This window comes from Pseudomonas hamedanensis (genome assembly GCF_014268595.2).
In the GTDB taxonomy this organism is placed as follows: Bacteria; Pseudomonadota; Gammaproteobacteria; order Pseudomonadales; family Pseudomonadaceae; genus Aquipseudomonas; species Aquipseudomonas hamedanensis.
The window spans coordinates 3,537,098-3,652,440 of the sequence record NZ_CP077091.1 but is presented as its reverse complement, the minus strand read 5'-3'; the positions used below and the strand labels follow the sequence as shown (position 1 = coordinate 3,652,440).

Genomic DNA, 115,343 nt, shown 5'->3' with positions numbered 1-115,343 from the left:
CCAGGATGCGTTGAGCATTCGTTCGATCCCGCAGGTGCACGGCGCCGCGCGAGATCAACTGGAACATGCGATCAAACAGGTCGAAACCGAACTCAACGGCTGCACCGACAACCCGTTGCTGCTCGGCACGCCGGACAACTTCCGGGTCATGTCGCAAGCCAACCCGCACGGGCAGTCGGTGGCGATGGCGGCGGACCTGCTGGCGATCGCCATGGCCGAAATCGGCTCGATTGCCGAGCGCCGCCTCGATCGTCTGGTCAACCCGCACGTCAGCGGGCTGCCGGCGTTTCTGGTGGCCAATCCGGGAGTCAACTCCGGGATGATGATCGTGCAATACGTCGCGGCGTCGCTGTGTGCGGAAAACCGGCAATTGGCGCAACCGGCGGTCCTCGACAATTACATCACCTCGGGCCTGCAGGAAGACCACCTGAGCATGGGCACCAACGCCGCGCTGAAGCTGCACCGTGCGCTGGAAAACTGCACGCAGATCCTCGCCATCGAATACCTGCTGGCGGCGCAGGCGCTGGAATTTCTCAAGGGACAACGCTTCGGCGCCGGCACCGATGTCGCTTGGCGCCTGCTGCGCGAAACGGTGCCGGCCTACGATCAGGATCGCTGGCTGGCGCCGGACATCGCCGCTGCGGCGAGCGTTTTGAAAGCGCCGAATGTGCTGCACAGCGTCTTACCGAATTTGCACTGACAACTACCCCTGCCAGCGTGCCAAGGCGCGGATCGTTCAAAAGACGAGAGGCGACGGATAACGGAATGCTCCGGAGCGACTGGCAGTTTCTCTTTATTCAAGAGACGAACTCACAAAAGGAGCACATTAATGACTGCGCTGAACCTGATCCCCGGCCAACTGAGCCTGGCCCAACTGCGTGACGTCTACCAGAACCCGGTCACGCTGACCCTCGACAACAGCGCCAGCGCGCAGATCGAAGCCAGCGTCGCCTGCGTCGAGCAGATCCTTGCCGAAAATCGCACTGCCTACGGCATCAACACCGGTTTCGGCCTGCTGGCCTCGACGCGCATCGCCAGCGAAGATCTGGAAAACCTCCAGCGCTCGCTGGTGCTGTCGCACGCAGCCGGTGTCGGCCAGCCGATCAGCGATGAGCTGGTGCGGCTGATCATGGTGCTCAAGGTCAACAGCCTCAGCCGTGGGTTCTCAGGGATTCGCCGTCTGGTGATCGACGCACTGATCGCGCTGATCAATGCCGAGGTCTACCCGCACATTCCACTGAAAGGTTCGGTGGGTGCATCGGGCGATCTCGCGCCATTGGCGCACATGTCGCTGGTGCTGCTGGGCGAGGGCAAGGCTCGCTACAGGGGCGAGTGGATGGAAGCGACCGAGGCGCTGAAAATCGCCGGCCTGACGCCGCTGACGCTGGCGGCGAAGGAAGGTCTGGCGCTGCTCAACGGCACGCAGGTGTCCACTGCATTTGCGCTGCGCGGATTGTTTGAAGGTGAGGACCTGTTTGCCGGTGCACTGGCGCTCGGCAGTCTCACCGTTGAAGCCGTGCTGGGTTCGCGCTCGCCGTTCGATGCGCGCATCCACGCCGCCCGCGGTCAGACGGGCCAGATCGACGCCGCTGCGGCTTATCGCGATCTGCTCGGTGAGCGCAGCGAAGTGTCCGCTTCGCACCAGAACTGCGACAAGGTTCAGGACCCGTACTCGCTGCGCTGCCAGCCGCAAGTCATGGGCGCGTGCCTGACGCAGTTCCGTCAGGCTGCTGAAGTGCTGGCGATCGAGGCCAACGCGGTGTCGGATAACCCGCTGGTGTTTGCCGCCGAGGGCGATGTGATTTCCGGCGGTAACTTCCACGCCGAACCGGTGGCGATGGCTGCTGACAACATGGCCCTGGCCATCGCCGAAATCGGCTCGCTGAGCGAACGCCGCATCTCGCTGATGATGGACAAGCACATGTCGCAACTGCCGCCGTTCCTCGTTGCCAATGGCGGTGTGAACTCCGGTTTCATGATTGCACAGGTGACGGCGGCGGCGCTGGCCAGCGAGAACAAGGCGCTGTCCCATCCGCATTCGGTCGACAGCCTGCCGACCTCGGCCAACCAGGAAGACCACGTGTCGATGGCCCCGGCGGCGGGCAAGCGTCTGTGGGAAATGGCTGAAAACACCCGCGGGATTCTTGCGGTGGAATGGCTCGCGGCGGCGCAGGGCCTGGATCTGCGCAACGGCCTGAAGACCTCGCCGAAACTGGAACAGGCGCGGGCGATCTTGCGCAAGGAAGTGGCGTTTTACGAGAAGGATCGGTTCTTCGCCCCGGACATCAATGCGGCGACCGAGTTGCTGGCTTCGCGGTGTTTGACTGAGCTGGTTCCGGCGAAGCTTCTGCCGAGCCTTTAACCCCACCCACTGATCGTTCCCACGCTCTGCGTGGGAATGCAGCCCGTGACGCTCCGCGTCACTGGACGCGGAGCGTCCCTTGAGGCATTCCCACGCAGAGCGTGGGAACGATCACAAGACGAGGACTTGGGATGAAAACCCTCTGGCAGCACTGCCACGTCGCAACCATGGCCAACGGCGCCTATTCGATCATCGAGGATGCCGCGATCGTCACCTCGGGCGCGCTGATCGAGTGGATCGGCCCGCGCACTCAGTTGCCGTCCGGCGAATATCCGGCGGTCAATGATCTGCAAGGCGCCTGGGTCACTCCTGGCCTGATCGACTGCCACACCCACACGGTGTTCGGCGGCAATCGCAGCGGTGAATTCGAAAAGCGCCTGCAAGGCGTCAGCTATGCCGAGATCGCAGCACAAGGTGGCGGCATCGCCAGCACCGTGCGCGCCACTCGCGAAGCCACTGAAGACGAGCTGTTCGCCAGCGCCGCCAAACGTCTGAAAAGCCTGATGCGCGATGGCGTGACCACCGTGGAAATGAAGTCTGGCTACGGTCTCGATCTGGCCAATGAGCGCAAGATTCTGCGAGTCATCCGGCGCCTGGCCGAAGCGCTGCCGATCAGCGTACGCAGCACTTGCCTGGCGGCGCACGCCTTGCCGCCGGAGTACAAGGACCGCGCCGACGATTACATCGATCTGGTCTGCGATCAGATGCTGCCGGCCCTCGCCGCTGAAGGTCTGGTCGATGCCGTGGATGCGTTCTGCGAATACCTGGCGTTCTCGCCGGCGCAGGTCGAGCGGGTGTTCGTCGCCGCACAACGACTCGGTCTGCCCGTGAAGCTGCATGCCGAGCAACTCTCCTCGTTGCACGGCTCCAGCCTCGCCGCGCGTTATCAAGCCTTGTCCGCCGATCATCTGGAGTTCATGGACGAGGACGACGCCATCGCCATGGCCGCCGCCGACACCGTCGCGGTCCTGCTGCCGGGCGCGTTCTACTTTCTGCGCGAGACGCAGTTGCCGCCGATGGACGCCCTGCGCAAGCACAAAGTGAAGATTGCCATCGCCAGCGACCTCAACCCCGGCACCTCGCCGGCGCTGTCGTTGCGCCTGATGCTGAACATGGCTTGCACCTGTTTTCGCATGACCCCGGAAGAAGCCCTCGCCGGCGCGACGATTCATGCCGCGCAAGCGCTGGGCATGGCCGCCAGCCACGGCTCGCTGGAGGCCGGCAAGGTCGCCGATTTCGTTGCCTGGCAAATCGACCGGCCGGCGGATCTGGCCTATTGGCTCGGCGGCGATCTGGACAAGCGCGTCGTGCGTCACGGCGTTGAATCAAATCTGTAGGAGAGCGGTTGTGGACAAGGTTCTGAACTTCAAACAAGGCCGCGTGCCGCTGCTGATCAGCATGCCGCACGCAGGCGTGCGTCTGACCCCGGCGGTCGAGTCCGGGTTGATCCCGGCGGCGAAAAGCCTGCCGGACACTGACTGGCACATTCCGCAGCTCTACGATTTTGCTGAAGAACTGGGCGCCAGCACCCTGGCTGCCGAATATTCGCGCTTCGTCATCGATCTCAACCGGCCGTCCGACGACAAGCCGTTGTACGCCGGGGCGACCACCGGTTTGTATCCGGCGACGTTGTTCGACGGCATTCCGTTGTTCCAGCAAGGTCTGGAGCCGTCTGATGAAGAGCGGGCGACGTATCTGCAACAAATCTGGACGCCGTACCACCGCACCTTGCAGGAGGAGCTGGCGCGGCTGAAAGCCGAGTTCGGCTACGCGCTGCTGTTCGACGCGCACTCGATCCGTTCGATCATCCCGCACCTGTTCGACGGCAAACTGCCTGACTTCAACTTGGGCACGTTCAATGGCGCCAGTTGCGATCCGCAGTTGGCCTCGCAACTGGAAGCAATCTGCGCCCGCCATGATCAGTTCAGTCATGTGCTGAACGGTCGCTTCAAGGGCGGCCACATCACCCGACAATACGGCAACCCGGCGCAAAACATCCACGCCGTGCAACTGGAACTGTGTCAATCCACTTACATGGAAGAGTTCGAACCGTTCCGCTACCGCGCCGACCTGGCCGAACCGACGCGGGTGGTGCTCAGGGAATTGCTGCAGGGTTATCTGGCCTGGGCAAAATCTCACTACAGCGCATAACCCCTGTGGGAGCGAGCCTGCTCGCGAAGGCGTCCGTTCAGCCAGCATCCATGCCGAATGACACACCGCTTTCGCGAGCAGGCTCGCTCCCACAGGATCGCGTTCGGCCTGTGAGGTCGATGGCTGACAAACGGTGACAGCGCACAGGCATGCTCATTGACGCAAATCGGGTTTATGATGCCCAACGGCAGAATAATAGAAGTCCCCTCAGGGATGACCTCGACCCCTTACGGAGCGCGCAATGCAGACTTTGTTTCCGCAGATCAAACCTCACGCCCGGCACGATCTGGCTGTCGATGACACCCATACACTGTATGTCGATGAAAGCGGCTCGCCGGAGGGTCTGCCGGTGGTGTTCATCCACGGCGGGCCCGGTGCCGGTTGCGATGCGCAGAGCCGGCGCTATTTCGATCCGAATCTGTATCGCATTGTCACTTTCGACCAGCGCGGTTGCGGTCGCTCCACCCCGCATGCCAGCCTGGAAAACAACACCACTTGGGATCTGGTTGAAGATCTTGAGCGCATCCGCAAGCACCTGGGCATCGAAAAATGGGTGCTGTTCGGCGGCTCGTGGGGCTCGACCCTGGCGCTGGCCTACGCGCAGACCCATCCGGAACGCGTCCATGGCCTGATCCTGCGCGGGATCTTTCTCTGCCGTCCGCAGGAAATCGAGTGGTTCTACCAGGCCGGCGCCAGCCGTCTGTTCCCCGATTACTGGCAGGACTACATCGCACCGATCCCGCTGGACGAGCGCGACGACCTGCTCAACGCTTTCCATAAACGTCTGACCGGTAATGACCAGATCGCCCAGATGCACGCGGCCAAAGCCTGGTCGACGTGGGAAGGGCGTACCGCGACCCTGCGGCCGAACCCGCTGGTGGTCGATCGTTTCTCCGAGCCGCAGCGCGCGCTGTCGATCGCGCGGATCGAATGTCACTACTTCACCAACAATGCTTTCCTTGAGCCGAACCAGTTGATCCGCGACATGGGCAAGATCGCTCACTTGCCCGGCGTGATCATTCATGGTCGCTACGACGTGATCTGCCCGCTCGACAACGCCTGGGAATTGCATCAGGCCTGGCCCAACAGCGAATTGCAGGTGATTCGCGACGCCGGGCACGCGGCATCCGAACCGGGCATCACTGATGCGTTGGTGCGTGCCGCGAGCAAAATGGCTCAGCGCCTGCTCGACCTGCCACTCGAAGAAGCATGAAGGCGCTGTTACAGCGCGTACGTGGTGCGCGGGTTGAAGTGGCCGGCGAAGTGGTTGGCGCGATCGATCAGGGGTTGCTGGTGCTGGTGGCGGTCGAACCCGACGACACGCGTACCAGCGCCGACAAACTTCTGCATAAAGTGCTTAACTATCGGGTATTCGGTGACGCTGAAGGCAAGATGAACCTGTCGCTGAAGGATGTGAGCGGCGGATTGCTGCTGGTCTCTCAGTTCACCCTCGCCGCTGACACCAAAAGCGGCTTGCGGCCAAGCTTTTCGACAGCGGCGCCACCGGCCTTGGGCGAAGAATTGTTCGACTATCTATTGAGCCAGGCGAAACAGATGCATGGCACTGTGGCATCAGGTAGATTCGGCGCCGATATGCAGGTGCATCTGGTCAACGATGGTCCCGTTACGTTTTTGTTACAGACCTGACAGTGGCTGAAACACCTTTTTCGGAAATTTCGACGTTTTCAGGCTGTTTTCGCGATAAATACTTTGTTACCCCTGATGCGTTGTCATCCGGGCTACTAGATAATCGCGCGCTGCGGGGATCGACATTCGTTGATCCGTTTTGGCTTAGGTAGAGACTTGTCTGGATCCGATTGGGGAATCATTTTGCCCCGGCGGAGTCGGAACATTGCTCGCCAACTTGGCAAGGGTGCGCTGGAAGGTCGGTTGTTCACAGCCGAAAACCCCACAGGCACTTCATCTGGCCGTTGGTTTATTGATCTGTTTTCGGCGAGGGTTGCTCGTGATTGTTAGTCCCTGTAATGCAGCAAAAATGTCTGCCAAACGCATGCGAAGTGCTCTGGTAGCGGGTTCGGCGCTCCTGTGCCTGCTCAGCGCCGGTCAGCTTTGGGCGTTCAATCTTGACGACGTATCGGCCAAGGCTAAAGAGCTGGCCGGGCAGAAGTTCGAAGCCCCGCGCAGCAACCTGCCGAACGAATTCCGCGAAATGAAGTTTGCGGACTATCAGAAAATTCGCTTCCTCACCGAGAAAGCCGAGTGGGCGGACAAGAAGACGCCGTTCAAACTGTCTTTCTATCACCAGGGTATGCACTTCGATACACCGGTGAAAATCAATGAAATCACGACGAACACCGTCGAAGAGATTAAATACGATCCAACCCGCTTTGATTTCGGCGACCTGAAATTCGATCCGAAAGCCACCGAGCAACTGGGTTATGCCGGTTTCCGTGTGCTGTACCCGATCAACAAGGCCGACAAGCAAGACGAAATCATGACCATGCTCGGCGCGAGTTATTTCCGCGTTGTCGGCAAGGGCCACACCTACGGGCTGTCGGCCCGTGGTCTGGCAATCGATACCGCGCTGCCGTCGGGCGAGGAATTCCCGCGTTTCCGCGAGTTCTGGATCCAGCAGCCGAGGCCGGGCGACAAGCACCTGGTGATCTTCGCCCTGCTCGATTCGCCGCGCGCCACCGGTGCCTACCGACTGACCCTGCGTCCGGGCAGCGACACCATTGTCGACGTCAAGGCGCAAATGTTCCTGCGTGACAAGGTCGGCAAACTGGGCATCGCGCCGCTGACCAGCATGTTCCTGTTCGGCGCCAACCAGCCGTCGAAAGTCCTTAACTACCGCCGTGAGCTGCACGACTCCAGCGGTCTGTCGATCCATGCCGGCAACGGCGAGTGGATCTGGCGCCCACTGAACAACCCGAAACATCTGGCCGTGAGCAACTTCAGCGTCGAAAACCCGCGTGGTTTCGGTCTGCTGCAACGTGGCCGCGACTTCAGCCATTACGAAGACCTCGACGACCGCTACGACAAGCGCCCAAGCGCCTGGATCGAGCCGAAAGGCGATTGGGGTAAGGGCACCGTCGATCTGGTAGAGATTCCTACCGCCGACGAAACCAACGACAACATCGTTGCGTTCTGGAGTCCGGAAAAAATGCCGGAGCCGGGCCAGCCGCTGGACTTCGCCTACCGCATGCACTGGACCATGGACGAAGCCGCGCTGCACGCGCCGGACAGCGCCTGGGTGGCGCAGACCCTGCGTTCGACCGGTGACGTCAAGCAATCGAACCTGATCCGTCAACCCGATGGCAGTGTTGCCTATCTGGTCGATTTCGAAGGTCCGTCGCTGGCCGCGCTGGCACCGGATGCCGACGTGCGCAGTCAAGTCAGCGTCGGCGACAACGCCGAACTGGTCGAAAACAGCGTGCGCTACAACCCGGAAACCAAGGGCTGGCGCCTGACCCTGCGGATGAAGATCAAGGACGCGAGCAAGGCGACCGAGATGCGCGCCGCGCTGGTTCAGCCGATCGTCACCGCCGATCTGACCAAGTCGTCGCTGCCGGCCTCCAACTCGTCGGTCGCCAAGGCTGACAAGGTCGCCGCCAAGCAACAGGAAAAACTCGACAAGGAAGCCAAGGCCGCCGAAGCCAAACAGGCCGAAGCCAAGCCAGCCGCAGATGCCAAGGACAAGGCCAACAAAGACGCCAAGCAGCCAGTCGCTGCCGACGCGGCCCCAGCCACACCGGAATCGGCACCGACTGAAGAAGTCCTGACCGAGACCTGGAGCTATCAGTTGCCTGCCGATGAGTAACTCTCAAGTACAGCCAGAGACTCTGTCCGAGTATCTGGCGCATCTGCCAATGACCGACGAGCAACGCGCGGAACTCGCGGGCTGCCAGTCGTTCAGCGAGTTGCATGAACGCCTGTCATCCTCGACGTTCGACGATCCTGCCGAAGCCGCCCAGGCTTCGGTGGGCAAGCGCCTGACCCTGAGCACCGCCGAAGAACTTGCCGACGCAGAAATGCTGGTGCTCGACGCCAGCGGCCGGGTCAGCATGAAGGCTACGCCGCCGATCCGTCGGACCAAGGTTGTGCCGGAACCATGGCGCACCAATATTCTGGTGCGTGGCTGGCGCCGCCTGACCGGCCGGACCAACCCGCCGCAGCCGCCGAAAGACGCTAACGTGTTGCCCGCCGCGCGCTGGCGCACGGTCGGCTCGATCCGTCGCTACATTCTGTTGCTGCTGATGCTCGGCCAGACCATCGTCGCTGGCTGGTACATGAAAGGCATCATGCCGTACCAGGGCTGGTCGTTTGTCGATCTGGAAGAAGTCCTGCATCAACCGCTGCTGCAAACCGCCACGCAAGTGCTGCCGTATGCGCTGCAAACCAGCATCCTGATTCTCTTCGGGATTCTGTTCTGCTGGGTCTCGGCCGGTTTCTGGACCGCGTTGATGGGCTTCCTCGAGTTGCTCACCGGTCACGATAAATATCGTATCTCCGGCAAAAGCGCCGGCAACGAGCCGATCCCGAAAGACGCACGCACCGCGCTGGTAATGCCGATCTGCAACGAAGACGTGCCGCGTGTGTTCGCCGGTCTGCGTGCGACGTTCGAATCGGTTGCGGCCACCGGTGACCTGGATCGCTTCGACTTCTTCGTCCTCAGCGACAGTAACGACACCGACATCTGCGTCGCCGAGCAACAGGCCTGGCTGGACGTCTGTCGCGAAGCCAAGGGCTTCGGCAAGATCTTCTATCGCCGTCGCCGTCGCCGGGTCAAACGCAAGAGCGGCAACCTTGACGACTTCTGCCGTCGTTGGGGCGGTGACTACAAGTACATGGTCGTACTCGACGCCGACTCGGTGATGAGCGGCGAATGCCTGACCAGTCTGGTGCGCCTGATGGAAGCCACCCCGGACGCCGGGATTATCCAGACCGCGCCGCGGGCGTCGGGCATGGACACTCTGTATGCGCGCATGCAGCAGTTTGCGACCCGTGTGTACGGCCCGCTGTTCACCGCCGGTCTGCACTTCTGGCAGTTGGGTGAATCCCACTACTGGGGACACAACGCGATCATTCGCATGAAGCCGTTCATCGACCACTGCGCCCTGGCGCCGTTGCCGGGCAAAGGTGCGTTCTCCGGTGCAATCCTCTCCCACGACTTCGTTGAAGCGGCGCTGATGCGCCGTGCCGGCTGGGGCGTGTGGATTGCCTACGACCTGCCGGGCAGTTACGAAGAGCTGCCGCCGAACCTGCTCGACGAACTCAAGCGTGACCGTCGCTGGTGCCACGGCAACCTGATGAACTTCCGCCTGTTTCTGGTCAAGGGCATGCACCCGGTGCACCGCGCGGTGTTCCTGACCGGCGTGATGTCCTACCTGTCGGCGCCGCTGTGGTTCTTCTTCCTGGTGTTGTCGACGGCGCTGCTGGCGGTGAACACGCTGATGGAACCGCAGTACTTCCTCGAACCGCGTCAGCTCTATCCGTTGTGGCCACAATGGCATCCGGACAAAGCGATCGCGCTGTTTTCGACGACCATCGTGCTGCTGTTTCTGCCGAAGCTGTTGAGCATCATCCTGATCTGGGCCAAGGGCGCAAAAGAGTTCGGTGGCAAGTTCAAGGTGACCCTGTCGATGCTGCTGGAGATGCTGTTCTCCATGTTGCTGGCGCCGGTGCGGATGATTTTCCATACCCGTTTCGTTCTGGCCGCGTTCCTCGGCTGGGCGGCAACCTGGAATTCGCCGCAGCGTGACGACGACTCGACGCCATGGAGCGAAGCGGTCAAGCGTCACGGCCCGCAGACCCTGCTGGGCTTCTTCTGGGCGCTGCTGGTGATCTGGCTGAACCCGAGCTTCCTGTGGTGGCTGGTGCCGATCGTCGGTTCGCTGATGCTGTCGATCCCGGTGTCGGTGATTTCCAGCCGTGTCGGCCTGGGCCTCAAGACCCGCGACGAGAGCCTGTTCCTCATTCCTGAGGAATACAATCCGCCGCAAGCCTTGCTGGCAACCGATCAGTACACCCACGAAAACCGTTGGCACGCACTGAACGACGGCTTCGTCCGCGCGGTGGTCGATCCGCAGCAGAACGCCTTGGCGTGCTCGCTGGCGACCTCCCGTCACGGTCAAGCCGAACCGATCGAGTGGCTGCGTCAGGAGCGTGTGCGGCATGCGATCAAGGTCGGCCCGGCCGGGCTGAACAACCACGATCGCCTGCAACTGCTCAGCGACCCGGTGGCGTTGGCGCGCTTGCACGAGCAAGTCTGGGCCGAAGGTCATGCCGAGTGGCTGGACGCCTGGCGCGCTTCGGTGAAAGCCGATCCGCATGCACCGTTGCTGCCGTTGCGACCGGTGAGCCTGCAGGCTCAACCGGCCTGATAAAAAGATCGCAGCCTTCGGTGTAGTGGTTCAGTTTTTTCAAACCATTCCGTAGGAGCATTAGGCCGCCTGCTGCTCAAATAGCGCAGGCGGTAAGTTGTTCGAAGCGGAGTGGCAACGGCGATGATTGTAATGTGAGATAAAACCCATCACATCCTTCTCCGCTTCGAAATGGTTCTGGTAACCGTTTTCCGGCATCCAATCGTGCTTCAGCGTCCTGAAGTAGCGTTCAACCACTGCATTATCCCAGCAATTACCTCGACGGCTCATGCTTTGAACGATCCGGTTGTCTGCCAAACAGGTAACAAATCGATCAGCAGTGTACTGACAGCCCTGGTCTGAGTGAAATAGCAGTTCAGGCATTGGTCGACGTAGTGACACCGCCAACTTCAGTGCTTTAGCAGCCAGCTCAGCATCAGCAGTTCGGGAGCACGCCCAGCCAACAATCCTGCGTGAAAAAAGATCCATCACCACTGCCAGATAAAGCCAGCTATTCCCAACTCTGATGTAGGTGATATCGCCTGCCCAAAGCGTATCTGGCTGAGTCGGATTGAAGCGACGATCAAGTATGTTCGGAGCAACGACTGCCGGTTTAGTAGCACGACGATAGTGGGCATACCGTGGCCTGCGTCGGTGCAGGCCGAAAGTTTTGATCAGCGAGCGCATTCGATAGCGACCGATGAAGATCCCTTTCTTTCTCAACGCTTTGCAGAGCCCTCGAGTACCCAGGGCCTCTCGATGTTCTTTATGCAGCGCACGAAGTCTGCGCCTTAGCCACCGCAGGCCCGGCTTCAAACGCTTGGTTTTGCGGTTTATGTAATAGCTACTTCGGGCGATGCCAAGCACGGAGCATATGTGCCGAACTGACATAGCACCTCTTACGCCATCAATCATTTGGTTCGACCGAACAGAACCTTTAGATGAGAGGGCAATTGCTTTTTTAGCACTTGGTTCTCGGCCTCAAGTAGCGCCAGTTTCGCCTGAAGCGACTCGATTAACTCCTGATCCTGTAATCGTGGCAACTGAGTAACTTCATCCTGCTGCCGACGCCAGCGAGCAACCCAGCGACGCAAAGCTGTGAGGCCCACACCAGTGGCTTGGCAGGCCTTGGGGACGGAGTAATGCATCTCCACCACTAACCGAATAGATTCTGCTTTTTCTTCAGGCGTAACGACCCGATATCCCATGACGCTTCCTTAAATCGAGGCTCCTACATCATGGTCTAAAAAAGTTCGACCACAACACGGCAGCTCCTACAGGATTATGTGAACACCTGTAGGAGCTGCCGGAGGCTGCGATCTTTTGCTTTTCAATCCCTCCCCGTAACAACAATTCCCGGCAAAAAACCTTGTGCAAACGAACGAGTGCGTTAGCATCCGTCCCCGAATTGGCGCGCCTGGGCTTTTTTGCCTGCCTCTGTCGGTTTTCGCGCCGCACACGCAATGGTTTTGGGGACTTGAAGATGAAGAAGTATCTGTCGATGCTGCTGGTCGGCGTCACGGCACTGGTTGCAGTCAATGCGGCGCAGGCCGGCGCGATCGATGACGCGGTCAAGCGCGGCACCTTGAAAGTCGGCATGGATCCGACTTACATGCCGTTCGAGATGACCAACAAGCGTGGCGAAATCATCGGTTTCGAAGTCGACATCCTCAAGGCCATGACCAAGGCCATGGGCGTCAAGCTGGAACTGGTTTCCACCGGTTACGACGGCATCATTCCGGCGCTGATGACCGACAAGTTCGACATGATCGGCAGCGGCATGACACTGACCCAGGAACGCAACCTGCGCCTGAACTTCAGCGATCCGTTCATCGTCGTCGGCCAGACCCTGCTGATCCGCAAGGAGCTGGAAGGCACCATCAAGTCCTATAAAGACCTGAACACCGCTGACTATCGCATCACCTCCAAGCTCGGCACCACCGGCGAAATGGTCGCGAAAAAACTGATCTCGAAAGCCAAATACCACGGCTACGACAACGAGCAGGAAGCCGTGCTCGACGTGGTCAATGGCAAGGCCGATGCCTTCATTTACGACGCGCCGTACAACGTCGTCGCGGTGAACAAGGTTGGCGCCGGCAAACTGGTGTTCCTCGACAAGCCGTTCACCTACGAGCCGCTGGCCTTCGGCCTGAAGAAGGGCGATTTCGACAGCCTCAACTTCATCAACAACTTCCTGCACCAGATCCACGAAGACGGCACCTACGATCGCATCCATGACAAGTGGTTCAAGAGCACCGAGTGGCTCAAGGACATGGAATAACCCGCATTTGTTGATCGTTCCCACGCTCTGCGTGGGAACGCATCCTGTGACGCTCCGCGTCACGCTTGAGCAGGGACGCGGAGCGTCCCGGGCGGCATTCCCACGCAGAGCGTGGGAACGATCATCTGAGAACCCTTGATGAAACAGAAAAAAGTCCAATGGCCCTGGCACGTCCTCACCGTGCTGGTGCTGGTCGGCCTGGCGGGTGCGTTGTATTACGCGACGTCGCTGATGTCCTACGAATGGCGCTGGAACCGCGTGCCGCAGTACTTCGCCTATCAGGCCGAAGAGACCCAGCGCGCTGCGGACATTTCCACCGTCACGGAACTGGTGCGCAAGGGCAGCAGCGCTCAGGTCACGCTGCGCAACGACGCGGGTGACGAACAGCACCTGACCGTCGACGAGAACAGCCTGCAATTCGCTCAGGGCGACGATGTCGCTGAAGGCGACGTCGTGGGTGTAACCCGACACTGGGCAGCAGGACCGCTGTTGTGGGGCCTTTGGACCACGCTTTGGTTGTCGGTGGTCTCCGGCGTGCTCGGGTTGCTGATCGGCCTGGTCACCGGTCTGTGCCGCCTCTCCAGCAACCCGACCCTGCGTGACCTTTCAACGATTTACGTTGAATTGGTGCGTGGCACGCCGCTGTTGGTGCAGATCTTCATTTTCTACTTCTTCATTGGCACAGTAATGAACCTGTCCCGCGAATTCGCCGGGATCGCCGCGTTGTCGCTGTTCACTGGTGCCTATGTGGCGGAAATCATCCGTTCCGGTGTGCAGTCGATTGCCCGCGGGCAGAACGAGGCGGCGCGTTCGCTCGGTCTGAGTGCCGGCCAGTCGATGCGTCACGTGGTTTTGCCTCAAGCATTCAAGCGCGTGCTGCCGCCACTGGCCGGTCAATTCATCAGTCTGGTCAAGGACACCTCACTGGTGTCGGTCATCGCTATCACCGAGCTGCTGAAAAGCGGCCGGGAAGTCATCACCACGTCGTTCTCGCCGTTTGAAATCCTGTTCTGCGTGGCCGGCCTGTACCTGTTGATCAACCTGCCGCTGTCGAAAATCGCCAGCCGGCTTGAGCGGAGGCTCGCGCAAAGTGATTGAAGTCCGCGATCTGGTAAAAGTCTTCGACACCCGGGGCCAAGTGGTGCGTGCCGTGGATAACGTCAGCACCACGGTCGCCAAGGGCGAAGTGCTGGTGGTGATCGGCCCGTCCGGTTCCGGCAAGTCGACCTTTCTGCGCTGCCTCAATGGCCTGGAAGCATTCGATTCCGGCTCGGTGAGCATCGACGGTCTGCAACTGGCCGACGCGAAAACCGACGTCAACGCCTACCGCCGCGAAGTCGGCATGGTCTTCCAGCATTTCAATCTGTTCCCGCACATGACCGTGCTGGAGAACCTTTGCCTGGCGCAGAAAGTCGTGCGCAAGCGCGGCAAGAAAGAGCGCGAGGCCAAGGCCATGGCGCTGCTGGAAAAGGTTGGCATTGCCCAGAAGGCCAACGAATTTCCCTCGCGCTTGTCCGGCGGCCAGCAGCAGCGCGTGGCGATTGCCCGGGCGCTGGCGATGGAGCCGAAAGTCATGCTGTTCGACGAGCCGACCTCGGCGCTGGACCCGGAAATGGTCGGCGAAGTGCTGGACGTAATGAAAAATCTGGCCGTGGAAGGCATGACTATGGTCTGCGTCACCCACGAGATGGGTTTTGCCCGGGAAGTGGCGGACCGGGTGTTGTTTTTCGATCACGGCAAACTGCTGGAAGACGCTGCGCCGGCAGCGTTCTTTGCCGCGCCGAAGGATCCGCGAGCGCAGGCCTTTTTGCGCCAAGTGCTGTAATTTCAGCGCCGGATCTACCGCCTTCGCGAGCAGGCTCGCTCCCACACTTGGAATGCATTTTTCCTGTGGGAGCGAGCCTGCTCGCGAATGGCCTCACCTCGATCTCACTTAAACCTTGAAACGGCCCACCAGCATCTGCAGATGCGTCCCCAGCCGCGCCAGCTCCACGCTGGAAGCCGCTGTCTCTTCACTCGCCGCCGAAGTCTGGTCCGAGACATCCCGCACATTCAGCACGCTACGGTTGATCTCTTCGGCCACCGCGCTTTGCTGCTCGGCAGCAGCGGCGATTTGCTGGTTCATCGCCTGGATCGCCGACACGGTGCGGGTGATGCTTGCCAGTGAGCCACCGGCACGGCGGGTCAGTTCGACGCTGCTGTCGGTCAGGGTGCGGCTGTTGTCCATGATCGTTGCCACTTGCTGGGTGCCGTTTTGCAGGCCGACGATCAGTTCTTCGATTTCTTCGGTGGACTTCTGCGTGCGTTGCGCGAGGCTGCGCACTTCATCGGCGACCACGGCGAAACCACGCCCGGCCTCACCGGCACGCGCCGCTTCAATGGCGGCGTTGAGCGCCAGCAGGTTGGTTTGCTGAGCCACCGACTTGATCACGTCGAGGACACTGCCGATCTTGTCGCTTTCGCGCTTGAGCTCGCCCATGGCCTCGGTGGAGTGCCCGACCTCCACGGCCAGACGCTCGATCTGGGCGATGGCTTCGCCGACAACCTTGTCGCCTTCGCGGGCCTGTTGGTCAGCGGCGACGGCGGCTTCGGAGGCTTCCTCGGCATTGCGCGCGACTTCCTGCACGGTGGCGGCCATTTCGTTCATGGCGGTGGCGACCTGATCGGTCTCGATTTTCTGATTGTTGACCCCGGCGCTGGTCTGCTCGGTCACCGCGGACAGTTCTTCGGCCGCGCTGGCGATCTGTGTCACGCCGTCGCTGATGCCGCCGATCAATTCGCGCAGGCCCTGGGTCATGGTTTGCATCGAGCGCTGCAGCTGGCCCAGTTCGTCGCGGCGCAGGGACACCAGGTTGTGAGTCAGGTCGCCCGCCGCGACGCGCTCGGCGACTTTCAGGGTCTGGGTCAGCGGAATGATGATCTGGCGGGTGATCGCCCAGGCGGCAATCAAGCCGAAGGCCAATGCCAGCGCGGTGGCGATCAGCAGCAGGTTCTTGGCACGCGCCGCGTCGGTATCGCGCACGACGGTTTGCGATTCGGTGAGTTTCTTGCTGAGCGCCATCAGGATGTCACCCTGCGCGGACATGTTCGCCAGTGCAGCGGTGTTATTAATCTGCGAATCACGGAATTGGGCAACGGCGGCGCGGTAGGCCTTGAGCGAGTCGGTGGCTTGCTGCAGGTTGGCGATGTGCTGCTCCGGCACGCGGGACGGCAGGCTCTCGAGATTTTTCAGGGCATTGTCGATGGCGGTCAGCGCCGGTTGTTCGGCTTCAGCCTTGCCGCTGTAGGTATAACCACGTACCTGATAGCGCGCCTGCTGCAGCAATTTGCTCAGCTCGATCACCGCGTTGTACTGCGCGACGCTGTCGCCTTGCAGCAGCGCGCTCTCGACGTCGCCGACCTTGGCCACGGCGTTATCGGCATTGGCGCCGAGCTTGCTGCGCGCGTCTTCGCGCTGCACGGTGGCCTGGGTCATTTCGCCGAAGGCGCGTTTGTATTGCGCCACGGCGGCCAGTTGTTGGTCGACCATCGCCACGTCGGACGGCTGCTCGATCATGCCGCGTGCCGATTGCAGGCCGCTTTCGAGTTTGTTGAGGAATTCATTGACCGCGCCCGGGCCTTGTTCGCCACGGCGCATGTCGTAGTCCATGCGCGCCAGGCGCAGGTCTCGGGTCAGCTCGTTGAGGCTGGAGATAAAGCCGAGCTTGTCGCCGCGGCTGATGATGCCGCTCATGCCGGTCCAGCCGGTGAAGGTGATCAACAGCGTCAGCAACAGCACCAGGCCAAAACCGATGCCCAGCTTACGTTTGACGCTGACGTTTCCAAGACTTTCGGCTAACCATCGGTACATGCGACCACTCCCTTCGGACCACTAATTGGACTTATGGGGACTGTATCGGCTGAATAATGGCAATCTGTAACGCCTCTTTTCCGCCATCGCTCGTGATCCTATGGCGAGGGAGCTTGCTCCCGCTCGGCGGCGCAGCCGTCGTAACACCAACAGTTGCGTTGTATGTTGGAGAAAAAACGATGGCCGCTTCGCGCCCAAGCGGGAGCAAGCTCCCTCGCCATAAAAGTTGCTTGGCTCAGAACAGTCGAGCGAGCAGGGCGGTGACGGCGGTTTCGACGCGCAGGATGCGCTCGCCCAGTTGCACCGGTTGCAGACCGGATTTGGCCAGCAGGTCGATTTCGTAGGGAATCCAGCCACCTTCGGGGCCGATGGCCAGGGTCACCGGTTCGCTCAGCGCGCGCGGACAGGCAGGGAAGTTGCCGGGATGGCCGACCAGGCCGAGTGTGCCCTCAGTGATGGCCGGCAAGCGATCCTCAACGAACGGTTTGAAGCGCTTCTCGATGATGATCTGCGGCAGCACAGTATCGCGAGCCTGTTCGAGACCGAGGATCAACTGCTCACGAATCGCTTCCGGCTCCAGGAACGGCGTCTGCCAGAAGCTTTTCTCGACGCGATAGCTGTTGACCAGAATCACCTTTGCCACGCCCATGGTCGCCACGGTCTGGAATACCCGGCGGAGCATTTTCGGCCGCGGCAGGGCCAGCACCAGGGTCAGCGGCAGCTTGGCCGGTGGCGGTTGATCGAGGCTGACGCGCAGCTCGGCTTCGCCGGCATCAAGGCGCAATAATTCAGCCGAGCCCATCAGGCCGTTGATGCGCCCGACGCGCAGGCTGTCACCGACCTGCGAACGGTGAACCTCCTGCATATGGGTCAGGCGGCGATCACGCAGCACCACCCGGTCGGCCGCAATGAAGTCGGCCTCTTCGAGCAACAGCAGGTTCATGCCTGGGTCGCTGGCGGCTGGTCGTTGTGATCGTCGGCCGGGTCTTCGTCCGGGCGTTCGCGTTTGCTGATCAAGCCGCCGAACAGAATGCCGATTTCAAACAGCATCCACATCGGTACCGCCAGCAGGGTCTGCGAGAAGATGTCCGGCGGGGTGAGGATCATGCCGACCACGAAGCAGCCGATGATCACGTACGGGCGGATCTTCTTCAGGTAGGCCACATCGACCACGCCGATCCACACCAGCAGTACCACGGCCACCGGGATTTCAAACGCCACGCCGAAGGCGAAGAACAGCGTCATGACGAAATCGAGGTAGCTGGCGATGTCGGTCATCATTTCCACGCCGGCCGGGGTGGCGGCGGCGAAGAATTTGAAGATCAGCGGGAATACGAAGTAATAGGCGAACGCCATGCCGGTGTAGAACAGCAGGATGCTGGACACCAGTAGCGGCACCGCGATGCGCTTTTCATGCTTGTACAGGCCCGGCGCGATGAAGCCCCAGATCTGATGCAGGATCACCGGGATCGCGAGGAACAGCGAAACCATCATCGTCAGCTTCAGCGGCGTCAGGAACGGCGACGAGACATCGGTGGCGATCATCGTCGCGCCGACCGGCAGGTACTGGCGCAGCGGCGTCGAGACGAAGGTGTAGATCTGCTGGGTGAAGGCGAACAACCCGGCAAAAATGATGAAGATCGCCGCCACGCAACGCAGCAGGCGGGTGCGCAACTCGGTGAGGTGCGAAACCAGCGGCATGTGCTGGTCGTTTTCGGGGAGATCGCTCATGGGGCTCGCGGCGGCAGTGTAGGGTCTTGAGGCGCTGGTGTAGTCGGCGCGGCGGTCGGGGCTACGTGTTCAACCGAGGTTTCTGCAGGAGTCGCGTCGGTCGCCGCAACAACGGGAGCCGCTGCGGCAGGCGTCGTCGGCGCATGAATCGTCGGCTCTGCCACTGGCTGCACGGGCGTTGGCTCCTGTTGAACCGGTGTGAAAATCTTCCGCGCCTCCTGCTCCAGCGACAGAATGTGCTCGTTATGCAGTTGCCGACGAATCTCGTCGGCACCGATTTCACGTTCAACTTCCTGTTTGATCGCGTTGAAGCTGCGCTTCAGCCGGCCGACCCACAGCCCGGCGGTGCGCGCAGCGCCCGGCAGACGCTCGGGGCCCAGCACCAGCAGGGCGACGAGGCCGACGAGCAGCAGTTCAGAGAAGCTGATACCAAACATTAGTCAGTGCTCACACGTCTTTGCGGATCGGCTCTTCGACTTTCTGCGCCTGCACGTCGATGGTGTGCGGCGGGTTGGCCTGAGCGGTGGTTTGCGGCTGCACCGGTGGCACAGGCTGCGCCGGCGGGGTCACGCTCGGCTCGGCCGGTTTTTCGTCATCGTTCATGGCTTTGCGAAAGCCTTTGATCGACTCGCCCACGTCGGTGCCGAGGTTTTTCAGTTTCTTGGTGCCGAACACCAGCACCACGACTACCAGAATGACGACCCAGTGTTTCCAGTCAAAAATGCCCATGTGGCGGTTCCTCTCAAATAGTTGTTCAGGCGGACGGACGCGAGGCTTTCTCGACGTGTCCGGACAGGCCGAAGCGACGGTCCAGTTCATCCAGCACGGCCTGCGGATGCTGCCCCAGTTGGGCGAGCATGACCATGCTGTGGAACCATAGGTCAGCGGTCTCGTAGATCACGTCGCTGCAGTCGCCGCTGATGGCGGCGTCCTTGGCGGCAATGATGGTTTCGACCGACTCTTCGCCGACTTTCTCCAGAATCTTGTTCAGCCCTTTGTGGTACAGGCTGGCGACATACGAACTGTCGGCGGCTGCGCCTTTGCGCTCCTCGAGCACTTCGGCCAGACGGGTGAGCGTGTCACTCATGCTTGTGTCCTGCGCTATAGATGGCGTGCGGGTCTTTCAGTACCGGGTCGACCGTTTTCCAGTCGCCGTTTTCGAAGACACGGTAAAAGCAGCTTTGACGGCCGGTATGGCAAGCGATGTCGCCGATCTGTTCAACCATCAGGATGATCACGTCGGCATCACAGTCCAGCCGCATCTCATGCAGGGTCTGCACATGACCGGACTCTTCGCCCTTGCGCCACAGCTTGCCACGCGAACGTGACCAGTAGATTGCACGATTCTCTGCGGCTGTCAGTTCCAGCGCTTCGCGGTTCATCCAGGCCATCATCAACACGCGCCCGGTCTTGTGATCCTGGGCAATCGCCGGCACCAGGCCGTCAGCGTCCCACTTGATCTCGTCCAGCCAGTTCTTCATCTTCAGTTCCTGAAGCAGCTGCAAGCTATAAGCTTCAAGCTGCAAGTAAGGGCAGTGTCGCGTTTTGCCTGTCGGGCGGTTCAAGTCGCCGCCCCGTCGCTTGAGGCTTGCAGCTTATAACTTGCAGCTCAAACCTGCTATCGGCGAACGACCAGATACAAGCCGACCGCCACCATGATACCCGCAGGCCAATGCGCCCAATCGGTCAACGGACCACCCGCGGCGAGGATCGCTCCGCCGGCCAGATGGGCGCAGCCGAGCAAGCGCAAGAACCAGTCGTCCTTGCGTTTGTGCCACGGTGGCGGCGGGTCTTTGGCGTGGGGTTGCGACATGCGTTCGAGCAGGTCGCGGGCCATGTTGGCCAGGTGCGGCAACTGTTCGAACTGGCTTTGCACGTTGCCGATCAAGGTTTTGGGGCTGACGCGCTCGCGCATCCAGCGCTCCAGAAACGGCTGCGCGGTGTTCCACAGATCCAGATCCGGATACAACTGGCGGCCGAGGCCTTCGATGTTCAGCAGGGTCTTTTGCAGCAGCACCAACTGCGGCTGCACTTCCATGTTGAAGCGCCGCGCGGTCTGGAACAGGCGCATCAGCACCTGGCCAAATGAAATATCTTTTAACGGTTTTTCGAAGATCGGTTCGCAGACAGTCCGGATTGCCGCTTCGAATTCGTTGAGCTTGGTTTCCGCCGGCACCCAGCCCGAATCGATGTGCAACTGCGCCACACGGCGGTAGTCACGCTTGAAGAAGGCAAACAGGTTGCGCGCCAGATAGTCCTGATCCTCAGGCGTCAGGCTGCCGACGATGCCGCAGTCGATCGCAATGTATTGCGGGCTCCACGGATTGACGGTGCTGACGAAGATGTTGCCCGGGTGCATGTCGGCGTGGAAGAAACTGTCGCGGAAGACTTGGGTGAAGAAGATTTCGACGCCGCGCTCGGCGAGCATTTTCATGTCGGTGCGCTGGTCCGCGAGGGTCGCCAGATCAGTGACCTGGACCCCGTAGATGCGCTCCATCACCAGCACTTTCGGCCGGCACCAGTCCCAATAGACTTGCGGCACGTACAGCAGTTGCGAACCTTCGAAGTTGCGGCGCAACTGGCTGGCGTTGGCCGCCTCGCGCAACAGATCGAGTTCGTCGTAGATGGTTTTTTCGTAGTCTTGCACCACATCGACCGGGTGCAGCAGACGTGCGTCGGCGGAAAATTTTTCGGCGGCGCGGGCGAGAATGAACAGCCATGCCAGATCCTGCGCAATCACCGGTTTCAGTCCCGGGCGGATGACCTTGACCACGACTTCTTCGCCGCTTTTCAGCTGCGCCGCATGCACTTGCGCCACCGAGGCCGAGGCCAGCGGTTCAACGTCGAAACGGCTGAACACTTCGCTGATTTTCTTGCCCAGCTGCTCTTCGATCAACTTGATCGAAAGTTGCGAATCGAACGGCGGCACGCGGTCCTGCAGCAGCATCAGCTCATCGGCGATGTCTTCCGGCAGCAAGTCGCGACGGGTCGAAAGAATCTGCCCGAATTTGATGAAGATCGGCCCCAGATCCTGCAACGCCAGACGCAAGCGCGCGCCACGGTTGAGCTCCAGCGGCTTGCGCGGCAGCCAGCGCCACGGCAGCGCAAAACGCAGCGCCAGGAGAAACCAGGGCAGCGGCAGATCGAACAGCAAGTCATCGAGGCGGTAGCGGATCACGACGCGCTGGATGCGCAACAGACGGCGGACGGCGAGCAGCTTCATGCGTTATCGCTTGGGTCGAGGGATCGGGAAAGGCGCTCGAAACGCGCCTCGAGACGTTCCAGATCGAGTTTGATCCGGTCCAGTTCGCTGAACCGCGCTTCGGCTTCGCGCTGCCCGACCAGGGTGCGCGACTCTTCGGCGAGGTATTCGGCGAGGTTCTGGTTGAGGCTGGCAAATCCTTGTCGATACCAGCGTGCGCGGCTGCGCAGATGACCGCCGAGCAATGGCGTGGCGACCGGGCCGAGCCAGCGCGAGAGTTCGTACTCCCAGTCCAGCTCAAGGTCCTGCAGTACGCCGGCCAGCTCCAGCAACACGCCGCTGTCGCCATCGAGCTCGACTTCCGGGGCATGCAGCACCGCGGTCTTGTCTTTGCTCAAGGCCAGTTTCAGCAGGCTGGAGGCGGGCGCCCGCAGGGTGCAATCGACGTCCGCTGCCCACTGTGAAGCGAGCATCAGACCTTCGTCACTCGGCAAAATATACAGTTGCAGCGCCGGGCTGCGGCAATCGACGGCAATCACTTTGCCAGTCAAGTGCGCCAGCCGCGGCAGCGCCGTGCTGTCGAGACGCAGCACCCGGTTGAGGCCGAGTTCAACGCTGGCGAGCAGCCCGGTAAGCAACATCAGGGCTTGATGCCACGGTGCAGGGCGACGATGCCTGCGGTCATGTTGTGATAAGTCACGCGGTCGAAACCGGCGTCGACCATCATCGACTTCAGGGTTTCCTGATTGGGGTGCATGCGGATCGATTCGGCCAGGTAGCGATAGCTTTCCGAGTCATTGGTGATCAGCTTGCCCATCAGCGGCATGAAGGCAAACGAGTAGGCGTCGTAGGCCTTCGACATCAGCGCGTTGGTCGGCTTGGAAAATTCCAGCACCAGCAGACGTCCGCCGGGTTTGAGTACGCGCAGCATCGAACGCAGGGCGTCTTCCTTGTGCGTCACGTTGCGCAGGCCGAAGGCGATGGTCACGCAGTCGAAATGGTTGTCCGGGAATGGCAGTTTTTCCGCGTCGGCCTGGACGAATTCGACATTGCCGGCGACACCCAGATCGAGCAGGCGGTCACGGCCGACCTTGAGCATCGATTCGTTGATGTCGGCGAGTACCACCTGGCCGGTCGGGCCAACGAGGTGGGAGAACTTGCGAGTCAGGTCGCCGGTGCCGCCGGCGATGTCGAGCACGCGATTGCCGCTGCGCACGCCCGACAGTTCGATCGCGAAACGCTTCCACAAACGGTGCATGCCGCCCGACAGAAGGTCGTTCATCAGGTCGTATTTGGCGGCTACCGAATGGAAAACCTCAGCGACTTTTTCCGCTTTCTGGCTTTCCGGAACGTTTTTGAAACCGAAGTGCGTGGTGGGTTCGGCATCGCTGCCTTTGCGCTGATCAGTCATATCGCTGTCACCAAAAGAGAATGCGCGACATTCTAATCCCCAAGCCATGCTTTGTCTTGGAGTGGCTAAAGGTAAGATGGTCGACCTTCGGGACGATTTGCCGCAGCCGCGGTCAAGATTTACCGACAGATACTCATCAATCAGGAGTCATCCAATGGCCAAAATCAGTGTTGAGCGTGCGCACAGCCTGGGCAAGGAAGCCGCCCGCGAGAAAGCCGAAAAACTCGCCGCAAAGCTGAAAGATCAGTACGGCCTGGAGCCGCAATGGTCGGGCGACACCCTCAACCTCAAACGTTCGGGCGTGAAAGGTGAAGTGCACGTGGCGGACGATTCGATCAAGGTCGACGTCGAGCTGGGCCTGATGATGTCGGCCATGAGCGGCATGATCAAAGCCGAGATCGAGAAAGCCCTCGACAAAGCCCTCGCCTGAAACGCGATCCCCTGTAGGAGTGAGCCTGCTCGCGATAGCGGTGTATCAGTCAAGAATGATGTCGACTGACACACCGCTATCGCGAGCAGGCTCACTCCTACATTTGTTTTGTGGTGCTCCCGCTGGTTAGGGTGCCTTTTCTAATTTTTCGACCTACTTTGTGCCTCAGCCCGACACGTTCGCGGGCAGTTCCTCAATCCTTCTGCGCGTGAGGTGCACCATGGCCAAAGTTATTCTGAAGAAAAAAATCGACGCTCCGACCTCCACTGTAAGCGACGTCAAATCCTATGCCCGCAAGATCTGGCTGGCAGGCCTGGGGGCCTACGCCAAGGTCGGGCAAGAGGGCAGCGAGTACTTTCAGGAGCTGATCAAGGCCGGTCAAGCGGTTGAAAAGAAAGGCAAAAAAGCCGTTACCGAAAAACTCGTCGCAGCCAATGCCGAGATCGATGAAGCCGCCACTCAGGTCAGTTCGTTCAAAGGTCGCGTCGAGGTGCAACTGGACAAGGTCGAGAAGGCCTTCGACAACCGTGTGGCAAGCGCCTTGAATCGTATCGGCATTCCGTCTAAACATGACGTTGAGACACTCTCTGCTAAGCTCGATGAGCTGACGGCATTGCTCGAACGCGTCGCGCGTAAATCTTAAGGAGAACGGGATGGCTGGTAAAAAGAACACCGATAAAGAAGGCAGCTCGTGGATCGGGAAGGTCGAAGACTACTCCCGAAAAATCTGGCTGGCGGGTTTAGGCGTGTACTCGAAGATCGACTCTGACGGCACCAAGCTCTTCGATGCATTGGTCAAAGACGGCGAGAAAGCCGAGAAGCTCACCAAGTCCGCCGTCGGCAAGAAAGTCGAGGACTCGACGACATCGGCCAAGTCGCGCATCAGCGGCGTGAAAGACCGCGCCCTGGGCAAGTGGGACGAGCTGGAGGGGGCTTTCGACAAGCGCCTGAACAGCGCGATCTCACGCCTTGGCGTACCGAGCCGCAACGAGGTCAAGGCACTCAATGCCAAGGTCGACACGCTGACCAGACAGATCGAAAAACTCACCGGTCTGAAAGCGCAACCTGTGGCGGCGAAAACCGCTGCGGCAAAACCGGCCACCAAAACGGCAGCGGTCAAACCTGCGGTGAAAACCGCAGTCAAGCCGTTGGCCAAAGCGGTGGCTAAACCTGCTGTGAAAGTGGCGGCCAAGCCGGCGGCCAAAACTGCCGCTGCCAAGCCTGCGGTCAAGGCTGCAGCCAAACCGGCCGCAGCCAAAACCGCTGCGAAACCGGTCGCTAAACCTGCGGCTAAAACTGCAGCGAAACCAGCGGCCAAGCCAGCAGTGAAAACCGCGGCCGCCAAGCCTGCTGCGAAGCCTGCAGCGAAAGCGGCTGCGGCGAAAAAACCTGCTGTGAAAAAGCCGGCCGCGCCGAAAACCGCTGCGCCGAAACCGACCGCCACGCCATCGGCTGCTCCGACAGCGGCGGCCAGCGCGTCGAACTCCGTTTCGGCTCCGACCCCGGCGGCTACCCCGACTGCAACTTCGACACCGTCGACGCCAACCAGTCAGTCCTGACTTCAGGGCAAAACAAAACGCCCGGCCTGTGAAGGTCGGGCGTTTTTCGTGCATCTCACTATCACCGCAAATCCCTGTGGGAGCGAGCTTGCTCGCGAAGGCGTCCGTTCAGGCAATTGAGTTGCCCGATGACATACCGCATTCGCGAGCAAGCTCGCTCCCACATTGGATAATCATCGCAACGTAGTACCGTTCAGTCGTGATCCTCAAGATATTGCAGCGCCATCCGCTCAGTCGCTACCTTGACCGGCGGCAATAGATGCGGCGCCACCAGCATCATGATCTGGTACACCACCAGCCTGACTTCCCCCGCACGATCGAGAATTCGCTGGTAGTCCAGGGAGAACAGCAGCGTCAACGTGATCTGCTCGACCAGTTGCCCCAATGCCTGAGTATCGCTGACCAACTGCCCGGAAGCCTTCAACCTTGCCAGCAACGACGCCAGCGTCCTCTTCAACGCATTGAGCAAATGGCGGATGCCCTTGGCCAGTTTCGGCAAGCGTCCGGCGAGGTTTGACAGGTCCTGAAACAGGAAGCGGTACTGCGCCAGCCGCTCGACGATCAAATGCAGAAACAGCCAGTAATCCTCCGGCGCCAGTTCTACCTCCGGCGGCGGGTCGAGCAACGGCGTCAGTTCCAGCTGAAAGCGTTCGAACAGACCGAGAATCAGCGGCTCCTTGCCGTGGAAGTGGTAGTAGAGGTTGCCCGGGCTGATGCCCATTTCGTTGGCCACTTCCATGGTGGAAACGTTCGGCTCGCCCTTTTCGTTGAACAATTGCAAAGCACATTCGAGAATCCGGTCGCGGGTTTTCATCCAGTCTTCTTAGAAAAGTTCGCTTGAGCGTCAGCGCACATGCACGTAAGTGCCGGGCGCAGCCTCCATCGGTGGATAGTTCGGGTTGCCGAGGGTCATTCGGGTTTCCTGTTGCGCGCCCGAGCGCTGCTGTACCCATTCCAGCCATTGCGGCCACCAGCTGCCGTCAACGTGTCTGGCATCGTAGTACCAGGCCCGCGGATCGCTGCTCAGCTTGCCGTTCTCGACGTACGCGGCTTTTGCATTGTTCGGCGGGTTGAGGATGCTCTGCACGTGGCCGCTGTTGGACAGCACAAAGCGGCGTTCGCCGCCGAGCAGCAGGGTCGAGCGATACACCGCGTCCCAGGGCGTGATGTGGTCGTTCATGCCGGCGACGCTGAAGCTGTCGACAGTGACCTTCTGCAGATCTATGGGTGTGCCGCAGACCTCCAGGCCACCCGGATGGGTCAGTGGGTTGTGCTTGAAGAAGTCCAGCAGATCGCCATGAAACGCCGCGGGCAGGCGGGTGTTGTCATTGTTCCAGTAGAGAATGTCGAAGGCCGGCGGCTCTTTGCCCAGCAGGTAGTTGTTGACGAAATAACTCCAGATCAGGTCGTTGGGGCGCATCCAGGCAAACACCTTGGCCATGTCGCGACCGTCGAGCACGCCCTTCTGGTAAGAGCGACGCTTGGCGGCTTCGAGGGTTTGCTCGTCGGCAAACAGCGTGGCCGGCGTTTCGATCTGGCTGTCGAGCAGGCTGACCAGATAAGTGGCACTGGCGACGCGACGCAGTTGTCGTTTGGCCTGCAGATGCCCTTGCAGGGCGGCGATGGTCAGGCCTCCGGCACAGGCGCCCATCAGGTTGACCTCACGCGCGCCGGTAATCGCCCGGCAGATGTTCATCGCCTCTTCCACCGCTTCGACGTAGCTCGACAGGCCCCACTCACGGTGTCGCACATCGGGATTGCGCCAGCTGATCATGAATGTCTGCAGACCGTTTTTCAGGGCGTACTGGACGAAGCTGTTATGCGGGCTCAGGTCAAAAATGTAGTACTTGTTGATTTGCGGCGGCACCACCAGCAGCGGCTTGGCGTACTGCTTTTCGCTCATCGGCCGGTACTGGATCAGCTCGAGCAGTTCGTTGCGAAACACCACCGCCCCGGGGGTGGTCGCGACCGTTTTGCCGACCTCGAAAGCCTGTCGTGTCACCTGCCTCGGCAGACCATCATTGTGCAGCAAGTCATCGAACAGATGGCTGAGGCCACGGACCAGGCTGTGGCCGCCTGAATTGAACAGCTCCTTGACCGCCAATGGGTTGAGCAGTGTGTTGGACGGCGCGACGGCATCGTTGAGCAGCGTGAAGGCGAAGTGCGCGCGGGCACGGTCGTCAGGGTTCATGTCGCTGTCGTCGATCCAGCTTTTCACTTGCTTCTGCCAGGCCAGATACGCTTGCAGGCTGCGCCGGTAAAACGGGTTCAGGCTCCAGGCCGGATCGGCAAAGCGGCTGTCGTTCGGGTTGGTCGGGTGCAAGGTTTCGCCGAGCAGCACGCGGCCCAGTTGGCCGCCGAGTTTCAGCGCATGCCTGGCGCTGTGGACCGGGTTGCGCAGGCCATGGGCGGCAACGCTGCGCAAAGTCGAGAGCAGATCCCGACCGCGCAGGCCGGCGATCGCACTTTGTGCGTTGATGAACACGGCGGGGCTGGGCACCACGCCCGTCGCTGGTTTGTCACGCATGACTCAACACTCCTTCGTCTTCAGGCCAAAAACAAACGCGCCGAACCAGAACACCATAGACGCTGTTGCGGGTTGCTGCCTGCGCGGCGTCCTGCCGCGCTGACGTGTAAAACGTCCTGCATAAAGCCTGCCGCAGCGGTTATCCGCCCAGCGATGTCGGATGCGGGTGCATCACGGCGCGCTGCCGCTCCTCCTGGAGAAATTTCATGATGATCGGCGCCACTGCTTCGGCGCGGGTGATCAGGAACAAGTGACCGTCGTCGATGACGTGCAATTGCGCATTGGGAATGCGCCAGGCAAGCAAGCGCATGTTGATCAGCGGAATCAGCGGATCGTCATCGCCGGCCAGCACCAGCGTCGGCTGATGGATCTTGTGCAGCCAGTGGATGCTGGTCCAGCCCAGGCCTGCGAACAGTTGCCAGTAGTAACCGAGCTTGCCCGCCGAGCGCACTTTTGCCGCGTGGCTGGCCGCCAGGGTCGGATCGCGGCGGAACGAGCCGCCGTAGATCAACGGCGCGATGCGGATCACGTGGGACGGTTGGATATAGCGCCGCGGACTCGCCATCATCCACAGCACCTTCGGCTTGCCCGGCACCATCACCGCGCCGGCGGCAGTCGCGGCCAACACCAGTTTCTTGCAGCGCTCGGGGTAGTCGTAGGCAAACTGCTGCGCCAGCGCGCCGCCCCACGACACACCGATCACGTTGACCTGGCCATAATCGAGGTAGTCGAGCATGCGTGCCGTCAGCTTGGCCAGCCCGGGAAAACGATACGGCCGATTCGGCGTCGACGATCCGCCGACCCCGGGCACGTCGAAGGCGATCACTTCCAGATCCGGGTCCAGCGCCGCGACAAACGGAAACACCAGCTCCAGGTTGGCGCCGATGCCGTTGAAAATCAGCAAGGGCGTCAAGTGCGGCTTGCCCGGGCGTACCGCCGTGCGGAGGGTCTGGCCATCCAGATCGACGGTGCGGAATATGAACGGTTGCGGCATGCGTCAGGCCCTGTAGATTTCAAGTCCACCCGTATCCTTGTAGGAACGAGCCTTGTGGCGAGGGGATTTATCCCCGTTGGGTTGCGAAGCGACCCCAAAATCTGAAACCGCGATTTTTCAGACACATCGCGGCTGCTCGATTCACGACTGCTTCGCAGCCGAACGGGGATAAATCCCCTCGCCACAACGGCCGCGCCCACCAAGGGGGGCTGGGTGGTGTCAGTTACCGCTCATGTACATAAGTGCCCGGCGCAGCCTCGCCCGCCGGGTACGCCTTGTTGCCCAGTTTCGTCGGGGCCTTTTTCAGGTTGCCCGAGCGTTCGGCCAGCCAGGCTTGCCAGTGCAGCCACCAGGAGTCGGTGTGTTTGGTCGAATTCTCCTGCCAGTCATCGGCCGTCGCGGCCATTTCTTCGCCGGTCATGTAGCGCGATTTCGGATTGCCCGGCGGGTTGAGAATGCTCTGGATATGGCCGCTGCTCGACAGCACAAATTCAACTTTTCCGCCAAACAGCTGCGCCGACTTGTAGCAGGACTTCCACGGCGTGATGTGATCGTTGGTGCCGGCCAGCGAGAAGATGTCGGCAGTGACCTGCTTGAGGTCGATCGGCGTGCCGCACACTTCCAGTGCGTTGGGGCGAATCAGTGGGTTGTTTTTGAACATCTCGATCAGGTCGCCATGGAATGCCGCCGGCAGGCGCGTGGTGTCGTTGTTCCAGAACAGGATGTCGAAGACCGGCGGTTCGTTGCCGAGCAGGTAGTTGTTGACCCAGTAATTCCAGATCAGGTCGTTGGGGCGCATCCAGGCGAAGACCTTGGCCATGTCCTTGCCTTCGAGCACGCCGGCTTGATAGGAGTGGCGCTTGGCGGTCTCCAGAGTTTGCTCATCGACAAACAGCGCGACATCGCTGTCCAGCGTCGTGTCGAGCACACTGACCAGCAACGTAAGGGCATTGACCTTGTTTTCGCCCAGCGCCGCGTAGTGGCCGAGCAGGGCGGTGCAGGTGATGCCGCCGGAGCAGGCGCCGAGCATGTTCACGTCTTTGCTGCCGGTAATTGCGCTGACTACGTCGACGGCTTCTTTCAGCGCCTCGATATAGGTCGACAGGCCCCACTCGCGCTGGGCCTTGGTCGGATTGCGCCAACTGACGATAAACGTCGGCACGTTGTTGCGCAGGCAGAAGCGCGCCAGGCTCTTGTCCGGGCTCAGGTCGAAAACGTAAAACTTGTTGATCTGCGGCGGCACCACGAGCAGCGGTCGCTCGTGGACCTGCTCGGTGATCGGTCGGTACTGGATCAGTTCCAGCACGTCGTTGCGAAACACCACCGCGCCTTCGGTCACGCCCAGGCTCTTGCCGACCTCGAACGCGCCCATGTTGACCTGGCTCGGCATGCCGCCGTTATGCACCAGATCCTTGGCCAGATGCGAGAGGCCGTCGAGCAGGCTTTTACCGCCGGTTTCGAAGAAGCGTTTGACCGCTGCCGGGTTGGCGGCGGTATTGGTCGGGGCCATGGCTTCGGTCATCAGGTTGATGACGAAGTGCCCGCGAGCAATGTCTTTCGGTGACAGGCTGCTGTCATCGATCCAGGCGTGGAGTTCCTTGCGCCAGGCCAGATAGGTTTGCAGGTAACGTTTATAGAGCGGGTTCTGGCTCCACGCCGGATCGGCAAAGCGGCGGTCATCGCCGGCCGGTTGCAGAGCCGATTTGCCGAGCAGCACATTCTTCAGCTCGAGGCCGAAATGGGTCACGTGCCTGACGCTATGGATCGGTTGTCTGATGGCCTGTTTGAGCACCATGCGAGCAGAGGCCAGCAGATCCTTTCCGCGCAGCCCGACGACGGGATTAAGCCCCAGGGTGTTTTCCGAGGCTTGGTACTTCAGGTCATCGTTATTCTTGTTACTCATCTACGACGCTCCATTGTCCTGAGACGAGTACCCGGTGTGCGCTGTCGGTTCCACAGCCAATGCCGGGTACTGCTGCTCGGGTGACCGTTGATTCTGCATAGCTGCTTTACAGGCATAGAGCACTGCAGGGAACTTGCCAGCTCCATTGGTTACCCGAGTTTAATTTTTTTCGCAAGCGGCCCATCCTGGGCCGTATGAGCGCAGCATTCAAACAGATGAAATTAGAAAATGCCCTCTAAAGAGCAAGAGCCACGGCCTAGAGCATCAGCTTGACGAATGACTCGTTCGGGTCGCGGGACTTTCCGGCGGCGCGCAGCTCGGCCAGATAATCGTCCCAGAGTTCGTTCTGGCGTTTGCCGAGTTCGTAGAGGTATTCCCAAGTGAACAGGCCACTGTCATGCCCGTCATCGAAGGTCAGTTTCAGTGCGTAGTTGCCGGCCGGTTCCAGCTTGCTCAAACCCACGTTGAGCTTGCCGAATTGCAGGATCGGTTTGCCGTGCCCCTGGACCTCGGCGGAGGGAGAATGCACGCGCAGAAATTCGGCGGGCAGGGTGAATTCCTCGCCGGACGCGTAGGTGAGCGTCAGGGTTTTCGAGGCTTTGTGCAGTTTGATGTCGGTGGGAATCATGCTCAGGTATCCGTCTTGTGCGGAACCTTGTGGGAGCGGGCTTGCTCGCGAAAGCGCCGGGTCAGCCAACACACGTGTTGAATGTGCCGCCGTCTTCGCGAGCAAGCCCGCTCCCACAGTTCCATTACATCTGTAAGAGAGGCTTACAGGATATAACGGGACAGGTCTTCGTTCTGCGCCAATTCGCCGAGGTGGCTGTTGACGTACTCGGCGTCGATCAGGATCGGCGTGTCGTCATGGGCGCTGGCCAGATCTCCGGCACTGAACGACACCTCTTCGAGCAGACGCTCAAGCAATGTGTGCAGGCGACGGGCACCGATGTTCTCGGTCTTCTCGTTGACCTGCCAGGCGATCTCCGCCAGACGCTTGATGCCTTCGGGCTGGAACTGGATGTTCAGGCCTTCGGTTTTCAGCAGTGCGCAGTATTGCTCGGTGAGCGAGGCGTGCGGTTCGCTGAGGATGCGTTCGAAGTCTTCCGGGCTCAGCGCCTTGAGTTCGACGCGAATCGGCAGACGACCTTGCAGCTCCGGCACCAGATCGCTCGGCTTGCTCAGGTGGAACGCACCGGAGGCGATGAACAGGATGTGGTCGGTCTTGACCATGCCCAGTTTGGTATTCACGGTGCAGCCTTCGATCAGCGGCAGCAAATCGCGCTGTACGCCTTCACGGGAGACATCGGCACCGCCGACGTTGCCGCGCTTGGCGACCTTGTCGATCTCGTCGATGAACACGATGCCGTGCTGCTCGACGGCTTCCAGCGCCTTGGCTTTGAGCTCTTCTTCGTTGACCAGACGCCCGGCCTCTTCGTCGCGGACCAGCTTCAGCGCTTCCTTGACCTTGAGCTTGCGCGACTTCTTCTTGCCCTTGCCCATGTTGGCAAACAGCGACTGCAGCTGGTTGGTCATTTCTTCCATGCCCGGCGGCGTAGCGATTTCGATGCCGGACACTTCAGCGACTTCGATTTCGATTTCCTTGTCATCCAGCTGACCTTCGCGCAGGCGCTTGCGGAACAGCTGGCGGGTGTTGGAATCGGAGCTCGGCGCTTCTTCATTACTGAAGCCCATGCGTGCCGGCGGCAGCAGCGCGTCGAGGATGCGGTCTTCGGCGGCGTCTTCGGCGCGGTGGCGCACGCGGGTCATTTCCTGCTCGCGGAGCATCTTGATCGCAGCGTCAGCCAAATCACGAATGATCGATTCGACGTCGCGGCCGACGTAACCGACTTCGGTGAACTTGGTTGCTTCGACCTTGATGAACGGTGCGTTGGCCAGTTTCGCCAGGCGCCGGGCGATCTCGGTTTTACCGACACCGGTCGGGCCGATCATCAGGATGTTTTTCGGGGTCACCTCAACGCGCAGCTCTTCAGGCAGTTGCATGCGGCGCCAGCGGTTGCGCAGGGCAATCGCGACGGCGCGCTTGGCATCGTCCTGGCCGATGATGTGGCGGTTGAGTTCGTGGACGATTTCGCGGGGAGTCATGGACATAATAATTGGCGGTCCTCAAGCAGAAACAAGCCGTGGCACATTGGCCGCAACAGGCTTATTCAGCGAGATCCTGCTCCTCAATGGTCTGGGTGTGGTTGGTGAATACGCAGATGTCGCCGGCGATGCCGAGGGCGGTTTCGACGATTTCGCGAGCCGACAGGTCGGTCTTTTTCAACAGCGCGCTGGCCGCCGCCTGTGCGTAGGCGCCGCCGGAGCCCATGGCGATCAGGCCATCTTCGGGTTCGACCACGTCACCGTTGCCGGTGATGATCAGCGAGGCGTCTTTATTGGCGACCGCGAGCATGGCTTCGAGGCGGCTCAGGGAGCGGTCGGTGCGCCATTCTTTGGCGAGTTCGACAGCGGCGCGGACCAGGTGGCCCTGATGTTTTTCAAGCTGGCCTTCGAAACGTTCGAACAGGGTGAAGGCGTCGGCAGTGGCCCCGGCGAAACCGGCGATGACCTGGCCGTGGTACAGGCGACGGACTTTTTTCGCGTTGCCTTTCATCACGGTGTTGCCGAGAGAAACCTGGCCGTCGCCGCCCATGACGACTTTGCCGTGGCGGCGGACTGAAACGATGGTGGTCAAGGGAAGAGTCTCCACACAGCTGGGCGAAAGTGCCTTATGCCCATTCATATGGGGGTGGTGACAGGGATTTCAACCATGGCGCGGCAGAGGGGACGAGCGGTTTCTTGTAACTGATCGTTCCCATGCTCTGCGTGGGAATGCCTCAACGGACGCTCTGCGTCCCCCGCAGTGAAAGGACGCGGAGCGTCCCGGGCTGCATTCCCACGCGGAGCGTGGGAACGATCAGGGCAAAAATCAGCGGCTCTGGCGTTGTTGTAACAACAGGTTGCTGAAGCCAGCACCGGCCAGTTGTTTCTGCGCCGTGGTCAGTTGTTCACGATTGCTGAACGGCCCGACCAGAACGCGATACCAGGTCTCGTCCTTGACGGTGCCGGACTCTACCGCCACCGTTTGGCCGAGCAGAATGATCTGCGCACGGACCTTGTCAGCATCCGTCTCCTTGCGGAACGAACCGGCCTGAAGGAAGAACTTGGTCACCGGCGCCGCTTTGCTCACCGGCGGCGCGGGTGGCGGGGTGATCCCGGCCAGGGCTGCCTGAGCCCGTGCAGTATCGATCTTCGCCGCTTCGGCCGGGGTCACTGGCGTGGTCGGGATGGCCGGCACTTGTGGCGTCGGCAGGGTTTTTTCCGGCACGGCGTCCGGCGGCACGATCACTTCCGACTCCGGCAGCAAGGTGTAGAAGTCGTACTTCGGCTTGACCGGTTGCGTCGGGCTCGGCGGGGTCTTGTTGGCCTCGGCGATCTTCGACGCTTTCTGCTGCTCGACCTTCTCGCGCTTGACGGTATCGCTGCCCTTGCCCGGTTCCAGTTTCATCAGAAACACGATGAACGCACCGACGGTCAGGCCGATGGCCATCCACAACCAGCCCGGAATCGGTTGTTTCGCAGGTGCCTGATAGCGGCTGGCGCCGCGTTTGGGTGCAGGTTTTTTCTTGGCGGCCAACTTACATACGCTCCAGAGTTTCCAGACCCAACAGCTCCAGGCCTTGCTTGAGGGTGCGACCGGTCAGTGCGGCCAGGCGCAGGCGGCTCTGCATTTGTGCCGGGGTTTCGGCGGCGAGGATCGGGCAGTTCTCGTAGAAGCTGGAGAACAGGCCGGCAACGTCATACAGGTAGGTGCAGAGAATGTGCGGCGTGCCTTTTTCGGCAACGCTGTTGAGCACTTCGCCGAACTGCGCCAGTTTCGCCGCCAGTTCGTGCTCGTGTTCCGCTTCGAGGACGATCTGTCCCTCGACTTCGCTGAAATCCTTGCCCAGTTTGCGGAACACGCCGGCCACCCGGGTGTAGGCATACAGCAGGTACGGTGCGGTGTTGCCTTCGAAGTTGAGCATCAGGTCGAAGTTGAAGCTGTAGTCGCTGGTGCGATGCTTGGACAGGTCGGCGTATTTCACCGCGCCGATGCCGACGACTTTAGCGATGTTGCGCAACTCGTCTTCGGCCAGGGTCGGGTTTTTCTCTTTGACCAGGCTGTAGGCGCGTTCCTGCGCTTCGGTCAGCAGGTCGATCAGCTTCACGGTGCCGCCGTCACGGGTCTTGAACGGACGGCCATCGGCACCGTTCATGGTGCCGAAACCCATGTGTTCCATTTCCATCGGATGGGTGACGAAACCGGCCTTGCGCGCCACGGCGAACACTTGCTGGAAGTGCAGGGCCTGACGCTGGTCGACGAAATACAGCGCACGATCGGCCTTCAGCTTCCCGCTGCGGTAGCGCACCGCCGCGAGGTCAGTGGTGGCGTACAGGTAACCACCGTCAGCCTTGACGATGATCACCGGCAGCGGGTCGCCGTCAGCGTTTTTGAATTCATCGAGGAACACGCACTGGGCGCCGTTGCTCTCGACCAGCATGCCCGCGGCCTTGAGGTCGTTGACCACGTTGATCAGGTCGTCGTTGTAGGCGCTTTCGCCCATGACGTCGGCCATGGTCAGCTTGACGTTGAGCAGTTCGTAGATCTTCTGGCAGTGCGACAGCGAGATGTCCTTGAACCGGGTCCACAGCGCCAGGCACTCGGCATCGCCGGCCTGCAGCTTGACCACCAGGCCACGGGCGCGGTCGGCGAATTCTGCGGACTCGTCGAAACGCTGCTTGGCGGCGCGGTAGAAGTTTTCCAGATCGGACAGCTCGTCGCTGGTGATCGGATTTTCCTGCAGGTACGCCATCAACATGCCGAACTGGGTGCCCCAGTCGCCAACGTGGTTCTGGCGGATCACGTCATCGCCGAGAAATTCAAGTACGCGCGCCACACCGTCGCCGATGATGGTCGAGCGCAAGTGGCCAACGTGCATCTCTTTCGCCAGGTTCGGTGCCGACAGGTCGACCACGGTGCGCTGCGCCGGGCCGGCCTTGCGCACGCCGACATGGGCATCGGCGAGGGCGGCGTCGAGGCGCGCGGCCAGGGCCTGGGTATTCTGGAAGAAGTTGATGAAGCCCGGGCCGGCGATCTCGGCCTTGGTGACGTTTTCGTCAGCCGGCAGCGCAGCGATGATTTTTTCCGCCAGATCGCGTGGCTTCATGCCCGCAGGTTTGGCCAGCATCATTGCGATGTTGCTGGCGAAGTCGCCGTGGGTCTTGTCGCGGGCGTTCTCCACCTGAATCGCCGGCGACAGGCCTTCAGGCAACACACCTTCGTTGACGAGTTGGGTGAGGGCTTGCTGGATCAGCTGGCGAATGGTGTCTTTCATGGTCTTCTCTTTCGACCGCAAGCGCGGCGGGCGCATCGGTGCGCGGGTGGAAAAACTGGGCATTATCCGTTGCGAAGACGGGCTTGCCAACCTTAGCAGGCAGCTTATGGACTTGTGGTGACAAATTGCCCTGTGGCGAGGGAGCTTGCTCCCGCTCGACTGCGAAGCAGTCGTAAAAAAGTAAGCTGCAGATATAAGGCCAGATTGCCAAGCCTGATATCAGGAGCGCTTCGCGCCCCAGCGGGAGCAAGCTCCCTCGCCACAGGTCAGCTCAATACAAATCCACAGGATCGACATCCAGCGACCAGCGCACCGCCCGCCCGCTCGGCATCTGTTCCAGCACCAGCAGCCAACTCGCCAGCAACCGGTGCAGCGGTGCCCGCGCCGACGCTTGCAACAATAGCTGCGCACGATAGCGCCCGGCGCGGCGTTCCATCGGCGCCGGCACCGGGCCGAGCAGCTCAATCGCGCTCAGATTCAGCTCGGACAGCAAACGCTCGGCCGCGCTGCACGCTTCATCGAGAAAGCCCTCCGCCTGCCCTGGCTTGTGTGCTTCGGCGCGCAGCAGCGCCAGATGCGCAAACGGCGGCAGCCCGGCGGCACGGCGCTCGCTCAGCGCTTGCTCGGCAAAGGCGAAATAGCCCTGCTCGGTCAGTTGCACCAATAAAGGATGATCGGCCAGATGCGTCTGGATGATGACTTTGCCCGGCTCTTCCGCCCGTCCGGCGCGCCCGGCGACCTGCACGATCAACTGCGCCATGCGCTCGCTGGCGCGGAAGTCGCCGGAAAACAGGCCGCCGTCGGCATCCAGAATCGATACCAGCGTCACCCGTGGAAAGTGGTGCCCCTTGGCCAGCATCTGCGTGCCGACCAGAATGCATGGCTGGCCTTTCTGGATGGTCGCGAACAGCTGATTCATCGCGTCTTTGCGCGAGGTGCTGTCGCGATCGACGCGCAGCACCGGATAATCGGGGAACAGAATCGCCAGGCGTTCCTCGGCGCGCTCGGTACCGGCGCCCACCGGCCGCAGATCGACCTTGTTGCACTTCGGACATTGGCGCGGCGTGCGCTCGACATAGCCGCAGTGGTGGCAGCGCAGTTCGCCGTAGCGCTGATGCACGGTCATGCGCGCATCGCAACGCGAGCACTCGGACATCCAGCCGCAATCGTGGCAGAGCAGGGTCGGGGCAAATCCGCGTCGATTGAGAAACACCAGCACTTGCTGGCCATTGGCGAGGGTCTGGCCGATGGCTTGCTGCATCGGCCCGGAAATGCCGCTGTCCAGCGGCCGGCTTTTCACATCCAGACGCAGGAAGCGCGGTTGTTTGGCGCCGCCAGCGCGCTCGTTCAGGCGCAGCAGGCCGTAGCGACCGGTGTAGGCGTTGTGCAGGCTTTCCAGCGACGGCGTCGCCGAACCGAGCACGATCGGGATGTTTTCCTGCCGTGCGCGCACCAACGCCAGATCGCGGGCGTGGTAGCGCAAACCTTCCTGCTGTTTATAGGAGCCATCGTGCTCTTCATCGATGATGATCAGCCCGGGATTTTTCATCGGCGTGAACAGTGCCGAGCGGGTGCCGATAATAATGTCGGCCTCGCCATCGCGGGCGGCAAGCCAGGCTTCAAGGCGTTCGCGATCATTGACCGCCGAGTGCAGCAGGGCGATGCGCGCATTGAAACGCTGCTCGAAGCGCGCCAGGGTCTGCGGGCCGAGGTTGATCTCCGGGATCAGCACCAGCGCCTGCTTGCCGGCCTCGAGGGTTTCGCGGATCAGTTGCAAATAGACTTCGGTCTTGCCGCTGCCAGTGACGCCTGCCAGCAGAAAGGCGTGGTAGCTGTCGAAGCCGGCGCGAATAGCTTCATACGCCGCACGTTGTTCACTGTTGAGCGGCAGTTCCGGTTGCGCCAGCCAATGCTCGTGGCGCGCGCCGGGGGCGTGACGGCGAATTTCTACCTGCACCAGCCCCTTGGCCAAGAGCAGATCGAGGCTGTCCTTGCTCAACATCAGTTTGCTCAGCAACTGATGAGCCACGCCGTGGGGGTGCTGGGCCAGCGTGGTCAGGGCTTCACGCTGGCGCGGCGCACGGGCGACTCGCGGGTCGTCGACGCTGGCGCCGGGGGCAATCGACCAGAAACGTTCTTGCCGGGCCTCGGCCAGCTCGCCCTGACGCAGCAGCACCGGCAGCGCCCAGTTCAAGGTGTCGCCGAGGCTGTGCTGATAATACTGCGAGGTCCACAGGCACAGCTTGAACAGCGCCGGCGGCAGCGGTGAAGTCGCGTCGAGAAGGGCCAGGGCCGGCTTGAGTTTTTCCACCGGCACTTCGCTGGTGTCGGTGACCTCGACCAGAATCCCGATCATCTCGCGCCGCCCGAACGGCACCCGCAGGCGCATGCCCGGCTGCAATTGCTCGCGCCGCACGCCGGCCGGCGCCCGGTAGTCGAACAGGCGGCGCAGGGGCGAAGGCAGGGCGAGGCGCAAAATGGCGTCGGGCACGCGGGGGGATCTCTATAAACGGGCGGTATGGCTAGGCACATAACCTTGTAGGAGTGAGCCTGCTCGCGATAGCGGTCTGTCATTCAACATTTATGTCGTCTGAAATACCGCTATCGCGAGCAGGCTCACTCCTACAAGGGAATCGCGTATTGGGCCGGGAGCCTAGCAGACGGTCGGTCTCGGTGACAGCTTGCGTGATTGAAAAGGTCTGGTAGAATCCGCGGCCTAATTACGTGCGGTATTCAACAATAGTGTTGGGTGGCGGCACGCTAGCCTGAGGAAGACACCATGAAAGCCGATATCCATCCGAACTACCCGGAAATTGCTGTTACCTGCAGCTGCGGTAACAAGTTCGAAACTCGTTCGACCTTCGGTAAAGCCCTGTCGATCGACGTTTGCAACGAATGCCACCCGTTCTACACCGGTAAGCAGAAGACTCTGGACACCGGCGGCCGTGTGCAGAAGTTCGCAGACCGTTTCGGCGCTTTCGGCAAAGTTGCTCCAAAAGCCTGAGGCTGATCATTTTGGAAAGTCGTCTCGACTTCTCCGGACTGATGAAAAAGGCGTCCCTTGCGGGCGCCTTTTTTGTGTCTGCGATTTGGCTGTCCGGCGCGCAGGCCTTCTGTCCAGCGCCCTCAGGGCTGACCAGTGTCAGCGTGCAGCGCGTGGTTGATGGCGACACGCTGCGCCTGAGCGATGGTCGCAGCGTGCGGATGATCGGCCTCAACACGCCGGAACTGGGCAAGCAGGGCCGCAGTGACGAGCCATTCGCGGTGGCGGCGCGCAAACGTCTGCAAGCCTTGGTGGATGACAGCGGCGGCCGCGTCGGTTTACTGCCCGGCAAGCAGGCGAAAGATCACTACGGGCGTACCCTGGCGCATGTTTACAGTGCGCAAGGCGCCAACCTCGAGGCGCAAATGCTCGCCGATGGCCTTGGGTTTCAGGTCGCGGTGGCGCCGAATGTCGATCTGGTTGCCTGCCAGCAGACCGCCGAGCGCAGTGCGCGGCAAGCCGGGCTGGGTCTCTGGCGCCGGTCGCCTGTACTGAAAGCGCAGCAGATTCAGCGCTCGGGTTTTGCCGTGGTCGGTGGTCGTGTGAGCAAGGTCCAGCGCAATCGCGGCGGAATCTGGATCGAAATGCACGATGCGCTTGTATTGCGCGTTGCACCCAATCTGGTCGGACAATTCAACAATGCCCGGCTCCAGGCCCTCGAGGGCAAGCAGATCGAGGCGCGCGGCTGGGTGGTCGATCGTTCGCGGCGCGGTGGATTACAAACGGGACAGCCGCGCTGGCTGCTCCCGCTGACCGATTCGGCAATGTTGCAGGTTTTGCGCTGACGAAAAAATTGTAGACATTTTTTAAGTCGATTGTGAACAGTCCAGCCCTTGTGCGCCGTGGCTCTTGGCCCAAAGTCGTAGGGCAGGGCGCTTGACAGCGGTGACCGCTCAGTCTTGTGGGGACTTTGCGAGGCGCGTATCCTCGCTGACCAGTCTGTCCAACAGTAAAAAGCGGAATGCCAAAATGTCTGATCTGAAAACTGCCGCTCTCGAATATCACGCCCATCCTCGTCCGGGGAAGCTGAGTGTCGAGCTCACCAAGGCCACTGCTACCGCCCGCGACCTGTCGCTGGCCTACAGCCCCGGCGTAGCTGAACCAGTGCGTGAGATCGCCCGCGATCCTGAACTGGCCTACAAGTACACCGGCAAGGGCAACCTGGTGGCAGTCATTTCCGATGGCACCGCGATTCTCGGCCTGGGTAACCTCGGCCCATTGGCCTCCAAGCCTGTGATGGAAGGTAAAGGCGTGCTGTTCAAGCGCTTCGCCGGCATCGACGTGTTCGACATCGAAGTCGACTCGGAAAGCCCGCAAGCCTTCATCGACACCGTCAAGCGCATCTCCATCACCTTCGGTGGCATCAACCTGGAAGACATCAAGGCGCCAGAGTGCTTTGAGATTGAGCGCGCGCTGATCGAGCAGTGCGACATTCCGGTCTTCCACGACGACCAGCACGGCACCGCGATCGTGACCGCTGCCGGCATGATCAACGCCTTGGAAATTGCTGGCAAAACCCTGCAAGACGCGAAAATCGTCTGCCTGGGTGCCGGTGCTGCCGCCATCTCCTGCATGAAGTTGCTGGTGAGCATGGGCGCTCGCATCGAAAACATCTTCATGGTTGACCGTACCGGTGTGATCCACTCCGGCCGTGACGACCTGAACCAGTACAAAGCCGTGTTCGCCCACGCTACCGAAAAGCGCACCCTGGCTGACGCACTGGCAGGCGCTGACGTGTTCGTCGGTCTGTCCGGTCCTAACCTGCTGAGCGCCGAAGGCCTGCTGTCGATGGCAGCGAACCCGATCGTGTTCGCCTGCTCCAACCCGGATCCGGAAATCTCCCCGGAACTGGCGCACGCAACCCGTAGCGACGTGATCATGGCAACCGGCCGTTCGGACTACCCGAACCAGGTCAACAACGTGCTCGGCTTCCCGTTCATTTTCCGCGGTGCCCTGGACGTTCGCGCCAAGCGCATCAACGAAGAAATGAAAGTGGCGGCGGCCAACGCCCTGCGCGAACTGGCCAAACTGCCAGTGCCACAGGACGTGTGCGACGCCTACGGTGGTGCACCGCTGGAATTCGGCCGTGAGTACATCATTCCGAAGCCAATGGACAAGCGCCTGATCACCCTGATCTCCGACGCCGTGGCCAAAGCCGCGATCGAGACTGGTGTGGCTACTCTGCCGTATCCGAAGAACTACCCGCTGAAGAGCGTGGATGACGTGTTCAACGGCTAAGCCGTTGTAACGCTTCAAGCGAAAGCCCCGGCTTGTGAGAGTCGGGGCTTTTTTATGCCTGAGGGTTTTGTGGTGCTCTTCAGGGCCTCTTCGCGAGCAGGCTCGCTCCCACCTTGAAACGCATTCCACTGTGGGAGATTCTATGGTTGTCATCAAGCCATAACTCCCCCTTTCGATTGGTATTCGCTCTGGTTTTTCATCAGGGCGAACGCTATTCGAGCAAGTTTACGGCCGAGCATCACCAGCACCTGTGTAGTCGCTTTTCCGCAACTGAGATGATGGTTGTAGAACTCTTTCCAGGCATTTGATCGGCAGGCTGACATGGCGGCGTTATGCAGTAATCGACGTACCTCCGAGCATCCTCGCTTGGTTAAATATCTACGGCCATTTTTTTGACCCGAGTCACTCACTCTCAGGTCCATGCCTAAGAACGCTATATAAGAGTCCCCGCTGGTAAAGTCGCCTCGGTTGTATGCCATGACCAAAGCAGTTGCAGTTAGAAAACCTATACCTTCGATGGCTTGGCATCTGGCAACCTCTTCCAGCAAACCAGCTTCGCGCAAGACTTCCTTGAGTTTTTTCTGAACAAGTAAATCCAGCCGTTCTATAGACTTTATGAAAGTTGCGAACACGCCTTTCAAACTGGCGTCATTTGCCCAGCTCTGGGTCAGGCTGGTTTTGGCCCGTATCAGCGAAGCTCTGCGTCGTAGAAGGCTTTGCAGCTTGCCGTAGACTGCCGGAGGTGGGGTCCAAGGTCGCAGATCCTCACCTTCGTTTTTTAAAAAACGGGCGAGAAGACGGGCGTCAGATGCGTCCGTTTTACTGCGACCACCGATACTTTTACGATAATTACTTAGTTGAAAACCGTCGATGATGTAGACGTCGTGACCTGACTCATGAGCCAACTCAACCAAGTCGACGTGATAAATATTTGTCGCCTCAACAGCTATCGCAGTGGGCCCCGCCAATGTTTTAAGCCAGCGCTTTATGGCCAGCTTTTCATTGGTTATCGAGGTGAGCAGATCTGGATCTGCTAAATAAATAACGAGTTCAGCTTTGGCGACGTCCACGCCCACGATTGCCTTCGACACGCGCATTGCCACTGGCACTTCTCCACGCTAAGGTTTTACAGCTTGTAGGGGTTTCACCCAGAGGCGCAGGCTTGTTTCTATCGTCGCTTGAACGAAGCATTCTCTATCGGCGCTTTTGGTGGAAGGGGTGGGGCGAGGTCTCCCACGGTCTGTACTGTTACAGCAGTCAGATGCGAACTGTTCGTCCCACCACCCCTTCAAGTCTAACCATACAAGCGAGCCTGCTCGCGAAGGCGTCAGGTCGGCCAATATCTCGGATGGCAGGCAATAAAAAGCCCCACAGTTCTCACGAAGGCGGGGCTTTTTTGCTGCATCAGAATCAGAACAAATCGATCGGCGCCTGTTCATCCGCCGGCAACGGACTGCCCGGCACTACGCCGTTGCCCAGCTCGTTCACCGATGGCGGCGTGTCTTCAGCCTTGAACAGCTCGAAGTACGCGCCCGGTGTGCTCGGCGACGCTGCACGGCCACTGACCGGATCCACCCGCAGGCTGAGCAAACCTTCCGGCTCAGGCTGCACATGCGGCGGCTTGTCTTTCAGCGCGGCCGACATGTAATTCATCCAGATCGGCAGCGCCACGGTGCCGCCGAACTCACGACGACCGAGGCTTTCCGGCTGGTCGAAACCGGTCCAGACCGTGGTCACGTAATCGGCGTTGTAACCGGAGAACCAGGCGTCTTTCGACTCGTTGGTCGTACCGGTTTTGCCGGCGATATCGCTACGGCCCATGGCCAGCGCGCGCCGGCCGGTGCCGAGCTTGATCACGTCCTGCAACATGCTGTTGAGAATGTAGGTAGTGCGCGCATCGACGATGCGTTCAGCCACTGCTGGCGCTTGCGGCACCGCTGGACTACCCGCGGCTTCACCCGCAACCGGAGCGGCGTTGACCGTGAACGATTCGGTGTTCGGTGCGGCGATGCCGTCGGTCGCCGAGCCGCCTTGCGGTACGGTCGGCGGGTTGGCGACAAACAGCGTGTCGCCGTTGCGGCTTTCGATCTTGTCGATGATGTACGGGCTGATCTTGTAGCCGCCGTTGGCAAACGTACTCCAGCCGGTGGCGATTTCCATCGGCGTCAGCGTCGCGGTGCCCAGTGCCAGCGACAGGTTCGGCGGCAGGTCCTGCTTGTTGAAGCCGAAGCGGGTGATGTAGTCGATGGTCTTGCCCACACCCATCGCTTGCAGCAAGCGGATCGACACCAGGTTGCGCGACTTGTACAGCGCTTCACGCAAACGGATCGGGCCGAGGAAGGTGTTGGTGTCGTTCTTCGGCCGCCAGACCTTGTCCAGATACTCGTCGACGAACACGATCGGCGCATCGTTCACCAGGCTGGCAGCGGTGTAGCCGTTGTCCAGCGCGGCGCTGTAGACGAACGGCTTGAAGCTCGAGCCCGGCTGACGCTTGGCCTGCATGGCGCGGTTGTAATTGCTCTGCTCGAACGCGAAACCGCCGACCAGCGAGCGGATCGCGCCGTTCTGCGGATCCAGCGACACCAGCGCGCCCTGGGCCTGCGGAATCTGGCTGAACTTGAGCGAGTTGTCCTTCTGGCGCTGCACCCGAATCAGGTCGCCGACCTGCGCGACATCGGCTGGCTGGCGCGGGTTGGGACCCATGCTGTTGGTGTTAAGGAAGGGTCGCGCCCATTTCATGGTGTCCCAGGCCACGTGTTCTTCACCGGTACGCGTCAGCACTTGCAGGCCGGCCTTGTCGACCTGAGTGACAATGGCCGGTTCCAGGCTGCTGATGGTGCGCTGTTTGGTCAATTCGCTGGCCCAGGCCTCGCGGGTCTTGCCCGGCAGGCGCGACTCGGGGCCACGGTAGCCGTGACGCTGGTCGTAAGTCATCAAGCCTTCGTGCAGCGCGGTGTTGGCCATTTCCTGCAGGTTGCTCGGCACCGTGGTGGTGACGCGAAAGCCTTCGGTGTAGGCGTCGCTGCCATAGCGCCCGACCATTTCGGCGCGGGCCATTTCAGCGATATACGGCGCGTTCACTTCCGGAGTCGGCACGTGGTAGCTGGCGTTCAGCGGCTCGTTGATCGCGGCGGTGTAGTCGGCTTCGCTGATTTTGCCCAGCTTGTACATGCGCCCGAGGATCCAGTCGCGGCGCTCTTTGCTGCGTGCCGGGTTGGCCAGCGGGTTGAAGCGCGACGGTGCCTTTGGCAGGCCGGCAATCATTGCCATCTGCGCCAGACTGACGTCACGGATCGACTTGCCGTAATACACCTGCGCCGCCGCTTCGATGCCGTAGGCGCGGTTGCCCAGATAGATCTTGTTGACGTACAGCTCAAGGATCTCGTCCTTGGTCAGCTGTCGCTCGATCTGCAGGGCCAGAAGAATTTCGGTGGTTTTGCGCGAGAAGCTGCGCTCGCTGGTGAGGAAGAAGTTCTTCGCCACCTGCATGGTGATGGTGCTGCCGCCGGACTGAATGTGCCCGCTCTTGATCAACTGGGTCGCCGCGCGCATCAGGCTGCTTGGATCGACGCCGTAATGGTTGGCGAAATTGTCGTCTTCAGCACTTAGTAACGCATTAATGAAATTGGGCGGAATGTCGGCGAAACGGATCGGCGTTCGGCGCATTTCGCCAAACTCTGCGATCAACTTGTCGTCGCTGCTGTAGACCCGCAGGGGAATCTGCAACTGAATGCTTCTCAGCGCCTCCACAGACGGCAAACCCGGACTAAGGTAAAGAAACGCGCCGCTGAGACTCAATAGCAGTCCGCAGAAAACGGCGACGATGGACCAACCGAAAAATTTCAGCAGACGAATCAAGGCTTTTGGACATCCAGGGCAAAGAATGAATTTGGCGACGGGGTTGCGCTACACACAAAACGACCGGCGCTGGCAGTAAAAAGCGGAAAAAATCGCTGGGCATTATAAGCACTTTTCCGCCGGGGGCGTCATTGGCGCTTCTGTCAAGGCGGGGGTGAAGGAACGCAATGCGTATTACAGAGTCCGTAACTCACGGAAAGTCATAGGGAATTGGTAGTGCTGGGACTCTTCAAGAAAAAGACCAACGCGTTACTGGGCATCGACATCAGTTCCACTTCGGTGAAGCTGCTGGAACTGAGCCGCCACGGCAATCGCTACCGGGTCGAGGCCTATGCGGTGGAGCCGTTGCCGGCCAGTGCCGTGGTCGAAAAGAACATCGCCGAACTCGAGGGCGTGGGCCAGGCCCTGAGCCGGGTGCTGGTCAAGGCGCGTACGGGTCTCAAAAGCGTGGCGGTGGCGGTGGCCGGTTCGGCGGTCATCACCAAGGTCATCGAGATGGACGCCGGGCTGTCCGACGACGAGCTGGAAAACCAGCTGAAGATCGAAGCCGACCAATACATTCCCTATCCGCTCGATGAAGTCGCGATCGACTTCGAAGTCCAGGGCGTGTCGCCGCGCAACCCGGAACGGGTCAGCGTGCTGTTGGCCGCCTGTCGCAAGGAAAACGTCGAGGTGCGTGAAGCAGCGCTGGCGCTTGCCGGGCTGACCGCGCGCGTGGTGGACGTTGAAGCCTATGCGCTGGAGCGCTCGTTCGGCCTGCTGGCGACCCAACTGGCCGCCTCCCAGGAACGCCTCACGGTCGCGGTGGTGGACATCGGTGCGACCATGACCACGCTCAGTGTCCTGCACAACGGCAAGATCATTTATACCCGCGAGCAATTGTTCGGCGGCCGCCAGCTCACCGAAGAGATCCAGCGCCGCTACGGCCTGACCGTCGAGCAGGCGGGGCTGGCGAAAAAGCAGGGCGGGCTGCCCGACGATTACATCAGCGAGGTCTTGCAACCGTTTCGCGAGGCGCTGGTACAGCAAGTCTCTCGTTCGTTGCAGTTCTTCTTCGCTTCCGGCCAGTACAACGCGGTCGACCATATTCTGCTGGCCGGCGGCACGGCCTCGGTGCCCGGCCTGGATCGCCTGATCGAACAGCGCCTGAACACCCCGACCCAGGTCGCCAACCCGTTTGCCGACATGGCCCTGAGCAGCAAGGTCAATGCCGGGGCGCTGGCCAGCGACGCGCCGGCCCTGATGATTGCTTGCGGGCTCGCGCTCAGGAGTTTCGACTAATGGCGCGGATCAACCTTTTACCCTGGCGCGAGGAGCGCCGCGAAGAACGGCGCAAGCGCTTCCTGCTGGCCTTGATCGGCGTGCTGGTCGGCTCGGTCGGCGCGGTGCTGATCGCCGATCAGATCATCAGCGCTGCCATTGAGCGGCAAACGGCGCGCAACGACTACATCGGCAAGCAGATCGCCCAGGTCGATGAGCGCATCAAGCAGATCAGCGAACTCAAGGCGCGCCGTCAGCAACTGGTCGAACGCATGCGCATCATCCAGGACTTGCAGGGCAACCGGCAGCTCAGCGGACGGATCTTCGATCAATTGGCGCGCACGCTCCCGGACGGGGTGTACTTCACCGACGTGAAAATGGTCGGCAAGACCCTGTCGATCAGTGGCGCGGCGGAATCCAACAACCGGGTTTCCGAGCTGATGCGCAACCTCGACGCCTCCGACTGGTTCGACGCCCCGAGCCTGAACGAGGTGAAGGCGACATCGGCCGATCAACTGGAACAGTCCAACACCTTCGAGCTGACCGTTCGTCAAACCCAGCCAAAGGTCGGGGAGGACGACCGATGAAGCCCAACGGATGGCTCGAAAGCCTGCGCAGCGTCGACTTCAACGATCTGGATACCAGCAACATCGGCTCCTGGCCGCCTGCGGTAAAAGTCATTGCCGCAGGGCTTTTGATGGTGTTGGTTCTGGGGCTTGGCTATCACTTTTTCATCAGCGACATGGAGAATCAGCTCGACCTCAAGCGTGAAGAAGAGATCACCCTCAAGGAACAGTTCGCCAGCAAGGCGCGTCTGTCGGCCAATCTCGAGCTGTACACCCAGCAGATGAAGGAGATGGAAAACACCTTCGGCGTGTTACTGCGGCAATTGCCCAGCGACACCGAAGTGCCAGGGTTGCTGGAAGACATCACGCGCACCGGTCTGGGCAGCGGCCTGGAGTTCGAGGAGATCAAGCTGCTGCCGGAAGTCACCCAGCCGTTCTACATCGAACTGCCGATCCGGATCACCGTCACCGGCGCCTATCACGATCTCGCGACCTTCGTCAGCGGCGTGGCCGGGTTGCCGCGTATTGTCACCCTGCATGATTTCGAACTGGCACCGGCCAACCCCGAGGGCGGGCCTAAGCTGCGCATGAGTATCCTCGCCAAGACCTATCGCTATAACGACAAGGGGCTGCAGAAATGACCCCGCTGCGTTTTTTCGGCCTGTCGATGGCTCTGCTGGTTTTGCAGGGCTGCGGTGGCAGCGATGACTTCAGTGATCTCGATGCTTATCTCAATGAAGTGCGTCTGCGCCCGGCCGGCCGGATTGAACCAACGCCGACATTCCGGTCTTACCCGGCATTCACTTACAGCGCGGCGAATCTGCGCAGCCCGTTTTCGCGGCAGGTGCGCGTCGATCTGGCCGGGCAGCGGCACGGTTCACGCAACGTCAAGCCCGACCCCAACCGGGTCAAGCAATACCTTGAAGGCTTCAATATCGAGCAGTTCGAGATGGTCGGCACGATCGCCAATGCCTCCGGTTCCTTTGCGCTGTTGCGCGGAGCGGGCGGGGTGCATCGATTGAAAGTCGGCGATTACCTGGGGCGCAACGATGGCCGCATCATCGCCATCAGTGCCACTCAGGTCGATGTCATCGAAATTGTCCCCGACGGCCAGGGCGCCTGGCTGGAGCGCCCGCGCACCATTCCTTTGAAAGAGCACTCATAGTGGAAGTCGAATAATGAACAGGATTTTCTCCACCCTCGGTTTTTCGCTATGGATAGCGCTGATGTCGCCGATGGTACTCGCGGCCAACCTGAAGACGCTGGACGTAGCGGCGTTGCCAGGGGACCGTGTCGAACTGAAGCTGGCGTTCGACGGCCCGCCACCGCAGCCCAAGGGTTACACCACTGAATCGCCAGCGCGGATCGCCCTTGATCTGCCCGGCGTCACCAGTCAGCTGGCGAACAAGACGCTTGATCTGGGCAGCGGCAATGCGCGCACCGCGACGGTGGCGGAAGCCAAGGACCGCACGCGCCTGATTGTCAGTCTGACGCAACTGGCGCCTTACAGTACTCGAGTCGAGGGAAACAATCTGTTCGTGGTGGTCGGACAGGGCGCGCCTGCTGCTGCGCCGCGCACTGCGGCGGTTGCGCCCCGTGCCACCCCGGCGGCGACAGCGCCTGCCAAACCGTCCGTGCCGCGTAATCGCGCCATTCGCGGCGTCGACTTCCAGCGGGGTACGGAGGGCGAGGGCAATGTGGTGATCGACCTGTCCGACCCGACCATCGCCCCGGACATCCAGGAGCATGACGGCAAGATCATTCTCAGCTTCGCCCGCACGCAATTGCCGGAAAAACTGCGCGTGCGCCTCGACGTCAAGGACTTCGCCACCCCCGTGCAGTTCGTCAACGCCGCGGTGACCGGGGATCGCGCGGTGATCAGCGTCGAGCCCAGCGGCACGTTCGACTATTCCACCTTCCAGACCGACAACAAACTCACGGTCAGCATTCGTCCGATGACGGTGGACGACCTGCAAAAACGCAACGCTGACCGCAACAGCTATGTGGGCGAAAAGCTCTCGCTGAACTTCCAGGACATCGACGTGCGTTCGGTGCTGCAGCTGATCGCCGATTTCACCAACCTCAATCTGGTCGCCAGCGACACGGTGCAGGGCGGCATCACCTTGCGTCTGCAGAACGTACCGTGGGATCAGGCGCTGGATCTGGTGCTGAAAACCAAAGGCCTGGATAAACGCAAGATCGGCAACGTGTTGCTGGTGGCGCCGGCCGATGAAATCGCGGCTCGCGAGCGTCAGGAGCTGGAATCGCAGAAGCAGATCGCCGAGCTGGCGCCGCTGCGCCGCGAATTGCTGCAGGTGAACTACGCCAAGGCGGCGGACATCGCCAAGCTGTTCCAGTCTGTGACCAGTGCCGAGGCGAAAATCGATGAGCGCGGTTCCATCACCGTCGATGAGCGAACCAACAACATCATCGCCTACCAGACTCAGGATCGCCTCGACGAACTGCGGCGGATCGTGGCGCAACTGGATATTCCGGTGCGTCAGGTGATGATCGAGGCGCGGATCGTCGAAGCCAACGTCGATTACGACAAAAGCCTCGGCGTGCGCTGGGGCGGCTCGATTCAAAACAAGGGCAACTGGAACGCCTCAGGGGTCAACGGTTCGTCGACGACCATCGGTACGCCGGGGAGCACCAGCACCAACTCGCCGTTCGTCGACATGGGCACCGTCAACAACACCTCCGGTATCGGCATCGCCTTCATTACCGACAACGTTCTGCTCGACCTCGAGTTGACGGCCATGGAGAAGACCGGCAACGGTGAGATCGTGTCACAACCCAAAGTGGTGACTTCCGACAAGGAGACCGCAAAAATCCTCAAGGGCACCGAAATTCCGTATCAGGAAGCCAGTTCCAGTGGCGCGACCTCGGTATCGTTCAAGGAGGCTTCGCTGTCGCTGGAAGTGACCCCGCAGATCACTCCGGATAACCGCATCATCATGGAGGTCAAGGTCACCAAGGACGAACCGGACTACCTGAACAAAGTGCAGGATGTGCCGCCGATCAAGAAAAACGAGGTCAACGCCAAGGTGCTGGTCAACGACGGCGAAACCATCGTGATTGGCGGTGTTTTTTCAAATACTCAGAGCAAGGTTGTAGATAAGGTGCCATTTCTTGGCGATGTGCCGTATCTTGGCCGCCTTTTCCGGCGTGATGTGGTTTCGGAGAAAAAATCCGAGCTGCTGGTATTTCTCACTCCGCGTATCATGAATAACCAGGCGATTGCTGTGAGTCGTTGATTCTGTGCGAAATTTGATACTTGTAGGACCAATGGGTGCTGGCAAAAGCACCATCGGCCGATTGCTGGCCAAAGAGCTGCGCCTGCCGTTCAAAGATTCCGACAAGGAAATTGAGCTGCGCACGGGTGCCAATATCCCATGGATCTTCGACAAGGAAGGCGAGCCCGGCTTTCGTGATCGCGAGCAGGCGATGATCGCCGAGCTGTGCGCGTTCGATGGCGTGGTGCTGGCGACCGGCGGTGGCGCGGTGATGCGTGACGCCAATCGCAAGGCCCTGCATGAGGGCGGGCGCGTGGTGTATCTGCACGCGTCCGTCGAACAGCAGGTCGGCCGCACAGCCCGCGACCGCAATCGGCCTTTGCTGCGCACCGCCGATCCGGCGAAAACCCTGCGTGATCTGCTCGCCATCCGCGATCCGCTGTATCGGGAAATTGCCGATCTGGTGGTGGAAACCGACGAACGGCCGCCGCGCATGGTGGTGCTGGACATTCTCGATCGTCTGGCGCAGCTTCCTCCCCGTTAAAGCAGCGCTCGAAATGCGCTATCCTCGGCGTCCTGCCACAGCCCGCCAAGGGTGTGGCGGATGGCGGGCGAGCGGCGTCATACCCGCTACAGGCCGCAGGACACCAATAATTCAGGGCAGGACGCCTGCTTTCATCTTCACTGTGGGGACACATGCAGACACTCAAGGTCGACCTGGGCGAGCGCAGCTACCCGATTCATATTGGCGAAGGTTTGTTGGATCAGCCCGAGTTGCTGGCGCCGCACATCCACGGGCGTCAGGTGGCAATCATCTCCAACGAGACCGTGGCGCCGCTCTACCTTGAACGTCTGACCCGCAGCCTGGCGCAGTTCTCGGTGATCTCGGTAGTGTTGCCGGACGGCGAGGCCTACAAGAACTGGGAAACCCTGCAATTGATCTTCGACGGTCTGCTGACCGCCCGGCATGATCGCCGCACCACGGTGATCGCCCTCGGCGGCGGGGTGATCGGCGACATGGCCGGCTTTGCCGCTGCCTGCTACCAGCGCGGCGTCGACTTCATCCAGATTCCCACCACCTTGTTGTCCCAGGTCGATTCGTCGGTCGGCGGCAAGACCGGCATCAACCATCCGCTGGGCAAGAACATGGTCGGCGCCTTCTATCAGCCGAACGTGGTGCTGATCGATACCGCGTCGCTGAAAACCCTGCCGGAACGCGAGCTGTCGGCAGGGCTGGCAGAAGTCATCAAGTACGGCCTGATCTGCGACGAGCCGTTCCTGACCTGGCTGGAAGAAAACGTCGACGCCCTGCGTGCGCTGGACCAAACCGCGCTGACCTATGCGATCGAGCGTTCCTGCGCCGCCAAGGCTGCCGTGGTCGGTGCCGATGAAAAGGAAACCGGCGTGCGCGCCACGCTCAACCTTGGCCATACCTTCGGCCACGCCATCGAAACCCACATGGGCTATGGTGTCTGGCTGCATGGCGAGGCGGTCGCGGCGGGTACCGTGATGGCGCTGGAAATGTCCGCGCGGCTGGGCTGGATCAGCGATGCAGAGCGCGACCGCGGCATTCGTCTGTTCCAGCGTGCCGGTCTGCCGGTGGTTCCGCCGACTGAAATGAGCGAAGCCGATTTTCTGCAACACATGGCAATCGACAAAAAAGTGATCGACGGTCGTCTGCGCCTGGTGCTGCTGCGCCGGATGGGCGAAGCGGTAGTGACCGACGATTATCCGAAAGAGGTTCTACAGGCCACGCTGGGAGCGGATTACCGCGCCCTGGCTCAGCTTAAAGGTTAATAAGATTCCGATGACTAGTTTGCATGCCGACGAGGCGTTTCTCGGCCATTTCCAGTTAAGCCACGACCCTTTCGCGCCACGGGTGCCGGGCTTCAAGTTTTTCCCGGCCCAGCGCAAACCGGTGCTGGGGCAACTGCATCATCTGGCGCGTTACAGCCAGTTGCTGCTGGTGGTCACCGGCCCGCAGGGCAGCGGCAAGACGCTGTTGCGTCAGGCGCTGGTTGCCAGCACCAATAAACAGTCAGTACAGAGCGTGGTGGTGTCCGCCCGTGGTGCCGGTGATGCGGCGGGCGTGCTGCGCCAGGTGGCGCAGGCGCTGGATGTCGCCCAGGCCGAAGTCGGCGCGATTCTGGAGCAGGTGGTGCAACTGGCCCTCACCGGGCAGGAAGTCTATCTGCTGGTGGATGATGCCGAGCAGCTCGACGAGTCCGCGCTTGAAGCGCTGATGGCGCTGGGCGCGGGCACGCCGGAAGGTCGTCCGCATGTATTCCTGTTCGGTGAGTCGTCGCTGATCGCTCAGCTCGAGGCTTTGCAGCTCGAAGAAGAGCGTTTTCACGTCATCGAATTGCAGCCGTACACCGAAGAAGAGACCCGCGAATATCTCGACCAGCGGCTGGAAGGCGCGGGCCGGGGTGTCGAACTTTTCACCGCCGATCAGATCTCTGATATTCACGAAAGCTCCGAGGGCTGGCCGGGCAATATCAACCAGGTCGCTCGCGATGCTCTGATCGAAGTCATGATTGCCAGCCGCTCCGCGGTGAAGCGTCCAAGTATGGGGTTCAACATGCCGAAGAAACACGTATTGGCGATTTCCGCCGTCGTTGTGGTCGCGGTCGCCGCCGCCTGGCTGATGCCGGGTCGCAGCAAGGCACCGACCACCGGTGCTCCGGCCAATGAACAGGCACAACTGCCGCTGGGCCAGGGTGCCGCCAACGGTGGTGCGCCAGCCGTCGAGTTTGCCGGCAACACCCAGCCGATGCCGCTGCCATTGGTCGGCAACTCACAGCCGGTCATGCGTGGTCCGCTGGCCGAAGCCGCCGGTGGCATCACCGAAGGCGATGACGGTGTGCCGCTGGAAGGCTCCAGTGATACGCCGCCGACCGTGACCACCTCCGCACCGCCTGCGGGCGTCCCAGCCGGTCCTGCGCCGACCCCGGTTCCGGTACCTGCGGCAAAACCCGCCCCAACGCCGGCTCCGACGCAAGTCGCCACGGCCAAGCCTGCTCCGGTAGCACCAGCACCTGCCGCCAAACCCGCGCCAGCGCCGGCCAAACCGGTTGCCGCTGCCAAGCCTGCCGAGAAACCGGTCACCGTCGCCAAAGCGTCCGGTGGCAGCTGGTACGCCGGTCAGCCGACCAGCAATTACGTGGTGCAGATCCTCGGCACCAGCTCGGAAACCGCCGCGCAGAACTTCGTCAAAGAGCAGGGCGGCGAATACCGTTATTTCAAGAAAGTCCTCAACGGCAAGCCGCTCTACGTGATCACCTACGGCAACTTTGCCAATCGTGATGCGGCCGTTTCTGCCATCAAGGCCTTGCCAGCGAAGGTTCAGGCTGGTAAACCTTGGCCTCGCACTGTCGCCAGCGTCCAACAGGAACTGGCAACAACTCGCTGAAGATTCGGCGGCCTTACCCAGGCCGCCTCTCCAAGCACCTCAAAATTTCTACATGTGCGCGCCGTCTCTACAGACCGCGCGCCTTGTGGTGTCTGCGTCACAGTAGTCTTTGAGTCGTTGCAGTCAAAATTAAAAAAGTTTTGACTAGCACAGCATATCGCTTTAAACCTTTCACAAATGCGACATGAATTTGCGACAGTTCGTCGTCAAATTTGTGAGCCTCTGTGTCGCTGTGTACAATGACCACCCTTTTGCCCCCGCTAAGCCGGCGTACGTTCGGCGCGGATCGCAAGTGGTTGAATTGAAAAGAAATTTGCCTCGAGTAGAGGCAGCCTGGTGAGAAAGTGTCTATGAAAGCAGGTCTGTACCAACCAGATGAATTCAAGGATAACTGCGGTTTCGGCCTGATAGCGCATATGCAGGGCGAACCCAGTCATACCCTTTTGACGACGGCCATCGAGGCCCTGACCTGCATGACCCACCGCGGTGGGATTAATGCCGACGGCAAGACCGGTGACGGTTGCGGTCTGCTGATTCAAAAGCCTGACGCGTTCCTGCGAGCCATTGCCCAGGAAACCTTCAGTGTCGAGCTGCCCCGGCAATATGCCGTGGGCATGGTCTTTTTCAACCAGGATCCGGTCAAGGCCGAAGCCGCTCGCGAGAACATGAACCGCGAAATCCTCGCCGAAGGCCTGCAACTGATCGGCTGGCGCAAAGTGCCGATCGACACCAGCGTCCTCGGCCGCCTGGCGCTTGAGCGTCTGCCGCAGATCGAGCAGGTCTACATCGGCGGTGAAGGCCTGAGCGATCAGGACATGGCCGTCAAGCTGTTCAGCGCGCGTCGCCGTTCGTCGGTCGCCAATGCCGCTGACACCGACCACTACATCTGCAGCTTTTCGCATAAGACCATCATCTATAAAGGCCTGATGATGCCGGCCGACCTGGCCGCGTTTTATCCGGACCTGAGCGACGAGCGCCTGCAAACCGCAATTTGCGTGTTCCACCAGCGCTTCTCCACCAACACCCTGCCGAAATGGCCGCTGGCGCAGCCGTTCCGCTTCCTCGCCCACAACGGCGAGATCAACACCATTACCGGTAACCGCAATTGGGCGCAGGCCCGTCGGACCAAGTTCACCAACGATCTGATGGATCTGGAAGAACTCGGCCCGCTGGTCAACCGTGTCGGTTCCGACTCCTCGAGCATGGACAACATGCTTGAACTGATGGTCACCGGTGGCATCGACCTGTTCCGTGGCGTGCGCATGATCATTCCGCCTGCGTGGCAGAACGTCGAAACCATGGACCCGGACCTGCGTGCGTTCTACGAGTACAACTCGATGCACATGGAGCCGTGGGACGGCCCGGCCGGCGTGGTCATGACCGACGGTCGCTACGCGGTGTGCCTGCTCGACCGTAACGGTCTGCGTCCCGCGCGCTGGGTTACCACCACCAACGGTTTCATCACCGTTGCGTCGGAAATCGGCGTCTGGAACTACCAGCCGGAAGACGTGATCGCCAAGGGCCGTGTCGGCCCGGGCCAGATCCTTGCCGTGGACACCGAAACCGGGCAGATCCTCGACACCGATGCGATCGACAACCGTCTGAAATCCCGTCATCCGTACAAACAATGGCTGCGCAAGAATGCCCTGCGCATTCAGGCAACCATGGAAGACAACGACCACGGTTCGGCTTTTTACGATGTCGATCAGCTCAAGCAGTACATGAAGATGTATCAGGTCACGTTCGAGGAACGCGATCAGGTGCTGCGTCCGCTCGGCGAGCAAGGTTACGAAGCCGTTGGCTCGATGGGTGACGACACGCCGATGGCTGTGCTGTCCCAGCGTGTGCGCACACCGTACGACTATTTCCGCCAGCAATTCGCGCAGGTGACCAACCCACCGATCGACCCGCTGCGTGAAGCGATCGTGATGTCGCTGGAAATCTGCCTGGGGGCCGAGCGCAACATTTTCCAGGAGTCGCCGGAACACGCCTCGCGGGTGATTCTCAGCTCGCCAGTGATCTCGCCGGCCAAGTGGCGCTCGCTGATGAACCTCGACCGCCCAGGTTTCGAGCGGCAGATCATCGATCTCAACTACGACGAAAGCCTCGGCCTCGAAGCGGCGATCCGCAACGTTGCCGATCAGGCTGAAGAAGCCGTGCGCGCCGGGCGGACCCAGATCGTCCTGAGCGACCGCCATATCGCCCCGGGCAAGCTGCCGATCCACGCCTCCCTGGCCACCGGCGCGGTGCACCACCGCCTGACCGAAAAAGGCCTGCGTTGCGATTCCAACATCCTCGTTGAAACCGCAACGGCACGCGATCCGCACCACTTCGCCGTGCTGATCGGTTTCGGCGCCTCGGCGGTCTATCCGTTCCTGGCCTACGAAGTGCTGGGCGACCTGATCCGCACCGGCGAAGTGCTGGGCGACCTCTATGAGGTGTTCAAGAACTACCGCAAGGGCATCACCAAAGGCCTGCTCAAGATCCTGTCGAAGATGGGTATCTCGACCATCGCCTCGTACCGTGGTGCGCAGTTGTTCGAAGCCATTGGTTTGTCCGAGGAGGTCTGCGACCTGAGCTTCCGCGGCGTGCCAAGCCGCATCAAGGGCGCACGTTTCGTCGACATCGAGGCCGAGCAGAAAGCCCTCGCCATCGAAGCCTGGAGCCCGCGCAAACCGATCCAGCAGGGCGGTCTGCTGAAGTTCGTCCACGGTGGCGAATATCACGCCTACAACCCAGACGTGGTCAACACCCTGCAGGCCGCTGTGCAGCAGGGCGATTACGCCAAGTTCAAGGAATACACTTCGCTGGTGGACAACCGTCCGGTGTCGATGATTCGCGACCTGTTCAAGGTCAAGACCCTCGACACGCCGCTGGACATGAGCGAGATCGAGCCGCTGGAATCGGTGCTCAAGCGCTTTGACTCCGCCGGTATCTCGCTGGGCGCATTGTCGCCGGAAGCTCACGAAGCCCTGGCCGAAGCCATGAACCGCCTCGGTGCGCGTTCCAACTCCGGTGAAGGCGGTGAAGATCCGGCACGCTACGGCACCATCAAGAGCTCGAAAATCAAGCAAGTCGCCACTGGCCGTTTTGGTGTGACCCCGGAATACCTGGTCAACGCTGAAGTGCTGCAGATCAAGGTCGCGCAAGGCGCCAAGCCGGGCGAGGGCGGGCAACTGCCGGGCGGCAAGGTCAACGGTCTGATCGCCAAGCTGCGTTATGCAGTGCCGGGCGTGACCCTGATTTCGCCACCACCGCACCACGACATCTATTCGATCGAAGACTTGTCGCAGCTGATCTTTGACCTAAAGCAGGTCAACCCGCAGGCACTGGTTTCGGTGAAACTGGTTGCGGAGGCGGGCGTCGGCACCATCGCCGCCGGTGTGGCCAAGGCCTATGCGGACCTGATCACCATCTCCGGTTATGACGGTGGTACCGGTGCGTCGCCGCTGACCTCGATCAAATACGCTGGCGCACCGTGGGAACTGGGCCTGGCTGAAACCCACCAGACCCTGCGCGGCAACGACCTGCGCGGCAAAGTCCGGGTACAGACCGATGGCGGCCTGAAAACCGGCCTCGACGTGATCAAAGCGGCGATCCTCGGCGCCGAAAGCTTCGGCTTCGGCACCGCGCCAATGATCGCGCTGGGCTGCAAATACCTGCGCATCTGCCACCTGAACAACTGCGCCACCGGCGTCGCGACTCAGAACGAGAAGCTGCGCAAGGACCACTACATCGGCACCGTCGACATGGTGGTGAATTTCTTCACCTACGTTGCCGAAGAAACCCGTGAGTGGCTGGCCAAGCTCGGCGTGCGCTCCCTCGAAGAGCTGATCGGTCGTACCGATCTGCTGGAAATCCTCGAGGGCCAGACCGCCAAGCAAAACCATCTGGACCTGACGCCGCTGTTGGGCAGCGATCACATCCCGGCGGACAAGCCACAGTTCTGCGGTGTTGAGCGCAACCCGCCGTTCGACCAAGGCCTGCTGGCCGAGAAAATGGTCGAGATGGCGTCGTCGGCGATCAACGACCTCAGCGGCGCCGAGTTCGATCTGAATATCTGCAACTGCGACCGTTCGATCGGCGCACGGATCTCCGGCGAAATCGCGCGCAAGCACGGCAACCAGGGCATGGCGAAAGCGCCGATCACTTTCCGCTTCAAAGGCACCGCCGGGCAGAGCTTCGGCGTGTGGAACGCCGGCGGTCTGAACATGTACCTGGAAGGCGACGCCAACGACTACGTCGGCAAGGGCATGACCGGCGGCAAGCTGGTGATCGTTCCGCCGAAGGGCAGCGTCTACAAGACTCAGGAAAGCGCCATCATCGGTAATACCTGCCTGTACGGCGCCACTGGCGGCAAGCTGTTCGCCGCTGGCACCGCTGGCGAGCGTTTCGCCGTGCGTAACTCCGGTGCCCACACCGTCGTGGAAGGCACTGGCGATCACTGCTGCGAATACATGACCGGTGGTTTTGTCTGCGTGCTGGGCAAGACCGGTTACAACTTCGGCTCAGGCATGACCGGTGGTTTCGCCTACGTGCTCGATCAGGACAACACCTTCGTTGACCGGGTCAACCACGAACTGGTGGAAATCCAGCGGATCAGCGGCGAGGCGATGGAAGCCTATCGCAGCCACCTGCAGAACGTGCTGAACGAGTATGTCGCGGAAACCGACAGCGAGTGGGGTCGTGAACTCGCCGAGAACCTCGATGATTACTTGCGTCGTTTCTGGTTGGTCAAGCCGAAGGCTGCCAACTTGAAATCGTTGCTTTCCAGCACTCGTGCCAACCCGCAGTGATATGCGCCTGAAGAGTTTGATGAGGTTTTAACAATGGCTGAACGTCTGAATAACGACTTCCAGTTCATCGATGTCGGGCGCAAAGATCCGAAGAAGAAACTGTTGCGTCAACGCAAGAAAGAGTTCGTCGAGATCTACGAACCGTTCAAACCCCAGCAGTCGGCCGATCAGGCTCACCGCTGCCTGGGCTGCGGCAACCCGTATTGCGAATGGAAGTGCCCGGTGCACAACTTCATTCCCAACTGGTTGAAACTGGTCGCCGAGGGCAACATCCTCCAGGCCGCCGAGCTGTCGCACCAGACCAACACCCTGCCGGAAGTCTGCGGCAGGGTGTGTCCCCAGGACCGTCTGTGCGAGGGTGCCTGCACCCTCAACGACGGTTTCGGTGCGGTGACCATCGGTTCGGTCGAGAAATACATCACCGACACCGCGTTCGCCATGGGCTGGCGCCCGGACATGTCCAAGGTCAAACCGACCGGCAAGCGTGTCGCGATCATTGGCGCCGGCCCGGCGGGTCTGGGTTGTGCCGACGTGCTGGTGCGCGGCGGCGTGACCCCGGTGGTGTTCGACAAGAACCCGGAAATCGGCGGCTTGCTGACCTTCGGCATCCCCGAGTTCAAACTGGAAAAGACCGTGCTGAGCAATCGTCGCGAAGTCTTCACCGGCATGGGCATCGAGTTCCGTCTCAACACCGAAGTCGGCAAAGACGTGACCATGGAACAACTGCTCGCCGAATACGATGCAGTGTTCATGGGCATGGGGACTTACACCTACATGAAGGGCGGCTTTGCCGGTGAGGATCTGCCGGGCGTTTACGACGCGCTGGACTTCCTGATCGCCAACGTCAACCGCAACCTGGGCTTTGAAAAGTCGCCGGAAGATTTCGTCGACATGAAAGGCAAGAAGGTTGTAGTGCTGGGTGGCGGCGACACGGCGATGGACTGCAACCGCACCTCGATTCGCCAGGGCGCCAAGTCGGTGACTTGTGCCTATCGTCGTGACGAAGCGAACATGCCCGGCTCGCGCAAAGAGGTGAAGAACGCCAAGGAAGAAGGCGTGAAATTCCTCTACAACCGTCAGCCGATCGCTATCGTCGGTGAAGACAAGGTCGAAGGCGTGAAAGTCGTCGAGACCCGTCTCGGCGAACCGGACGCCCGTGGCCGTCGCAGCCCCGAGCCGATTCCCGGTTCCGAAGAGATCATCCCGGCCGACGCCGTGGTCATCGCGTTCGGTTTCCGCCCGAGCCCGGCGCCGTGGTTCGAGCAGTTCGAGATCCAGACCGACAGCCAGGGCCGCGTTGTTGCGCCTGAGCAAGGTCAGTACAAGCACCAGACCAGCAACCCGAAAATCTTCGCCGGTGGCGACATGGTGCGCGGTTCCGACCTGGTGGTGACGGCGATCTTCGAAGGGCGTAATGCGGCTGAGGGGATCCTCGATTACCTCGGCGTCTAACAAACGACGCGATCTGATCGTTCCCACGCTCCGCGTGGGAATGCCTCCATGGACGCTCTGCGTCCGCTTTTAACGTCGTGACGCAGAGCGTCACAGGATGCATTCACACGCAGAGCGTGGGAACGATCTGCCCGAGTGAAACCGCAATTAATTGACCCGATAGACAAAAGGCTGACCCACATCCGTGCCTTTTGCCTCGCGCTCTGAGAAAATGCCCGCACTTTTTTTCCGGATGCCGACATGACTGCCCTGAAGAACGACCGCTTCCTCCGCGCCCTGCTCAAGCAACCCGTTGACGTCACCCCAGTGTGGATGATGCGCCAGGCCGGTCGCTACTTGCCGGAATACCGCGCCAGCCGCGCCCACGCCGGCGACTTCATGAGCCTGTGCATGAATCCGGAATTCGCCTGCGAAGTCACCCTGCAACCCCTCGACCGCTATCCGCAACTGGACGCGGCGATCCTGTTTTCCGACATCCTCACCATTCCCGATGCCATGGGGCAAGGTCTGTACTTTGAGACAGGTGAAGGTCCGCGTTTCAAAAAAGTCGTCAGCACCCTGGCCGACATCGAAGCCCTGCCGATCCCTGATCCGCACAAGGATCTCGGCTACGTCATGGACGCAGTCAGCACTATCCGTCGCGAACTCAACGGTCGTGTGCCGCTGATCGGTTTCTCCGGCAGCCCATGGACGCTGGCGACCTACATGGTCGAAGGCGGTTCGTCGAAAGACTTCCGCAAGACCAAAGCGATGCTCTACGACAATCCGCAAGCCATGCACCTGCTGCTGGATAAACTGGCGCAGTCGGTGACGTCGTACCTCAACGGCCAGATCCAGGCCGGTGCGCAAGCAGTACAGATTTTCGACACTTGGGGCGGTAACCTGTCGGCGGCGGCGTATCAGGAATTCTCCCTGGCCTACATGAAGAAAATCGTCAGCGGCCTGATCCGCGAGCACGACGGCCGCAAAGTGCCAGTGATCCTCTTCACCAAGAACGGCGGCCTGTGGCTGGAAAGCATCGCCGAAGCTGGTGCCGACGCACTGGGCCTGGACTGGACCTGCGACATCGGCAACGCCCGCGCCCGTGTCGGCGACAAGGTCGCGCTGCAAGGCAACATGGACCCGACCGTGCTCTACGCCAAACCGCAAGCGATCCGCACCGAAGTCGGACGCATTCTGGCCAGCTACGGCAAGGGCAGCGGTCACGTGTTCAACCTCGGCCATGGCATCACGCCTGAGGTTGATCCGGAACACGCCGGCGCATTCCTTCGCGCGGTGCATGAGCTGTCGGCGCAGTATCACGAGTGATTGCGGCACAATAAAAAACGCCCGGCTAACTGCCGGGCGTTTTTGTTTGCGATGGATTTATCGTCCGAGGAGTTGTTCGGCGTAGCGGGCGATAATGTGGTCGAAAGGCTTTTGATCGGAGACTTTTGCCGCTCGAATCACGTTGACGAGGTATTCGAGATCTTCATTGCCGGCGCTCGCGATGAATTCATCATCAAACAGTCGACGGATCGTGTCTCGGCGCCGGTTGTTCAGATAGGCAATATCGAGCGCCAGAACTTCAATCATTTTGGCGGCTGGCAAATCTCTAGAATCCGTTGGCTGAATTTCGCCATTTTGCAGGTATTTGAAGCGCAGTTCGCACTGCTCATCCATCGGAGATATCTGCAAGGCTTCCTCAAACCAGTTTCCTTTGCGGTGTCCACAATGCAGTGGATTGCCGGGCCTGGTTTCACGCAGACAGGAGGCGAGGAGGTTCTGATAATCCAGCGCCAGCGCTTCAAAATGCTCTTGAGGCCGGAAATGTTCTATGTGGCTGGTAGTCGCTTCTATTTCTCTGCCGCAATAACAACACAGTGATCCTTGCTCCCGTAACAAGGCTGCGTGCAGCTCCCGCTTTTGCGGATTTTGCAAAGTGGGGTAGGTAGGAATCCATTCATCGTTTGCCGAGCTTTTCCAGGCTGTAAATGAGGCGGGTTCAGTTCCTTTGAGCACTCGCTTCATTTGCCAAGAATCTCCTTGCGCCTGATGAGTGCCTCTGCACCGGCAAATTCCGGAAGATCCGGTGCCTTCTTCTTCAGGGCCTCAAGCTGCGATTTCGCCTTTTCCAGGTCGTTGTCTTCCAAGGTGGAAAAAAGCTTCGAGAGCAGGTTTTCAATCTCCGGTTCACGCTGGCCAACGCCCATGACTTCTTCGAGCACGCTGCTGGAATCCAGACCATAGGTGACGCGAGGGTGTGAGGATTCGCCGTTGTGCAGCACGATGACCTCTTCGGGCTGCAAACTGCCGATTATTTGCGGGGAGTGACTGGCGGCGATGAACTGGACTTTGGGGAATGCCTGCCGCAACGCCGGAACGATGGTGCGTTGCCAGGCAGGATGCAGATGGATATCGAGTTCGTCGATGATGATCACGCCAGCGGTGTTTTTCAGAACATCCTTACCCATGTGGGGGTTGAGGATGCACATGCGGCGGGCGATGTCAGCGAAAAGGGCAACCATACCGCGTTGCCCATCGCTCAGCTCACTGAAAGGAAATGTAGTCTTCTCGAGTTGGATCAGCAATGTCTGCGATCGAAGGTCGTAACGCAAATCCCGGGCTTCTGGCAAGGCGATTTGAATCGCCCGGTTAACCCAGGCAAGCTCATCCTCCTCGGTGGGAGTGGCTCCAATCCCGGCGTCCAGTACATTCTGCATGCGCTCCAAGGTCTTGCTGATCAGCCAAGTTTCAAAGTCTTTCAGGTTTGTGACGGTATCAAACCAGTCCGAGTATCCATCCAAACGAGAAACGCGCTGCCTGGCCGCGTATTCTGCCGCCACCCCAAGCATTTTCCAGCGCCTGTTTGCACGATAAAACCCCAACAAGGGCAGATCGATTGTTGATTCCGAACTGACGCTATTGATGACGTCTAGCGCTTTACCAGACGGCCTTGTATCCAGTATCCGATGATCAGCGGCCAGCCAATGGACGTCCCAGCCGTTAGAACCAAGCAAATCTCCCTTGGCTTCCAAAACCAGAGGAAATACACGTTCGAAGCGAGTTCTTTTTTCAAACTCGTTAAAGACGAAACGTACTGACTCTTTCGTCAGCAGATCTTCAGGGTGACTGAAGGTTTGGCCAAACTCGACAAATGAGCTCGCCACCGCCTGTAGCAATGACGTTTTCCCGCTCCCATTGACCCCCACCACCAAATTGAACCCTGGCTGGAAGTCAAAAGTGGCATCTTCGTAGCAACGAAAATTTTGAATGTGGAGACGGTCCAGGCGCATTCTGGCTTCCCTTTACCAAAGCAGACGAATGTCGTCAGTGTACCTTGGCGCGCGATTACCGCTAGGGCGCAGTTGTGGCTAAACCTGTGCTGCGCCGGGCAACGGCGGCAACTTCGCCAGCTTCAACGCCACCAGCAGCGCAATCAGCAACAACGCGCCGATAAACAGCCCGATCCCGTTCCACCCGCCAAAATGCCAGAACACCCCGCCCGCCGTCCCGGCAATGCTCGACCCGGCGTAATAACTGAACAGGTACAGCGACGACGCCTGCCCTTTGGCCGTCAACGCCCGACGCCCGATCCAGCTGCTCGCCACCGAGTGCGCGGCAAAGAAGCCGAAGGTGAACACCAGCATGCCGACGATCACCAACAACAACGAGGTGAACATCGTCAGTGCCAGCCCTGCGAACATCAGCGCAATCGTCGCCCAGAGCACTTTGCGCCGCCCGAGTTTGTCCGCCAGTGAACCGATTTTCGCCGAGCTGTAGATCCCCGACAGGTACACCACCGAGAGCAAGCCGACATACACCTGATCAAGGTTGTACGGCGCCGCCAGCAAGCGGTAGCCGATGTAGTTGAACAGCGTGACAAACGCGCCCATCAACACAAACGCTTCGAGAAACAGCAGCGGCAGGCCGGCGTCGCGAAAGTGCAGGGTGAAGCCCTCAAGCAGACTGCGCGGGTGCAGCGAGCGGGCGCGGAAGTTGCGCGACTCCGGGAGGATCTTCCAGAACACCGCCGCAGCGATAAGCGCCAGTCCACCGATCACCAGCATCGCCGTGTGCCAGCTGACGAAATCGATCAGCACCCCGGTGATCAAGCGTCCGCTCATCCCGCCAATGGCGTTGCCGCCGATGTACAAGCCCATCGCCAGACCGATGTGCTGTGGATGAATTTCTTCGCTGAGATAGGTCATCGCGACCGCTGCCAGGCCGCTCAACGACAAGCCGATCAGGGCGCGCATGATCAGCACGCCGTGCCAGCTCGGCATCATCGAACTGGCGAGCGTGCACAGCGCGGCGGCAAACAGTGCCGCCACCATCACCGGTTTGCGCCCGATGCGATCGGAAATCGGCCCGGTAATCAACAGACCGAAGGCCAGCATGCCGGTTGCCACTGACAGGATAAGGCTGCTCTGCGCCGCATTGATCCCGTATTCGTGGGACAGCAACGGCATCATCGGCTGCACGCAATAGAGCAGCGCGAAGGTGGCGAACCCACCGCAGAACAGCGCCAGTGCCGTGCGCATAAACGCCGGGGTGCCTTTTTCAATGTAGATCTCTTGCAGCTCGGCGATTGCGTCGTCGGCAGCGGGTGGGACTTCGTGGGCAAGGGGCGCGACAGCAGTTTTCACTTCAGACCTCGGAAAGCACAGCCGGGCAGGCAATGAAAAAATCATATAGCTGGCTAATGTTTCTATCCAATATATTGTTCGACCTGTTTGATAGCTTTAACGACTTAATGAGGTTTGCATGGAATTGCGTCATTTGCGCTACTTCATTGCGGTGGCCGAAGAACTGCATTTCGGCCGCGCCGCACAGGTACTGGGCATTTCCCAGCCACCGCTGAGCCAGCAGATTCAGGCGCTGGAGCAAGAAGTCGGCGCGCGTCTGTTTGAAAGAACCAATCGTCGGGTTGAACTCAGCGAGGCGGGTCGCTTGTTTCTGCAGGAGGCGCGGCTGGTGCTGGCCCAAGTCGATAAAGCGGCGGATGTTGCGCGTCGGGCGCAGTTGGGCGAACTGGGGGAGTTGAAGATTGGCTTCACCTCGTCGGCGCCGTTCAATTCGACGATTCCTCAGGCGATCTTTTCCTTTCGCCAACGCTTCCCGGCGGTACATCTGAACCTGCGCGAGATGAGCAGCACGATGGTTGCCGATGCCTTGGTCGACGAGTCGATAGAGGTCGGCATCATGCGCCCGCTGGGCTTGCCGGATTCGCTAAGCGTGGTGGAGTTGATGCGGGAGCCGTTGGTGGCGGTGCTCAGTTCCAAGCATCCGTTGGCCCAGGGCAGCGACGAAGGTCTGCTTCTCTCGGCGCTGGCGCTTGAGCCCTTCGTGTTTTTCCCGCGCAGCTATGGCAGCGGTCTCTATGCGCAATTGCTGAGCCTGGCCCGTGACGCTGGCTTCAGCCCACACTTTGCCCAAGAGGCCGGCGAGGCAATGACCATCATCGGTCTGGTGGCGGCAGGTCTGGGGGTGTCGGTGCTGCCGGCGTCTTATCAACGCATGCGCATCGACGGCGTGGTCTATCGCCCGCTGCTCGATCCCGAGGCGATTTCGGCGGTGTGGCTGGTGCAGCGCAAGGATCAGAAATCGCCGATGGCCAAGGCGTTTGTCGAACTGCTCACGCGCAAGGTGGAGCCTCTGATTGAGTGAAGGCCGCTGGCGCTTTCGCGAGCAGGCTCGCTCCCACATTTGATCGCCGTCACCCTGTGGGAGCGAGCCTGCTCGCGAAGAGGCCAGAAGCCGCCCCCCAGACATTCAGGTGCCAACTAAGGCAACCGCACCAGATCCCCCCTCAATGCTACCCGCGTGACAAAAATACCTGCCCGGCACTCGTACGTATTCAAATCCTTGCGCACCCGCTGGTCGTAGTAACTGACGATATTGACCACCGCATTCGCCCCGGCCCGCTTGGCATCGGCCTGCAACTTGATCAGGTTCGACTGCAAAACCCATTCGCAGGATCGCTGATCGCTCTTGTTGAAACCATTGGTTTTCAGGTCGCTGATCACCCCACGGCGCAACAACTGCTGAGTGCCCTGCGGCCCGTTACCGATCAGGTAAAACTTCACGCTGCCATCGAGTCGCCCGGCACGAATGGCGTCCGACAGCACGGTTTCGAAAGGCATGTACATCAGGTTCGTGGCGTGGCTGGCGCCGGGCAGGAGTGTCAAAAGCGCAACGGCGATCAGGACTTTCACTTGCATGGTCATCTCCTTTGACAATGAAAGAGAACCGCGAATGCAGGTATTGAGTTGTGGCCTGCTTAAGCGAGTGTAGATGCTGCAAGGGAGTAAGAGGTGTGCAGAGAGCTACATTTCCCGTAACGGATCTGCCTTAGGGGAACGCTCTATTTTTGCGCAGAATCGCTTCTTTTTCAGTGAGTGCCACGGATGCCACTTCGTTACCAGCCCAAGGAGGGCAGCGTGCTTATTTGCGATTTCAGAGGTTATGAAGTGCCTGAAATGGTCAAGGTGAGACCAGTCGTCGTGCTACGTAGACACCGCAGCAATAGTCTATTGGTAACTGTCGTGCCCTTGAGCACTACAGCACCTGATTGTCTGCTTGATCACCATCTTGAACTGGCGAGTCATCTACACGGCGCCAATCCGAAATGTTGGGCCAAATGTGACATGGTGGCTACGGTCAGCCTTTCACGGCTCGACCGAATTAAAAGTCGAGATCGTACAGGTAGGCGCGTCTATCTGATTTCACATCTCGCAATAGAAGAGTTTTACGCCATCAAAGCCGCAGTGAAAAAGGCATTGGGACTGTGATGGCTCTGAATATGGCACCGAAAGGCGAACTGCCAGCCGTTGTCTGCCGGTGTCTTTCAAGCGATACTGCCTGCGTTCCCGAAAGGGGCTTGTGAGACTCTGAGGATCCTGGGCAACCAGCCATCGCAGAGCCAGGCAGGTAACCGGTCATGACAAGCCGACCTGTCTGTGAAAGGGCGCCGAATGGCGCCCTTTGTCGTTTCTACTGTCCAATCAATCCACGTGCGCCAAATCACCGCGCAACGCCACGCTCGACACCACCAGCCCGGCCCGGCACTGGAATTTCTCGGTGTCTTTGTACAGGTCGCGCTGGTCGACGCTGGCGATGTTGATCACGGCGTTGGCGTCGGCTTTCTTCGCGGCGTCCTGCAGCGTTGCCAGGGCTGATTGCAAAGCCCAGAAGCAGGCGTCTTCGTCGGATTTGTTCGAGCCGTTGGTCTTGCGGCTGCTGCTCACGGTGTCGAGTTTGCGCACCTGTTTTATCACCGATGGCCAATGCATTTGTCGAACTGCTGACGCGCAAGGTTGACCCGGCAGAGACATGATTGCTGCGCAATCAAATCGCGAGCAGGCTCGCCCTACAACGATGTGCTGATTTTTCAGCCGCCGAGCAGGAGTGAGGTGTTAGATGCGTCCGTTAATCCTGTTCATGACGCTATTCAGGTCGTTCATGGGATTGTTATTTCTATCTGCGCAAATCAGTGATGGCAGGGTACAGGTGGTCGTTGATGGAAGAGCGTTAGCTTCACAAATGCACGATTCAGTTGAACTTGAATTGAAAAAAGGGGTTCCGTTGTGACTGGATACCCCTCACAAATCGAAGGTCGTCGATGTCCGGATATGTAGGCTCATTAGGCCTTATGGATTAGGGCTACGTTACTTAATCTTTTATTTCAACAAATATTGAGACGGAGCAGTACATCTTTTTACCGTTGTCTTCATACATGACGTTTTGCGTATACGGTGCATACATCCGTTGAAACCCTATAATTTCCCCTGCTTCCTCTGTACTTATTTCTTCGTTACCGTCGTAGCGCAGATATTGATTGATCTTAGATACAAAGTCCTCAGTCGAGACATAAGTGTCAGAACCCTTAGCCTCAACCGAGAGGTGCGCGTAATAATTTTTTGGATCAGGTTGATTGATTTTAATGTAAAAATTCTCACTTTTGACTCTTATGTCTCCATAGTCAGGCCCGCTGACATCTATCATGAGTTGTTGGATTTTTTTCTTTAAATCCACTGGGAGCTGTTTATCTGGCATGGTACTTCCTTTTATCAAAGATAGTTGGGGTTTAACATTAAGTCGTTATTGCTTGATGTTGGGCTGCATAGATAGAGTAGGCGCGCCGAATTGTTAGTGCACCTGTCAGATGTGACAGTTTTTTAGAGCTTTTCGCGCTAGCTGTCTGGTGTTTTTATGGCGGCCGGTATAACGGAGTGACAAGTTTGATTCTTTGTACTTCAAGTGCTTTTTAGTCAGAGTTATACCGGAAAAATGAAGTAGCATATGAAACTGAGCGCTATTGCAGGCTCTAATAGGCAGGATCAGCATGCCCCGGCATGCTTTATCGATACGATGAAGACGAGGCGGTCGGTCATTTAACCGCTGTGGGTACAAGAAAAATGCCCCGGGCGAGCCAGGGCATTTACGGGTACTCCGTGTGAGTCTTCTAAAAGCCGCGGGGGCTCTTTGTCGTTTCTACTGTCCAATCAATCCACGTGCGCCAAATCACCACGCAACGCCACGCTCGACACCACCAGCCCGGCCCGGCACTGGAATTTTTCGGTGTCTTTGTACAGGTCGCGCTGGTCGACGCTGGCGATGTTGATCACGGCGTTGGCGTCGGCCTTCTTCGCGGCGTCCTGCAGTGTCGCCAGGGCTGATTGCAGGGCCCAGAAGCAGGCGTCTTCGTCAGACTTGTTCGAGCCGTTGGTCTTGCGGCTGCTGCTCACGGTGTCGAGTTTGCGCACCTGTTTTGGCAGGGTTTCGCCCGCCAGATAGAACTTCACGCTGCCGTCGAGCAGGCCGGCGTCGGTGGCGCGTTTGACGCCCTCGCGAAAGCTCAGGTAAGTCGGCTCGTCGGCGCCCTGTTTGATGATGCCAAGGTTGTTCACGTACTCGATGTCCGGGTTGATCGACAGCTCTTTCAGCACGTTGTCGCGCAGGCGGTTGACCCAGCGGTTGTAGTTGCCGTGGATTTTGCCGTCCTTGGCGTTGAGGCCGTAGCTGCTGCGGTAGTCGATTTCGAACGAGGTCGGGGTGAACGGAATATCGACTTCGGCGTGATGACGACCGCGGACGGTGATGGCGGCCTTGATCATGCCCGGACGCACCGATTGCACGACCCATTGACGATCGTTCAGTGCGGTGACGATCGCGCGGCTCATCTGTTGCTGGGTGAAGCCCAGGTTCGGCGAGAACTCTTCCTTGGCGTTATACACCGGTTTGCTGGTGCATCCGCCGAGTACAAAGGCCAGGGCCAGCAGGGCGGCGATGCGGTAAAACTGAGTCATTCCCTTCACTCCAAATGTCTTGCGGTCAGTGCCAGCGGCGGAAAATCAACGAGGTGTTGACGCCACCAAAAGCGAAATTGTTGTTCATCACGTAGTCGTGATGCATCTGGCGGAATTCGCCGCGCAGGTAGTCGAGCTTGCCGCAGTGCGGGTCGACCTCGTCGAGGTTGAACGTGTGCACGTATTCGTCGCGATTGAGCATTTCGATGCTGAACCACGACTCCAGTGCGCCGCAGGCTCCCAGCGTGTGGCCGAGGAAACTTTTCTGCGAACTGATCGGCATGCGTTCACCGAACAAACTGCTGGTCGCCAGTGTTTCGGCAATGTCGCCCTGTTCTGTAGCCGTGCCGTGGCCATTGACATAACCGATGGCGTCCGGCGTCAGCCCGGCGTCTTCCAGCGCCAGCTCCATGGCGCGACGCATGGTCAGCTGTTCCGGGCGGGTGGTGTGCTGGCCATCGGCATTGCTGCCGAAACCGACGATCTCGGCGTGGATATGCGCGCCACGGGCGAGGGCGTGTTCAAGCTCCTCAAGAACCAGCATGCCGCCACCTTCGCCAATGACCAGGCCGTCGCGGCCCTTGTCGTACGGGCGTGGGCTGGTCTGCGGTGCATCATTTTTCAAACTGGTGGCGTAGAGCGCGTCGAAGACCATGGCTTCGGTCGGGCACAGCTCTTCGGCGCCGCCGGCGAGCATCAACGGCAAGCGCCCGAACTTGATCGCCTCGTAGGCGTAGCCGATGCCCTGGCTGCCGCTGGTGCAGGCACTGGACGTCGGGATAAGGCGCCCGGTGAGGCCGAAGAAAATGCTGATATTGGCGGCGGTGGTGTGCGGCATCATGCGCACGTAGGAGTTGGCGTTGAGCCCCTCGGCCACCGAGTTGAGCAGCATGTTGCCGAACGCCTTGATCTCGTCGGTGCTGCCGGTGGATGAACCGCACGCCACGCCCATGCGCCCGTCCTTGATCGACTCGTCGCCCAGTAGCCCGGCGTCGGCCAGGGCTTGTTCCGCTGCCCCGACTGCCAGACGCGAAACCCGGCCCATGCTGCGCAGTTGCTTGCGCGTCCAGTGCGCCGGTACCACGAAGTCATCGATCGGCCCGGCCAGGCGCGTGTTGAGTTCGCTGAAGCGGTCCCACTCGTCCATCCGGCGAATGCCACTGCGATTGGCCGCAAAGTTGCCGGCGATGGTTGCCCAGTCGCTGCCCAGCGAGGTGATGCCGGCCATGCCGGTGACGACGACGCGCTTCATCAGCACAGGCCTCCGTTGACCGCCAGGACCTGGCGGGTGATGTACGAGGCTTCCGCCGACATCAGGAAATTCACCGCGGCGGCCACTTCTTCAGGGCTGCCCATGCGTTGCGCGGGGATCATTTTCATCAGTTCTTCCACCGGCACGTTTTCGTCGAGCATGGCCGTGTCGATCAGCCCCGGCGCGACGCAGTTAACCGTGATTTTGCGCTTGCCCAGCTCGATCGCCAACGCTTTCGCCGCGCCGATCACGCCGGCCTTCGACGCGCTGTAATTGACCTGGCCGCGATTGCCGATCAGCCCGGACACGGAGGTGATGCAGACGATGCGCCCGGCGGCGCGACGGCGGATCATCGGCATGATCAGCGGATGCAAAACGTTGTAGAAACCGTCAAGGTTGGTGCGCAGGACAACGTCCCAATCGTCATCGCTCAACGCGGGAAATGCGCCATCGCGGGTCAGCCCGGCGTTGAGCACCACGCCGTAATAAGCACCATGGGCTTCGACGTCGGCTTCAAGGATATTTTTGCAGGTCTCGCGTTCGGCCACGTCGAATTGCAGGATGCGCACACGGCGGCCCAGCGCTTCGATTTCAGCCTGCACGGCCTGGGCTTCGCTCATGCCGCTGCGGCAATGCAGGACGATGTCGTGCCCGGCTTGCGCCAGACGCAAGGCAATGGCGCGGCCGATGCCACGGCTGGAGCCGGTGACCAGTACGGATTCAGTCATCGTTCGACTCCTTGGTTTGTTGCAGATATTGGTTGGCTTCGGGCGGACGGAACACGTTCAGCCGGGCGCTGGCATGAATGCCGTCGCCGTTGATATGGCATTCGAAAACGCCCATGCCGTTGTCGTCCTCCAGCGAGCGCAAGCCATGAATGGTCAACTCGCTGCCTGGCGGAAACGCCTCGACATTGCACTCGAATTTTCGCGTGCCGAGCAGGAAACCCAGTTCTACCGAATTGCCCTTTTGTCGTGCGTGGCAACCGGCGAAGGCGGCGACGCTTTGCGCCATCAGCTCGACCCCGACCCACGCCGGCAGGCTGCCGTCGGGCAGATTGAACAGACCCTCGGCTTTGACGGTGAGGGTTGTGCAGATTTGCTCGTCATCGAAACTGAGGACCTTGTCGATGAGAATCATGTCGCCCGCATGGGGCAGCAATTCGGCGAGCGGCCAGGCAATCATGGGGCGTCTCCGATAATCAGGCTGACGTTGTTGCCGCCGAAGGCAAACGAGTTGCTCATCAGGTAGCGCGGTGCAATGGACGTCAGGCGGTCGCGGGCGGTCACCCACTTGAGCGCCGGCAGCTGGCTGTCGGCGTGTCCGTCCCAGACGTGTGGAGGCAACGCGTCAGTGGGGTTGGCGGCGCTCAGGCTCAGCCAGCAGAACGCCGCTTCCAGCGCACCGGCCGCGCCGAGGGTATGGCCGGTCATCGGTTTGGTCGACGAACAGGCCACGCCTTCGGGGAACAGCGTGGCAACCGCCAGGCTTTCCATGGCGTCGTTGTGTTGGGTGGCGGTGCCGTGCAGGTTCAGATAATGGATTTGCGCTGGCTGCAACTGCGCGCGGCTCAGGGCTTTCTGCATCGCTTGCAGCGCGCCACGCCCACTCGGCTCCGGTGCGGAAATATGGTGCGCATCGGAACTGGCGCCGGCACCGAGCAGGGCGATGACCGGGCCGTCGCCCGACTGTCGGCTCATCACGAACAACACGGCGGCCTCGCCGATGTTGATGCCGTTGCGATTGGCCGAAAACGGATTGCAACGCTCGTCGCAGACCGCTTCCAGCGCAGAGAAACCATTGAGGGTCAGCTTGCACAGACTGTCGACACCGCCGCACAGCACCGCGTCGCACAGGCCCAGATCAAGCAGGCGCTGCGCGCTCATCAGCGCCCGGGCGCTGGACGTGCAGGCGGTGGAAATTACGTAGGCCGGGCCGCTCAGTTGCAGCCAGTCGGCGAGGAAATTCGCCGGAGCGCCGAGTTCCTGCTGGCGGTAATCGTATTGCGCGGGGAATTGCTGCTCACGAATGTAATGCGCCAGACCGCGGCTGGCTTCGTCGATGCCGGAAGTGCTGGTGCCCAGCACCACACCGATGCGCTCAGGTCCGTAGGTCTGGATCGCGCGGTCGATGTCGTCACGGATCTGCAGCGCGGCCTCCAGCAGCAGTTGATTGTTGCGGCTGCTTTGATCGGCCAGTTGCGCAGGGATCGGCGCCAGATCACCGCGCACGGCGGCCACCGGCAACGTCCGTTCGGCCACCCAGCCGGACTCGCGGCGCATCCCCGAGCAGTCGCCGGCGAACAGGTTGCGTGCGACTTCAGACTTGTCGCGGCCCAGCGCGCAGATCACGCCGAGGGCATTCAGGTAAGCGGTCATGGCGTCGATTCACCTAACTGGGAAACGCGATAATGCGGGCCTTCGGGCAGGATCAATTGAAAACTCAACGATTGTGCATAACGGACGTCCCAGCGCGCCGGCAAGGCGCGACGTCCGGCCTGTTGTTGCGCGTCGGGATAGTTGCGCAGCAGCTCGGCGGGCGGCGTCAGGGCGAACAGCAACGCAGCAAACAGCTCGCGCGCTTCCTCATTGGGCGGCAGCAAGCCATCGGCCTGCCAGTGTCCATCGATCAGCTGCTGACGCGCTTGGGGAATGCCCAGCGGGTCCATCATCGACCAGCGAATACCGGCACCTTCACGCTGGATCACCAGCAGCCAGTCCTGGCGCTGCCCGGCTTGCTCGCGTTCGATGTGCAGTTGCAGCGGCAGGGGCAGTGTTGGTTCGGCCGCTGGCAGCGGTGGCTGGCCGGCGCAGGCGCTGAGCAAAAGAGCGCAGAACACCATCATCAGCCATGCCACAACCCTTGTAGGAGTGAGCCTGCTCGCGATAGCGGTCATGCATTCAAAATAGTCATTGGCTGACCCACCGCTATCGCGAGCAGGCTCACTCCTACAGGTTATGCGTTGCATCAGATAGCACCCGCAAGCGGCTTGCGCGCCACGACATTCACCAGGGTTTCCTCGCGCTGGCCAAACGGTTTCGGCTTGCACAACCCGAACCGCTCCAGCAAGCCAAAATCCGTCGACCGACTCCACCACAAATACGGGTACGAGACATTGCGCTCATCAAATTCAAAACCCTGCTCGCGAATCATCTCTAGATACTCAGCGGCGCTCTTCTGCACGTGCATCGGATGGCGGAACAACCAGCGAATCACCCAGGTATCAATGTAAGCCTCGGTGGATTCGGCGAACAGCAGATAACCGCCGGGCTTGAGCACTCGATAAAACTCGGCCAGCGCCTTTTCCTGCTCGACCAGATGGTGAAAGGTCTGGTGACAGAACAACAGGTCGACACTCGCGTCCGCGACCTTGAGCGTCGCGCAGTCGCTGCCGATCAGCTCGACGTCCAGGCCCAGACGCGCGGCTTCCTCAGCGCTCAGCGCCAGGCTGTGCGGGTCGGCGTCGATACCGATCAGCCGCTGCGGGGCGAAGGTCTGGCGCAAGTGGCCGAACGACTTGCCCTGGCCGCAGCCGGCATCCAGCAGCACTGGGTGTTCCGGCAACGCTGCGCTGAACAGCCCGCGCAAATCGTTGATCGCCACGCGCAACACATGGTGCTGCCAGGTGTGGCTGCGCAGGAACCAGAAACCGAAGCGGGTTTCCTCGACGTAGCTGTCGCTCAAGTAGCTCATGGGGCGTCCTTTGCACAGAGTTCGGAAACCATTTTCAAACGGCGACGGGCTTCGCTGACAAACGGGTTGCGTTCGTCCCAGGCGTAGCCAGCGAGAATCGAGCAGATCATCCGACGAATCGGTTCCTGACCGTCCTCGAAAAAGATTACGTCCTGGAACGTACCGGCGTACCAGCCTTCGACGTAACAGCGGAAGGTGTCGACGCCGCGTTTCAGCGGCTCGGCAAACTCGCGTTGCCAGTCGACGGTTTCACCTTGCAACTGTCGGTGCAGCACCGCCGCCGCCATGCTCGCCGAACGCATGGCGATGGTCACCCCGGAGGAAAACACCGGGTCGAGGAATTCTGCCGCGTTGCCCAGCAGCGCAAAGCCCGGACCGTGCAGCGTCTTGACGTTGGCCGCGTAGCCGCCGAGGGTGCGCGCCGGTGTGTCCCAGACCGCGTTGTTCAGCACCTTGGCGAGGCTCGGGGTCTCGGCGATGAAACTGCGCAGGCAGGCGTCCAGATCGCTGTCGCGGCCATTGAAGTGCTCGGCGGCCGCCACTACACCCACCGAGCAACGCCCGTTGCTGAACGGGATGGTCCAGAACCAGATATCGCGGTGCAGCGGGTGGGTGGTCACAAGGATTTTTTCGCGGTCGAACGCCGGGTGGTCGATGTGATCCTCGACATGGGTGAATACGGCCTGGCGCACCGGGAAATTCGACGGCGCTTCAAGATCAAGCAGGCGCGACAACACGCGGCCGTAACCGCTGGCATCGAGGACGAATTCGGCTTCGACGCGGTAGGCGCTGCCGTCTTCGCGGCGCACATCGAGCTGCGGTTGCGCCCGGTCGAAATCGACGCTGACAATTGCATCGCCATAGCGAATTTCCGCGCCTTGCAGCGCTGCCTGATCGGCCAGCAGTTTGTCGAAATCGGCGCGTTGCACCTGGAAGGTGGTCGGTTTGCCATCGGTGAAGGTTTCACTGAAATCAAACGCGCTGTAGCGCTCGCCCCAAGCGAACGCTGCGCCGGTCTTGCGCTGGAATCCGGCGGCATTGACGGCCTCGAGCATGCCGGCTTCTTCGACAAAATCCAGGCAGTGGCTAAGCAGGCTCTCGCCGATGGAAAAGCGTGGAAAATGCTGGCGCTCGATCACCAGCACATCGTGGCCCTTGCGCTTGAGCAAGGCGGCGGCGATAGCGCCGGAAGGGCCGGCGCCGATGATCACGACCTGACGGGATTCCATTTCAACGATTGGCACGTGAGCTCCGGGGCAGAGGATGAGGCGGGTTCAGGGGCGCGCGATGCAGACCGATCAGCGCCGGCAGCAGCGTTGCGATCAGGCCCATCAGCATCAGCGCGAAGTACAGCGCCGGGGTGATGAGCTGTTGCTGCAGCAGCAGATTGAGAAAGACGATTTCGCTCAGGCCGCGAATGTTCAGCAAGACGCTTTCACGCCAACGGCTGGCGCCGGCGAACGAGGCGCCAGCCCAGCCGAGGCCGAGCCAGTTGCCCAGCAGTTTACTGGCAATCGGCAACAGCAGCAGCGCCGCCCATTGCCCGGCGTCGAGACTGGCGAGAGCACTGTGCACGTCGATCTGGACGATGCCGAAGGTGAGGATCAACGGAATGGCGATCCAGGTCTGCAAACGGCTCATCCAGCGGGCGGGCAGCGGCAGCACCAGCGGCACCTTGAGTACCGCCATGCACAGCAGATAGCCGATGCCGAAAATCAGTGCATTGAGTTTGTAATGCTCGGCCATCACCAGCAGCGCGAAGAACCCGAGGCTGTAGGTCAGCGGGCGGCGCACCTGAAGCAGGCGCAACAGCAGCGGCACGCCCGCCATGCCCAGGGGCAGCAACAGACTGCTCAGGTGCAGACTGCCCTGGGCCAGGCCGAACAGGGTCCAGCAGGTCAGGTCGATGAGAATCGCGGTCTGCACCAGGCGCCGAGTAGCGGCGGGCGGGTAATCGATGTGGCGCAAATACAGGTACAACACCGGAATCGCGGTAATCGCGAACACCAGTCCGATTGCCAGCGAGTTGAGCCACGGCTGCGTCGGCAGCAGCCAGGACGCCACGGCCAACCCGCAAGCGAACGGCACGGCGAAACTTGGTACAGCGATTTTTACGCTCTGACGGTCGAGGCGCAGGTCGATGACGTCGCTGAGAATGTGCCCGAGCAGCAAGGCGAAGCTCAGGCTGTAGAGGTTTTTCAGCCAGTGCGGCGCGATCAGTTGCGCGCCGCTGAGCTGCCAGCCCGGCTCGATCCAGAAGTACATCAGCAACGGCAAGCCGAAGCTCGCCAGCAGCAACTGACTGACAATCGGAATCAGGCCGAAATGCCGGCCGACGCGGGTCGCCAGCGCAAACAGCGCCAGGGCCAGTAACCAGAAGCCGAAGACCATCATGACTTTGCCTGCGCGGCAGGTGCATGGCGCCCGGCCCACGGCGCGAGCATGAAGCTGAAGGCCAGACCGAGGCTCACCGACAGACCGAAGTTGCTCACTGCCGGTGTGCTGGACACCGCCAGCAGGCCGAACGAAAGCCAAGTCGTCACTGCCGCGAGCAATGTACCGAGCAGACTTACCGCCGCGCCACCGACCTGCTCGCGCATCAGGATCGCGTAATCGACGCTGATCGCCGTCACCAGCAGCAGGCCGAACAGGCTGAACAGGGTCAGCGGCTGACCGAGCCAGCCAAGGCTGGCCAGACTGCACAGCGCCGCCAGCAGCGGCAGGGCGACGATGCGCAGCGCGCCGGTCAGGCCGAACGGCAGAATCAGCACCAGCACGATCAACACGCAGGAGGCGAGTTTCAGTTCGGCGGCGCTGATCTGCGTAGCGGCGAAGACCTTGTTCAGATCACCCAAGCGATCGACGAGCACCACCCCCGGCAAATCCAGCGCCTGCACCCGCAACAAAGATGGATTGTTCAAGCCCTGCAAACTGGTGATCGCCGCGACGCCGTCTTCAGTCGGGCCAAGCCATAGCGTGCGATAAGGCTCGCCGAGCGGGCCGGCCAGCGCTGCGTCGATGTCTTCGGCTGGCAGCGTTTGCAATTGCTGCAATTCGTTTTGCAAAGCCGACGCTGGCACGCCGAGGTCGAGCAGCGGTTGCCAGAACGATGGCAGCTTGTTCAGTGATTCGCGCACTTGCTGCTGCTGGCTTGGCGCGCTGACCAGTTGATCGAGGGCCAGAAAACCTTGCAGCTTGTCGAGGTTGACCAGTTGCTGCAGCCGCTCGCTCAGCGCTGTCTGGCGCTCGAGCAATTGCTGCTGATCGGCGGCGCGGACGAGGAAGAACTGGCTGGTCGGCTGATATCCGGTGATGCGCGCGATTGTCTGCGCTTCGTCGGTCAGATGCTGCGGCGCGCCGACCCATTGGCGGATGTCGTTTTTGCTCTGCAATTGCATCAGGCCGCCGACGCAGAAGGCGATCAGCAGGGCCAGCAGCACGGGCGTGCGAATGCAACCGAGCAGCGCCTCACGCAGATAAATCAGGCGTTCGGCCAGGCGCAGCGGCCATTGCGCCGGACGCAGTTCGACATTTTTCAGCAACGCCGGCAGCAGGCAGACCGCCGACAGATAGGCGCCGAGCAAACCGGCGGCGGAGAACACCGCTATCTGCGTCAGTGCCGGGAACGGTGTCCAGGCCAACGCCAGATAACCGATGACGCTGGTGATCAGGCTCAGCGTCAGTCCCGGCAAGGTCAGGCGCAGGGCTGGCCAGCTGCGCCAGGGCTTGATGCTCCAGCTCTTGGACAGGTAGTGCAGCGGGTAATCCACGGCCACGCCGATCAGACTCGAGCCGAGCACCAGCGTCATCACGTGCATATGGCCGAACAGCGCCACGCACGCCACCGCGCCAAACAGCATGCCCACCACTACCGGCACGAATGCCAGCAACACGCGCCAGCGACGAAACGCCAACAGCAGCAACAGCAGAATGCCAACCGTCGCGCCGCCGCCCACCCAGGTCATTTCACGGGTGGCTTGTTGCTGACCGTTGGCGGCGTACAGCAGGCCACTGGCGGCGAGCAACTGCACGTTGGCCTGCGCTGCCTGTTCGCGACTGTGCTGGAGCAAGTCTGCCACTTGCAGCGGCAGGTTCATGTCGAATGCGTTGCCCGTGGTGCGTGCGCGCAACAGCACCCAGTGCTTGCCGTCGGCTTCGGCGATCAATGCACCGCTGCCGATGTCCAGTTGCACCGCGCCGCGTTGCGGCTGGCTGTTCTGGATACGTCCGGTCAGGCCCAGCCAATCGTCCTGGCTTGGCACCAGAGTGAAGCCGCTGAACGGGTCAAACAGCGCCTGCACGCGTTGCTGAATGAAAACTTCGGGGTGTTCGCTGAGCAGTTGCCGATCATCCGCCGAGAGCATCGCCAAACGCCCTTGCAGCAGTTGCGTGCGCAAGGCTGGCAGGTCCGCTTGCAGGTTCCACTGCACGGACTCGAACAGACCGCTGGCCTGCCATTGCTCGCCCAGCGTTTGCGCCATGGTCAGCGCTTGCTGGCGATCGAGGTGGCCGACCAGCACCAGCATTTCGCGGTTGAGCGGCTCCTGCATGCGCTGTTCGGCGCGCAGCTCGAGGGCATCGGGATGGGTGCCGGGCACCAGCTCCATCAAGTTCGCCGACAGCGGCGCACCGTTGCGCCACTGCCAACCGGCCAGCGCGATGACCGCCAGCAGCAGGATCAGAAACAGCCAGGGCAGTTTGCGTTCACTCGGCAAAGTCATGTTGCTCCGCGTCGCTCAACGGTTGCTCGGCCGTGCTGTCCTGCAGGCGCAGCACGGTGCTGTCGCCTTGGGTTTCCAGCAATTCGATGGTTTGCACCAGCGTGCCGCCGTCGATGTTGATCTGGTTGAACACTTGCTTGAGCAGCAGTGAGCGCGGCGTTAGCGTCAGTTTCCATTGCTGTGCCGTGCCGCTCAGGGTCAGCTCGAAATCCCGTTGCAGGCCACTGCTGTCACCTTGCAATACAGCGAGGAACAGACGGTTCTGCTCGGCCCCGGCGCTCTTGTTCGGCAGCAGTTGCCAGCCGTTGTTGTCACGTCGGGCGATGCCTTTGCCGGTAATGCGGTAATCCTGTTGCAGTGGGGTTTTCAACAGCCACAACAGACCGTGATTTTTCGCCAGGACAAAACGGCCTTTGCTGATCAGCGGTTGCGGCAGGGCGCGCAGGTGTTTTTCCTGAATGAACTGGCCGTGAATCACGTCCGGTTTCGCCAGTTGTTCGCTGAGCTGTTGCAGGTCGAAGGCGTTGGCCCATGACGACATCGCCAACAGCGCCAAAACGCTCAGACCTTTAAGCAAAACATTCATCGCAGCATCCTTTCCACGGCATCGGTGAAGACTTTCGGTGAAGCCAGTTGCATCTCGCGATTGCTGACGTCGACGGCGACCTGCACCGAGCTGGCGCGGGTCAGGCGTTCGCCGGTGCCCAGGTCGGTGATCAGGTAGTTGATCTTCAGGCGGTTTTCCCACTCGACCAGGCTCGCGCGTACGTTTAGCTGTTGACCGAACACCGCGCCGCGCACATAGCGCAATTGCAAGTCGATAATCGGCCAGGCGTAACCGGACTCGACCATGTGCGTGTAGTTGTGGCCGATCTTGTCGAGCAGCGCGCATCGCGCCACTTCCAGGTATTTGACGTAATGCCCGTGCCAGACCACGTGCATGGTGTCGACGTCAAAAAACGGCACGAGAATTTCCGTGTCAGCGTGCAATACCCCGGCGCTACGCATGCAGCCTCCAGTGTTGTGCGGCGATGCGTTGCAGGCACAGGCGCAGCTCGCCTTCCAGCGCACGGTCTTCGATGACCGGCGGGAAGTCTTTGCCGAGTTCTTCGTGCATCGCGGCCAGCGCTGGCGGCAGCGGGCGTGCATCGGCGGCTTGAGCGCGCAGCCACACGCCCTGATTGGCGGCGAGCAAGGTCGCGGCGGCGACCTGTTCGGTCAGTTCCAGCACGCGAATCGCATCACGGGCGGCGATAGTGCCCATGCTCACCTTGTCTTGGTTGTGGCACTCGGTGGAACGCGAGAAGACGCTGGCCGGCATGGTGTTCTTCAGCGCTTCGGCGGTCCAGGCGCTGGTGCCGATCTGCACCGCTTTGAAACCGTGATTGATCATCGCCCGGTCCGCTGGGGCGCCGGACAGATTGCTCGGCAAGCCATGGTTGTAGCGCTCATCAACCAGCAGCGCCAGTTGCCGATCAAGCAGGTCGGCGACATTGGCCACGAGGTTTTTCAGGCTGTCCATGGCGAAGGCGATGTGGCCGCCGTAGAAGTGCCCGCCGTGCAGCACGCGCTCGGCTTCGGCGTCGATGATCGGGTTGTCGTTGGCGCTATTCAGCTCGGTCTCGATGAACGCGCGCAGCCAGTTCAGGCTGTCGGCCAGCACGCCGAGTACATGCGGCGCGCAACGCAACGAGTAGCGGTCCTGCAGACGATGCAGCGGCGCGGTTGGCGCATCGATTGCCAGATCCTTGCGCAGCCACGCGGCCACTTGCATTTGCCCCGGATGCGGCTTGGCGGCGAACAGGCGCTCGTCGAAGTGCTCCGGATTGCCTTGCAGCGCCACCACGTTGAGCGCGGTGATGCGCGTGGCCAGGTGCAGCAGGTAATCGGCGCGGGCGAAGGCGAGGCAGGCGAGGCCGGTCATCACCGCTGTGCCGTTCATCAGCGCCAGCGCCTCTTTCGGCCGTAGTACCAACGGTGTCCAGCCCAGTTCGCGATGCACGTCGGCGGCCTGACGGCGTTCGCCACGGAACATCACTTCGCGTTCGCCGGACAGGGTCGCGGCAACGTAGGACAGCGGCGTCAGGTCGCCGCTGGCGCCAACCGAGCCTTCTTCGGGAATCAACGGCAGGATGTCGTAGTCAAGGAACGCGTGCAGACGCTCGAGCAACTCGATCCGGACCCCCGATACGCCGTGGCACAGTGACTGCAAACGCGCCGCCAGCACCGCGCGGGTGGCTTGCGCGTCGAGCAGTTTGCCCAGGCCACAACCGTGGAAGGTGTAAAGGTGACGCGGCAGCGCTTCGACGTGATGCAGCGGTACCGCGACCACGCAGGAATCGCCATAACCGGTGGTGACGCCGTAGATCACGCCTTCCTTGTCCAGCAGTGAATCGAGAAAACGCGCGCCCTTGGCGATGCGCTCGCGGTAATCGGCGTCATCCTGCAACCGCACGGGGGCCTGACGGTTGGCCAGGGCCAGCACGTCTTCGATGCGCAATGGGCGTTCGCCGAAGGTTACCGGCTCATGGGTTGGCGTCGTCATCGGTCTTCCAGAAAGGGTAAAAGTTGAACCATTGCTGCGGGGCTTCGAGGCAATAGTGACTCAGGCGCTGCGCGTAGCGGGTGGCCCACTGATGAATGACCTGCTCGCGCTCGCGGCGAGTCCACGCCACCGCATCGGCGAACGGTTCGAGGGTCAGGCGATAATGGCCGTCGGGTTGTTTCAGGCACATCAGCAGATTGACCGGGCACTTGAGCAGACCGGCCAGCAACCACGGACCTTGCGGAAACGGCGCCGGGTGGCCGAGAAAATCGACGGTCACGCTGCGCCCGCCGTGCAACGGCACGCGGTCGCCGGCAATCGCCAGCCATTCGCCACGCTCCAGCCGTTCGTGCAGTTGCAGCATGATCACCGGGTCGAGTTCGCTGACCTGAATCAGGCGCAGATTGGTCGCCCCGGCTTCGCCCAGCAAACGGTTGAACTGCTCGGCATGCTTGGTGTGCACCAGCACGTTCATGGTGACTTTTTCGCCGATCTCCGCCAGCGCCCGGCACACTTCGAGATTGCCCAGATGCGCGCCGACCAGCAGTTGCCCGCGACTGCCGCGCAACTGCTTACGCAGCAGCGCCGGGTCGATGATCTCAATCTGTTCGATGCGCAGCTTGCCGTTCCACACGTCGAGCTTGTCCAGCAGCGAATCGGCGAACGCCATGAACTGGCCGAACACCCGCCAATGGCTCGGACGCAAATTGTCGCGATGACTCCAGTCCGCCAGCCGTTGCTGGTACTGCCAGGCACTGCGCCGGGCGATGCGCCCGAACAGGAAAAAATACAGGACGATGCCGTACAGCAACGGGCTGAGCAGGCGGCGGCCGAGGACTTTGGCGGCGAACGCGGTGAATTTCATCAGCAGGAAACTGCCGCGTTCCTCGCGGTCGGCCCAGTGTTTGTTATCGGCGCCTTCGCTCATGGTTTTAACCGCCGCCAGAGGATCACCGGTAAACGCAGCAACATGCCGAAGAACAGTCGCGTGTGCATGCTGGAAATCAGCGCGTTGTCGTGCCACAGACGAAAGTGCGACACGCCGTCCAGCGGGTAATGCACGCGGGTGTGCAACCAGCGCATTGGCTGATTGCGCCAGGACAGGCGCACGAGAATGTCCGAGTCGAAGTCCATGCGCTTGCCGACTTTCGCCGAGTCGATCACCGCCAGCGTCGGCGCCAGCGGGTAGACACGAAAACCACACATCGAATCGCGGATCTGCAACGACAGGGTGTTGATCCACACCATCACATGGGTCAGATAGCGCGCGTACAGGCGACCCTTGGGGACGCTTTCGTCGAACTGTGGGTAGCCGCAGATCATCGCTTGCGGGTACGCGCGGGATGCTTCGACGAAGCGGGCGACATCCTGCAGATCGTGCTGACCGTCGGCGTCGACCTGCAAGGCATGGCTGAAGCCCAGTCGCGCGGCTTCGCGCAGACCGGTCATCACCGCGCCGCCCTTGCCCTGATTGACCGTAAGACGCACCAGAAAGACCTTGTCGCGTCCGGCGAGGGTGTCGAGTACCCGGGCGCAGGAAGGCTCGCTGGCGTCGTCCACCAGAATGCATGGCAGGCCTTGGGCGAGCAGGGCATCGACCACGGTGGTGATCGCGGTTTCGTGGTTGTAGACCGGGATCACGGCGCAAGGGTTATGCATGGAACACATCCCCTTTGTGGCGAGGGAGCTTGCTCCCGCTCGAGTGCGAAGCGCTCGCCTTCGATGGGCTGCCAAAAACGGGTGGGGCTGCTTCGCAACCCAGCGGGAGCAAGCTCCCTCGCCACAGGTTATGCATGACTTTTCCCCAAGAGGATGCGCCCGCTCGAGCAGGTCGCCGTGTCGTTGCGATAAGCGAAATACAGTTTGCCGCGCGCCGGATCGAAGCGCAGGTGCAACTGGATTTCATCGCCGGGGCGCACCAGTTGCTGGAATTTCAACACTTCCATGCCGGCAAATGCGCCATCGAGCTTCAGCAATTGCCGGCCCAGGTTCAGCGCCCATTCCACTTGCACGACGCCGGGTAATACCGGCGCCTTGGGGAAGTGGCCGCTGAAATAGGCCAGGTCCGGCGGCACGCTCAGTTGCAGGCTCCACTCGCCCTCGGTTTCGCTTTGCTCAAGCACTTCGGGGGCTTTCGGCCGGGCGGCGAGCAGCAACGCTTCGACGGTGGCCTGGGGCAGTTTGCCCTGGCTGTTCAGGGGCAGCTGGCGCAGCAGGCGCCAGCGCCGGGGCAGGGCGAGGGCTTCGCAATGCTGGCTCAGGTGCTTGCGCAGGGTTTCGGTCAGGCCACGGCGGCCCTGTTCGCGCAATGCAAACAGCCCCGATTCGCTGAGCACCAGCAGAGCGCCGAGCGAGGCGCGGTTTTCCTGCACCACGCCCAGCCGCGCTTCCGCCACCCAATCATGCGCAACCAGGGCTTGTTCGAGCATGGGCAGCGAGATGCGTTTTTCTTCCAGTTTGACGATGCGGTCCAGCCGGCCCAGCAGTTCGAAACGCCCGTCGGCCTGGACGCGGGCGGCGTCGGCCGTATGCTCGACATGCCCGGCAGGCAAATAAGCTGAGGCGACCAGCAGCGCGCCGTCGCTGTCCTGGCTCAGTTCGACGCCGGCAAACGGCTGCCATAAAGGCTCGCCCTGACGCCAGGCAATACCGCCGGTTTCCGAGCTGCCGAGGATTTCCGTCGGCCATTGCTGCAGGCGCTGATGCAGGCTCTGCGCGGCCTCTGGCGGCAGCGCTCCGCCGGAGGAAAACACCCGGCGCACGGCGCTCAAGGCCGGCCAGTCGAGGTTGTCGCCCATGCGCTTGAGCAGCGCCGGACTGGCGACCCAGGCAAAGGCCGGATATTCGCGGCTGGCACGCTGCAAATCCTCGGGAAACGCCAGTTGCCGGCGCACCAACGAGCGCCCGGCGCACAACGGCCACAGCACTCGAAACAGCAAGCCGTAGATGTGCTGCGTGGCGACACTGCCGATGATGCAGGCCTGGCCGAGGTCTGCGCCCCATAGCTGCTCCAGCGCCTGGACTTCATTGGCCAGCTGGCGCAGGTTTTTGTCGATGCGCTTGGGTTCGCCGCTGGAGCCGGAGGTGCACAGGCTCAGGCGGCACTGATCGAGGTCCAGTTCGGCGCCCGCCAACCCGGCTTGGTGAAAGTCGCTCAAGTGCGCATCGCCAGGCTGATCGGTCAGCCAGCTATCGACTTCACCGGACCAGCGCTGGCGTGTCTGCGCCTGCAGGTCGGCGGGCAGCAACACGCTGGCGCCCGCGCGCCACGCGCCGAGCAGGGCGACTGCCAGATCGGCGGCATCTTCCAGATGCACGGCCAGGCGCTTCACGCCTTGCGCTTGCAGGCCGGCGGCAACGCTCAATGCCTGCTCGCACAGTTGCGCATGATCGATGGCCGGTGCGTGGCTGATTGCCCGCGCCGGCACAGCCTTGAGCAACAGCTGCTCAAGTTTTATCCAGTTCATGTACGGCCTCTTACCCGTTGTCGTATCAGCCATTCAATGGCAAACATCAGGCCGATCAATCCGTAGGAAATCAGGCCGGTGTACAACATCCACCAGTCCAGCGGCGCCCACAGCGTCAGAAGGGCAGCGCACAAACCGTTGCAAAAGAAAAACACACTCCAGGCCACCGTGACCTTGCGCGTATAGCGAATGGCAATGTCCGGTAGCTCAGGCTCACGCAACCGTGCCAGGCGCTCGACCATCGGCGGGCCGTATTTCAGGCTCAGGCTGAACAGCACCAGCATGAACCCGCTGATCAGCACCGGGTACCAGCGCAACAACAGCGGACTGTCGAACAGCGCCAGCAGCAGGCAGAACACGATTGCCGCGCCGGCCATCCACAGGCTGCCGGGTTTGCGCTCGCCGGTCAGTGCCCGCGCCAGCCACAGGCTGCCCAGCAGCAGACCGAACTGCCACGGCGCGAAGTGCTCCATACCGAAATACACCGCAAAGGGGTACAGCAGACCGGCCAGCAGCAGGCCCAGGCCGATCAGTCGGCTCATGTGGCCGGTTGAACCAGACGGAACACCGCCTCGACCACGTCACCGACGGTGCGCACCGACTTGAACTCCTCGGCGGCGATTTTCTTGCCGGTCTGACGTTTGATGTGATCGATCAGATCGACCGCGTCGATGCTGTCGATTTCCAGATCCTGATACAGGTTGGCGTCCATGCTGACCCGGCCGGGATCCAGTTCGAACAGTTCGACCAGGGCATCGCGCAGGGTGTTGAAGATATCGTCACGAGTTTGCATGGTCCGGTCTCAAGCTGCTTTGGCCGTGACGAAAGCCGCAAGGCTCGCCACGTTGGTGAAATGGTTGCGAGTGTCTTTGGCATCGGCGTCGATCTTGATGCCGTATTTTTTCTGGATCGCCAGACCCAGTTCCAGCGCGTCGACCGAGTCCAGACCCAGGCCTTCGCCAAACAGCGTCTGCTCGTCACCGATGTCGTCGGGGCCAACGTCTTCGAGGCCGAGGGCGTCGATGATCAGCAGTTTGATGTCACGCATCAGGTCAGGGTTGTTCAAATCGCTCATCTTCGGCGAGCTCCTTAATGAAATAGTCATGCAAATAGTCGTTGAGCTTGCGCGAGGCCTGCGGTGCCGGCCCCTGCGCGGCGAAGGTCTGTGGGTCTATATCGGCCCCGACGCGAAAACTGAAGTGCACGCGGCGGCGGGGAATGCGATACCAGGGTTCGGCTTTGGTCAGGGTGGTCGGGTTGACCTTGATGATCACCGGGGTAACGATTTTCGCACCGCGCAGGGCAATCGAAGCGGCGCCCCGATGAAAGGCCGGTGCCTGCCCGGGCTGGGTGCGGGTGCCCTCCGGGAAGATGATCAGGGTCTGGCCGTTGTGCAGCGACTCGGCGGCGGCATCGAGCATGTCCATGCTGCCGTCATTGCTGATGTATTCGGTGCGCCGCAGGGGGCCGCGGGTGAAAGGGTTCTCCCACAGGCTTTTCTTCACCACGCAATTGGCCTGGCGCACCAGACCGATCAGAAACACCACGTCGATCAACGAAGGGTGGTTGGCGATGATCATCTGTCCGGGGCGGCCGAGGCGTTCGGCGCCTTGGATGTCATAGGTCAGCACACCAGTGCGGGCCATGAACCGCACGAAAAACCAGAACAGCCGACTGACCGTCTGCCGCGCGCGCCGTCGATGCACCAGGGCATCGCCCGGCAGGCAGGCAAGCAGGGGAAACACCAGCAGACGCAGGCACAGGCCGCCAAGCCCGAACAGGGCGAAGCTCGCCGCGGTGGCGAGCAGGCGCCAGTAATAGGCGTCGCGGTTCTTCTCGGTCACGGGTTGCGTTGCCAGGTCCATACACGATTTTTCCAGGCATGTTGGCAATGGGTTTGCTGGCCGAGCAGGGTGCGCAGCAGGTTGAGCGCGTGCGGCCAGTGCGCCTTTGACTGGATTTTCGTGCTGCTGTTCAGCGTCAGCCGCCAGTCGGTACCGGCAGTGATCAGCAGCGCGAGTGCGTAGGGGAACGGCACATCGTCAATCCATTGCGAATACGCTTCAGGCGGTTGTTCTTCGGTCACGATCAGCAACACTGCCGGGGCACCTTCAGCGAGCAACGCCGCGGCTTCGAGCATGCCGTGTTCGAGGCCGTCGCCGGCGGCGGCAAGGGCGGTCATCTCGCTGGTTTCGCCACGCATGATCGACCACAGGCCGATGATCGCGTTGTGCACCGAGAGGCTGAACTGGGTCGGGGACAGCGGCTGGTCGGTTGCCAGGTCACTGAGGATGTCGAATGTGCGCGGCGTTTCGCCGTGCCGCGAGACGAACACCAATGGCAGGTTGTCGCGTCCCTCGGCCAGTGGCCAGCCAACGCTGAAAGCCATCCGCGCCAGACGGCTGAGGCGACGACGTTGCATGGCCGGCAGAAACGACACATCGGGCGCGGCATCGCTGCTCTGCAGCACCACCGGCTGTCGGCTCCAGGCCTGCCAGGCGTCCACGCTGTCGAGCCCCGGGGCCCATGCGCGCCATTGGGCGATGTTGAAGTTGATCACGGACATTCATCCCGCCCCTGCGGGCTTTCGTTGACGCGTTGGATCGCCAGCGCCGCAGCAGGCTTGGCTTGGCGCGTAGCGCCGGGTGGCGCGCATTATCCCGGTGCGACGGGTGTCTAGCAAATGCTGGTTACATTTTGCCCAACAAAATGTACTGAGCGGTTCGTTGGATAACTGTCACTTGGCCATTATCCAGAATCTCCGCGGCCTGTCTGTCAGGTGTCTCTGTATTCTCACGCGGTTTTTTCCACGCCCGGGTGTCGACATTTACACCTCAAGACGTAGTCCCTGTCCGTGGAGGTAGCGAAGCGAGGTCGCCCGCATCTACACTCGGTCATTCTTTGATACACGGAGGTTTGGTCATGCGGCGCGTGGTGTTCAATCAGAAAGGTGGCGTAGGCAAATCCAGCATCGCCTGCAACCTGGCCGCGGTCAGCGCCAGCGAGGGTTATCGCACGTTGTTGGTGGATCTCGATGCCCAGGCCAACTCCACTCAATACCTGACCGGGCTCACCGGTGACGACATCCCGATGGGCATCGCCGACTTCTTCAAGCAGACCCTGTCGTCGGGGCCGTTCTCGAAGAAGAATCAGGCGGATATCTACGAAACCCCGTTCGACAATCTCCACATCATCACCGCCACCGCCGAGCTGGCCGACCTGCAGCCCAAGCTTGAGGCCAAGCACAAGATCAACAAGCTGCGCAAGTTGCTGGATGAGCTGTCCGAAGACTACGACCGGATCTACCTCGACACCCCGCCGGCGCTGAATTTTTACGCGGTATCGGCACTGATCGCGGCGGATCGGGTGTTAATTCCCTTCGATTGCGACAGTTTCTCGCGTCAGGCGCTGTACGGCCTGATCGCCGAAATCGAAGAATTGAAGGACGACCACAACGAAGGTCTGGAAGTTGAAGGCATTGTGGTCAACCAGTTTCAGGCCCGCGCCAGCCTGCCGCAGCAGATGCTGGATGAGCTGATTGCCGAAGGGCTGCCAGTGTTGCCGGTGTACCTGAGCAGCTCGGTGCGCATGCGCGAATCCCACCAGGCGAGCATGCCGCTGATCCACCTCGATCCACGGCACAAGCTGACGCAGCAGTTTGTCGAACTGCACAATCTGCTGGAAGACCACTGATTCCCCGAATACACACTGCCCCCTGTAGGAGTGAGCCTGCTCGCGATAGCGTCCTTTCATCCAACGCAAATGTTGAATGTGACGGCCTCATCGCGAGCAGGCTCACTCCTACATTGGATTTGTGTGTGGTCAGATACCTTGGCTACGCAGCCAAGCCATCAGTTGCGGCAACGGAAACGCGGCACTTTGCCGTGCCACTTCCTTGCCGTTTTTAAACAGAATCAGGCTCGGGATCGAGCGAATCCCCAACTGCGCCGATAACTGGCGATTCGCCTCGCTGTCCAGTTTGGCCAGCCGACACTTGCCCGCCAACTGCGCCGCCGCCTGTTCGAACACCGGCGCAAACGACTTGCACGGCCCGCACCAGTCCGCCCACACGTCCACCAGCAACGGCAGATCGCCCTTGATCTGGCTGGCGTAGTCGCCTTGCGTGAGTTCAAAGGGTTTGCTCAACAGCACCGCAGATTTGCAGCGCCCGCACTTGGGGTGGTCAGCGAGGCGCTCGGCGGGGATGCGGTTGAGGCCGTTGCAGGTGGGGCAGGGGATGAGGAGAGGGGTTGTCATGAGCGAAATCCAGAAGAGAGCTGATAACACGTAGTTTGAGACGTTTGCTCATATTTTCAATCGTGCACGGTGCGAGGTTAGACCTAGGCTGAGATTTACCGGACGCACCGCTGGTCTGTCTGCCTCTATCGCACATTGCGATAATCGCACCCTTCGATTAACTTTCCATAGCAGAATGCGATAAGGATGTTGCATGCATGTGTTCAGCGAAAAACCCATCAGAGAGGCCAAGGAAAAATGGCCACAAACGGCAAGCGCACTGGCGCAGTGGTTTCGACTGGCAAAGAGAAGCTGTCCCAAGGACTTCTCGGCGATGAAATCGATATTTCCTGCGATCGACAAGGTGGGCCAGTTTCATGTCTTTGACCTGGGCGGCAACAAGCTGCGACTGATCGCTTTTGTCAGTTATCGATCGCAGAGGTTGTACATAAAATATGTTCTGGATCATCGCGAATATGATCGGGGCAAATGGAAGGAAGCGAAGGTATGAGCATTTTGATCAAGACAGTGGCTGAGCACTGGGAATATGTCGCGCCGCTGGTTCGCAAGCCGAAGAGCGAAGAGGATTACGACGTCTTGGTGCGGGCGGTCAATGAGATTCTCGAAATAACCGGGGAAGATGAATCGCATCCATTGATGAGCCTTTTGGACATCATCGGTGACTGGATCGAGGAATGGGATCGCACCCATCATCCGATGGCTGAAGCGAGCGGCGAAGAAGTGCTTGGCTATATGATGCGCGAACACGGCCTCACTCAGAGCGACCTTCCTGGCGTGGGTACTCAGTCCGTCGTTTCGGAGATTTTGAGCGGTAAGCGAAAGCTCAACCTGCGCCAGATCCGCTGGCTGGCTGAGCGTTTCAATGTACCGATCGAGGTGTTTATCTGAATCGATTCACGACGAGCAGCTGATCTCCAAATGCTTGCCCCATTCCGGCGGCCGCTCGGCATAACCTTCCATCCCTGGCTGCTCTTCGAACGGGTTGCTCAACACCGTGTGCAGTCGGCGAACCTCTGAGTAATCGCCTTGTTCGGCGGCGTCGATGGCTTTTTGTGCGAGGTAATTGCGCAGGATGTACAGCGGATTGACCGCGTGCATCCGCGCGCGGCGTTGTTCCTGGTCGGCATTGCCGTCGCGTGCCACCCGCGCGACATAACGCTCGCCCCAGATATCGAAACCCTTGATATCGACGAAGTCATCGCGCAGGCGGGCGACAGCCTGTTCGGCTGACGCTTCACCGAGTCGGCGGAAGAACAGCGTGTAATCGACGCCGCTGTTCTGCATCAGTTGCAGCAGGTTTTCCAGCAGCTGCTGATCGTCGTCTTCAGCGCTGGTGAAGCCGAAGCGGCGGCGCATCAAATCCAGGTAGTGGGCCTGAAACAGCGGCAGATACAGGCCAAGTGTTTCACGCAGGGCATCGACACTGATGAACGGCGTCAGCGCCTGGGCCAGGGCGCTGAGGTTCCATTGACCGACGGGCACCTGATTGCTGAACGAGTAGCGGCCCTGATCGTCTGAGTGGTTACAGATGAAGTGCGCATCGAAATCATCAAGGAAGGCGAACGGGCCGAAGTCGAAGGTGATGCCGAGGATCGACATGTTGTCGGTGTTCATCACGCCGTGGCAAAAGCCGTAGGCCTGCCACTTGGCGATCAGTTCGGCATTGCGCTCGACAATCTCGCGGAACATCGCCAGGTACGGTTCCGGTTGCTCGAGGCATTGTGGAAAATGCATCGCCAGTACGTGTTCGCCGAGCTGCTTTTGCTGCTCGGAGCGCTTGGTGTAATAGAAGTATTCAAAGTGGCCGAAGCGGATATGGCTGGGTGCCAGACGCAGCACCATCGCCGCGCGCTCCTGCTTTTCACGCCAGACCGGGGTGTCGGAGCCAATCACGCAGGCGGCGCGGGAAGAAGGAATGTTCAGCGCATGCAACGCTTCGGAGGCAAGGAATTCACGAATCGACGAGCGCAGCACCGCGCGGCCATCGCCCATGCGTGAGAACGGCGTCTGCCCGGCGCCCTTGAGGTGCAAGTCCCAGTGTTCGCCGGCGTTGTTGTACACCTCACCCAGCAACAAACCGCGACCGTCGCCCAACTGCGGGGTATAGCCGCCGAACTGATGGCCGGAATAAACCATCGCCCGTGGCTCGGCATCGGCCCACAGCTTGTGGCCGCCAAACACTTGCGCGAATTCTTCGGTTTCGGCGCTGGCCGGATCGAGGTCCAATAAGGCCAGGGCTGCCGGGCTGGCAACGACCAGACGCGGATTGTCGATCGGCTCGGGCAACACGTGAGTGGAGAACGCGTCGCCCAGGCGGGCGAAGCGGTTGTCGAAAGTCAGTTCGTCGAGGGCTTTCACGGGCCGGCTCCAGCAGAATGTCCGAGCATTCTGCTGGGACCATGACGGTTAGTCGAGTTTGCTCGGTGGCGGTTCCTGCAACGGTTTCTGCGCGTCGACGATCGGCACGATGGTTTTGTTCTCCGGCTCCACGGGCACCATCTTGTATTCCTGGCCGTGGAGGTTCTTCAGGTAAACCTCCATCTGCCGGAACGAAATGTTGATGTGCTGCTTCTTGAACTCGCGGTTGATGAAGCGGTTGACCTCGTCGAGCACCGGGTTGCGGTCGCCCAGATCGCGCACGTGCATGCGCAGTTCGTGATCGAGAGTGCTTTCGCCGAAGTTGAGGAAGTACACGTGCGGCTCTGGTTCCTTCAGCACGCGCGGGTTTTCGCGGGCAGCTTTGAGCAGCAGTTCCTTGACCAGATCCAGATCCGAGCCGTAATCGACGCCGAGTTTCAGTGTCACGCGGGTGATGGTGTCGGTCAGCGACCAGTTGATCAGTTGCCCGGTGATGAACGTCTTGTTTGGGACAATGATGTCCTTGCGATCGAAATCGGTGATGGTCGTGGCGCGGATGCGGATCTTGCTCACCGTGCCCGACAGGTTGCCGATGGTGATGGTGTCGCCGATCCGTACCGGGCGTTCGAACAGGATCATGATCCCGGAGATGAAGTTGGCAAATATCTCCTGCATACCGAAACCGAGACCCACCGACAGTGCCGCGACCAGCCACTGCAACTTGTCCCAGCTGACGCCGAGGGTCGACAGTGTGGTGACAAAGCCGACGCCGGCAATCACGTACGACAGCAGCGTCGTTGTGGCGTAAGCACTGCCCTGGGCCAGATTGAGCTTGGACAGCACAAACACTTCGAGCAGACCCGGCAAGTTGCGTGCGAGGGCGAAGGTGATACCGATGATGATCAGCGCGCCGAGCATGTCGCCGATGCTGATCGGCACCATGCTCATGTTGGCGCCAGTGCCGCTGGTGTATTCGTAGAGGGTGATGTTGTCCAGGTACGAAAACACCGAGATCAGGTCCGACCAGACCCAGTACAGCGCCGCGATGAAACCGCCGAGCAGGGCCAGGCGGATCAGGCGCAGGGATTGTTCGTTGACCTTTTCGATGTCCAGGGTTGGTTCTTCGATCACCGCTTCGCCGTCGCCGGCTTCTTTGGCTGCCTGCCGTTTGGCCAGGGCGCGCTGGTAAGCCAGACGCCGCGCGGCCACGCTCAGGCCGCGAACGAAGGTGGCTTCAATCACCAGCCAGAACATCAGCAGGTACAGGGTGTTGATCAAACGATCGCTGAGTTTCAGCGCGGTGTAGTAGTAGCCGAAGCACACCGCGACGAACAGGGCGATCGGCAGCAGGGTGAACATCACACCCACGGCCTTGCGGAACAGCGAGGCATTCTGGTGCGTCGGGCTGCTGATCAGCAGGCGGCTGAGCAGCCACGCCATCAGCGCGTAGCAAGTCAGCACCACCGGCATGCCGAGTACGTCGTCGGCGAGTGCCGCCGGTTGCAGTTCGGCGACGGCGACCACGGCCACCAGCGCCATGACCACCAGGCCCAGTCGGCGCACCCAGCCCTGAAGAAATTCGACCTGCGGTTTCTCCCAGCGAAAGTGCAATTCCGCCACGCCGCCCGGCGCGAGAATCCGGTAAGCGGTGTAGAACACCAGCCAGGCCTGGCCCATTTGCAATAGCGCCGCGCCCATATTGGCGTTCTGTCCACGGGCGTCGATCTGCAACGCCAGACCGCACAGCGCCAGGCCCAGTGCCACCGGCATCGCCAGCAGGATATTGATCAGGATCGCCTGAGGCGTGTGCCACTGGCTGTCGCGCTTGAAGTGGCCGATGTCCTGGTGAACCTTGTTCAGCCTTCCATACAGACTTTTGCGTCGCCACAGCAGTGCGCCGATCAGCAGCGCCAGCGGCAGGAACAGCAATGGCCGCTGGGTCAGGCCATCGGTCAGCTCGCTCAGGCTCGACGCCCATGGCAGGGTGTTGACCTGTCGTTGCAGGCGTTCCGGCACGCCGCGCATCCACTCAACGTCCAGTGGCTTGTTGCTGGGGATCCAGAACATTTGCTCATCGAGGGTCGCACGCAGGCTTTGCGCGGTGCTCAGCAGTTGTTTCTGATTGAGCTGCAGGGTGATCGACTCATTGAGCATCGCGCTCAGTTCGCGGTTCAGTCGTTCCAGCAAGTCAGTGCGGGTGTTGGCCAGCTCCAGCAGGCTCTTGCGCAGTTGCGGGGTGACCTGCTCCGGCGGCTGCGTGGCGAGCAAGTTGTCGACATAGGTCGCCGGGTTGCTCAGCAGCTCGCGTTGTTGGCTGACATCGAACTGATAGAGGCGAATATCGGCGATCTGGTCGGCGAGGTCGCGGTCAACCTTCAAGTGCGGCAGGGCCTGTTTCTGCTTGTAGAGAATTTTCGACAGCAGCAGGCTGCCCTTGAGCACGGCGATCTGCTCGTCCAGCGCCGAATCGCTCTGGGTCAGGGTGTCGAGTTGCTGTTTGGTCTGCAGGTTCTGCTGGGTAACTTCGTTGAGACGATCGGTGCTTTTGAGCAAGTAGTCCGACAGTTTCAGGTTGGTGGCGCTCTCACTCGCCAGCAGGCTGCTGCCGCCGGCCTTCTGCGCTTCGATCGATTGCTGGGTGACGGTTTCCTGTGACTGCGCGAGACGCTTCTGGTTGATCAGGGTTTGCAGTTCCTGAATCTCGCGATCGAGGCGGTCGGATTTCTCCGAGAGCAAGTCGTGCTGGGCATTGCCCAGATCCTGCAACTGGGTATTGCCGGCCAGTTCCTGACGGCGCAGCGGAATCAGCGCATTGAGGGCGGCCAGCTCGGCATTCAACTGGTCGCGCTGTTCGGCGGTGACCGTTTTACCGGTGTCCTTGCCGGACTTGAGGATGTTGTTGATCTGCTGAATGCGCGTCTGGCTGGCGGAAATCTCCGCTTGCGCGCGCTCGGGCCGGGTCTGCGCCGTGATGATCAGGCTGTTGGCCTCGGCCAGGGCTTTTTGCAGGTCACTCTGCTGGGTCGAACGATCCGTGAGGATCTGCTCCAACTGCTGGATGGACTCCTTGGGAAAGCGCTGCGCCACCGGCACCACTGGCGTCGCTTTGAGGCGTGTCAGCTCGCGGGTGTTTTCGATGGTCTGCTTGGGCGCGGTCGCCAGTTGCTGTTTGAGGTCGATCAGCTTCTGCTCGTACTCGCGCTCGCTGTTCAGCTGATTGAGCGTGTTCTGCAGGACGGTTTGCATTGCCTTTTTATCGGCATCCGGCAGTTTGCTGTCGGCCAGCTTGTCGAGGCTGGCCTGCACGGCGTCGCTGGACGGTGGTTCGGCGGCGTACAGCGGGCCGACAGTAAGACTCAGGCCCAGCAGGGCCGCGGCGAAAAAGGAGCGCAGGGTAGGCATAGAGACCGGTCAAGCAAGTGAGAGTGGAGGCAGTTTAGAGGAAGAGTCCGGGGCCCGGGCGACTTCCTTCGGGGAATCTGACGCCCACTTTGCCGATCTTGTTCCCGTCCATGACCGCAACCGTCCAGTGGGTGTTGTTCCACTCCACCTGGTCGCCGACGATGGGGGCACCACCGACTTTCTGCGCAATGAAGGCACCCAGGGTCATGTCCGGATCGATGCCTTCAGCCGGCAAGCCATAGAGAGCGGCAACCGCTTTAAGCTGGGCGTCTCCTTCGAGCACAAAGTCACCGAAGAAGCGCAGATCGAGGCCCCGTTGCGGCGCCTGGCTGAACAGTTTGCCGAGGGCTGGCAGGTTGTGTTCGTGGCCAATAACACACAGCAAATCATCAACTTCCAGCACCGTACTACCCGACGGATGGAGCAGTTGCTGGCCACGAAACAGCGCGGCGATACGCGTGCCTTCGGGCATTTTCAGCTCGCGCAGGGGCGAACCGATGCACCATTTCTCCGCGCCGAGCTTGTAAACGAACAGTTCCCACTCACTGGTCACGTGTACTTCCAGCGCCGCCCGGGAAATCGGCGCGGGCTCCGGCGGTACGGTCACCTTGAGCAGCTTGGCGACCCACGGCAGGCTCGTGCCCTGCACCAGCAGCGACACCAGCACAATGAAGAAGGCGAGGTTGAAGTACAGCTGCGCCTGCGGCAGACCGGCCATCAGCGGGAACACCGCGAGAATGATCGGCACCGCGCCGCGCAGGCCGACCCAGGAAATAAACGCTTTCTCGCGACCGTGGAACGCCTTGAACGGCAGCAGACCGACCATCACTGACAGCGGCCGCGCGAACAGGATCATCCACAGCGCCAGACCGAGGGCAGGCACGGCGATCGGCAACAAATCATGCGGCGTGACCAGCAGGCCCAGCACCAGGAACATGCCGATCTGCGCCAGCCACGCCATGCCGTCGAGCATGTGCAAGATGCCGTGGCGGCTACGCACCGGGCGGTTGCCGATGACCAGGCCGCACAGATAAACAGCGAGGAAGCCACTGCCGTGCAAGGCGTTGGTCAGCGCGAACACCACCAGGCCGCCAGCGATGATCAGGATCGGATACAGCCCGGCCGCGAGGTTGATGCGGTTGACCAGTTGCAGCATCACCCAGCCGCCGCCCAGACCGATCACGCCACCAATGCCGAACTCGCGGATCAGGTGCGTGAGCAGGCTCCAGTGCAGGCCGGTCTGGCCGCTGGCAAGCATGTCGATCAAGGTGACGGTGAGAAACACCGCCATCGGATCGTTGCTGCCGGATTCGATTTCCAGACTGGCGCTGACCCGTTCGTTCAGCCCTTTGCCGCCGAGCAGCGAGAACACCGCAGCAGCGTCGGTCGAGCCAACAATGGCGCCGATCAGCAGGCCCTGAATCAGATTGAGGTCGAACAGCCACGCGGCGGCCATGCCGGTCAGCCCGGTGGTGATCAACACCCCGACCGTGGCCAGCGACAGCGCCGGCCATAACGCCACGCGAAAGCTGGAAACGCGTGTGCGCAAGCCGCCGTCGAGGAGGATGACCGCCAGTGCGAGGTTGCCGACCAGATAGGCCGTCGGGTAATTATCGAAAATGATCCCGCCGCCATCGACCCCGGCGGCCATGCCGACCGCGAGAATAATGACCAGAATCGGAATGCCGAGGCGCGAGGAAAGGGAACTGACAAGAATGCTTGCGCCTACCAGCAACGCGCCGATCAAGAACAGGCTGTTGATGGTCGTCGCATTCAAAGGCAGTACTCCAGAAGCGGAAAGACGGGGCACAAACTGACCATGCAGTCTACGTGCCAGCGATTCTAACCTGTTGAAATGTGATGCTGTCAAAAAGCTTTTCGGCAACATCCCCTGAAAGTGCGGCGAGTGATGATTGTGGCGAGGGGATTTATCCCGTTAGACGGCGCAGCCGTCGTAAAACCGATGTAAGCGGGTCTTCAGATGAAATCGCATACGCGTTTTTGGGGCGGCTTCGCCACCCAACGGGGATAAATCCCCTCGCCACAGGGGAGTTTCGGCTGCTATCTCATGGGTGCGTTACAGGCTGAACCGCCCAACCATGTTGTTCAGGTCCAGCGCCAGGCGCGACAGCTCATTGCTCGCCGCACTGGTCTGATTCGCCCCGGTCGCCGATTGCACCGACAGGTCACGGATGTTGACCAGGTTGCGGTCGACTTCCCGCGCCACCTGCGCCTGCTCTTCGGCCGCGCTGGCGATCACCAGGTTGCGCTCATTGATCTCGACGATGGCGCTGTTGATGGTGTCCAGCGACATCCCGGCGCCACGGGCGATGTTCAGCGTCGACTCGGCGCGCTCGGTGCTGTTGCGCATCGAATCCACGGCGTGTTCGGTGCCGCTCTGAATGCTGCCGATCATCCGCTCGATTTCGCTGGTCGATTGCTGGGTGCGATGGGCCAGGGCACGCACTTCATCCGCCACCACCGCGAAACCACGACCGGCCTCGCCAGCACGTGCGGCTTCAATCGCCGCGTTCAGCGCCAGCAGGTTGGTCTGGTCGGCCAGGCCGCGGATCACATCAAGGACTTTGCCGATGTCACGGGACTCGTTGGCCAGATCGCCGATCAGCGAAGCGGTGCTCTGCACGTCAGCGCTCATGCGTTCGATGGCGCTGACGGTTTCCTGGACTAGATCGCGACCGTCGCCGGCCGAGGTGGTGGCGTTCTTTGAAGCTTCCGAGGTGCTGACCGCATTGCGTGCGACTTCTTCCACGGCGCTGGTCATCTCGTTGACGGCAGTGGCGGCCTGTTCGATTTCGTTGTTTTGCTGTGTCAGGCCGCGAGCGCTTTCATCGGTGACGCTGTTCAATTCTTCGGCGGCGGACGCCAGTTGCGTGGCCGAACCGGAAATACGCTGCAAGGTGTCACGCAGCTTGGATTGCATCTTCGCCATGGCCGCCAGCAGGCGTCCGGCTTCATCTTCACCATCGACATGGATCGGCTGGGTCAGGTTGCCCTCGGCGATGGTCTCGGCAGCTTCCAGTGCTTTCGAAATCGGCTTGGTGATGCTCACCGTCAGCAGCCAGGCGAACAGCAGCGTCAGGCCGCTGGCGATCACCAGCAGCGTGACGACCAGATCGAACGACATCGAGTACTGATCCTTGGCGCCTTGGTCGGTCTCCGCGATCTGCTGGGTGTTGATCTCCAGCAAACGTGCCAGAGCGGTGTTCACCGCTTCAGAGTTGGTCAGCAAATCGCTGTTGAGCATCTGCCGCAGTTCGTCGACCTGATTGTTGCGCGATAAGGTTTTCATGCGCTCTTCGAGCTGACGGTACTGCGCCAGCAACTGCACGTACTGATCGTACGCCGAACGTTCCTCGGGGCTGGAGATCAGCGGCTCGTAAGCCCGTTGCGCATCGGAAATCTGGCGGTTGCGCATGTCGAACAGTTCGATGGTTTTCTGCTGCACGTCCGCTTCACGGTTGATCAGCAGGCGATATGACAACACGCGCAGGCGCAGGGTCAGTTGGGTGAATTCGTCGAGGGCCTTGATCGATGGCACGCTGGCGGTGGCGATGTTTTCGCCGGCCGCGCGAATTTTGCTCATCTGGTTCAAGGCGAACACGCCGAGAATCAACATCAGGCCGCCGATCAGGGCGAAACCGGTGAACGCCCGTGGGGCGATATTCATATTGCGAAGGGACATGGGCGGATACCGAAAAGGGCCGCATCCATGCGGGTTGAGCTGCTGTATGGCTGACTTATCGGTCATACGACTAAAGTCTTGAGTCGGTGTGCGCATTTGTCGCAGCGGGTGCGGGGCGACGAAGTGCAGGAACCAGATCGGCAGATCACAGTCTTTTAAACTCGCGGGAACGGTCCGCCGCCAGGAAAATCAAGGCTTTGCAGCGGTTTAACCCTGGCATCTGTGGTGACTTTTCTTTATCGTACGCGCCCTTTGAAAAACGCTTGGAAGATCAAAATGTTGGAAGCATCCCTCAGCCAATTGGAACAGCTCGTCAGCGACCTGGTGCAACAGAACCAGACCCTCGCGCAGACCAACCAGACCCTGTCCACGGAACTGGCCCAGGCCAAGGATGAAAACGAAAGCCTGCAACTGAACCTGATGGAGCAGGAAGAAAAGCACGGTGCCACTGCCGCACGCATTCAAGCCCTGGTCGACCGCGTCAACGCCGGTCCTGTCAGCGCATGAACCACGGCACAGCAGGGGTAAAAGTCATCTCCATTCTCGGGGAGGACTATTCGATCAAGGCACCGGCCGGGGAAGAACAGACCCTGCTGGACGCGGCCATGATGCTCAAGGCCACGCTGGAAGACACCAAGCGCAAATACCCGACCCTGATCGGCGACCGCTTGCTGGTGCTCGCGGCAATGAACCTGTGCTCGCAGCAGATCGATATGAAGAAACAGCACCAGGAAGAACTCGACCGTTACCAAGAGCAAGTCAGCGCCACGGTCGACACCATCGCCAAGACCATTAATCAGGGTTGATCCGGTCGCTGGTGCGCAGATGAGTGGGTTCACGCTGAGCTGATGTGTCGTCAGCCCCGGCCCTTTCGCGGGCAAGCCCGCTCCCACAAGTATCGTGGTGATTCACTGAGTGCGTGAGCGCCACGAAACCCTGTGGGAGCGGGCTTGCCCGCGAAGACGGAATCAGCCGCTACGCATAATCCGGATCAGAACCATGCATCCTGCATCCCCAGGCACGTATCGTCCCGCGCCTCCAGCAAGTCCAGCTCATGCTGGCAACCCGGCACTTCCCACGTCAGAAAGTACCGCGCCGCCTGCAGCTTGCCCTTATAGAAATCGGCGTCCGCCGCAGTGCCTTTTGCCAGACCTTCTTCGGCGCGAATCGCTTGCTCCAGCCAGCGCCAGCCGATCACCGTGTGCCCGAACACCTTCAGATACAGCGCCGAATTCGCCAAGCTGCTGTTGACCTTGCCTTGCGCCAGATCGGTCAACAAACCGAGGGTCACGGTTTGCAGGCGCGCCACCAGTTTTTCCAGCGGTTCGCGCAGTGCGGTCAACGAATCGTACGCCGTGGAGCGCTCGCCCGTGGCAGCGATCAGGCGGATTAACTGTTTCAACCCCGCGCCACCGTTCTGCGCCAGCTTGCGTCCAAGCAAATCCAGCGACTGGATGCCATGAGTGCCTTCGTGAATCGGGTTCAGGCGGTTGTCGCGGTAATACTGCTCCACCGGATATTCACGGGTGTATCCGTGACCGCCGAGAATCTGGATCGCCAGTTCGTTGGCCTTCAGGCAAAACTCCGACGGCCAGGATTTGACGATTGGCGTCAGCAGGTCCAGCAGCTCATGGGCCTGTTTGCGCTCGGCTTCGGTTTCAAGGGTGGTGGTGTCATCGAACAACCGCGCCGCATACAGGCCGAGGTCGAATGCCCCTTCGACGTAGGATTTTTGCGTCAACAGCATGCGTCTGACATCGGCGTGCTGAATGATCGCCACCGGCGCCGTCGTCGGGTCCTTGCTGTCCGGCACCCGACCTTGTGGCCGTTCGCGGGCGTATTCGAGCGAGTACAGATAACCGGCATAACCAAGCATCACCGCGCCCATGCCAACGCCGATCCGCGCTTCGTTCATCATCTGGAACATGTAGCTCAGGCCGTGGTGCGGCTTGCCCACCAGATAACCGACGCACTCGCCGTTATCGCCGAAGTTCAGCGCCGTGGACGTGGTGCCGCGCCAGCCCATCTTGTGGAACAGCCCGGCCAGCAGTACATCGTTGCGCTGGCCGAGACTGCCGTCGTCGTTGACCAGAAACTTCGGCACGATGAACAGCGAAATGCCTTTTACCCCCGGCGGCGCGTCCGGCAGCTTGGCGAGGACCATGTGCACGATGTTTTCCGACAGCGGATGGTCGCCGCCGGATATGAAGATCTTGTTGCCCTTGAGGCGATACGTGCCGTCAGACGCAGGCTCGGCGCGGGTACGAATATCCGACAGCGACGAACCGGCATGCGGCTCGGTCAGGGCCATGGTGCCGAAGAAGCGGCCATCGATCATCGGTTGCAGGAAACGCTGTTTCTGCTCGTTGGTGCCGAAGCTCTCGATCAGATTCGCCGCGCCCATGGTCAGAAACGGATACGAGGTCGACGCAGCGTTGGCCGATTGGAAATGCGCGAAGCAGGCTTGCGACAGCAAGGTCGGCAGTTGCATGCCGCCGGCCTCGAAGCTTCGCGCGGCGTTGAGGAAGCCGGCCTCGAGGAAGGCATCCACCGCCGGTTTCACTTCGGGGATAAGAATCGCCTTGCCGTTTTCATAGCGCGGTTCGTTTTCATCGCCCTTGCGGTTGTGCGGGGCGAAGTACTTTTCAGCAATGCTGCGCGCCGTGCCGATGGCTGCATCGAACGTCTCGCGATTGTGCTCGGCAAAGCGCTCGCGCCGGGTCAGGCCCTCGGCATCAAGGACTTCGTACAGCTCGAAAGCCAGATTGCGGGAACTGAGCAGCGTCTCGGACATGGTGGCTTACCTGAAAATGAGGTTGGGCCGAGTCTAGGCGGGCTGATGATGGCTGAACAGGAAGATTGATGGCGGTGATGCAGAGGTGAGGGTGACACTAATCAATGTAGGAGTGAGCCTGCTCGCGATAGCGGTCTGTCAGACCAATGCATGTGTCTGGCAGACCGCTATCGCGAGCAGGCTCACTCCTACAGGGGATTTCATTTCCAGGCGGCCATTGCGGTCGCCTGAATTTACAGCGGTTTAGCCGATGGTCATCAGACTGGCATTACCGCCCGCCGCAGCCGTGTTAACGCTCAGCGCCCGCTCGATCACCAGGCGTTCCAGAGCAATGTTGGTCTCGCCCTGGGACAAGCCCTGAACCCCAACGATTGCTCCGCCACGCTGGGCGATCTGCTGGCAAACGGCACGCAACTGGTCGGAATGGCCATGATGCAGAACCGCATCGAACACCACCTCGTCCTTGTTCCAGTCAGCAACCCGCTTGATGCGTGCCTGAACTTCTTTCGGCAGACGTGCCAGCAAGGTTTTGGTCACTTCGGACTCCGGCCATACCGCCGAGCCGCCAACGGCCAATACCGCAGCCAGTTGCGTCAGCAGATCGCCTTCGACTTCTGCCAGACACAGCACGTGCTCGCGCGGCAGGATCGCGTAGCTGTTTTTCTCACCGGTCGGGCCGGCCAGCACGCGGGTGATGCCGCTCTGCGATTGCGCCGCGTACTGCACGCACAGAGCGCTCAGCTCAGCGAACTGGTTGTTGTCGGCCCAGGCTTTCAAGGCGTTCAGCGGTTGGCGCATGGCTTCGCGCAGACGAACGTCCGGCGCTACGGCAGCATCGCCGCGAGCGAAGGATTGTTCGATTGCGTCGGTCGGACGCGTTGACAGCAAGCGGTACAGATACAGCGGGCCGCCGGCTTTCGGGCCGGTCCCCGACAGGCCTTCGCCGCCGAACGGCTGCACGCCGACCACGGCTCCGACGATGTTGCGGTTGACGTAGACGTTGCCGGCGTTGACGTTGTCGATGACCTTGGCGATGGTCTCGTCGATGCGCGTGTGCACGCCCAGAGTCAGGCCATAACCGGACGCGTTGATCTGAGCGATCAATTGGTCGATCTCTTTACGCTTGTAACGCACCACGTGCAGGACCGGCCCGAAGATCTCGCGTTGCAGCTCGTCGAAGCTTTCCAGCTCGATCAACGTCGGCATGACGAAGGTGCCGCGCTTGACTTCTTCGCTGTCGGCAATCGCCACCTGGTACACGTTGCGACCTTTGTCGCGCATGCCCTGAATGTGTCTGTCGATGCCAGCCTTGGCTTCGGCGTCGATCACCGGGCCGATGTCCACGGACAGGCGCTCGGGGTTGCCGAGACGGCTTTCAGCCATGGCACCCTTGAGCATTTCGATGACGCGATCGGCGGAATCTTCCTGCAGGCACAGCACGCGCAGCGCCGAGCAGCGCTGGCCGGCGCTGTCGAAGGCCGAGGACACCACGTCGATCACCACCTGTTCGGTGAGTGCCGAGGAGTCGACGATCATCGCGTTCTGGCCGCCGGTTTCGGCGATCAGCGGAATCGGCCGGCCCTGGCTGTCGAGACGGCCAGCGATGTTGCGTTGCAGCAGACGCGCGACTTCGGTGGAACCGGTGAACATCACGCCTTTGACGCGTTCGTCGCCGACCAGACCGGCGCCGACGGTTTCACCGCGACCCGGTAGCAGTTGCAGCACGCCTTCAGGAATCCCGGCTTCGAGCAGCAAGCGCACGGCTTGAGCCGCCACCAGCGGAGTCTGTTCGGCCGGTTTTGCCAGGACCGGGTTACCGGCGGCCAGTGCGGCGGCGACCTGACCACTGAAGATTGCCAGCGGGAAGTTCCACGGGCTGATGCAGACCACCGGACCCAGTGGGCGGTGGGCGTCGTTGCTGAAATCGTTGCGGGCCTGCACCGCGTAATAACGCAGGAAGTCGACCGCTTCGCGCACTTCGGCGATAGCGTTGGCGAAAGTCTTGCCAGCTTCGCGAGCCAACAGGCCCATCAGCGGTTGGATCTCGCCTTCCATCAAGTCCGCGGCACGTTCCAGAATGGCGGCACGTTCGGCTGGCGGAGTGGCCTGCCAGATCGGTGCGGCATTCAGCGCGCATTGGATGGCGTTGTCGACGTCTTCGACCGTGGCTTCCTGGACGTGGCCGACCACATCGCGGTGGTCCGCCGGGTTCAGCACGGCAGCAGGCGCTTCGTTGCTGGACGCGCAACCAAGCATCGGTGCGGCTTTCCAGTCGTTGTGCGCGGTTGCCAGTAAGGCGCAGGACAGCGAGGCCAAGCGATGTTCGTTGGCCATGTCGATGCCGCTGGAGTTGGCGCGCTCGGCACCGTACAGGTCACGCGGCAGCGGGATGCGCGGGTGCGGCAGGCCGAACCCACCTTCCACGGTCGCCATCTGCTCGATCTGCGCCACCGGATCGGCCACCAGTTCCTGAATCGAAATCGACTGGTCGGCGATGCGGTTGACGAACGAGGTGTTGGCGCCGTTTTCCAGCAAGCGTCGAACCAGATAGGCCAGCAGGGTTTCGTGGGTGCCGACCGGTGCGTACACGCGGCACGGACGGTTCAGCTTGCCTTCGGAAACTTTGCCTACAACCTGCTCGTAGAGCGGTTCGCCCATACCGTGCAGGCACTGGAATTCGTACTGGCCGGGGTAATAGTTCTGACCGGCAATGTGGTAAATCGCCGACAGGGTGTGGGCATTGTGCGTGGCGAATTGCGGGTAGATGACTTCCGGCACCGACAGCAGTTTGCGAGCGCAGGCGATATAGGAAACGTCGGTGTACACCTTGCGGGTGTAGACCGGATAGCCTTCCAGGCCTTCAACCTGGGCGCGCTTGATTTCGCTGTCCCAGTAGGCGCCCTTGACCAGACGGATCATCAGGCGATGGCGGCTACGGCGGGCCAGATCGATCACGTAGTCGATCACGTACGGGCAACGCTTCTGGTAGGCCTGAATGACGAAGCCGATGCCGTTCCAGCCGGTCAGCTGTGGCTCGAAGCACAGGCGCTCAAGCAGATCCAGCGACAGTTCGAGGCGGTCGGCTTCTTCGGCGTCGATGTTCAGGCCGATGTCGTATTGCTTGGCCAGCAAGGTCAGCGACAACAGGCGCGGGTACAACTCGTCCATCACCCGCTCGTACTGCGCGCGGCTGTAGCGTGGGTGCAGGGCTGAGAGTTTGATGGAGATGCCCGGGCCTTCATAAATCCCACGGCCGTGAGAGGCTTTGCCGATCGAGTGGATCGCTTGTTCGTACGAGGCCAGGTATTTTTGTGCGTCGACTTCGGTGAGTGCGGCTTCACCGAGCATGTCGTAGGAATAACGGAAGCCCTTGGCTTCGAACTTGCTCGCGTTGGCCAGGGCTTCGGCGATGGTTTCGCCGGTGACGAACTGCTCGCCCATCAGCCGCATGGCCATGTCGACGCCCTTGCGGATCATCGGCTCGCCGCTCTTGCCGATGATGCGGCTCAGCGATGACGTCAGGCCGGCTTCGTTGTGCGTGGAGACCAGTTTGCCGGTCAGCAGCAGACCCCAGGTCGCTGCGTTGACGAACAGCGACGGGCTGTTGCCCAGGTGCGGATGCCAGTTGCCGGTGCTGATCTTGTCGCGAATCAGCGCATCGCGGGTGCCCTTGTCGGGAATACGCAGCAGCGCTTCGGCCAGGCACATCAACGCCACGCCTTCCTGGGACGACAGGGAAAATTCCTGCAGCAGGCCCTGAACAATGCCCGCACGGCCGCCGGCACTTTTCTGGTTACGCAGTTTTTCGGCGATGGTCGCGGCCAGTTTGTTGGTGGCTTCGGCCATTGCTGCCGGCAGGCGTGCCTGCTCGATCAGCATCGGCACCACTTCCGGTTCAGGACGACGGTAAGCGGCGGTGATCGATGCACGCAGAACCGACTGCGGCAGAATGCTCTCGGCGAATTCGAGGAAGCATTGGTGGGCGTGATCGGTGTGTACTTCGCCGGCGTCGTCGACGTCCTTGGCAGTCAAACCGTTCAGCTCGGTCAGGGTTGCACCACCCTCGAGTTTTTCCAGGTAATTGAAAATTGCCTGCTTGATCAGCCAGTGCGGCGTGCGATCAATCGAGGTTGCGGCGGCCTTAAGGCGCTCGCGGGTCGGGTCATCGAGTTTGACCCCAAGGGTGGTGGTAGCCATATTTTTATCCTCATGGTTGCCACAGTTGCGTGGCATCAGCTGGCGGCAAGATTAGCCCTGCGTCGATTGAGGTGCAACCGGGTGCAACCCTTTTTTTGCCGGAATAATAGGCAACTCGTCAGGAATTGATTTCTCGTACCAGCGTACTGCTCCGGTTTGGTGCTTTTGCTTCTAGCAAAGGGCCACGACTGCCATAAAAGGGAGCAAAAACGGGGTGTTTGTCGATAAAACCGACTAGGTGCAACTTATTCTCACGAAACTGGTTGCACCTTATTTGATTTGTTGCATAGCATTCGCGCCCTAGGTGCAACCGGGAATAACCCGAAGCACCGGCTGATGGCTTTCCTGGGGAAACATCAGTCTTAAATGCGCGGGATCCCGGATCGTCTGCCAAACGTCGTCGTTTGCGAGCGGTTCACCACCGCCGCTACATAAAAACAAAGCCAGGGCGTAACTCAATGAGCGTAAGCAATCCAACCCTGATCACGTTCGTGATCTACATCGCAGCAATGGTGCTGATCGGCTTGATGGCCTATCGCTCCACCAACAACCTTTCTGACTATATTCTGGGCGGTCGCAGCCTGGGCAGCGTGGTTACTGCGCTGTCGGCCGGTGCCTCCGACATGAGCGGCTGGTTGTTGATGGGCCTGCCGGGCGCCATCTACATGTCCGGTCTCTCCGAAAGCTGGATCGCTATCGGTCTGATCGTCGGTGCCTACTTGAACTGGCTGTTCGTTGCCGGCCGTCTGCGTGTGCAGACCGAGCATAACGGCGATGCCCTGACCCTGCCGGACTACTTCTCCAGCCGTTTCGAAGATAAAAGCGGCTTGCTGCGGATTATCTCGGCGGTGGTGATTCTGGTGTTCTTCACCATCTATTGCGCATCCGGCATCGTCGCCGGTGCCCGTCTGTTCGAAAGCACCTTCGGCATGTCTTACGAGACCGCGCTGTGGGCCGGTGCTGCGGCGACGATTGCCTACACCTTTATCGGTGGTTTCCTGGCGGTGAGCTGGACTGACACCGTACAAGCCACGCTGATGATTTTCGCGCTGATTCTGACGCCGATCATCGTCCTGCTGGCCACTGGCGGCGTCGACACCACGTTCCTGGCCATCGAAGCTCAGGATCCAAGCAACTTCGATATGCTCAAAGGCACCACGTTCATCGGCATCATTTCGCTGATGGGCTGGGGCCTGGGCTACTTCGGTCAGCCGCACATCCTCGCGCGTTTCATGGCAGCGGATTCGGTGAAATCGATTGCCAATGCCCGTCGCATCTCCATGACCTGGATGATTCTGTGCCTGGGCGGCACCGTGGCCGTGGGCTTCTTCGGTATCGCGTACTTCTCGGCGCACCCGGAAGTCGCCGGTCCCGTTACCGAAAACCCTGAGCGTGTGTTCATCGAACTGGCCAAGATTCTCTTCAACCCATGGGTTGCCGGTGTGCTGCTGTCCGCCATCCTGGCTGCCGTGATGAGTACCCTGAGCTGCCAGTTGCTGGTGTGCTCGAGTGCCCTGACCGAAGACTTCTACAAGACGTTCCTGCGTAAATCCGCTTCGCAACTGGAGCTGGTCTGGGTCGGTCGCGCCATGGTGCTGCTGGTGGCACTGATCGCTATCGCGCTGGCCGCCAACCCGGACAACCGCGTACTGGGCCTGGTGTCCTACGCCTGGGCCGGTTTCGGTGCTGCATTCGGTCCGGTTGTCCTGATCTCGGTGGTCTGGAAAGAGATGACACGCGACGGCGCACTGGCCGGTATCCTGGTCGGCGCGATCACCGTAGTGGTCTGGAAGCATTTCGAACTGTTGGGTCTGTACGAAATCATCCCGGGCTTCATCTTCGCCAGCCTGGCTATCTACATCGTCAGCAAGATGGGCGAGCCGAGCCGAGGCATGGTTGAGCGCTTCGAAGCGGCGGAAAAAGATTTCAAGCTGAACAAATGATGCACTGAGCTTCGGCTCACAGGAAAACGGCCCGTCTCCTACCGGAGGCGGGCCGTTTTTTATTGCCTGTGATTTATCTGATGAACCGCAAAAACCCTTGTAGGAGTGAGCCCGCTCGCGATAGAGGTCTTACATTCAATACTGGTGTCGGCTGACACGCCGCTATCGCGAGCAGGCTCACTCCTACAAGGACGGTGGTGGGTTCGGGGGATTTGTCTGTAGTCGAAGGCGCCAATTATCGTGGGGTTTTCAGCAATATATGTAGGGCGAATCTGAATTTCCCGTCACCCATCCAAGACCCCTTGCCCCTGATGCAGAATCGCCCGCCCTCATTTCGCAGAGAGACATCGGATGTTCGCGCCTGCCAATCAACCGCGTTTCACGTTGACCCTAGAAGGCGCCCAGCATGACCTCAAAGTCCTTGAGTTCACGGGCAAGGAAGCCATCAGCCAACCTTTTCGCTTCGAGCTGGAACTGGTCAGCGAGCGGCCGGACCTGGACCTCGAAAGCCTGCTGCACGGTCAGGCGTTTCTCAGTCTTGATGCTCGGGGCAGTGGTATCCACGGTCAGATTTATCAGGTCGGGCAGGGTGATTCCGGGAAGCGTCTGACACGCTACCACCTGAGCCTCGTCCCGCGTCTGACCTATTTGGGGCATCGCATCAACCAGCGAATTTTCCAGCATCAGAGCGTGCCGCAAATTGTCACGCAAATCCTCAAGGACCATTCGATTCTGCGCGATGCCTTCGAATTTCGCCTTGGCAGCGAATACCCGCAGCGCGAGTACTGCGTGCAATACGCAGAAAGCGATCTGGCTTTCATTCAGCGCCTGTGTGCCGAAGTCGGCATTCATTACCACTTTCAACACAGGCCCGAAGGCCATCTGCTGGTGTTTGGCGACGACCAGACGGTATTCCCGAGACTGCCCGAGTCGACTCTGTATCTGCCGGGCAGCGGCATGTCGGCTGGCGCCCCGGCAATCCAGCGTTTCAACGTGCGGGTGGAAACGCGCACCAGTGTCGTCACCCGGCGCGACTACAACTTCAAAAAGCCGCGCCTGTCTCTGGAAAGTCGCAGCGATGGCGAGCAGCGTCCGGTGCTGGAGGACTACCACTTTCCCGGCCAATTCAACGATCGCGAAACCGGCAAGCATCTGGCACGGCGAGCGCTGGAGCGGCACGTGGCCGATTACCGGCAGGCCGAAGGCAGCAGCGACGAATCTTCGTTGGTCTGCGGACATTTCCTGCAACTCAGCGGGCATCCGCGCAGCGACTGGAACGATTTATGGCTGCTCACTGGCGTCGAGCACCGGGGGCGTCAGCCGCAGGTGCTGGAGGAGTCGGTGACCAGCGATGGCGAGTCCTTTCAGGGTTACCGCAATACCTTTGTGGCCACGCCGTGGGACGTGTTCTTCCGACCGGCATTGGCACCGGAAAAACCGCGCATGTCGGGTTACCAGCCCGCCGTGGTCACCGGCCCGAAAGACCTGGAAATCCATTGCGATGAGTACGGTCGGGTGAAAGTGCAATTGGCCTGGGACCGTGACGGTGAACTGAACGAACACTCCAGTTGCTGGCTGCGCGTCGCCAGCGGCTGGGCGCACGATCACTACGGCAGTGTGCTGATTCCGCGGGTGGGCATGGAGGTGCTGGTCGGCTTTATCGATGGCGATGCCGACAAGCCACTGGTGATGGGTTGCCTGCCCAACGCCGCGACGCCGGTGCCACTGGATCTGCCGGCAGACAAGACCCGCAGCGTCTTGCGCAGCCAGAGCAGCCCCGGCGGAGGCGGCTACAACGAGCTGCGCATCGAAGACAAAAAAGGTGCCGAGGAAATCTACCTGCGCGCCCAGCGCAACTGGACGCAGCATGTGCTGAATGATCAGCAGGTGCAGGTCGATAACCAGCGCAGCATCGTTGTCACGGGGCTTGCCCGGCATGAACTCAGGGCCGATGAGCAACGCATCACCCACGGCCAGCGCCAGACCGAAGTCAGGCAGGATGACCATTTGTCTGTGCTCGGCGACCAGCAGGTTCGGGTGAACAGCCAAGCCACCAGTGCCTCGGCGCAGATCCATATCAGCGCTGGTCAGCAAGTGGTGATCGACGGTGGCGCGAGCGCGACGATTCAGGCCGGTGGACAGTGGATCAATATCGGCCCCGGCGGAATTTTCAGCAGCGTGCCGATTCAGGTGGGTGGTGCGCCAATGGCGGCAATGGGCGCGGCGCCAGTGGTGCCTGGCCTTCCGGACAAACTGGCGGCGGCGCCTGCGGCGATTCTCACCGCTGCGCAAATCATGAGTTTCAAGGGCGATGCGCCATTTTGTGAAGAGTGCGAGCGCTGCAAGGACGGTGTTTGTGCAGCCTGAGCGACTACTACCCTCGGCATGGCTGGCGCTTGAGCCGTTGAAGGCATCCGAGCAGCTGTTCGCGATTTTCAGCAACGCCAGCGAGGCCGGCGCATTTCAAGCCTGGCGAGGCGCGGCGAGCCCGGTCTGGACTGATACGATTTACGCCGAGTGGGAGGCAGTGATGCCCTATGTGGGAATGGTCACCGCTGACAGTGAATTTCTCGATTGGGTTGAGACGACCGAGTCCCGTGACTGGGGTTGGCTGGCGGTGTCTTCGGCGGGGCTTGAAGCGATAGTCGAACACTTTCGCAGCCTGACGCAGGTGCTGATGCCAGACGGGAAGGCGGTGTTTTTTCGCTTTTGGGACGGCCGGTTTTTGCTGTCCATCCTGCACTCCGACGCGGTCGATCCGGCGCAATTGTTGCCGGTAATCGCGCGCGGACTGATCAATGCTCAGGCCGTTGAAGTCGGGGGCAGGGCGCTGGTCTCGACGCGGACATTTCCCTGGTGGCGGGTCCCCGAAACGGTTCTGGCCGCGACGGCGGAAAACGCACAGATCGGCAATGCGCTGCAGTGGTTGGGCGAAGAGCATCCGGCGCTGTTTGAGGCGTTACCCAAGCCGGTGCTGCGCTGCAAGATCAGACGTTTCTTTCAGATTGCAGCGTCGGAAGAATCTTCATCGTCAGCGCTGTTGGACTTTTTGCTGGCAGAGTCATCGTGAGATTTCCGGGCGAAGGCCACGGACGATTCCTTCAAACCGCGGCGGTTTTCATAAACGGGTGAGTGATGGGTTGCAGGGATATCTTTTCGTTGCCACCGCGACTGGGTTTGCAGGGGGCGGTCCAGGGGGGCTTTTGTCCGCTCAGCCGCCAACCCCTGACTTGCCGCCCGGTAAAAGGTAAACTTTGCGGCCCTCGCAGGAGCAGCCATGAATTATCGTCACGCCTTCCATGCCGGCAATCACGCCGATGTGTTCAAACACCTGACCTTGACCCGCCTCATCGCCCTGATGTCGCGCAAGGAGCAGCCGTTTGCTTATCTCGACAGCCACGCGGGCATTGGCCTGTATGACTTGCAGGGCGATCAGGCCAATCGCACCGGCGAATACCTGGAAGGCATCGCGCGGCTATGGGATCAGCCGGACCTGCCGGCGCTGACCGCCGACTACATGAAGGTGCTGCACGACATGAACCCGGATGGCCAGTTGCGCTATTACCCGGGTTCCCCGGAGCTGGCGCGGCGTCTGACCCGGCCGCAGGATCGGGTGATGCTCAACGAGAAGCACCCGGAAGACGGCGTGCTGCTCAAAGACAACATGGCCGGCGATCGTCGGGTGAAAGTTCATCTGGGCGAAGGCTGGCATGTGGCGCGGGCGATGTTGCCGGTGCAGGAAAAGCGCGCGGTGATGCTGATTGATCCACCGTTTGAACAGCTCGACGAGATGCAACGTTGTGCGGCGTCGATGAAAGAAGCCATCGGGCGCATGCGTCAAACCGTGGCGGCAATCTGGTATCCGGTCAAGGATCAACGTGCGTTGCGGCGTTTCTATCAGGACCTGGCTGGCACGGGCGCACCGAAGTTGCTGCGCGTGGAATTGCTGGTGCATCCGCTGGACACGCCCAACAGCCTGAACGGTTCGGGCCTGGCGATTGCCAATCCGCCGTGGGGGCTGGAGGAAGAATTGCGTGAGCTGCTGCCGTGGTTGTCGAAGAAACTGGGGCAGACTCAGGGCGGCTGGCAGATGGATTGGTTGATTGCCGAGAGCTGATCAACAGCAAGATCAAAAGACCGTCCGATCGCGGCCCGAGCCTTCGGCAGCTCCTGCATAGGAGCGTGATCGTTCCCACGCTCCGCGTGGGAATGCAGCCCGGGACGCTCCGCGTCCCAACAGCGGACGCAGAGCGTCCCTTGAGGCATTCCCACGCAGAGCGTGGGAACGATCAGTCGGCGCTAGTTGGCTGCCAGGCTCGCTGGCATGCACACACCGGTACCGCCAATCCCGCAGTACCCTTCAGGATTTTTCGCCAGATACTGTTGGTGATAGGCCTCGGCGAAGTACACGGTCGGTGCCTGGTCGATCTCGGTGCTGATTTCACCCAGGCCGGCCTTCAGCAGTTCAGCCTGATACACGTCTTTGCTCTTCAGCGCGGCGTCCAGTTGCTCCGGGCTGGTCGCGTAGATTACCGAGCGGTACTGCGTGCCGATGTCGTTGCCCTGGCGCATGCCCTGGGTCGGGTTGTGCAGTTCCCAGAACATCGCCAGCAGCTCTTCGTAACTGACCTTGGCCTTGTCATACACCACCAGTACCACTTCGGCGTGGCCGGTCAGGCCCGAGCAGACTTCTTCGTAGGTCGGGTTCGGTGTGAAGCCGCCGGCGTAACCGACGACCGTGCTGACCACGCCTTCGCGCTGCCAGAAGCGCCGTTCCGCACCCCAGAAGCAGCCAAGACCGAAGATTGCAAAGTCGACGTCCTGAAAAAACGGGCCGAGCAGTGGAGTGTCTTTGAAGAAAAAGTGTTTTTCCGGCAGGACCATCGGGGTTTCGCGACCGGGCAGGGCTTGTTCTTTGGTTGGAAGCACGTTTTTGTTCACCAGGATTTCCGAGCGCAGAACCATGAGCGTTCCTCTCAGTCAGGTTGGGGGTAAAAAGTCAGACCGCCAGTGTGCCGAATGATGCCGCACTAATCACTACTCAAAAAATATGGATATAACCCTTGTGGGAGCGGGCTTGCTCGCGAAAGTGGTGTGTCAGTGGCTGCATCCACTGAATGACACCGCTTTCGCGAGCAAGCCCGCTCCCACAGAGGCGTTCATCAAATTGGAATTTGAGGTGTTTCAGAGGCAAAGCGGCCCGCGCGGATAGCGCTTGAGCGCCTGGATCAGTTCGGCACCGGGAATCGGTCGGTCGAAGAGGTAGCCCTGGCCGACGTCGCAACGATGCCGGCGCAGAAAGGCCAGTTGCTCGGCGGTCTCGATGCCTTCGGCCACGACCTTGAGTTTGAGGTTGTGGGCCATGGCGATCACGGCGGAGGTGATTTCCATGTCGTCCTGGTTGTCGGGGATTTCGTGGATAAAGCTGCGATCGATCTTGATGATGTCGATGGGGAATTTTTTCAGATAGCTCAGCGACGAGTAACCGGTACCGAAGTCGTCCATGGCCAGGGTCAGGCCCAGACGCTTGAGCTGGTCGAGCTGCAAGTGCGTGTCTTCGGTGGCTTCCAGCAGCAGGCCTTCGGTCAGCTCCAGTTCCAGCAGTTTTGCCGGCAGCGCTTCTTCCTTGAGGATGTTGGCGATGGAGGCGACCAGGTCAGGGTCGGAGAACTGTTTTGGCGACAGATTGATCGCCACTTGCAGGTTGCCCAGGCCGGCGGCGGTCAGGGCTTTGCTCATGCGGCAGGCCTGACGCGCGATCCACTTGCCGATCGGAATGATCAGACCGGTCTCTTCAGCAACGCTGATGAACTGGTCCGGGCGGATCATGCCACGCTCCGGGTGATTCCAGCGCAGCAGCGCCTCCATGCCCAGCAGGCGCCCACTGCGCAGGCACAGCTTGGGCTGATAGAACACGTCCAGTTCGTTCTGCGTCAGGGCGCGGCGCAGGTTGTTCTCGACGAACAGTTTGTAACTGGCCTCGGCGTTCAATGCTTCGGTGAATACCTGCACCTGATGCTTGCCGTTGGCCTTGGCCTTGTGCAGTGCCAGACCGGCGTTGCGCATCAGGGTTTGCGGATCGCGCCCGTGCAGGGGTGCGCAGGCCAGGCCCACGGAGCCGGTGACACTGATCAACTGATTGTCGACGAACATCGGCTTGTCGAGGGTCATCAGCAACTGGCTGGCGATCTGTTGGCCGGCCTCAAGGCCGGTATTGTCGAGCAGCACGGCGAACTCGTTACTGGCGAAGCGGGCAAGGCTGCCGCTCGGGCTGAGGCTGTTGCGCAGACGCCGGGCCAGGCTGATCAACAGCTTGTCGCCGGTCTGGTGGCCGAGGCTGTCGTTGATCCGCTTGAAGTTGTCGATGTCCACCAGCAACAGGCTGATCGGCGTGTCGCTGTCACGGGCGAAACGCTCGTCCAGGTTGCGGATAAACGCCGGGCGGTTACCGAGGTTGGTCAGGTTGTCGGTGTAGGCCAGGCGCTCGATACGCTGTTGCGCCAGTTTGGTCTGGGTGATGTCTTCGTAGATGCCGATGTAATGCGTCAGTTCGCGGTTGTCACCGTAGACCTTGGAGATCGACAGCTGGCCCCAGTACGGTTCGAGATTCTTGCGTCGGCTTTTGAATTCGCCCTGCCAACTGTTGCTCTGCGCCAGCGCCGAGGGCGCGTCGAACAGCAACTCGCTAAGGTTTTCCAGAGCCGGCAGCTCGGACAGGCGCTGGCCGTGAACTTCTTCGGTGGTGTATTGGGTGATCGCGGTGAAGCTCGGGTTGACGTATTCGACCACGCCGTCGCAATTGACCAGCAAAAAGGCGTTGGCACTTTGCTCGACTGCGCGCTGGAACAAGTGCAGGGCACTGGTGGCAGTGCGGCGGTTGTGGTTGTTGATCACTTGCGCGAACTGGTCGGCCAGTTCACCGGCAAAGGCAATTTCGTCGGACTGCCAGGCGCGGGTCACACCGGTCTGCTCCAGGCACAGCACGCCGACAACCTGCCCGTCGACGCGGATGCTCGCATCGAGCATGGCATTGACGTCACGCGAGCGCATTGCCTCAGCCATCTCGCGGGTGCGCGGGTCATGCAAGGCGTTGTGGGCATCGATGGCGCGGCTACTGTGCAGCGCTTCCATGTAGTCAGGGAAGCCGCTGATGTCGATGGCGTCTGGCAGGATGTATTCCTGGGTCGCCCGATGGTAGGCCGAGATCGGCAGCAAGTGCTGGCCTTCGAGATTCCACAGGCTGGCTGAGTCGATCTCATAGATATCGCAGGCGCAGCGGGTGATCAGTTCGGCGGCTTCTTGCAGCGAATTGTGAGTGCTGTAGCGCTGCCGGGCGAGTAGTAGAATCAAGTCTTGCTGGGCGCGCACGCGTTCCAGATGTTGCAGTTGTTCCTGCTGGGCGCGCTGGTTCAGCTCCAGCGCGATCTGCAGGCGGGAATTCTGGGTTTCCAGGTCGACCGATGGCAAGGTCGGCGCGTCGTCGTACACGTCATCGACCGCCAGCAAATAGCCGCGCAGCAAGTGCCGGTTGTGTTGTCGGTACGCTTCGCCGAGTTCCAGGATGCTCAAGGCCCCGGCCACGGTGTGCAGCGTGTAGCGCACCAGATAGTGGGGGCTGGTAGTCAATTGCTGCTGGATGGCGTCGTGCAGTTGATAGCGCGCTTCGGGCTCCATGAGGCTGGCGTAGGGCGAACCGACCAGTGCGCACAATTCCACGGCCGGCTGACCGAACTGGCGTTCGCAGTTGGGATCGAGGAACAG

Annotated in this window: 100 protein-coding genes and 3 pseudogenes (2 of these 103 running past the window's edge); 41 read left to right on the top strand and 62 right to left on the bottom strand. The window is 60.7% G+C overall.

What is annotated here, in order from left to right; translation table 11 throughout:
• The 8 genes from hutH (HU739_RS15755) to mdoH form a co-directional block, all read left to right on the top strand.
• Window positions 1-700 carry the 3' end of a histidine ammonia-lyase gene (gene hutH / locus HU739_RS15755; RefSeq protein ID WP_186552109.1) on the top strand. Its footprint begins 824 nt before the window's first position, so 700 of the gene's 1,524 nt are visible here — the last part of the coding sequence; the start codon falls outside the window, past its left edge; the stop codon is at window positions 698-700.
• Window positions 701-829: 129 nt separating this feature from the next.
• On the top strand, window positions 830-2,362 hold the full coding sequence (gene hutH, locus HU739_RS15750; RefSeq protein WP_186552108.1) for a histidine ammonia-lyase: 1,533 nt from the start codon (window positions 830-832) through the stop codon (window positions 2,360-2,362).
• Window positions 2,363-2,493: 131 nt separating this feature from the next.
• The gene (hutI, locus tag HU739_RS15745; protein ID WP_186552165.1) at window positions 2,494-3,699 is read left to right on the top strand and encodes an imidazolonepropionase; all 1,206 of its coding nucleotides are present in this window, start codon (window positions 2,494-2,496) and stop codon (window positions 3,697-3,699) included.
• Between the two features lie 10 nt (window positions 3,700-3,709).
• Window positions 3,710-4,513 carry an N-formylglutamate deformylase gene (hutG, locus tag HU739_RS15740; protein ID WP_186552164.1) on the top strand — a complete coding sequence of 268 codons (804 nt, stop codon included), beginning with the start codon at window positions 3,710-3,712 and terminating at the stop codon, window positions 4,511-4,513.
• A gap of 241 nt (window positions 4,514-4,754) precedes the next feature.
• A complete protein-coding gene (pip, locus tag HU739_RS15735) occupies window positions 4,755-5,726 on the top strand; it encodes a prolyl aminopeptidase (RefSeq protein WP_073471584.1) in 972 nt (323 codons plus the stop codon).
• Window positions 5,723-6,160 carry a D-aminoacyl-tRNA deacylase gene (gene dtd / locus HU739_RS15730; protein WP_186552163.1) on the top strand — a complete coding sequence of 146 codons (438 nt, stop codon included), beginning with the start codon at window positions 5,723-5,725 and terminating at the stop codon, window positions 6,158-6,160. Before pip ends, dtd begins: the two co-directional genes overlap by 4 nt.
• A 349-nt stretch (window positions 6,161-6,509) precedes the next feature.
• Window positions 6,510-8,294 carry a glucan biosynthesis protein G gene (locus HU739_RS15725; RefSeq protein WP_186552162.1) on the top strand — a complete coding sequence of 595 codons (1,785 nt, stop codon included), beginning with the start codon at window positions 6,510-6,512 and terminating at the stop codon, window positions 8,292-8,294.
• Window positions 8,287-10,857 carry a glucans biosynthesis glucosyltransferase MdoH gene (gene mdoH / locus HU739_RS15720; RefSeq protein WP_186552161.1) on the top strand — a complete coding sequence of 857 codons (2,571 nt, stop codon included), beginning with the start codon at window positions 8,287-8,289 and terminating at the stop codon, window positions 10,855-10,857. The genes HU739_RS15725 and mdoH overlap by 8 nt, the downstream gene beginning before the upstream one ends.
• A 60-nt stretch (window positions 10,858-10,917) precedes the next feature.
• On the opposite strand, the gene HU739_RS15715 is transcribed toward mdoH, so the two are convergent.
• Together HU739_RS15715 and HU739_RS15710 are read right to left on the bottom strand one after the other, a co-directional pair.
• Complete coding sequence (locus HU739_RS15715; protein WP_186552160.1) at window positions 10,918-11,751, bottom strand: IS3 family transposase; 834 nt, start codon at window positions 11,749-11,751, stop codon at window positions 10,918-10,920.
• Entirely contained in the window at window positions 11,748-12,044 is a 297-nt protein-coding gene (locus tag HU739_RS15710; protein ID WP_186552159.1) for a transposase, read from the bottom strand. Before HU739_RS15710 ends, HU739_RS15715 begins: the two co-directional genes overlap by 4 nt.
• 275 nt (window positions 12,045-12,319) lie before the next feature.
• Here HU739_RS15710 and HU739_RS15705 point away from each other — a divergent pair, with 275 nt between their 5' ends.
• The 3 genes from HU739_RS15705 (at window position 12,320) to HU739_RS15695 (ending at window position 14,942) form a co-directional block, all read left to right on the top strand.
• Entirely contained in the window at window positions 12,320-13,117 is a 798-nt protein-coding gene (locus HU739_RS15705; RefSeq protein WP_186552158.1) for a transporter substrate-binding domain-containing protein, read from the top strand.
• Between the two features lie 138 nt (window positions 13,118-13,255).
• On the top strand, window positions 13,256-14,215 hold the full coding sequence (locus tag HU739_RS15700; protein WP_407681931.1) for an amino acid ABC transporter permease: 960 nt from the start codon (window positions 13,256-13,258) through the stop codon (window positions 14,213-14,215).
• On the top strand, window positions 14,208-14,942 hold the full coding sequence (locus HU739_RS15695; RefSeq protein ID WP_186552156.1) for an amino acid ABC transporter ATP-binding protein: 735 nt from the start codon (window positions 14,208-14,210) through the stop codon (window positions 14,940-14,942). Before HU739_RS15700 ends, HU739_RS15695 begins: the two co-directional genes overlap by 8 nt.
• A gap of 108 nt (window positions 14,943-15,050) precedes the next feature.
• Here HU739_RS15695 and HU739_RS27065 read toward each other — a convergent pair whose 3' ends face one another.
• From HU739_RS27065 to ubiE, 11 genes and pseudogenes are all read right to left on the bottom strand, one after another.
• Window positions 15,051-15,764 carry a methyl-accepting chemotaxis protein gene (locus tag HU739_RS27065; protein ID WP_407681962.1) on the bottom strand — a complete coding sequence of 238 codons (714 nt, stop codon included), beginning with the start codon at window positions 15,762-15,764 and terminating at the stop codon, window positions 15,051-15,053.
• A 141-nt stretch (window positions 15,765-15,905) separates the two neighbouring features.
• Window positions 15,906-16,850, bottom strand: a pseudogene (locus HU739_RS27060) (methyl-accepting chemotaxis protein); the annotation flags it as partial.
• A gap of 352 nt (window positions 16,851-17,202) precedes the next feature.
• The gene (locus HU739_RS15685; protein WP_186552154.1) at window positions 17,203-17,910 is read right to left on the bottom strand and encodes a 16S rRNA (uracil(1498)-N(3))-methyltransferase; all 708 of its coding nucleotides are present in this window, start codon (window positions 17,908-17,910) and stop codon (window positions 17,203-17,205) included.
• Complete coding sequence (gene tatC, locus HU739_RS15680; protein ID WP_186552153.1) at window positions 17,907-18,698, bottom strand: twin-arginine translocase subunit TatC; 792 nt, start codon at window positions 18,696-18,698, stop codon at window positions 17,907-17,909. Before tatC ends, HU739_RS15685 begins: the two co-directional genes overlap by 4 nt.
• On the bottom strand, window positions 18,695-19,135 hold the full coding sequence (gene tatB / locus HU739_RS15675; protein ID WP_186552152.1) for a Sec-independent protein translocase protein TatB: 441 nt from the start codon (window positions 19,133-19,135) through the stop codon (window positions 18,695-18,697). The genes tatC and tatB overlap by 4 nt, the downstream gene beginning before the upstream one ends.
• Before the next feature lie 10 nt (window positions 19,136-19,145).
• Window positions 19,146-19,427: a twin-arginine translocase TatA/TatE family subunit gene (locus HU739_RS15670; RefSeq protein ID WP_186552151.1), complete on the bottom strand. Its 282-nt coding sequence runs from the start codon at window positions 19,425-19,427 to the stop codon at window positions 19,146-19,148.
• A gap of 25 nt (window positions 19,428-19,452) precedes the next feature.
• Window positions 19,453-19,785 carry a phosphoribosyl-ATP diphosphatase gene (locus HU739_RS15665; RefSeq protein WP_007909355.1) on the bottom strand — a complete coding sequence of 111 codons (333 nt, stop codon included), beginning with the start codon at window positions 19,783-19,785 and terminating at the stop codon, window positions 19,453-19,455.
• The gene (gene hisI / locus HU739_RS15660) at window positions 19,778-20,179 is read right to left on the bottom strand and encodes a phosphoribosyl-AMP cyclohydrolase (protein ID WP_007909357.1); all 402 of its coding nucleotides are present in this window, start codon (window positions 20,177-20,179) and stop codon (window positions 19,778-19,780) included. Before hisI ends, HU739_RS15665 begins: the two co-directional genes overlap by 8 nt.
• A 137-nt stretch (window positions 20,180-20,316) precedes the next feature.
• Window positions 20,317-21,921, bottom strand: coding sequence for a ubiquinone biosynthesis regulatory protein kinase UbiB (ubiB, locus tag HU739_RS15655; RefSeq protein WP_186552150.1), 1,605 nt, complete (start codon window positions 21,919-21,921; stop codon window positions 20,317-20,319).
• Complete coding sequence (locus HU739_RS15650; RefSeq protein WP_186552149.1) at window positions 21,918-22,541, bottom strand: ubiquinone biosynthesis accessory factor UbiJ; 624 nt, start codon at window positions 22,539-22,541, stop codon at window positions 21,918-21,920. The genes ubiB and HU739_RS15650 overlap by 4 nt, the downstream gene beginning before the upstream one ends.
• Window positions 22,541-23,311: a bifunctional demethylmenaquinone methyltransferase/2-methoxy-6-polyprenyl-1,4-benzoquinol methylase UbiE gene (ubiE, locus tag HU739_RS15645; protein WP_186531921.1), complete on the bottom strand. Its 771-nt coding sequence runs from the start codon at window positions 23,309-23,311 to the stop codon at window positions 22,541-22,543. Before ubiE ends, HU739_RS15650 begins: the two co-directional genes overlap by 1 nt.
• 154 nt (window positions 23,312-23,465) lie before the next feature.
• Here ubiE and HU739_RS15640 point away from each other — a divergent pair, with 154 nt between their 5' ends.
• The 3 genes from HU739_RS15640 to HU739_RS15630 all read left to right on the top strand — a co-directional run bounded on the left by HU739_RS15640 (window position 23,466) and on the right by HU739_RS15630 (window position 25,300).
• Window positions 23,466-23,741: a polyhydroxyalkanoic acid system family protein gene (locus HU739_RS15640; RefSeq protein ID WP_186552148.1), complete on the top strand. Its 276-nt coding sequence runs from the start codon at window positions 23,466-23,468 to the stop codon at window positions 23,739-23,741.
• Window positions 23,742-23,961: 220 nt separating this feature from the next.
• Entirely contained in the window at window positions 23,962-24,384 is a 423-nt protein-coding gene (locus tag HU739_RS15635; protein ID WP_186552147.1) for a phasin family protein, read from the top strand.
• Between the two features lie 10 nt (window positions 24,385-24,394).
• Window positions 24,395-25,300 (top strand): phasin family protein, encoded by a 906-nt coding sequence (locus tag HU739_RS15630; protein ID WP_186552146.1) that lies wholly within the window; start codon window positions 24,395-24,397, stop codon window positions 25,298-25,300.
• A gap of 193 nt (window positions 25,301-25,493) precedes the next feature.
• Here the strand turns inward: HU739_RS15630 and HU739_RS15625 are convergent, their stop codons facing one another.
• The 9 genes from HU739_RS15625 to argS form a co-directional block, all read right to left on the bottom strand.
• Window positions 25,494-26,114, bottom strand: coding sequence for a TetR/AcrR family transcriptional regulator (locus tag HU739_RS15625; protein ID WP_186552145.1), 621 nt, complete (start codon window positions 26,112-26,114; stop codon window positions 25,494-25,496).
• Window positions 26,115-26,144: 30 nt separating this feature from the next.
• Entirely contained in the window at window positions 26,145-27,827 is a 1,683-nt protein-coding gene (gene phaC, locus HU739_RS15620) for a class II poly(R)-hydroxyalkanoic acid synthase (RefSeq protein WP_186552144.1), read from the bottom strand.
• A gap of 139 nt (window positions 27,828-27,966) precedes the next feature.
• Entirely contained in the window at window positions 27,967-28,821 is an 855-nt protein-coding gene (gene phaZ, locus HU739_RS15615) for a poly(3-hydroxyalkanoate) depolymerase (RefSeq protein ID WP_186552143.1), read from the bottom strand.
• A gap of 223 nt (window positions 28,822-29,044) precedes the next feature.
• Window positions 29,045-30,724 (bottom strand): class II poly(R)-hydroxyalkanoic acid synthase, encoded by a 1,680-nt coding sequence (gene phaC, locus HU739_RS15610; RefSeq protein WP_186552142.1) that lies wholly within the window; start codon window positions 30,722-30,724, stop codon window positions 29,045-29,047.
• A 256-nt stretch (window positions 30,725-30,980) separates the two neighbouring features.
• On the bottom strand, window positions 30,981-31,352 hold the full coding sequence (locus HU739_RS15605; protein WP_041477560.1) for a gamma-butyrobetaine hydroxylase-like domain-containing protein: 372 nt from the start codon (window positions 31,350-31,352) through the stop codon (window positions 30,981-30,983).
• A gap of 143 nt (window positions 31,353-31,495) precedes the next feature.
• Entirely contained in the window at window positions 31,496-32,833 is a 1,338-nt protein-coding gene (gene hslU / locus HU739_RS15600; RefSeq protein ID WP_186552141.1) for an ATP-dependent protease ATPase subunit HslU, read from the bottom strand.
• A 55-nt stretch (window positions 32,834-32,888) separates the two neighbouring features.
• Window positions 32,889-33,419, bottom strand: a complete 531-nt coding sequence (hslV, locus tag HU739_RS15595; RefSeq protein WP_003186641.1) for an ATP-dependent protease subunit HslV — start codon at window positions 33,417-33,419, stop codon at window positions 32,889-32,891.
• Between the two features lie 234 nt (window positions 33,420-33,653).
• Entirely contained in the window at window positions 33,654-34,361 is a 708-nt protein-coding gene (locus tag HU739_RS15590) for an SPOR domain-containing protein (RefSeq protein WP_186552140.1), read from the bottom strand.
• Between the two features lies 1 nt (window position 34,362).
• Window positions 34,363-36,099, bottom strand: a complete 1,737-nt coding sequence (gene argS / locus HU739_RS15585; protein ID WP_186552139.1) for an arginine--tRNA ligase — start codon at window positions 36,097-36,099, stop codon at window positions 34,363-34,365.
• Between argS and HU739_RS26905 the strand changes: the two genes are divergently transcribed.
• Entirely contained in the window at window positions 36,098-36,220 is a 123-nt protein-coding gene (locus HU739_RS26905) for a hypothetical protein (protein WP_264082125.1), read from the top strand. The genes argS and HU739_RS26905 overlap by 2 nt on opposite strands.
• 150 nt (window positions 36,221-36,370) lie before the next feature.
• On the opposite strand, the gene HU739_RS15580 is transcribed toward HU739_RS26905, so the two are convergent.
• Window positions 36,371-38,590 (bottom strand): primosomal protein N', encoded by a 2,220-nt coding sequence (locus HU739_RS15580; protein ID WP_186552138.1) that lies wholly within the window; start codon window positions 38,588-38,590, stop codon window positions 36,371-36,373.
• Between the two features lie 288 nt (window positions 38,591-38,878).
• Between HU739_RS15580 and rpmE the strand changes: the two genes are divergently transcribed.
• The 3 genes from rpmE to HU739_RS15565 all read left to right on the top strand — a co-directional run bounded on the left by rpmE (window position 38,879) and on the right by HU739_RS15565 (window position 41,380).
• Entirely contained in the window at window positions 38,879-39,103 is a 225-nt protein-coding gene (gene rpmE / locus HU739_RS15575; RefSeq protein WP_186552137.1) for a 50S ribosomal protein L31, read from the top strand.
• 41 nt (window positions 39,104-39,144) lie between these two features.
• Window positions 39,145-39,927, top strand: a complete 783-nt coding sequence (locus tag HU739_RS15570) for a thermonuclease family protein (protein WP_186552166.1) — start codon at window positions 39,145-39,147, stop codon at window positions 39,925-39,927.
• Window positions 39,928-40,111: 184 nt separating this feature from the next.
• Window positions 40,112-41,380, top strand: a complete 1,269-nt coding sequence (locus HU739_RS15565; protein ID WP_186552136.1) for a malic enzyme-like NAD(P)-binding protein — start codon at window positions 40,112-40,114, stop codon at window positions 41,378-41,380.
• Window positions 41,381-41,532: 152 nt separating this feature from the next.
• Here the strand turns inward: HU739_RS15565 and HU739_RS15560 are convergent, their stop codons facing one another.
• Window positions 41,533-42,483: an IS110 family transposase gene (locus HU739_RS15560; RefSeq protein ID WP_186552637.1), complete on the bottom strand. Its 951-nt coding sequence runs from the start codon at window positions 42,481-42,483 to the stop codon at window positions 41,533-41,535.
• 307 nt (window positions 42,484-42,790) lie between these two features.
• Window positions 42,791-45,235, bottom strand: a complete 2,445-nt coding sequence (locus tag HU739_RS15555) for a penicillin-binding protein 1A (protein ID WP_407681961.1) — start codon at window positions 45,233-45,235, stop codon at window positions 42,791-42,793.
• Window positions 45,236-45,454: 219 nt separating this feature from the next.
• Between HU739_RS15555 and HU739_RS15550 the strand changes: the two genes are divergently transcribed.
• The 11 genes from HU739_RS15550 to hemE all read left to right on the top strand — a co-directional run bounded on the left by HU739_RS15550 (window position 45,455) and on the right by hemE (window position 61,268).
• Complete coding sequence (locus HU739_RS15550) at window positions 45,455-46,519, top strand: pilus assembly protein PilM (RefSeq protein WP_186549543.1); 1,065 nt, start codon at window positions 45,455-45,457, stop codon at window positions 46,517-46,519.
• A complete protein-coding gene (locus HU739_RS15545) occupies window positions 46,519-47,085 on the top strand; it encodes a PilN domain-containing protein (protein ID WP_186549541.1) in 567 nt (188 codons plus the stop codon). Before HU739_RS15550 ends, HU739_RS15545 begins: the two co-directional genes overlap by 1 nt.
• Window positions 47,082-47,705: a type 4a pilus biogenesis protein PilO gene (gene pilO, locus HU739_RS15540; RefSeq protein WP_186549539.1), complete on the top strand. Its 624-nt coding sequence runs from the start codon at window positions 47,082-47,084 to the stop codon at window positions 47,703-47,705. The genes HU739_RS15545 and pilO overlap by 4 nt, the downstream gene beginning before the upstream one ends.
• On the top strand, window positions 47,702-48,229 hold the full coding sequence (locus HU739_RS15535; protein WP_186549537.1) for a pilus assembly protein PilP: 528 nt from the start codon (window positions 47,702-47,704) through the stop codon (window positions 48,227-48,229). Before pilO ends, HU739_RS15535 begins: the two co-directional genes overlap by 4 nt.
• Window positions 48,230-48,242: 13 nt before the next feature.
• Window positions 48,243-50,321 (top strand): type IV pilus secretin PilQ, encoded by a 2,079-nt coding sequence (gene pilQ, locus HU739_RS15530; RefSeq protein WP_186549535.1) that lies wholly within the window; start codon window positions 48,243-48,245, stop codon window positions 50,319-50,321.
• Window positions 50,322-50,325: 4 nt separating this feature from the next.
• Window positions 50,326-50,844, top strand: a complete 519-nt coding sequence (gene aroK, locus HU739_RS15525; protein WP_186549533.1) for a shikimate kinase AroK — start codon at window positions 50,326-50,328, stop codon at window positions 50,842-50,844.
• A 152-nt stretch (window positions 50,845-50,996) separates the two neighbouring features.
• The gene (aroB, locus tag HU739_RS15520; RefSeq protein WP_186549526.1) at window positions 50,997-52,097 is read left to right on the top strand and encodes a 3-dehydroquinate synthase; all 1,101 of its coding nucleotides are present in this window, start codon (window positions 50,997-50,999) and stop codon (window positions 52,095-52,097) included.
• 10 nt (window positions 52,098-52,107) lie between these two features.
• The gene (locus HU739_RS15515) at window positions 52,108-53,712 is read left to right on the top strand and encodes an AAA family ATPase (protein ID WP_186549524.1); all 1,605 of its coding nucleotides are present in this window, start codon (window positions 52,108-52,110) and stop codon (window positions 53,710-53,712) included.
• 350 nt (window positions 53,713-54,062) lie between these two features.
• Complete coding sequence (gene gltB / locus HU739_RS15510) at window positions 54,063-58,508, top strand: glutamate synthase large subunit (RefSeq protein ID WP_186549522.1); 4,446 nt, start codon at window positions 54,063-54,065, stop codon at window positions 58,506-58,508.
• Window positions 58,509-58,541: 33 nt separating this feature from the next.
• Window positions 58,542-59,960: an FAD-dependent oxidoreductase gene (locus tag HU739_RS15505; RefSeq protein ID WP_007909438.1), complete on the top strand. Its 1,419-nt coding sequence runs from the start codon at window positions 58,542-58,544 to the stop codon at window positions 59,958-59,960.
• A 240-nt stretch (window positions 59,961-60,200) separates the two neighbouring features.
• On the top strand, window positions 60,201-61,268 hold the full coding sequence (gene hemE / locus HU739_RS15500; protein ID WP_186549519.1) for a uroporphyrinogen decarboxylase: 1,068 nt from the start codon (window positions 60,201-60,203) through the stop codon (window positions 61,266-61,268).
• A 57-nt stretch (window positions 61,269-61,325) separates the two neighbouring features.
• Here the strand turns inward: hemE and HU739_RS15495 are convergent, their stop codons facing one another.
• The 3 genes from HU739_RS15495 to HU739_RS15485 form a co-directional block, all read right to left on the bottom strand.
• Window positions 61,326-61,970: a retron system putative HNH endonuclease gene (locus tag HU739_RS15495; RefSeq protein WP_186549517.1), complete on the bottom strand. Its 645-nt coding sequence runs from the start codon at window positions 61,968-61,970 to the stop codon at window positions 61,326-61,328.
• Window positions 61,967-63,235, bottom strand: coding sequence for an AAA family ATPase (locus HU739_RS15490; protein ID WP_186549515.1), 1,269 nt, complete (start codon window positions 63,233-63,235; stop codon window positions 61,967-61,969). The genes HU739_RS15495 and HU739_RS15490 overlap by 4 nt, the downstream gene beginning before the upstream one ends.
• 78 nt (window positions 63,236-63,313) lie before the next feature.
• Window positions 63,314-64,588: an MFS transporter gene (locus HU739_RS15485; protein ID WP_186549513.1), complete on the bottom strand. Its 1,275-nt coding sequence runs from the start codon at window positions 64,586-64,588 to the stop codon at window positions 63,314-63,316.
• Window positions 64,589-64,706: 118 nt separating this feature from the next.
• On the opposite strand from HU739_RS15485, the gene HU739_RS15480 reads away from it, so the two are divergent.
• Window positions 64,707-65,609, top strand: coding sequence for a LysR family transcriptional regulator (locus tag HU739_RS15480; protein WP_186549511.1), 903 nt, complete (start codon window positions 64,707-64,709; stop codon window positions 65,607-65,609).
• Window positions 65,610-65,725: 116 nt separating this feature from the next.
• Here HU739_RS15480 and HU739_RS15475 read toward each other — a convergent pair whose 3' ends face one another.
• A complete protein-coding gene (locus HU739_RS15475; protein ID WP_186549509.1) occupies window positions 65,726-66,163 on the bottom strand; it encodes an excinuclease in 438 nt (145 codons plus the stop codon).
• 186 nt (window positions 66,164-66,349) lie between these two features.
• Here HU739_RS15475 and HU739_RS15470 point away from each other — a divergent pair, with 186 nt between their 5' ends.
• Complete coding sequence (locus tag HU739_RS15470; protein ID WP_186549507.1) at window positions 66,350-66,733, top strand: type II toxin-antitoxin system PemK/MazF family toxin; 384 nt, start codon at window positions 66,350-66,352, stop codon at window positions 66,731-66,733.
• A 213-nt stretch (window positions 66,734-66,946) separates the two neighbouring features.
• Here HU739_RS15470 and HU739_RS15465 read toward each other — a convergent pair whose 3' ends face one another.
• Window positions 66,947-67,234 carry a hypothetical protein gene (locus tag HU739_RS15465; protein ID WP_186549505.1) on the bottom strand — a complete coding sequence of 96 codons (288 nt, stop codon included), beginning with the start codon at window positions 67,232-67,234 and terminating at the stop codon, window positions 66,947-66,949.
• Between the two features lie 127 nt (window positions 67,235-67,361).
• On the opposite strand from HU739_RS15465, the gene HU739_RS15460 reads away from it, so the two are divergent.
• Complete coding sequence (locus tag HU739_RS15460) at window positions 67,362-67,532, top strand: hypothetical protein (RefSeq protein WP_186549503.1); 171 nt, start codon at window positions 67,362-67,364, stop codon at window positions 67,530-67,532.
• An 81-nt stretch (window positions 67,533-67,613) separates the two neighbouring features.
• Here the strand turns inward: HU739_RS15460 and HU739_RS15455 are convergent, their stop codons facing one another.
• From HU739_RS15455 to HU739_RS15350, 22 genes are all read right to left on the bottom strand, one after another.
• Complete coding sequence (locus HU739_RS15455) at window positions 67,614-67,997, bottom strand: hypothetical protein (RefSeq protein WP_186549501.1); 384 nt, start codon at window positions 67,995-67,997, stop codon at window positions 67,614-67,616.
• Window positions 67,998-68,446: 449 nt separating this feature from the next.
• Complete coding sequence (locus HU739_RS15450; RefSeq protein ID WP_186549499.1) at window positions 68,447-69,250, bottom strand: hypothetical protein; 804 nt, start codon at window positions 69,248-69,250, stop codon at window positions 68,447-68,449.
• Between the two features lie 25 nt (window positions 69,251-69,275).
• On the bottom strand, window positions 69,276-70,502 hold the full coding sequence (locus tag HU739_RS15445) for a beta-ketoacyl-ACP synthase (RefSeq protein WP_186549497.1): 1,227 nt from the start codon (window positions 70,500-70,502) through the stop codon (window positions 69,276-69,278).
• The gene (locus HU739_RS15440) at window positions 70,502-71,230 is read right to left on the bottom strand and encodes a 3-ketoacyl-ACP reductase FabG2 (protein ID WP_186549495.1); all 729 of its coding nucleotides are present in this window, start codon (window positions 71,228-71,230) and stop codon (window positions 70,502-70,504) included. Before HU739_RS15440 ends, HU739_RS15445 begins: the two co-directional genes overlap by 1 nt.
• Window positions 71,223-71,687, bottom strand: coding sequence for a hotdog family protein (locus tag HU739_RS15435; protein ID WP_186549494.1), 465 nt, complete (start codon window positions 71,685-71,687; stop codon window positions 71,223-71,225). Before HU739_RS15435 ends, HU739_RS15440 begins: the two co-directional genes overlap by 8 nt.
• Window positions 71,684-72,880 carry a beta-ketoacyl-[acyl-carrier-protein] synthase family protein gene (locus HU739_RS15430; protein WP_186549493.1) on the bottom strand — a complete coding sequence of 399 codons (1,197 nt, stop codon included), beginning with the start codon at window positions 72,878-72,880 and terminating at the stop codon, window positions 71,684-71,686. Before HU739_RS15430 ends, HU739_RS15435 begins: the two co-directional genes overlap by 4 nt.
• Window positions 72,877-73,470: a hypothetical protein gene (locus HU739_RS15425; RefSeq protein WP_189684474.1), complete on the bottom strand. Its 594-nt coding sequence runs from the start codon at window positions 73,468-73,470 to the stop codon at window positions 72,877-72,879. Before HU739_RS15425 ends, HU739_RS15430 begins: the two co-directional genes overlap by 4 nt.
• On the bottom strand, window positions 73,470-74,195 hold the full coding sequence (locus HU739_RS15420) for a class I SAM-dependent methyltransferase (RefSeq protein WP_186549491.1): 726 nt from the start codon (window positions 74,193-74,195) through the stop codon (window positions 73,470-73,472). Before HU739_RS15420 ends, HU739_RS15425 begins: the two co-directional genes overlap by 1 nt.
• Entirely contained in the window at window positions 74,192-75,439 is a 1,248-nt protein-coding gene (locus HU739_RS15415; protein ID WP_186549490.1) for an NAD(P)/FAD-dependent oxidoreductase, read from the bottom strand. The genes HU739_RS15420 and HU739_RS15415 overlap by 4 nt, the downstream gene beginning before the upstream one ends.
• A complete protein-coding gene (locus tag HU739_RS15410; RefSeq protein WP_186549489.1) occupies window positions 75,426-76,589 on the bottom strand; it encodes a cation:proton antiporter in 1,164 nt (387 codons plus the stop codon). Before HU739_RS15410 ends, HU739_RS15415 begins: the two co-directional genes overlap by 14 nt.
• Entirely contained in the window at window positions 76,586-78,916 is a 2,331-nt protein-coding gene (locus HU739_RS15405; protein ID WP_186549486.1) for an MMPL family transporter, read from the bottom strand. The genes HU739_RS15410 and HU739_RS15405 overlap by 4 nt, the downstream gene beginning before the upstream one ends.
• On the bottom strand, window positions 78,900-79,502 hold the full coding sequence (locus tag HU739_RS15400) for an outer membrane lipoprotein carrier protein LolA (RefSeq protein ID WP_186549484.1): 603 nt from the start codon (window positions 79,500-79,502) through the stop codon (window positions 78,900-78,902). Before HU739_RS15400 ends, HU739_RS15405 begins: the two co-directional genes overlap by 17 nt.
• Window positions 79,499-79,924, bottom strand: coding sequence for an acyl-CoA thioesterase (locus tag HU739_RS15395; protein ID WP_186549482.1), 426 nt, complete (start codon window positions 79,922-79,924; stop codon window positions 79,499-79,501). The genes HU739_RS15400 and HU739_RS15395 overlap by 4 nt, the downstream gene beginning before the upstream one ends.
• A complete protein-coding gene (locus tag HU739_RS15390; protein WP_186549480.1) occupies window positions 79,917-81,461 on the bottom strand; it encodes an HAL/PAL/TAL family ammonia-lyase in 1,545 nt (514 codons plus the stop codon). The genes HU739_RS15395 and HU739_RS15390 overlap by 8 nt, the downstream gene beginning before the upstream one ends.
• A complete protein-coding gene (locus HU739_RS15385; protein ID WP_186549478.1) occupies window positions 81,442-82,389 on the bottom strand; it encodes an LpxL/LpxP family acyltransferase in 948 nt (315 codons plus the stop codon). The genes HU739_RS15390 and HU739_RS15385 overlap by 20 nt, the downstream gene beginning before the upstream one ends.
• Window positions 82,386-83,120, bottom strand: a complete 735-nt coding sequence (locus tag HU739_RS15380; protein ID WP_186549476.1) for a glycosyltransferase family 2 protein — start codon at window positions 83,118-83,120, stop codon at window positions 82,386-82,388. The genes HU739_RS15385 and HU739_RS15380 overlap by 4 nt, the downstream gene beginning before the upstream one ends.
• A gap of 128 nt (window positions 83,121-83,248) precedes the next feature.
• Window positions 83,249-84,928 carry an acyl-CoA synthetase family protein gene (locus tag HU739_RS15375; protein ID WP_186549474.1) on the bottom strand — a complete coding sequence of 560 codons (1,680 nt, stop codon included), beginning with the start codon at window positions 84,926-84,928 and terminating at the stop codon, window positions 83,249-83,251.
• Window positions 84,925-85,470, bottom strand: a complete 546-nt coding sequence (locus HU739_RS15370; RefSeq protein WP_186549472.1) for a COG4648 family protein — start codon at window positions 85,468-85,470, stop codon at window positions 84,925-84,927. Before HU739_RS15370 ends, HU739_RS15375 begins: the two co-directional genes overlap by 4 nt.
• Entirely contained in the window at window positions 85,467-85,721 is a 255-nt protein-coding gene (locus HU739_RS15365) for an acyl carrier protein (protein ID WP_186549470.1), read from the bottom strand. Before HU739_RS15365 ends, HU739_RS15370 begins: the two co-directional genes overlap by 4 nt.
• Window positions 85,722-85,730: 9 nt before the next feature.
• Entirely contained in the window at window positions 85,731-86,003 is a 273-nt protein-coding gene (locus HU739_RS15360) for a phosphopantetheine-binding protein (protein ID WP_186549468.1), read from the bottom strand.
• Entirely contained in the window at window positions 85,981-86,793 is an 813-nt protein-coding gene (locus HU739_RS15355; protein ID WP_186549465.1) for a lysophospholipid acyltransferase family protein, read from the bottom strand. The genes HU739_RS15360 and HU739_RS15355 overlap by 23 nt, the downstream gene beginning before the upstream one ends.
• Window positions 86,769-87,494 (bottom strand): beta-ketoacyl synthase chain length factor, encoded by a 726-nt coding sequence (locus HU739_RS15350; protein ID WP_186549463.1) that lies wholly within the window; start codon window positions 87,492-87,494, stop codon window positions 86,769-86,771. The genes HU739_RS15355 and HU739_RS15350 overlap by 25 nt, the downstream gene beginning before the upstream one ends.
• A gap of 356 nt (window positions 87,495-87,850) precedes the next feature.
• On the opposite strand from HU739_RS15350, the gene HU739_RS15345 reads away from it, so the two are divergent.
• A complete protein-coding gene (locus tag HU739_RS15345) occupies window positions 87,851-88,621 on the top strand; it encodes a ParA family protein (protein ID WP_024011296.1) in 771 nt (256 codons plus the stop codon).
• A 129-nt stretch (window positions 88,622-88,750) separates the two neighbouring features.
• Here the strand turns inward: HU739_RS15345 and trxC are convergent, their stop codons facing one another.
• Window positions 88,751-89,185, bottom strand: a complete 435-nt coding sequence (trxC, locus tag HU739_RS15340) for a thioredoxin TrxC (protein ID WP_186549461.1) — start codon at window positions 89,183-89,185, stop codon at window positions 88,751-88,753.
• Between the two features lie 193 nt (window positions 89,186-89,378).
• On the opposite strand from trxC, the gene HU739_RS15335 reads away from it, so the two are divergent.
• Both HU739_RS15335 and HU739_RS15330 read left to right on the top strand, forming a co-directional pair.
• Window positions 89,379-89,675 carry a type II toxin-antitoxin system HigB family toxin gene (locus HU739_RS15335; protein WP_186549459.1) on the top strand — a complete coding sequence of 99 codons (297 nt, stop codon included), beginning with the start codon at window positions 89,379-89,381 and terminating at the stop codon, window positions 89,673-89,675.
• Entirely contained in the window at window positions 89,672-90,073 is a 402-nt protein-coding gene (locus HU739_RS15330) for a helix-turn-helix domain-containing protein (RefSeq protein ID WP_186549457.1), read from the top strand. Before HU739_RS15335 ends, HU739_RS15330 begins: the two co-directional genes overlap by 4 nt.
• A gap of 6 nt (window positions 90,074-90,079) precedes the next feature.
• Here HU739_RS15330 and selO read toward each other — a convergent pair whose 3' ends face one another.
• The 5 genes and pseudogenes from selO to HU739_RS27050 form a co-directional block, all read right to left on the bottom strand.
• A complete protein-coding gene (gene selO, locus HU739_RS15325) occupies window positions 90,080-91,543 on the bottom strand; it encodes a protein adenylyltransferase SelO (RefSeq protein WP_186549455.1) in 1,464 nt (487 codons plus the stop codon).
• A 48-nt stretch (window positions 91,544-91,591) separates the two neighbouring features.
• Window positions 91,592-94,945, bottom strand: a complete 3,354-nt coding sequence (mscK, locus tag HU739_RS15320; RefSeq protein ID WP_186549453.1) for a mechanosensitive channel MscK — start codon at window positions 94,943-94,945, stop codon at window positions 91,592-91,594.
• Between the two features lie 34 nt (window positions 94,946-94,979).
• Window positions 94,980-96,722, bottom strand: a complete 1,743-nt coding sequence (locus HU739_RS15315; RefSeq protein WP_186549451.1) for a potassium/proton antiporter — start codon at window positions 96,720-96,722, stop codon at window positions 94,980-94,982.
• Between the two features lie 300 nt (window positions 96,723-97,022).
• Window positions 97,023-97,622 (bottom strand): annotated as a pseudogene (locus HU739_RS27055) (methyl-accepting chemotaxis protein); the annotation flags it as partial.
• A gap of 303 nt (window positions 97,623-97,925) precedes the next feature.
• Window positions 97,926-98,582, bottom strand: a pseudogene (locus HU739_RS27050) (MCP four helix bundle domain-containing protein); the annotation flags it as partial.
• 342 nt (window positions 98,583-98,924) lie between these two features.
• Between HU739_RS27050 and HU739_RS15305 the strand changes: the two are divergent.
• Both HU739_RS15305 and HU739_RS15300 read left to right on the top strand, forming a co-directional pair.
• Window positions 98,925-99,155, top strand: a complete 231-nt coding sequence (locus HU739_RS15305; RefSeq protein WP_007909525.1) for a hypothetical protein — start codon at window positions 98,925-98,927, stop codon at window positions 99,153-99,155.
• On the top strand, window positions 99,152-99,454 hold the full coding sequence (locus tag HU739_RS15300) for a cell division protein ZapA (RefSeq protein WP_186549447.1): 303 nt from the start codon (window positions 99,152-99,154) through the stop codon (window positions 99,452-99,454). The genes HU739_RS15305 and HU739_RS15300 overlap by 4 nt, the downstream gene beginning before the upstream one ends.
• A 185-nt stretch (window positions 99,455-99,639) precedes the next feature.
• Here the strand turns inward: HU739_RS15300 and HU739_RS15295 are convergent, their stop codons facing one another.
• Both HU739_RS15295 and putA read right to left on the bottom strand, forming a co-directional pair.
• Window positions 99,640-101,442, bottom strand: a complete 1,803-nt coding sequence (locus HU739_RS15295; protein ID WP_186549446.1) for an acyl-CoA dehydrogenase — start codon at window positions 101,440-101,442, stop codon at window positions 99,640-99,642.
• A gap of 243 nt (window positions 101,443-101,685) precedes the next feature.
• On the bottom strand, window positions 101,686-105,639 hold the full coding sequence (putA, locus tag HU739_RS15290) for a trifunctional transcriptional regulator/proline dehydrogenase/L-glutamate gamma-semialdehyde dehydrogenase (protein ID WP_186549445.1): 3,954 nt from the start codon (window positions 105,637-105,639) through the stop codon (window positions 101,686-101,688).
• Window positions 105,640-106,097: 458 nt separating this feature from the next.
• Between putA and putP the strand changes: the two genes are divergently transcribed.
• The 4 genes from putP to HU739_RS15270 all read left to right on the top strand — a co-directional run bounded on the left by putP (window position 106,098) and on the right by HU739_RS15270 (window position 111,699).
• Window positions 106,098-107,582 (top strand): sodium/proline symporter PutP, encoded by a 1,485-nt coding sequence (gene putP / locus HU739_RS15285; protein WP_186549444.1) that lies wholly within the window; start codon window positions 106,098-106,100, stop codon window positions 107,580-107,582.
• Window positions 107,583-107,933: 351 nt separating this feature from the next.
• Window positions 107,934-109,949 carry a type VI secretion system Vgr family protein gene (gene tssI / locus HU739_RS15280; protein WP_186549443.1) on the top strand — a complete coding sequence of 672 codons (2,016 nt, stop codon included), beginning with the start codon at window positions 107,934-107,936 and terminating at the stop codon, window positions 109,947-109,949.
• Entirely contained in the window at window positions 109,939-110,652 is a 714-nt protein-coding gene (locus HU739_RS15275; RefSeq protein ID WP_186549442.1) for a DUF4123 domain-containing protein, read from the top strand. Before tssI ends, HU739_RS15275 begins: the two co-directional genes overlap by 11 nt.
• A gap of 207 nt (window positions 110,653-110,859) precedes the next feature.
• Complete coding sequence (locus HU739_RS15270; protein ID WP_166218667.1) at window positions 110,860-111,699, top strand: 23S rRNA (adenine(2030)-N(6))-methyltransferase RlmJ; 840 nt, start codon at window positions 110,860-110,862, stop codon at window positions 111,697-111,699.
• Window positions 111,700-111,881: 182 nt separating this feature from the next.
• On the opposite strand, the gene msrA is transcribed toward HU739_RS15270, so the two are convergent.
• The gene (msrA, locus tag HU739_RS15265) at window positions 111,882-112,547 is read right to left on the bottom strand and encodes a peptide-methionine (S)-S-oxide reductase MsrA (protein WP_186549441.1); all 666 of its coding nucleotides are present in this window, start codon (window positions 112,545-112,547) and stop codon (window positions 111,882-111,884) included.
• 219 nt (window positions 112,548-112,766) lie between these two features.
• Window positions 112,767-115,343: the 3' portion of a putative bifunctional diguanylate cyclase/phosphodiesterase gene (locus tag HU739_RS15260; protein ID WP_186549440.1), read on the bottom strand. Its footprint extends 120 nt past the window's final position; only the last 2,577 of its 2,697 coding nucleotides appear in the window; the start codon falls outside the window, past its right edge; it ends in the stop codon at window positions 112,767-112,769.

Coding starts and splice junctions, on each gene's coding strand:
- hutH (WP_186552108.1), top strand. CDS start 830: ATGACTGCGCTGAACCTGATCCCCGGCCAACTGAGCCTGGCCCAACTG.
- hutI (WP_186552165.1), top strand. CDS start 2,494: ATGAAAACCCTCTGGCAGCACTGCCACGTCGCAACCATGGCCAACGGC.
- pip (WP_073471584.1), top strand. CDS start 4,755: ATGCAGACTTTGTTTCCGCAGATCAAACCTCACGCCCGGCACGATCTG.
- dtd (WP_186552163.1), top strand. CDS start 5,723: ATGAAGGCGCTGTTACAGCGCGTACGTGGTGCGCGGGTTGAAGTGGCC.
- HU739_RS15725 (WP_186552162.1), top strand. CDS start 6,510: ATGTCTGCCAAACGCATGCGAAGTGCTCTGGTAGCGGGTTCGGCGCTC.
- mdoH (WP_186552161.1), top strand. CDS start 8,287: ATGAGTAACTCTCAAGTACAGCCAGAGACTCTGTCCGAGTATCTGGCG.
- HU739_RS15715 (WP_186552160.1), bottom strand. CDS start 11,751: ATGATTGATGGCGTAAGAGGTGCTATGTCAGTTCGGCACATATGCTCC.
- HU739_RS15710 (WP_186552159.1), bottom strand. CDS start 12,044: ATGGGATATCGGGTCGTTACGCCTGAAGAAAAAGCAGAATCTATTCGG.
- HU739_RS15705 (WP_186552158.1), top strand. CDS start 12,320: ATGAAGAAGTATCTGTCGATGCTGCTGGTCGGCGTCACGGCACTGGTT.
- HU739_RS15700 (WP_407681931.1), top strand. CDS start 13,256: ATGAAACAGAAAAAAGTCCAATGGCCCTGGCACGTCCTCACCGTGCTG.
- HU739_RS27065 (WP_407681962.1), bottom strand. CDS start 15,764: ATGAACGAAATGGCCGCCACCGTGCAGGAAGTCGCGCGCAATGCCGAG.
- HU739_RS15685 (WP_186552154.1), bottom strand. CDS start 17,910: ATGAACCTGCTGTTGCTCGAAGAGGCCGACTTCATTGCGGCCGACCGG.
- tatC (WP_186552153.1), bottom strand. CDS start 18,698: ATGAGCGATCTCCCCGAAAACGACCAGCACATGCCGCTGGTTTCGCAC.
- tatB (WP_186552152.1), bottom strand. CDS start 19,135: ATGTTTGGTATCAGCTTCTCTGAACTGCTGCTCGTCGGCCTCGTCGCC.
- HU739_RS15670 (WP_186552151.1), bottom strand. CDS start 19,427: ATGGGCATTTTTGACTGGAAACACTGGGTCGTCATTCTGGTAGTCGTG.
- HU739_RS15665 (WP_007909355.1), bottom strand. CDS start 19,785: ATGAGTGACACGCTCACCCGTCTGGCCGAAGTGCTCGAGGAGCGCAAA.
- hisI (WP_007909357.1), bottom strand. CDS start 20,179: ATGAAGAACTGGCTGGACGAGATCAAGTGGGACGCTGACGGCCTGGTG.
- ubiB (WP_186552150.1), bottom strand. CDS start 21,921: ATGAAGCTGCTCGCCGTCCGCCGTCTGTTGCGCATCCAGCGCGTCGTG.
- HU739_RS15650 (WP_186552149.1), bottom strand. CDS start 22,541: ATGTTGCTTACCGGGCTGCTCGCCAGCGTTGAACTCGGCCTCAACCGG.
- ubiE (WP_186531921.1), bottom strand. CDS start 23,311: ATGACTGATCAGCGCAAAGGCAGCGATGCCGAACCCACCACGCACTTC.
- HU739_RS15640 (WP_186552148.1), top strand. CDS start 23,466: ATGGCCAAAATCAGTGTTGAGCGTGCGCACAGCCTGGGCAAGGAAGCC.
- HU739_RS15635 (WP_186552147.1), top strand. CDS start 23,962: ATGGCCAAAGTTATTCTGAAGAAAAAAATCGACGCTCCGACCTCCACT.
- HU739_RS15630 (WP_186552146.1), top strand. CDS start 24,395: ATGGCTGGTAAAAAGAACACCGATAAAGAAGGCAGCTCGTGGATCGGG.
- HU739_RS15625 (WP_186552145.1), bottom strand. CDS start 26,114: ATGAAAACCCGCGACCGGATTCTCGAATGTGCTTTGCAATTGTTCAAC.
- phaC (WP_186552144.1), bottom strand. CDS start 27,827: ATGCGTGACAAACCAGCGACGGGCGTGGTGCCCAGCCCCGCCGTGTTC.
- phaZ (WP_186552143.1), bottom strand. CDS start 28,821: ATGCCGCAACCGTTCATATTCCGCACCGTCGATCTGGATGGCCAGACC.
- phaC (WP_186552142.1), bottom strand. CDS start 30,724: ATGAGTAACAAGAATAACGATGACCTGAAGTACCAAGCCTCGGAAAAC.
- HU739_RS15605 (WP_041477560.1), bottom strand. CDS start 31,352: ATGATTCCCACCGACATCAAACTGCACAAAGCCTCGAAAACCCTGACG.
- hslU (WP_186552141.1), bottom strand. CDS start 32,833: ATGTCCATGACTCCCCGCGAAATCGTCCACGAACTCAACCGCCACATC.
- HU739_RS26905 (WP_264082125.1), top strand. CDS start 36,098: ATGGTCTTCTCTTTCGACCGCAAGCGCGGCGGGCGCATCGGTGCGCGG.
- argS (WP_186552139.1), bottom strand. CDS start 36,099: ATGAAAGACACCATTCGCCAGCTGATCCAGCAAGCCCTCACCCAACTC.
- rpmE (WP_186552137.1), top strand. CDS start 38,879: ATGAAAGCCGATATCCATCCGAACTACCCGGAAATTGCTGTTACCTGC.
- HU739_RS15570 (WP_186552166.1), top strand. CDS start 39,145: ATGAAAAAGGCGTCCCTTGCGGGCGCCTTTTTTGTGTCTGCGATTTGG.
- HU739_RS15565 (WP_186552136.1), top strand. CDS start 40,112: ATGTCTGATCTGAAAACTGCCGCTCTCGAATATCACGCCCATCCTCGT.
- HU739_RS15545 (WP_186549541.1), top strand. CDS start 46,519: ATGGCGCGGATCAACCTTTTACCCTGGCGCGAGGAGCGCCGCGAAGAA.
- pilO (WP_186549539.1), top strand. CDS start 47,082: ATGAAGCCCAACGGATGGCTCGAAAGCCTGCGCAGCGTCGACTTCAAC.
- HU739_RS15535 (WP_186549537.1), top strand. CDS start 47,702: ATGACCCCGCTGCGTTTTTTCGGCCTGTCGATGGCTCTGCTGGTTTTG.
- pilQ (WP_186549535.1), top strand. CDS start 48,243: ATGAACAGGATTTTCTCCACCCTCGGTTTTTCGCTATGGATAGCGCTG.
- aroB (WP_186549526.1), top strand. CDS start 50,997: ATGCAGACACTCAAGGTCGACCTGGGCGAGCGCAGCTACCCGATTCAT.
- HU739_RS15515 (WP_186549524.1), top strand. CDS start 52,108: ATGACTAGTTTGCATGCCGACGAGGCGTTTCTCGGCCATTTCCAGTTA.
- gltB (WP_186549522.1), top strand. CDS start 54,063: ATGAAAGCAGGTCTGTACCAACCAGATGAATTCAAGGATAACTGCGGT.
- HU739_RS15505 (WP_007909438.1), top strand. CDS start 58,542: ATGGCTGAACGTCTGAATAACGACTTCCAGTTCATCGATGTCGGGCGC.
- hemE (WP_186549519.1), top strand. CDS start 60,201: ATGACTGCCCTGAAGAACGACCGCTTCCTCCGCGCCCTGCTCAAGCAA.
- HU739_RS15495 (WP_186549517.1), bottom strand. CDS start 61,970: ATGAAGCGAGTGCTCAAAGGAACTGAACCCGCCTCATTTACAGCCTGG.
- HU739_RS15490 (WP_186549515.1), bottom strand. CDS start 63,235: ATGCGCCTGGACCGTCTCCACATTCAAAATTTTCGTTGCTACGAAGAT.
- HU739_RS15480 (WP_186549511.1), top strand. CDS start 64,707: ATGGAATTGCGTCATTTGCGCTACTTCATTGCGGTGGCCGAAGAACTG.
- HU739_RS15475 (WP_186549509.1), bottom strand. CDS start 66,163: ATGCAAGTGAAAGTCCTGATCGCCGTTGCGCTTTTGACACTCCTGCCC.
- HU739_RS15470 (WP_186549507.1), top strand. CDS start 66,350: ATGCCACTTCGTTACCAGCCCAAGGAGGGCAGCGTGCTTATTTGCGAT.
- HU739_RS15465 (WP_186549505.1), bottom strand. CDS start 67,234: ATGCATTGGCCATCGGTGATAAAACAGGTGCGCAAACTCGACACCGTG.
- HU739_RS15460 (WP_186549503.1), top strand. CDS start 67,362: ATGCGTCCGTTAATCCTGTTCATGACGCTATTCAGGTCGTTCATGGGA.
- HU739_RS15455 (WP_186549501.1), bottom strand. CDS start 67,997: ATGCCAGATAAACAGCTCCCAGTGGATTTAAAGAAAAAAATCCAACAA.
- HU739_RS15450 (WP_186549499.1), bottom strand. CDS start 69,250: ATGACTCAGTTTTACCGCATCGCCGCCCTGCTGGCCCTGGCCTTTGTA.
- HU739_RS15445 (WP_186549497.1), bottom strand. CDS start 70,502: ATGAAGCGCGTCGTCGTCACCGGCATGGCCGGCATCACCTCGCTGGGC.
- HU739_RS15440 (WP_186549495.1), bottom strand. CDS start 71,230: ATGACTGAATCCGTACTGGTCACCGGCTCCAGCCGTGGCATCGGCCGC.
- HU739_RS15435 (WP_186549494.1), bottom strand. CDS start 71,687: ATGATTGCCTGGCCGCTCGCCGAATTGCTGCCCCATGCGGGCGACATG.
- HU739_RS15430 (WP_186549493.1), bottom strand. CDS start 72,880: ATGACCGCTTACCTGAATGCCCTCGGCGTGATCTGCGCGCTGGGCCGC.
- HU739_RS15425 (WP_189684474.1), bottom strand. CDS start 73,470: ATGCAACGCATAACCTGTAGGAGTGAGCCTGCTCGCGATAGCGGTGGG.
- HU739_RS15420 (WP_186549491.1), bottom strand. CDS start 74,195: ATGAGCTACTTGAGCGACAGCTACGTCGAGGAAACCCGCTTCGGTTTC.
- HU739_RS15410 (WP_186549489.1), bottom strand. CDS start 76,589: ATGATGGTCTTCGGCTTCTGGTTACTGGCCCTGGCGCTGTTTGCGCTG.
- HU739_RS15405 (WP_186549486.1), bottom strand. CDS start 78,916: ATGACTTTGCCGAGTGAACGCAAACTGCCCTGGCTGTTTCTGATCCTG.
- HU739_RS15400 (WP_186549484.1), bottom strand. CDS start 79,502: ATGAATGTTTTGCTTAAAGGTCTGAGCGTTTTGGCGCTGTTGGCGATG.
- HU739_RS15395 (WP_186549482.1), bottom strand. CDS start 79,924: ATGCGTAGCGCCGGGGTATTGCACGCTGACACGGAAATTCTCGTGCCG.
- HU739_RS15390 (WP_186549480.1), bottom strand. CDS start 81,461: ATGACGACGCCAACCCATGAGCCGGTAACCTTCGGCGAACGCCCATTG.
- HU739_RS15385 (WP_186549478.1), bottom strand. CDS start 82,389: ATGAGCGAAGGCGCCGATAACAAACACTGGGCCGACCGCGAGGAACGC.
- HU739_RS15380 (WP_186549476.1), bottom strand. CDS start 83,120: ATGCATAACCCTTGCGCCGTGATCCCGGTCTACAACCACGAAACCGCG.
- HU739_RS15375 (WP_186549474.1), bottom strand. CDS start 84,928: ATGAACTGGATAAAACTTGAGCAGCTGTTGCTCAAGGCTGTGCCGGCG.
- HU739_RS15370 (WP_186549472.1), bottom strand. CDS start 85,470: ATGAGCCGACTGATCGGCCTGGGCCTGCTGCTGGCCGGTCTGCTGTAC.
- HU739_RS15365 (WP_186549470.1), bottom strand. CDS start 85,721: ATGCAAACTCGTGACGATATCTTCAACACCCTGCGCGATGCCCTGGTC.
- HU739_RS15360 (WP_186549468.1), bottom strand. CDS start 86,003: ATGAGCGATTTGAACAACCCTGACCTGATGCGTGACATCAAACTGCTG.
- HU739_RS15355 (WP_186549465.1), bottom strand. CDS start 86,793: ATGGACCTGGCAACGCAACCCGTGACCGAGAAGAACCGCGACGCCTAT.
- HU739_RS15350 (WP_186549463.1), bottom strand. CDS start 87,494: ATGTCCGTGATCAACTTCAACATCGCCCAATGGCGCGCATGGGCCCCG.
- HU739_RS15345 (WP_024011296.1), top strand. CDS start 87,851: ATGCGGCGCGTGGTGTTCAATCAGAAAGGTGGCGTAGGCAAATCCAGC.
- trxC (WP_186549461.1), bottom strand. CDS start 89,185: ATGACAACCCCTCTCCTCATCCCCTGCCCCACCTGCAACGGCCTCAAC.
- HU739_RS15335 (WP_186549459.1), top strand. CDS start 89,379: ATGCATGTGTTCAGCGAAAAACCCATCAGAGAGGCCAAGGAAAAATGG.
- HU739_RS15330 (WP_186549457.1), top strand. CDS start 89,672: ATGAGCATTTTGATCAAGACAGTGGCTGAGCACTGGGAATATGTCGCG.
- mscK (WP_186549453.1), bottom strand. CDS start 94,945: ATGCCTACCCTGCGCTCCTTTTTCGCCGCGGCCCTGCTGGGCCTGAGT.
- HU739_RS15305 (WP_007909525.1), top strand. CDS start 98,925: ATGTTGGAAGCATCCCTCAGCCAATTGGAACAGCTCGTCAGCGACCTG.
- HU739_RS15300 (WP_186549447.1), top strand. CDS start 99,152: ATGAACCACGGCACAGCAGGGGTAAAAGTCATCTCCATTCTCGGGGAG.
- HU739_RS15295 (WP_186549446.1), bottom strand. CDS start 101,442: ATGTCCGAGACGCTGCTCAGTTCCCGCAATCTGGCTTTCGAGCTGTAC.
- putA (WP_186549445.1), bottom strand. CDS start 105,639: ATGGCTACCACCACCCTTGGGGTCAAACTCGATGACCCGACCCGCGAG.
- putP (WP_186549444.1), top strand. CDS start 106,098: ATGAGCGTAAGCAATCCAACCCTGATCACGTTCGTGATCTACATCGCA.
- tssI (WP_186549443.1), top strand. CDS start 107,934: ATGTTCGCGCCTGCCAATCAACCGCGTTTCACGTTGACCCTAGAAGGC.
- HU739_RS15270 (WP_166218667.1), top strand. CDS start 110,860: ATGAATTATCGTCACGCCTTCCATGCCGGCAATCACGCCGATGTGTTC.
- msrA (WP_186549441.1), bottom strand. CDS start 112,547: ATGGTTCTGCGCTCGGAAATCCTGGTGAACAAAAACGTGCTTCCAACC.